121 protein-coding genes, 4 tRNA genes and 1 pseudogene (2 of these 126 running past the window's edge) are annotated in these 115,343 nt (G+C 32.8%); 56 read left to right on the top strand and 70 right to left on the bottom strand.

The window, feature by feature from the left end; translation table 11 throughout:
- Together NLJ00_RS09965 and NLJ00_RS09960 are read right to left on the bottom strand one after the other, a co-directional pair.
- Positions 1 to 435 carry the 5' portion of a hypothetical protein gene (locus NLJ00_RS09965; RefSeq protein ID WP_256637080.1) on the bottom strand. 291 nt of this gene lie to the left of the window's left edge, so only the first 435 of its 726 coding nucleotides appear in the window; the start codon lies at positions 433 to 435; its stop codon lies beyond the left edge, outside the window.
- A gap of 60 nt (positions 436 to 495) precedes the next feature.
- A complete protein-coding gene (locus NLJ00_RS09960; protein ID WP_256637079.1) occupies positions 496 to 1,095 on the bottom strand; it encodes a hypothetical protein in 600 nt (199 codons plus the stop codon).
- Between the two features lie 289 nt (positions 1,096 to 1,384).
- On the opposite strand from NLJ00_RS09960, the gene NLJ00_RS09955 reads away from it, so the two are divergent.
- Positions 1,385 to 2,068, top strand: a complete 684-nt coding sequence (locus NLJ00_RS09955; protein ID WP_256637078.1) for a cytidylyltransferase domain-containing protein — start codon at positions 1,385 to 1,387, stop codon at positions 2,066 to 2,068.
- On the opposite strand, the gene NLJ00_RS09950 is transcribed toward NLJ00_RS09955, so the two are convergent.
- On the bottom strand, positions 2,065 to 3,012 hold the full coding sequence (locus NLJ00_RS09950; RefSeq protein ID WP_256637077.1) for a homocysteine S-methyltransferase family protein: 948 nt from the start codon (positions 3,010 to 3,012) through the stop codon (positions 2,065 to 2,067). The two genes, NLJ00_RS09955 and NLJ00_RS09950, sit on opposite strands and share 4 nt — an antisense overlap.
- A 138-nt stretch (positions 3,013 to 3,150) precedes the next feature.
- Positions 3,151 to 3,492, bottom strand: coding sequence for a hypothetical protein (locus tag NLJ00_RS09945; protein ID WP_256637076.1), 342 nt, complete (start codon positions 3,490 to 3,492; stop codon positions 3,151 to 3,153).
- 127 nt (positions 3,493 to 3,619) lie between these two features.
- On the opposite strand from NLJ00_RS09945, the gene NLJ00_RS09940 reads away from it, so the two are divergent.
- Both NLJ00_RS09940 and NLJ00_RS09935 read left to right on the top strand, forming a co-directional pair.
- Positions 3,620 to 3,847 (top strand): helix-turn-helix domain-containing protein, encoded by a 228-nt coding sequence (locus NLJ00_RS09940; RefSeq protein ID WP_256637075.1) that lies wholly within the window; start codon positions 3,620 to 3,622, stop codon positions 3,845 to 3,847.
- 54 nt (positions 3,848 to 3,901) lie between these two features.
- On the top strand, positions 3,902 to 4,171 hold the full coding sequence (locus tag NLJ00_RS09935; protein WP_256637074.1) for a helix-turn-helix transcriptional regulator: 270 nt from the start codon (positions 3,902 to 3,904) through the stop codon (positions 4,169 to 4,171).
- Positions 4,172 to 4,543: 372 nt separating this feature from the next.
- On the opposite strand, the gene NLJ00_RS09930 is transcribed toward NLJ00_RS09935, so the two are convergent.
- The 5 genes from NLJ00_RS09930 to NLJ00_RS09910 all read right to left on the bottom strand — a co-directional run bounded on the left by NLJ00_RS09930 (position 4,544) and on the right by NLJ00_RS09910 (position 8,282).
- A complete protein-coding gene (locus NLJ00_RS09930) occupies positions 4,544 to 4,903 on the bottom strand; it encodes a hypothetical protein (RefSeq protein WP_256637073.1) in 360 nt (119 codons plus the stop codon).
- A gap of 258 nt (positions 4,904 to 5,161) precedes the next feature.
- Positions 5,162 to 5,563, bottom strand: a complete 402-nt coding sequence (locus NLJ00_RS09925; RefSeq protein WP_256637072.1) for a hypothetical protein — start codon at positions 5,561 to 5,563, stop codon at positions 5,162 to 5,164.
- Between the two features lie 20 nt (positions 5,564 to 5,583).
- On the bottom strand, positions 5,584 to 6,228 hold the full coding sequence (locus tag NLJ00_RS09920) for a hypothetical protein (RefSeq protein ID WP_256637071.1): 645 nt from the start codon (positions 6,226 to 6,228) through the stop codon (positions 5,584 to 5,586).
- Positions 6,215 to 6,811, bottom strand: coding sequence for a hypothetical protein (locus NLJ00_RS09915; RefSeq protein WP_256637070.1), 597 nt, complete (start codon positions 6,809 to 6,811; stop codon positions 6,215 to 6,217). The genes NLJ00_RS09920 and NLJ00_RS09915 overlap by 14 nt, the downstream gene beginning before the upstream one ends.
- 16 nt (positions 6,812 to 6,827) lie before the next feature.
- Positions 6,828 to 8,282 (bottom strand): hypothetical protein, encoded by a 1,455-nt coding sequence (locus tag NLJ00_RS09910; protein ID WP_256637069.1) that lies wholly within the window; start codon positions 8,280 to 8,282, stop codon positions 6,828 to 6,830.
- Positions 8,283 to 8,683: 401 nt separating this feature from the next.
- On the opposite strand from NLJ00_RS09910, the gene NLJ00_RS09905 reads away from it, so the two are divergent.
- The 6 genes from NLJ00_RS09905 (at position 8,684) to NLJ00_RS09880 (ending at position 14,076) form a co-directional block, all read left to right on the top strand.
- Positions 8,684 to 9,229: a DUF4494 domain-containing protein gene (locus NLJ00_RS09905; RefSeq protein ID WP_053470608.1), complete on the top strand. Its 546-nt coding sequence runs from the start codon at positions 8,684 to 8,686 to the stop codon at positions 9,227 to 9,229.
- 178 nt (positions 9,230 to 9,407) lie between these two features.
- Positions 9,408 to 10,919: an ArnT family glycosyltransferase gene (locus NLJ00_RS09900; RefSeq protein ID WP_256637068.1), complete on the top strand. Its 1,512-nt coding sequence runs from the start codon at positions 9,408 to 9,410 to the stop codon at positions 10,917 to 10,919.
- Positions 10,920 to 11,441 (top strand): DUF4269 domain-containing protein, encoded by a 522-nt coding sequence (locus NLJ00_RS09895; RefSeq protein ID WP_256637067.1) that lies wholly within the window; start codon positions 10,920 to 10,922, stop codon positions 11,439 to 11,441. It abuts the gene before it with no gap.
- A gap of 126 nt (positions 11,442 to 11,567) precedes the next feature.
- Positions 11,568 to 11,640 (top strand) — tRNA-Met (locus NLJ00_RS09890).
- 160 nt (positions 11,641 to 11,800) lie between these two features.
- Positions 11,801 to 12,895 carry a Ppx/GppA phosphatase family protein gene (locus NLJ00_RS09885; protein ID WP_053470611.1) on the top strand — a complete coding sequence of 365 codons (1,095 nt, stop codon included), beginning with the start codon at positions 11,801 to 11,803 and terminating at the stop codon, positions 12,893 to 12,895.
- 206 nt (positions 12,896 to 13,101) lie between these two features.
- Entirely contained in the window at positions 13,102 to 14,076 is a 975-nt protein-coding gene (locus NLJ00_RS09880) for a polyprenyl synthetase family protein (protein ID WP_256637066.1), read from the top strand.
- 39 nt (positions 14,077 to 14,115) lie between these two features.
- Here the strand turns inward: NLJ00_RS09880 and NLJ00_RS09875 are convergent, their stop codons facing one another.
- From NLJ00_RS09875 to NLJ00_RS09855, 5 genes are all read right to left on the bottom strand, one after another.
- Positions 14,116 to 14,442, bottom strand: a complete 327-nt coding sequence (locus tag NLJ00_RS09875; RefSeq protein WP_256637065.1) for a hypothetical protein — start codon at positions 14,440 to 14,442, stop codon at positions 14,116 to 14,118.
- A 147-nt stretch (positions 14,443 to 14,589) separates the two neighbouring features.
- Positions 14,590 to 14,895, bottom strand: coding sequence for a hypothetical protein (locus NLJ00_RS09870; RefSeq protein ID WP_256637064.1), 306 nt, complete (start codon positions 14,893 to 14,895; stop codon positions 14,590 to 14,592).
- Positions 14,896 to 15,060: 165 nt separating this feature from the next.
- Positions 15,061 to 15,591 carry a hypothetical protein gene (locus tag NLJ00_RS09865; RefSeq protein WP_256637063.1) on the bottom strand — a complete coding sequence of 177 codons (531 nt, stop codon included), beginning with the start codon at positions 15,589 to 15,591 and terminating at the stop codon, positions 15,061 to 15,063.
- Between the two features lie 2 nt (positions 15,592 to 15,593).
- On the bottom strand, positions 15,594 to 16,211 hold the full coding sequence (locus tag NLJ00_RS09860) for a cysteine hydrolase family protein (RefSeq protein WP_053470616.1): 618 nt from the start codon (positions 16,209 to 16,211) through the stop codon (positions 15,594 to 15,596).
- A 242-nt stretch (positions 16,212 to 16,453) separates the two neighbouring features.
- On the bottom strand, positions 16,454 to 17,311 hold the full coding sequence (locus NLJ00_RS09855) for a leucine-rich repeat domain-containing protein (RefSeq protein WP_256637062.1): 858 nt from the start codon (positions 17,309 to 17,311) through the stop codon (positions 16,454 to 16,456).
- A gap of 182 nt (positions 17,312 to 17,493) precedes the next feature.
- Here NLJ00_RS09855 and NLJ00_RS09850 point away from each other — a divergent pair, with 182 nt between their 5' ends.
- The gene (locus tag NLJ00_RS09850) at positions 17,494 to 17,985 is read left to right on the top strand and encodes a DUF1761 domain-containing protein (protein ID WP_180860033.1); all 492 of its coding nucleotides are present in this window, start codon (positions 17,494 to 17,496) and stop codon (positions 17,983 to 17,985) included.
- Positions 17,986 to 18,104: 119 nt separating this feature from the next.
- A complete protein-coding gene (locus NLJ00_RS09845; RefSeq protein WP_053470619.1) occupies positions 18,105 to 19,250 on the top strand; it encodes a GNAT family N-acetyltransferase in 1,146 nt (381 codons plus the stop codon).
- Between the two features lie 33 nt (positions 19,251 to 19,283).
- Here NLJ00_RS09845 and NLJ00_RS09840 read toward each other — a convergent pair whose 3' ends face one another.
- A complete protein-coding gene (locus NLJ00_RS09840; protein ID WP_256637061.1) occupies positions 19,284 to 20,153 on the bottom strand; it encodes a diacylglycerol/lipid kinase family protein in 870 nt (289 codons plus the stop codon).
- 62 nt (positions 20,154 to 20,215) lie between these two features.
- On the opposite strand from NLJ00_RS09840, the gene NLJ00_RS09835 reads away from it, so the two are divergent.
- Complete coding sequence (locus NLJ00_RS09835; RefSeq protein ID WP_256637060.1) at positions 20,216 to 21,178, top strand: App1 family protein; 963 nt, start codon at positions 20,216 to 20,218, stop codon at positions 21,176 to 21,178.
- Positions 21,179 to 21,403: 225 nt separating this feature from the next.
- Here NLJ00_RS09835 and NLJ00_RS09830 read toward each other — a convergent pair whose 3' ends face one another.
- Complete coding sequence (locus tag NLJ00_RS09830; RefSeq protein WP_053470621.1) at positions 21,404 to 23,317, bottom strand: ABC-F family ATP-binding cassette domain-containing protein; 1,914 nt, start codon at positions 23,315 to 23,317, stop codon at positions 21,404 to 21,406.
- A 107-nt stretch (positions 23,318 to 23,424) separates the two neighbouring features.
- On the opposite strand from NLJ00_RS09830, the gene NLJ00_RS09825 reads away from it, so the two are divergent.
- On the top strand, positions 23,425 to 23,808 hold the full coding sequence (locus tag NLJ00_RS09825; RefSeq protein ID WP_053470622.1) for a DUF983 domain-containing protein: 384 nt from the start codon (positions 23,425 to 23,427) through the stop codon (positions 23,806 to 23,808).
- On the opposite strand, the gene NLJ00_RS09820 is transcribed toward NLJ00_RS09825, so the two are convergent.
- From NLJ00_RS09820 to topA, 8 genes are all read right to left on the bottom strand, one after another.
- Positions 23,789 to 24,862, bottom strand: a complete 1,074-nt coding sequence (locus tag NLJ00_RS09820; RefSeq protein WP_256637059.1) for an NAD(P)/FAD-dependent oxidoreductase — start codon at positions 24,860 to 24,862, stop codon at positions 23,789 to 23,791. The genes NLJ00_RS09825 and NLJ00_RS09820 overlap by 20 nt on opposite strands.
- Before the next feature lie 76 nt (positions 24,863 to 24,938).
- Positions 24,939 to 25,928, bottom strand: a complete 990-nt coding sequence (gene porN, locus NLJ00_RS09815) for a type IX secretion system ring subunit PorN/GldN (protein WP_053470624.1) — start codon at positions 25,926 to 25,928, stop codon at positions 24,939 to 24,941.
- Positions 25,929 to 26,272: 344 nt separating this feature from the next.
- Positions 26,273 to 27,262, bottom strand: coding sequence for a type IX secretion system ring subunit PorN/GldN (gene porN / locus NLJ00_RS09810; RefSeq protein ID WP_053470625.1), 990 nt, complete (start codon positions 27,260 to 27,262; stop codon positions 26,273 to 26,275).
- Between the two features lie 43 nt (positions 27,263 to 27,305).
- On the bottom strand, positions 27,306 to 28,847 hold the full coding sequence (porM, locus tag NLJ00_RS09805; RefSeq protein WP_053470626.1) for a type IX secretion system motor protein PorM/GldM: 1,542 nt from the start codon (positions 28,845 to 28,847) through the stop codon (positions 27,306 to 27,308).
- Positions 28,848 to 28,899: 52 nt separating this feature from the next.
- Positions 28,900 to 29,544 carry a type IX secretion system motor protein PorL/GldL gene (gene porL, locus NLJ00_RS09800; protein WP_053470627.1) on the bottom strand — a complete coding sequence of 215 codons (645 nt, stop codon included), beginning with the start codon at positions 29,542 to 29,544 and terminating at the stop codon, positions 28,900 to 28,902.
- A 72-nt stretch (positions 29,545 to 29,616) separates the two neighbouring features.
- Positions 29,617 to 31,020 carry a T9SS ring complex lipoprotein PorK/GldK gene (porK, locus tag NLJ00_RS09795; RefSeq protein ID WP_053470628.1) on the bottom strand — a complete coding sequence of 468 codons (1,404 nt, stop codon included), beginning with the start codon at positions 31,018 to 31,020 and terminating at the stop codon, positions 29,617 to 29,619.
- 263 nt (positions 31,021 to 31,283) lie between these two features.
- Positions 31,284 to 32,435 (bottom strand): formimidoylglutamase, encoded by a 1,152-nt coding sequence (locus NLJ00_RS09790; RefSeq protein WP_256637058.1) that lies wholly within the window; start codon positions 32,433 to 32,435, stop codon positions 31,284 to 31,286.
- Between the two features lie 3 nt (positions 32,436 to 32,438).
- Entirely contained in the window at positions 32,439 to 34,955 is a 2,517-nt protein-coding gene (topA, locus tag NLJ00_RS09785; protein WP_256637057.1) for a type I DNA topoisomerase, read from the bottom strand.
- 705 nt (positions 34,956 to 35,660) lie between these two features.
- On the opposite strand from topA, the gene miaB reads away from it, so the two are divergent.
- The 9 genes from miaB to NLJ00_RS09740 all read left to right on the top strand — a co-directional run bounded on the left by miaB (position 35,661) and on the right by NLJ00_RS09740 (position 45,323).
- On the top strand, positions 35,661 to 37,106 hold the full coding sequence (gene miaB, locus NLJ00_RS09780) for a tRNA (N6-isopentenyl adenosine(37)-C2)-methylthiotransferase MiaB (protein WP_256637056.1): 1,446 nt from the start codon (positions 35,661 to 35,663) through the stop codon (positions 37,104 to 37,106).
- 79 nt (positions 37,107 to 37,185) lie between these two features.
- On the top strand, positions 37,186 to 37,557 hold the full coding sequence (locus NLJ00_RS09775) for a GxxExxY protein (protein WP_256637055.1): 372 nt from the start codon (positions 37,186 to 37,188) through the stop codon (positions 37,555 to 37,557).
- A gap of 120 nt (positions 37,558 to 37,677) precedes the next feature.
- The gene (locus tag NLJ00_RS09770; protein WP_256637054.1) at positions 37,678 to 38,940 is read left to right on the top strand and encodes a sigma-54 interaction domain-containing protein; all 1,263 of its coding nucleotides are present in this window, start codon (positions 37,678 to 37,680) and stop codon (positions 38,938 to 38,940) included.
- A gap of 98 nt (positions 38,941 to 39,038) precedes the next feature.
- The gene (locus tag NLJ00_RS09765; protein ID WP_180860013.1) at positions 39,039 to 39,545 is read left to right on the top strand and encodes an LptE family protein; all 507 of its coding nucleotides are present in this window, start codon (positions 39,039 to 39,041) and stop codon (positions 39,543 to 39,545) included.
- Between the two features lie 97 nt (positions 39,546 to 39,642).
- A complete protein-coding gene (locus NLJ00_RS09760) occupies positions 39,643 to 41,349 on the top strand; it encodes a hypothetical protein (protein WP_256637053.1) in 1,707 nt (568 codons plus the stop codon).
- Between the two features lie 4 nt (positions 41,350 to 41,353).
- Complete coding sequence (secG, locus tag NLJ00_RS09755; RefSeq protein ID WP_073488821.1) at positions 41,354 to 41,692, top strand: preprotein translocase subunit SecG; 339 nt, start codon at positions 41,354 to 41,356, stop codon at positions 41,690 to 41,692.
- 140 nt (positions 41,693 to 41,832) lie between these two features.
- Positions 41,833 to 42,108: a co-chaperone GroES gene (locus NLJ00_RS09750; protein ID WP_012023920.1), complete on the top strand. Its 276-nt coding sequence runs from the start codon at positions 41,833 to 41,835 to the stop codon at positions 42,106 to 42,108.
- A gap of 85 nt (positions 42,109 to 42,193) precedes the next feature.
- Complete coding sequence (groL, locus tag NLJ00_RS09745; RefSeq protein WP_053470637.1) at positions 42,194 to 43,822, top strand: chaperonin GroEL; 1,629 nt, start codon at positions 42,194 to 42,196, stop codon at positions 43,820 to 43,822.
- Between the two features lie 298 nt (positions 43,823 to 44,120).
- Positions 44,121 to 45,323 carry an alkaline phosphatase family protein gene (locus NLJ00_RS09740; RefSeq protein ID WP_256637052.1) on the top strand — a complete coding sequence of 401 codons (1,203 nt, stop codon included), beginning with the start codon at positions 44,121 to 44,123 and terminating at the stop codon, positions 45,321 to 45,323.
- A 50-nt stretch (positions 45,324 to 45,373) separates the two neighbouring features.
- On the opposite strand, the gene NLJ00_RS09735 is transcribed toward NLJ00_RS09740, so the two are convergent.
- On the bottom strand, positions 45,374 to 45,754 hold the full coding sequence (locus NLJ00_RS09735) for a DoxX family protein (RefSeq protein WP_256637051.1): 381 nt from the start codon (positions 45,752 to 45,754) through the stop codon (positions 45,374 to 45,376).
- A 120-nt stretch (positions 45,755 to 45,874) separates the two neighbouring features.
- On the opposite strand from NLJ00_RS09735, the gene NLJ00_RS09730 reads away from it, so the two are divergent.
- A complete protein-coding gene (locus NLJ00_RS09730) occupies positions 45,875 to 46,210 on the top strand; it encodes a winged helix-turn-helix transcriptional regulator (RefSeq protein WP_256637050.1) in 336 nt (111 codons plus the stop codon).
- Between the two features lie 8 nt (positions 46,211 to 46,218).
- Here the strand turns inward: NLJ00_RS09730 and NLJ00_RS09725 are convergent, their stop codons facing one another.
- The 5 genes from NLJ00_RS09725 to NLJ00_RS09705 form a co-directional block, all read right to left on the bottom strand.
- On the bottom strand, positions 46,219 to 47,058 hold the full coding sequence (locus NLJ00_RS09725) for an oxidoreductase (RefSeq protein WP_256637049.1): 840 nt from the start codon (positions 47,056 to 47,058) through the stop codon (positions 46,219 to 46,221).
- Positions 47,059 to 47,149: 91 nt separating this feature from the next.
- Positions 47,150 to 48,058, bottom strand: a complete 909-nt coding sequence (locus NLJ00_RS09720; RefSeq protein ID WP_053470642.1) for a helix-turn-helix domain-containing protein — start codon at positions 48,056 to 48,058, stop codon at positions 47,150 to 47,152.
- Positions 48,059 to 48,527: 469 nt separating this feature from the next.
- Positions 48,528 to 50,057 (bottom strand): SulP family inorganic anion transporter, encoded by a 1,530-nt coding sequence (locus NLJ00_RS09715; RefSeq protein WP_256637048.1) that lies wholly within the window; start codon positions 50,055 to 50,057, stop codon positions 48,528 to 48,530.
- Between the two features lie 234 nt (positions 50,058 to 50,291).
- Positions 50,292 to 50,504: a hypothetical protein gene (locus NLJ00_RS09710; RefSeq protein ID WP_053472125.1), complete on the bottom strand. Its 213-nt coding sequence runs from the start codon at positions 50,502 to 50,504 to the stop codon at positions 50,292 to 50,294.
- Between the two features lie 10 nt (positions 50,505 to 50,514).
- Positions 50,515 to 50,724, bottom strand: a complete 210-nt coding sequence (locus NLJ00_RS09705) for a hypothetical protein (RefSeq protein WP_256637047.1) — start codon at positions 50,722 to 50,724, stop codon at positions 50,515 to 50,517.
- A gap of 271 nt (positions 50,725 to 50,995) precedes the next feature.
- Between NLJ00_RS09705 and NLJ00_RS09700 the strand changes: the two genes are divergently transcribed.
- From NLJ00_RS09700 to NLJ00_RS09675, 6 genes and pseudogenes are all read left to right on the top strand, one after another.
- Positions 50,996 to 51,928, top strand: coding sequence for a sensor histidine kinase (locus NLJ00_RS09700; protein ID WP_235992098.1), 933 nt, complete (start codon positions 50,996 to 50,998; stop codon positions 51,926 to 51,928).
- Positions 51,901 to 52,611, top strand: coding sequence for a LytR/AlgR family response regulator transcription factor (locus tag NLJ00_RS09695; protein ID WP_256637046.1), 711 nt, complete (start codon positions 51,901 to 51,903; stop codon positions 52,609 to 52,611). Before NLJ00_RS09700 ends, NLJ00_RS09695 begins: the two co-directional genes overlap by 28 nt.
- Before the next feature lie 186 nt (positions 52,612 to 52,797).
- The gene (locus NLJ00_RS09690) at positions 52,798 to 53,694 is read left to right on the top strand and encodes a hypothetical protein (protein WP_256637045.1); all 897 of its coding nucleotides are present in this window, start codon (positions 52,798 to 52,800) and stop codon (positions 53,692 to 53,694) included.
- Positions 53,695 to 53,955: 261 nt separating this feature from the next.
- A pseudogene (locus NLJ00_RS09685) lies at positions 53,956 to 54,507 on the top strand (REP-associated tyrosine transposase).
- Between the two features lie 106 nt (positions 54,508 to 54,613).
- Entirely contained in the window at positions 54,614 to 55,072 is a 459-nt protein-coding gene (locus NLJ00_RS09680) for a hypothetical protein (RefSeq protein WP_256637044.1), read from the top strand.
- 112 nt (positions 55,073 to 55,184) lie between these two features.
- A complete protein-coding gene (locus NLJ00_RS09675) occupies positions 55,185 to 55,745 on the top strand; it encodes a Mov34/MPN/PAD-1 family protein (protein ID WP_256637043.1) in 561 nt (186 codons plus the stop codon).
- On the opposite strand, the gene NLJ00_RS09670 is transcribed toward NLJ00_RS09675, so the two are convergent.
- Complete coding sequence (locus tag NLJ00_RS09670) at positions 55,732 to 56,157, bottom strand: DoxX family protein (protein WP_256637042.1); 426 nt, start codon at positions 56,155 to 56,157, stop codon at positions 55,732 to 55,734. The genes NLJ00_RS09675 and NLJ00_RS09670 overlap by 14 nt on opposite strands.
- Positions 56,158 to 56,434: 277 nt before the next feature.
- Between NLJ00_RS09670 and NLJ00_RS09665 the strand changes: the two genes are divergently transcribed.
- On the top strand, positions 56,435 to 56,902 hold the full coding sequence (locus NLJ00_RS09665; protein ID WP_053472117.1) for a hypothetical protein: 468 nt from the start codon (positions 56,435 to 56,437) through the stop codon (positions 56,900 to 56,902).
- A gap of 247 nt (positions 56,903 to 57,149) precedes the next feature.
- Here NLJ00_RS09665 and NLJ00_RS09660 read toward each other — a convergent pair whose 3' ends face one another.
- Positions 57,150 to 57,542: a hypothetical protein gene (locus NLJ00_RS09660; protein ID WP_256637041.1), complete on the bottom strand. Its 393-nt coding sequence runs from the start codon at positions 57,540 to 57,542 to the stop codon at positions 57,150 to 57,152.
- Positions 57,543 to 57,637: 95 nt separating this feature from the next.
- On the opposite strand from NLJ00_RS09660, the gene NLJ00_RS09655 reads away from it, so the two are divergent.
- The 8 genes from NLJ00_RS09655 to NLJ00_RS09620 all read left to right on the top strand — a co-directional run bounded on the left by NLJ00_RS09655 (position 57,638) and on the right by NLJ00_RS09620 (position 63,502).
- Complete coding sequence (locus NLJ00_RS09655; RefSeq protein ID WP_053472115.1) at positions 57,638 to 57,865, top strand: hypothetical protein; 228 nt, start codon at positions 57,638 to 57,640, stop codon at positions 57,863 to 57,865.
- A gap of 398 nt (positions 57,866 to 58,263) precedes the next feature.
- Positions 58,264 to 59,493, top strand: a complete 1,230-nt coding sequence (locus NLJ00_RS09650; RefSeq protein ID WP_256637040.1) for a DUF3754 domain-containing protein — start codon at positions 58,264 to 58,266, stop codon at positions 59,491 to 59,493.
- 32 nt (positions 59,494 to 59,525) lie between these two features.
- Complete coding sequence (locus NLJ00_RS09645; protein WP_256637039.1) at positions 59,526 to 60,041, top strand: DUF2199 domain-containing protein; 516 nt, start codon at positions 59,526 to 59,528, stop codon at positions 60,039 to 60,041.
- A 46-nt stretch (positions 60,042 to 60,087) separates the two neighbouring features.
- Entirely contained in the window at positions 60,088 to 60,552 is a 465-nt protein-coding gene (locus NLJ00_RS09640; RefSeq protein WP_053472112.1) for an Mpo1 family 2-hydroxy fatty acid dioxygenase, read from the top strand.
- A 50-nt stretch (positions 60,553 to 60,602) separates the two neighbouring features.
- Positions 60,603 to 60,971, top strand: coding sequence for a hypothetical protein (locus tag NLJ00_RS09635; RefSeq protein ID WP_256637038.1), 369 nt, complete (start codon positions 60,603 to 60,605; stop codon positions 60,969 to 60,971).
- Positions 60,972 to 60,991: 20 nt separating this feature from the next.
- Entirely contained in the window at positions 60,992 to 61,738 is a 747-nt protein-coding gene (locus tag NLJ00_RS09630; RefSeq protein WP_256637037.1) for a hypothetical protein, read from the top strand.
- A gap of 83 nt (positions 61,739 to 61,821) precedes the next feature.
- Entirely contained in the window at positions 61,822 to 62,502 is a 681-nt protein-coding gene (locus NLJ00_RS09625; protein WP_256637036.1) for a metal-dependent hydrolase, read from the top strand.
- A gap of 151 nt (positions 62,503 to 62,653) precedes the next feature.
- Entirely contained in the window at positions 62,654 to 63,502 is an 849-nt protein-coding gene (locus NLJ00_RS09620; RefSeq protein ID WP_256637035.1) for an alpha/beta fold hydrolase, read from the top strand.
- 137 nt (positions 63,503 to 63,639) lie between these two features.
- On the opposite strand, the gene NLJ00_RS09615 is transcribed toward NLJ00_RS09620, so the two are convergent.
- Positions 63,640 to 64,794: an acyltransferase family protein gene (locus tag NLJ00_RS09615; RefSeq protein ID WP_256637034.1), complete on the bottom strand. Its 1,155-nt coding sequence runs from the start codon at positions 64,792 to 64,794 to the stop codon at positions 63,640 to 63,642.
- 101 nt (positions 64,795 to 64,895) lie between these two features.
- Complete coding sequence (locus NLJ00_RS09610) at positions 64,896 to 65,804, bottom strand: LytR/AlgR family response regulator transcription factor (protein WP_256637033.1); 909 nt, start codon at positions 65,802 to 65,804, stop codon at positions 64,896 to 64,898.
- 212 nt (positions 65,805 to 66,016) lie between these two features.
- Between NLJ00_RS09610 and NLJ00_RS09605 the strand changes: the two genes are divergently transcribed.
- Positions 66,017 to 66,619: a dihydrofolate reductase family protein gene (locus NLJ00_RS09605; RefSeq protein WP_256637032.1), complete on the top strand. Its 603-nt coding sequence runs from the start codon at positions 66,017 to 66,019 to the stop codon at positions 66,617 to 66,619.
- Between the two features lie 31 nt (positions 66,620 to 66,650).
- On the top strand, positions 66,651 to 66,848 hold the full coding sequence (locus NLJ00_RS09600) for a hypothetical protein (protein ID WP_256637031.1): 198 nt from the start codon (positions 66,651 to 66,653) through the stop codon (positions 66,846 to 66,848).
- Positions 66,849 to 66,907: 59 nt separating this feature from the next.
- Here NLJ00_RS09600 and NLJ00_RS09595 read toward each other — a convergent pair whose 3' ends face one another.
- The 18 genes from NLJ00_RS09595 to NLJ00_RS09510 all read right to left on the bottom strand — a co-directional run bounded on the left by NLJ00_RS09595 (position 66,908) and on the right by NLJ00_RS09510 (position 85,431).
- The gene (locus NLJ00_RS09595) at positions 66,908 to 67,105 is read right to left on the bottom strand and encodes a YqaE/Pmp3 family membrane protein (protein WP_256637468.1); all 198 of its coding nucleotides are present in this window, start codon (positions 67,103 to 67,105) and stop codon (positions 66,908 to 66,910) included.
- A 43-nt stretch (positions 67,106 to 67,148) separates the two neighbouring features.
- Entirely contained in the window at positions 67,149 to 67,805 is a 657-nt protein-coding gene (locus tag NLJ00_RS09590) for a TlpA family protein disulfide reductase (protein ID WP_256637030.1), read from the bottom strand.
- A gap of 207 nt (positions 67,806 to 68,012) precedes the next feature.
- Positions 68,013 to 68,086: transfer RNA gene (locus NLJ00_RS09585), tRNA-Arg, on the bottom strand.
- A gap of 84 nt (positions 68,087 to 68,170) precedes the next feature.
- Positions 68,171 to 68,620 (bottom strand): GatB/YqeY domain-containing protein, encoded by a 450-nt coding sequence (locus NLJ00_RS09580; RefSeq protein WP_053472100.1) that lies wholly within the window; start codon positions 68,618 to 68,620, stop codon positions 68,171 to 68,173.
- Between the two features lie 265 nt (positions 68,621 to 68,885).
- Complete coding sequence (gene ftsZ, locus NLJ00_RS09575; protein WP_256637029.1) at positions 68,886 to 70,868, bottom strand: cell division protein FtsZ; 1,983 nt, start codon at positions 70,866 to 70,868, stop codon at positions 68,886 to 68,888.
- Positions 70,869 to 70,960: 92 nt separating this feature from the next.
- Positions 70,961 to 72,367, bottom strand: a complete 1,407-nt coding sequence (gene ftsA / locus NLJ00_RS09570; RefSeq protein ID WP_053472098.1) for a cell division protein FtsA — start codon at positions 72,365 to 72,367, stop codon at positions 70,961 to 70,963.
- A 6-nt stretch (positions 72,368 to 72,373) separates the two neighbouring features.
- Positions 72,374 to 73,096, bottom strand: a complete 723-nt coding sequence (locus NLJ00_RS09565; RefSeq protein WP_053472097.1) for a cell division protein FtsQ/DivIB — start codon at positions 73,094 to 73,096, stop codon at positions 72,374 to 72,376.
- Entirely contained in the window at positions 73,083 to 74,432 is a 1,350-nt protein-coding gene (gene murC, locus NLJ00_RS09560; protein WP_256637028.1) for a UDP-N-acetylmuramate--L-alanine ligase, read from the bottom strand. Before murC ends, NLJ00_RS09565 begins: the two co-directional genes overlap by 14 nt.
- 209 nt (positions 74,433 to 74,641) lie before the next feature.
- The gene (gene murG / locus NLJ00_RS09555) at positions 74,642 to 75,727 is read right to left on the bottom strand and encodes an undecaprenyldiphospho-muramoylpentapeptide beta-N-acetylglucosaminyltransferase (protein WP_256637027.1); all 1,086 of its coding nucleotides are present in this window, start codon (positions 75,725 to 75,727) and stop codon (positions 74,642 to 74,644) included.
- A 37-nt stretch (positions 75,728 to 75,764) separates the two neighbouring features.
- Positions 75,765 to 77,084, bottom strand: a complete 1,320-nt coding sequence (locus NLJ00_RS09550) for an FtsW/RodA/SpoVE family cell cycle protein (RefSeq protein WP_180859920.1) — start codon at positions 77,082 to 77,084, stop codon at positions 75,765 to 75,767.
- A gap of 50 nt (positions 77,085 to 77,134) precedes the next feature.
- Positions 77,135 to 77,479: a four helix bundle protein gene (locus NLJ00_RS09545; RefSeq protein ID WP_256637026.1), complete on the bottom strand. Its 345-nt coding sequence runs from the start codon at positions 77,477 to 77,479 to the stop codon at positions 77,135 to 77,137.
- A gap of 98 nt (positions 77,480 to 77,577) precedes the next feature.
- On the bottom strand, positions 77,578 to 78,909 hold the full coding sequence (gene murD, locus NLJ00_RS09540; protein ID WP_256637025.1) for a UDP-N-acetylmuramoyl-L-alanine--D-glutamate ligase: 1,332 nt from the start codon (positions 78,907 to 78,909) through the stop codon (positions 77,578 to 77,580).
- Complete coding sequence (gene mraY / locus NLJ00_RS09535) at positions 78,910 to 80,142, bottom strand: phospho-N-acetylmuramoyl-pentapeptide-transferase (protein ID WP_056204827.1); 1,233 nt, start codon at positions 80,140 to 80,142, stop codon at positions 78,910 to 78,912.
- A 100-nt stretch (positions 80,143 to 80,242) separates the two neighbouring features.
- A complete protein-coding gene (locus NLJ00_RS09530) occupies positions 80,243 to 81,706 on the bottom strand; it encodes a UDP-N-acetylmuramoyl-L-alanyl-D-glutamate--2,6-diaminopimelate ligase (protein ID WP_256637024.1) in 1,464 nt (487 codons plus the stop codon).
- Entirely contained in the window at positions 81,703 to 83,718 is a 2,016-nt protein-coding gene (locus tag NLJ00_RS09525) for a penicillin-binding protein (protein ID WP_053472091.1), read from the bottom strand. Before NLJ00_RS09525 ends, NLJ00_RS09530 begins: the two co-directional genes overlap by 4 nt.
- Complete coding sequence (locus NLJ00_RS09520; RefSeq protein ID WP_053472090.1) at positions 83,709 to 84,056, bottom strand: FtsL-like putative cell division protein; 348 nt, start codon at positions 84,054 to 84,056, stop codon at positions 83,709 to 83,711. The genes NLJ00_RS09525 and NLJ00_RS09520 overlap by 10 nt, the downstream gene beginning before the upstream one ends.
- A gap of 18 nt (positions 84,057 to 84,074) precedes the next feature.
- On the bottom strand, positions 84,075 to 84,983 hold the full coding sequence (rsmH, locus tag NLJ00_RS09515; protein ID WP_256637023.1) for a 16S rRNA (cytosine(1402)-N(4))-methyltransferase RsmH: 909 nt from the start codon (positions 84,981 to 84,983) through the stop codon (positions 84,075 to 84,077).
- Positions 84,958 to 85,431 carry a division/cell wall cluster transcriptional repressor MraZ gene (locus NLJ00_RS09510; RefSeq protein WP_053472089.1) on the bottom strand — a complete coding sequence of 158 codons (474 nt, stop codon included), beginning with the start codon at positions 85,429 to 85,431 and terminating at the stop codon, positions 84,958 to 84,960. The genes rsmH and NLJ00_RS09510 overlap by 26 nt, the downstream gene beginning before the upstream one ends.
- A gap of 378 nt (positions 85,432 to 85,809) precedes the next feature.
- On the opposite strand from NLJ00_RS09510, the gene NLJ00_RS09505 reads away from it, so the two are divergent.
- Positions 85,810 to 86,574: an alpha/beta fold hydrolase gene (locus tag NLJ00_RS09505; protein ID WP_053472088.1), complete on the top strand. Its 765-nt coding sequence runs from the start codon at positions 85,810 to 85,812 to the stop codon at positions 86,572 to 86,574.
- A 42-nt stretch (positions 86,575 to 86,616) separates the two neighbouring features.
- Positions 86,617 to 87,249, top strand: a complete 633-nt coding sequence (yihA, locus tag NLJ00_RS09500; protein ID WP_053472087.1) for a ribosome biogenesis GTP-binding protein YihA/YsxC — start codon at positions 86,617 to 86,619, stop codon at positions 87,247 to 87,249.
- A 122-nt stretch (positions 87,250 to 87,371) separates the two neighbouring features.
- Here yihA and gldC read toward each other — a convergent pair whose 3' ends face one another.
- The gene (gene gldC / locus NLJ00_RS09495; RefSeq protein ID WP_053472086.1) at positions 87,372 to 87,707 is read right to left on the bottom strand and encodes a gliding motility protein GldC; all 336 of its coding nucleotides are present in this window, start codon (positions 87,705 to 87,707) and stop codon (positions 87,372 to 87,374) included.
- The gene (gene gldB, locus NLJ00_RS09490) at positions 87,707 to 88,660 is read right to left on the bottom strand and encodes a gliding motility lipoprotein GldB (RefSeq protein WP_256637022.1); all 954 of its coding nucleotides are present in this window, start codon (positions 88,658 to 88,660) and stop codon (positions 87,707 to 87,709) included. Before gldB ends, gldC begins: the two co-directional genes overlap by 1 nt.
- 122 nt (positions 88,661 to 88,782) lie before the next feature.
- Between gldB and nadE the strand changes: the two genes are divergently transcribed.
- A complete protein-coding gene (gene nadE / locus NLJ00_RS09485; protein ID WP_053472084.1) occupies positions 88,783 to 89,589 on the top strand; it encodes an NAD(+) synthase in 807 nt (268 codons plus the stop codon).
- Positions 89,590 to 89,681: 92 nt separating this feature from the next.
- Positions 89,682 to 90,311, top strand: coding sequence for a response regulator transcription factor (locus NLJ00_RS09480; protein ID WP_026730588.1), 630 nt, complete (start codon positions 89,682 to 89,684; stop codon positions 90,309 to 90,311).
- An 87-nt stretch (positions 90,312 to 90,398) separates the two neighbouring features.
- Here the strand turns inward: NLJ00_RS09480 and dnaG are convergent, their stop codons facing one another.
- From dnaG to NLJ00_RS09460, 4 genes are all read right to left on the bottom strand, one after another.
- Positions 90,399 to 92,465, bottom strand: a complete 2,067-nt coding sequence (gene dnaG / locus NLJ00_RS09475) for a DNA primase (RefSeq protein WP_256637021.1) — start codon at positions 92,463 to 92,465, stop codon at positions 90,399 to 90,401.
- A gap of 130 nt (positions 92,466 to 92,595) precedes the next feature.
- Entirely contained in the window at positions 92,596 to 93,624 is a 1,029-nt protein-coding gene (locus NLJ00_RS09470) for a hypothetical protein (protein WP_256637020.1), read from the bottom strand.
- Between the two features lie 235 nt (positions 93,625 to 93,859).
- Complete coding sequence (locus NLJ00_RS09465) at positions 93,860 to 94,588, bottom strand: hypothetical protein (protein WP_256637019.1); 729 nt, start codon at positions 94,586 to 94,588, stop codon at positions 93,860 to 93,862.
- Entirely contained in the window at positions 94,575 to 95,135 is a 561-nt protein-coding gene (locus NLJ00_RS09460) for an RNA polymerase sigma factor (RefSeq protein ID WP_180857435.1), read from the bottom strand. The genes NLJ00_RS09465 and NLJ00_RS09460 overlap by 14 nt, the downstream gene beginning before the upstream one ends.
- Positions 95,136 to 95,337: 202 nt before the next feature.
- Here NLJ00_RS09460 and NLJ00_RS09455 point away from each other — a divergent pair, with 202 nt between their 5' ends.
- Complete coding sequence (locus NLJ00_RS09455) at positions 95,338 to 96,138, top strand: hypothetical protein (RefSeq protein ID WP_256637018.1); 801 nt, start codon at positions 95,338 to 95,340, stop codon at positions 96,136 to 96,138.
- Positions 96,139 to 96,141: 3 nt separating this feature from the next.
- On the opposite strand, the gene NLJ00_RS09450 is transcribed toward NLJ00_RS09455, so the two are convergent.
- Positions 96,142 to 97,119: a polyprenyl synthetase family protein gene (locus tag NLJ00_RS09450; protein ID WP_180857437.1), complete on the bottom strand. Its 978-nt coding sequence runs from the start codon at positions 97,117 to 97,119 to the stop codon at positions 96,142 to 96,144.
- Between the two features lie 159 nt (positions 97,120 to 97,278).
- Between NLJ00_RS09450 and NLJ00_RS09445 the strand changes: the two genes are divergently transcribed.
- The gene (locus NLJ00_RS09445) at positions 97,279 to 98,139 is read left to right on the top strand and encodes a hypothetical protein (protein ID WP_256637017.1); all 861 of its coding nucleotides are present in this window, start codon (positions 97,279 to 97,281) and stop codon (positions 98,137 to 98,139) included.
- 622 nt (positions 98,140 to 98,761) lie between these two features.
- Here the strand turns inward: NLJ00_RS09445 and rlmN are convergent.
- On the bottom strand, positions 98,762 to 99,814 hold the full coding sequence (gene rlmN, locus NLJ00_RS09440; protein ID WP_053472076.1) for a 23S rRNA (adenine(2503)-C(2))-methyltransferase RlmN: 1,053 nt from the start codon (positions 99,812 to 99,814) through the stop codon (positions 98,762 to 98,764).
- A 255-nt stretch (positions 99,815 to 100,069) separates the two neighbouring features.
- Here rlmN and NLJ00_RS09435 point away from each other — a divergent pair, with 255 nt between their 5' ends.
- The 7 genes from NLJ00_RS09435 (at position 100,070) to NLJ00_RS09405 (ending at position 105,692) form a co-directional block, all read left to right on the top strand.
- Complete coding sequence (locus NLJ00_RS09435) at positions 100,070 to 100,657, top strand: YceI family protein (RefSeq protein WP_256637016.1); 588 nt, start codon at positions 100,070 to 100,072, stop codon at positions 100,655 to 100,657.
- 256 nt (positions 100,658 to 100,913) lie between these two features.
- On the top strand, positions 100,914 to 101,483 hold the full coding sequence (locus tag NLJ00_RS09430) for a YceI family protein (RefSeq protein WP_256637015.1): 570 nt from the start codon (positions 100,914 to 100,916) through the stop codon (positions 101,481 to 101,483).
- Positions 101,484 to 101,488: 5 nt separating this feature from the next.
- On the top strand, positions 101,489 to 102,880 hold the full coding sequence (locus NLJ00_RS09425; protein WP_256637014.1) for a hypothetical protein: 1,392 nt from the start codon (positions 101,489 to 101,491) through the stop codon (positions 102,878 to 102,880).
- Positions 102,881 to 102,884: 4 nt separating this feature from the next.
- The gene (locus NLJ00_RS09420; protein ID WP_256637013.1) at positions 102,885 to 103,436 is read left to right on the top strand and encodes a YceI family protein; all 552 of its coding nucleotides are present in this window, start codon (positions 102,885 to 102,887) and stop codon (positions 103,434 to 103,436) included.
- Between the two features lie 190 nt (positions 103,437 to 103,626).
- Entirely contained in the window at positions 103,627 to 104,025 is a 399-nt protein-coding gene (locus tag NLJ00_RS09415) for a hypothetical protein (RefSeq protein WP_053472071.1), read from the top strand.
- Positions 104,026 to 104,139: 114 nt separating this feature from the next.
- The gene (locus NLJ00_RS09410) at positions 104,140 to 104,781 is read left to right on the top strand and encodes an O-methyltransferase (RefSeq protein WP_256637012.1); all 642 of its coding nucleotides are present in this window, start codon (positions 104,140 to 104,142) and stop codon (positions 104,779 to 104,781) included.
- Positions 104,782 to 104,939: 158 nt separating this feature from the next.
- The gene (locus NLJ00_RS09405) at positions 104,940 to 105,692 is read left to right on the top strand and encodes a phytanoyl-CoA dioxygenase family protein (protein WP_256637011.1); all 753 of its coding nucleotides are present in this window, start codon (positions 104,940 to 104,942) and stop codon (positions 105,690 to 105,692) included.
- Between the two features lie 200 nt (positions 105,693 to 105,892).
- On the opposite strand, the gene NLJ00_RS09400 is transcribed toward NLJ00_RS09405, so the two are convergent.
- The 8 genes from NLJ00_RS09400 to NLJ00_RS09365 form a co-directional block, all read right to left on the bottom strand.
- Positions 105,893 to 106,456: a phosphatase PAP2 family protein gene (locus NLJ00_RS09400; protein ID WP_256637010.1), complete on the bottom strand. Its 564-nt coding sequence runs from the start codon at positions 106,454 to 106,456 to the stop codon at positions 105,893 to 105,895.
- 1 nt (position 106,457) lies between these two features.
- On the bottom strand, positions 106,458 to 106,817 hold the full coding sequence (locus NLJ00_RS09395; RefSeq protein ID WP_256637009.1) for a Sec-independent protein translocase subunit TatA/TatB: 360 nt from the start codon (positions 106,815 to 106,817) through the stop codon (positions 106,458 to 106,460).
- Between the two features lie 104 nt (positions 106,818 to 106,921).
- Entirely contained in the window at positions 106,922 to 109,159 is a 2,238-nt protein-coding gene (locus NLJ00_RS09390) for a M1 family metallopeptidase (protein WP_256637008.1), read from the bottom strand.
- 67 nt (positions 109,160 to 109,226) lie between these two features.
- The gene (locus NLJ00_RS09385) at positions 109,227 to 109,733 is read right to left on the bottom strand and encodes a DUF6702 family protein (RefSeq protein WP_256637007.1); all 507 of its coding nucleotides are present in this window, start codon (positions 109,731 to 109,733) and stop codon (positions 109,227 to 109,229) included.
- Positions 109,733 to 110,482 (bottom strand): hypothetical protein, encoded by a 750-nt coding sequence (locus NLJ00_RS09380; RefSeq protein ID WP_256637006.1) that lies wholly within the window; start codon positions 110,480 to 110,482, stop codon positions 109,733 to 109,735. The genes NLJ00_RS09385 and NLJ00_RS09380 overlap by 1 nt, the downstream gene beginning before the upstream one ends.
- Entirely contained in the window at positions 110,472 to 111,200 is a 729-nt protein-coding gene (locus NLJ00_RS09375; RefSeq protein WP_256637005.1) for a carboxypeptidase-like regulatory domain-containing protein, read from the bottom strand. Before NLJ00_RS09375 ends, NLJ00_RS09380 begins: the two co-directional genes overlap by 11 nt.
- Positions 111,187 to 111,957 carry a carboxypeptidase-like regulatory domain-containing protein gene (locus NLJ00_RS09370; RefSeq protein ID WP_256637004.1) on the bottom strand — a complete coding sequence of 257 codons (771 nt, stop codon included), beginning with the start codon at positions 111,955 to 111,957 and terminating at the stop codon, positions 111,187 to 111,189. The genes NLJ00_RS09375 and NLJ00_RS09370 overlap by 14 nt, the downstream gene beginning before the upstream one ends.
- The gene (locus tag NLJ00_RS09365) at positions 111,944 to 112,711 is read right to left on the bottom strand and encodes a carboxypeptidase-like regulatory domain-containing protein (RefSeq protein WP_256637003.1); all 768 of its coding nucleotides are present in this window, start codon (positions 112,709 to 112,711) and stop codon (positions 111,944 to 111,946) included. Before NLJ00_RS09365 ends, NLJ00_RS09370 begins: the two co-directional genes overlap by 14 nt.
- 164 nt (positions 112,712 to 112,875) lie before the next feature.
- On the opposite strand from NLJ00_RS09365, the gene pepE reads away from it, so the two are divergent.
- On the top strand, positions 112,876 to 113,583 hold the full coding sequence (gene pepE / locus NLJ00_RS09360; RefSeq protein ID WP_256637002.1) for a dipeptidase PepE: 708 nt from the start codon (positions 112,876 to 112,878) through the stop codon (positions 113,581 to 113,583).
- A 129-nt stretch (positions 113,584 to 113,712) separates the two neighbouring features.
- Here pepE and NLJ00_RS09355 read toward each other — a convergent pair.
- Together NLJ00_RS09355 and NLJ00_RS09350 are read right to left on the bottom strand one after the other, a co-directional pair.
- Positions 113,713 to 113,785, bottom strand: a tRNA-Gly gene (locus tag NLJ00_RS09355).
- A gap of 95 nt (positions 113,786 to 113,880) precedes the next feature.
- Positions 113,881 to 113,953 (bottom strand) — tRNA-Gly (locus NLJ00_RS09350).
- Between the two features lie 134 nt (positions 113,954 to 114,087).
- Here NLJ00_RS09350 and NLJ00_RS09345 point away from each other — a divergent pair.
- Positions 114,088 to 114,525 (top strand): GNAT family N-acetyltransferase, encoded by a 438-nt coding sequence (locus NLJ00_RS09345; protein WP_256637001.1) that lies wholly within the window; start codon positions 114,088 to 114,090, stop codon positions 114,523 to 114,525.
- Between the two features lies 1 nt (position 114,526).
- Positions 114,527 to 115,343: the 5' portion of a L,D-transpeptidase family protein gene (locus NLJ00_RS09340; RefSeq protein ID WP_256637000.1), read on the top strand. The gene runs 767 nt beyond the window's last position; only the first 817 of its 1,584 coding nucleotides appear in the window; the start codon lies at positions 114,527 to 114,529; its stop codon lies off the right edge, out of view.

Genomic DNA, 115,343 nt, shown 5'->3' with positions numbered 1-115,343 from the left:
GCTTTTCCAATCTTCTATAAGGCAAAACGGCACATCAAGTTCTCGTTCTGTATCAATTCCCACGTTTATTTCAAATTGTCCATACAATTCTATTTCATCAAACTCAGCTTGATCAATTTTAAATGATCTTTCAAGAGAGTAACCCGGATCAAGATAAAAAATGGCTGTATCTTTTCTGGTTTCATAAATATTATCGGTTTCTTCATATTCATCTTTCCAGCTTGTATCATCGTCACTCATTGAAATCGTTAAATCAGAAAATTTAATAGTAAGATCTGCTATTGCGTCATTTACTTTTTCTCCAGCCGATACTAAATCTTCTTTCTTTTTACTTACAATCTCTTTTTTATTCGGTTTTTCACTTAGCTCCTTTTTATTTTCTTGACAAGAGAATAACAGCATACTGATTATTAAAATTTGGAGCGTAATTTTCATAAGGGGAATGGTTATTTATTGGGATGATTATTTTTAATAGAGTTTGTGCTAATTCTCATGTTATCTATCAAAGCCAATTGCTCCTCTTTTTGGTGCGTATAATAATTTTAAATCTGAATAGTATTTATCAAATTCATCTTTAGAAATTGCTTCAACGTTTCGCAGCCATCTCAAATCATTTACCTGAGTTTCGTAACTTAAATTAGGGTCGAGACTTAGATATCTTTCTCGCAAATAATTATCTCTCTCAAGAAACAATGTTGATATGAATTCATCAACAAAATTTTGATTGGGATGTTTTTTAATTAGAATGAGATATCCACTATTATGAGTTCTAATTCTCCATGAATTTTCATTCATAAAAAAATATACGGTAAATAAAACAATTGCTATAAATGTAAAAACTATCCATGCGTCTGGGTCAGAATCTTTATCATTGCGGAAATAAAAAGAGATTCCAGCCATTCCAAAAATAAGCAGTGAAAGTACTAATATGATATTATTGGATGTTTTGTAAGTCGTTTTTTCTTTTGACAAATTTTCAAAGGCAACCATTCCTTCACTTTCACCTCCTATATAAGATGTTTTATAATTCAGTTTATTGTCAAGAATATTATATTCTCTTTTCGTAAATAATCTTCGCTGTTTTATTGTGTGCATTTATTTTCTTTAAAAATGTTGTCAACTTTATTTTCAAATATATTCATTTTCTACAAACATTCAATTCGAAGAAAACACTTTATACAACTTTCAACTGACCAATAATCTCAACAATATGTTCTTCATCGGTTCAGCAGCAACCCCGATAATACACAACCAATAATTTACTATTTTTATTCTTTAGGTCCTTACTTCAAATCAAGTATTTCTACCTAAAACCAGTTCATTCTATCTTTATAAATTAGCCTTATAAAATGAACGTCATTTTTAATTCTTTTATAAAGACACTATGAGCAATTTTCTTACTGCCCTTTTACCAATACAAAAAGAGTATCCTTTGCATGTTTTACCTAATAGAAATTTTCTTCCATTTAATGGAAAACCCATGTATGAGTATATGATTGAAAAATTACTGAAATTCACTCAATTTGAAAGTATTGTAATCAACACCGATTCTGAGGAAGTTAAAGAATATTGCAAATGGAACGGCAGATTAAGAATAATTGACCGGCCGGAATCATTAATTGGTGAAGACATAAAATCAGATTTGATAACGACTCATACTCTTGAAAAAATTTCGGGTGAACATTTTATCGAATTTCAAAGTTTTAATCCTTTATTGACAAACTTTACCATAGATAGTTTCATCAAACAATATACGGACTATGTCATGCCCGGAGAATATTTTGATTCGGTTTTCAGCATACAGCGTTATGAGTTGAGAAATTATGATCTCGAAAAAAGAGAAATGAATGATGAATTTCAATTTTCAATAATCGAAAATGGGATTCTTTATGGTTTTACTCGTACTTCTTTCCGCAAACATGGAAAAAAGATTGGAAAAATGGCTACAGTATCCGAAGTAAAAGAAATTGAAAATACGCTTTTGGATTCGGATACTAATTATGAATTAGTGAAATTGGTTTTTGCGAACCAAGATAAATTTCCTGCTATTTTTCATAGTGGAGTTTAATTTTTTAATTCATTAGCAATTTCAACAATATGTTCTTCATCAGTTCCGCAGCAGCCACCAAAAACATTTAAATGCGGGAAAGAATCTTTTAATGTTTTATATTCTTTTCCTAATTCTTTGGGTACTCCCCTGTCTAGTTCTGTGGCTTCGTCTAATTCGGCGTGGCTTTTACAGGATGCGTTTGCACGAATAGCTTTGATGCGTTTTACCCAGTTTCCATTTTTACTTTCGCTTAATTCGTTTAAAAAATGTGTTGGATGCGCGCAATTAATCATATAATATATTGGCGGAATATTGACACTTTCGTCTACTTTTTCAATAGCATCTTTTAGACTCATTCCCGTTGGAAGTTTGCCATTTGTTTCGACTGTAAAAGAAATAACCACAGGCAAATTAAAAGATGCTGCAGCTTTAACAATTCCAATAGTTTCTTCGATATAATTCATGGTAAGTGCCGAAACAAAATCTATTGAGGTTTTACTAAAAGCTTCTATTTGTGCTGTATGATATTGCTGTGCTTCTTCAATACTCATACAATTCTCCGGTAAATAACCGTCGCCGCGAGGGCCAATGCAGCCGCTTATTAAAATAGAATTTATATCGTTTTTAAATTCTGTTCTTAAATTTTCTAAAAGAGTAACGGCTTTTTCATTCAGCGTGGCTAATTCGTTTTTATGATGACCAATCTTTTCGATCCAATCTGGATTTGTGCGCCAGGTTGGGGTTTCCAGAATAAAATTGGTTTGATACTTTTTTGCGATTTTTAAATATCGGATGTAATAATTTTTAAGGGCATTATATCCTTCCTGATTTTTTAATAAATCAAAAGCGGCGAAATACGGAAGATCAAATCCTTCCAGAAAAACTAATGTAGTTTCGAGTCCGCCGTCTGTTAAAAATATTTCATCCGTTTCATTTGGCAAGGTTTTATTATTATTTTTCATATCTTTAAAATAATTATAAATATGTAACAATCAAATAAATACACATATAAATATACAAAATTTGATACTCTCTAAAAAAATTATTCGAGGCTAAAAAAGCCTTTCACTACATTTTCTTTAATGGTAAAAACCATTTCATTATTCTTTTATATTTTGAACTTTTTTAAGGAACATTTCATCGATTTCATCCAAAAATTCAAATGTATTCAAAGGAAAAAGCTGATGCACAACTTCTAAAATTAAAGACAAATTAATACTTGTTCTTATATCAGTTTCCGAAGTTTTATGCACGTCGTGATCCACGCCCAAAATACATAGTTTTAGCATCTCATTAATAACACATCCAAGCTCGTAGTAACTCGAAAACTTAACCTCAGCAACATAATGTTCATTTTCTTTATTCGCCGACTTTAGGGTTTTAAAATAGTAACGCATTAATTTTTTAAATTTCTCTTCATTTTCCATTTCATTTTTTTCCATAATATTTTATTCTTTAAATATGACCGTGCAAATATATACAAAAAAACAGACTTATTTGACTGGATTTATATGTTCCTGTTTTTTTATCTACTTACTTATAATTTTCAACTCTTAATAATTTTAGGAAATGAGAAAAACTGAAGTCCCTGAATCTGTCAAAATTGTCGGAAATAATATAAAAGAGATTATTAAAGAAAAAAAACTTAAAGTAAGACACGTTGCGCACGATTCTGATTTAGATATCGAAGCATTAAGAAGATATATGTTAGGAAAGCAAATTATGGGTATTGACAAGCTTATTCGTATTAGCAAAGCTCTAAATGTTGAAATAGCAGATTTATTCCAAAAAATATAATTTAAAGATCATTGCTATGATATTTAAATTAATTTATATCTCCCTTTTTTATAAGTGAAAAAGAAAATTAATCCAAGAAAATTAATCTTCGATAAAGAGGGTTTACAGTTGCTGGCCAAGCGACTAAAAGAAATACGCGCTGAAAAGGGTATATCACAAGAAGAACTAGCCTATCGTGCTGAAATGACATTATCACAAATTGCCAGAATTGAGACCGTAAAAACAAATCCTACTGTAAGTACTATATTTAAAATTGTTAGAGCGTTAGAAGTACCGCTTAGTGATTTATTTAATTTTGAGCTGCCTCCATTTTCAAATGAATAAACTTACACTCTAAAAAAAAATTGAATATTTAGAAAAATTGCTAAAATTGAAATAGGATTTTATCGATTTACTAAAACAAAAAAGAGGCTTGAAGGCCTCTTTTTTAATTGGTGTTTTTGGTGATTCAACAAATGGTTGTGGTTAACTGTTTTTCTATTTTCGTCCTCTTCTTTTTCTTAATTGAAGAAACCTAAATAAATAAATTAAACTTCCAAATATTAGAAACAGTAAAGCAAAATAAAAATAACTTATACAATAGTAAGTATCATAATATGCATAAACGTAAAGATGCATATCAAAATAAAAATATATTATAAAAGAAATGCTGATTGTTAGAAAGATTAAATAGGACTTAGTTATTGTTGTATTCATTTATTTTCTGTTGTTAAAAAAAGCGTTATACATCGTAAAATTACCAAGATAAATATCCCCAAAACTTACATCTAAAATTTTATACTCCATTAACAATCGCGGAAACTTTTTATAAAAAAGTTTGTTTTCAACTATACTTTCAACAGCAAGAACTAGTTCATCGATTTTTCTTTTGTCTAATTTTTCTTTTTCTAATTCTTTAATCCTTTCTTTTGAATAAAAAGGTTCAGCTGGATGCCATTGTTTTCTAATCGTATAATATGGAATTAAAAAACTTAAATACAAAGAAATTGAATATAGTTCTCCTCCTTCAAATACATTCAGAAAGAAAGTATAACATCTATCTTGATTACTATCCAATATAGAAAAATCTTCAAAATCTTTTAAAATTACATCATCTTGAAATTCTTTTTTTATGTTATTTCGTACTGATTGTTTTCCATCAGAATCAAAATAGTCAATTAGAGATTGTAATCTTTTATACTCTAAAGTGTTTAAATATTTTTCTTTATCATCCCAAGGACATACGTTCTTGGGATAATATAGATATTACACAATTTGTTAAAACTTCTTCTATCATTTTTCAAATTTAATTTAACAATTGCAATTTCATTATCTTTATTCAATAACAAACACAGGTCCTACTTCAACATATTCGGTTTTGTCTTCTTTTTTGCTTACTAAAATAACAATGTAATTATCAAATAAATTTATTATTTTAAGCTCGCTTAGCAGTTTTTTATTATTGGCTCGATACAATTTCGATGATTCTGCAAATTTTTTAAAACAAATAACTTCTTGAGGTTTATTGCACTTTACAATCTTATATTCCTTAAAATAAATTGCCCCTTCTCTTACATCATAATTATCCTTAATGATATATTGTTTTGGTTCATTATTTTTAGATTCCAAAAGATATTTGCCATCTAATTTAAAAAAAAGAGTGTCTTTTGCTTTTTCTTGAGCAATTAAAGAGCTCACGAAAAAGAAAAAGGATATGATTATAATGTATGTTTTCATGACTAAAAAAGGTATTGTTTTTAATAATAATTCCCATCATATATCTCTTGAAATAATATCCATTTCCCATTTTCTTTTTTCATAACAACAATAGAATTAGGTTGAATAAATTGTTTTTTAGTAGTAGTTTCAGATTTTGCAAATATTACATACTCTGAATTTTTATAAAAAATTGGTTCTGAAAATGAAAACACAATAACTTCATTCTTTTTCTCTGTCATGTATTCATTAAAAAGGAATGGTTTTGGGAAAACATCTTCTTTTATAAATTTGATCTTAACATTTTTAAAATCATTTTGATTCCAAAATGTATTTTTTAACCAAATTTCATCAGTGTTTTTAAGTCTGTATTTTTGGTTCATCGCACTCCAATTTTCTTCAGTGTATAGTGGAGGTTTCAAACCAACGCTATTTTCATTGGTATTATTAGTTACTACAGCAATAGACCTTTCTTTTAGAAGATCTATTGCATAATTATTATTTAACTTATTTTCAATGACGATAATTGTATCATTATTTTTAAGTTTAGAATTTAGATATACATTAACAGGATCTTTTTCTTTTTCCTGAGCAATTAAAGAACACAGAGAAAAGAAAAAAAATATGATTACAATGTATGTTTTCTTTATGTAAAAGAATCTTCGACTTTCTTTAATAAAAAGCATTTTCTTCTGTTTTATTTATCACGATCCATTTCCCTTTTTCTTTTTTCATTACAATAACATATACGGTTCCTAAACCAAATGATTTTGTAGTTCCATTTGCAGTAGCAAAAGTTACTATATTCTTATTTTTATATATTATCGGTTCTGAGAATGAATAAACAGGAATTTCTTTTATTAGATATTTATCAATTACCGAAGAACCAACACAATTTTTAAGGTTTTCAAAAATAATTCTCTTTGAGTTAAAGTTTTTACTGTCCCATGTTTCTATGTTAAGCCAAAATTCAGTATTTGGATTTTCATATTTCTTTTTCATTACTAACCAATCATTTTCGTTATATAATGGCATAGGAACTCCTCCTTCTCTTTCTGTTTTTTTAATATTGTTATCTACTAATATGTTGCCCTGAAAAATTTGTATTATAGAATTAGTATTGATTTTTTCTTTGACTATTATAATCTCTTCATTTTTATCTTTTGTTGTAGAGTCTAAATAATAATCTATAGGAGATAGCTTATCTTTTTTTATCGCACAACTACTAATAATGAACAAAAATATCATTAGAGGAATATACTTTTTCATTTTAAATTTAATTTAGTTATTGACAAGGTTTTCCGATTGGAACTTGATTTTTGACAGATCTTCCTGTTCCTTCAGATTCATATCTAGCTTTTATTCTAATATAGTCTGAACTTCCCGTAGGATAAATTTCTGTAAAAACTGGTGCATCTAATAATCCTCCCCATGCTAAATCTGTATAAATTTGATTTGGCATTACTCCATTAGGAACAGGAATACCTGTTTGAAATTCTTGAAGGGCGGCTCCAATTGCGTTCACATAAGTATTCGCCATCTCCTGATGATGAGCATTTGAAGAGCTTCCTGGATATTTCTTATCACAAAATGCCTGAAATAAACTTTGAGTATCACCAAACACTGCTAAATTACCACTAGAACTATAATCATCTTGTAAACTCATAAAAAAAGCATGTGTTATTTCATGTAATATATTTGCAGCTCTAAATAAACGAGTTGCTGAAGTATAATCTTGACTTATTTTAATAGTATAATCATACCTAATTTTAGGATCAGTTCTAAGAGTTTGTGCTGGACTATTATTACTTGGGGTTTGAGATATAATGGTTACATTGTATATATTATTCGCCCCTAATTTATTCAATATATTTGCTATATCACAATTTGTTGCATTTTTTAATTGCTCTAAAACAGCTTTAGGGCATGGATCTAGTTTAGAACCGTCAATTTTCTTTTGCAAAGCATCCGCAATTTCCGCAGGTGTTGGCGCTGTAATACCGCTAGCACCAGTTCCATGATTGGTGTATCCGCCGGGACTAGTGTCGCCTGCATAACCGCCGCCGTTGTTATTGTATATTATAACATATCCTGGTGGGTTTTGATAGTTATTATTTATAACTACTTCTTTTAATTGTGTTCCTGTATCACCGCTGCCATCTGTATCACATTCTACACCTGCGGGGCAATTTGCCTGATTTGAAGGGGCTTTTCCCGTTATTGATTTGTTTTTAGAATATACTTTAATGCTGCCGTTTTGTGCAACTTTACCATTTTCAAACAGAGCGGCTTTTACAAAACCTTTTTTTAAATCCCAGGCTGCCATATAACCTGTAAAAATTCCGCTGTCGATCAATGAATTTTCAGGATCTGTATTTTTGCTGTCGGGATAAATTTCAAAGAGCAGTGCTTCGTAATTATTTTCGCCTAGCTTATAAATATACAGTTTTTGTTCCCAGGTTTCTGTGGGGTCTTTTTTGATTTCGTTAATGGGAATTATAATTGTTTTTGTCCCATCTTCTGACTTTGTAATTGCGGCATTATTCCAGTCGTAGTCTAAATTTTGAAATAATTCGAAATTAATGCTTTCTGCTTCATAGTTATTAAACCATGTTTTGGCAGACAAAAGGGTTTTATCATTTGCCTGTTCCAAATGATCATCTGTCTGACACTTTGTAGAAGTGATTAAAATCATAAAAATGACAATTAATCTTGCTGCATTCTTAAATTTTGTTCTCATAGTTTTATGGTTATAAGTTAATTAAACCAATTTACCATGTTAAAAATCAGCATACCGCCACTAAAAGTTCAGATAATATCAATATAAGACAATTCTCTAACCTTTAAATGTTTAGATTTCTGTAATACTGATTTATTCCAAAAAATATAATTTTAAAAGATTACAATAAAACAAGAAAACCATTCAAATTGAATGGTTTTCTTGTTTATAAACTGTCCTCTATCTGGAAAGTGTATTTTAATTACATAATCGTGTAGAACAAACAAGTCATGTTTATACATTAAACACAAACCAATCAACACTTTACAAAAAACAAAAATAAATTGTGAATATCTATTTGCCGAAATCCTGATTTATTTTCCTGTAAAATCTATCTTTGGCATCCTTAAAAATTAGAAAAAATGAGCGCAATTTGGTACGAATGCAAAGTAAAGTATAGAAAAACCGATGAAACTGGAGGCCAAAAAGTTTTAACAGAACCTTATTTGGTAGACGCAGTATCTTATACAGAGGCTGAAAAAAGAATTAATGAAGAAATGGCAGCATATATTAGTGAAGAATTTAAAATCACCAATATTAAAGTAGCAAATTATGCCGAGATTCATCCGTTTGAAAATGCTGATCGTTGGTTTAAATCGAAAGTTTCTTTGATTGCTTATGATGAAGAAAGCGGAAAAGAAAGAAAATCAAATATGTATATGCTGGTTCAGGCAAATGATGTGCGAGAAGCTTTTGACAATACGATTCATGTTATGAAAAATACAATGGGAGAATATTCTATTCCTGCCATTTCAGAATCGCCAATTATGGATGTTTTCCCTTATTTTAGCGGTGAGGAAGAAGAAACCGAAATGCTGGAAAGATTCAACGCTCTTAAAGCTTCAAAACCTGCAAAAGCAGATGAAGAAATAATAGACCACATGGAATTTGAAACCGTAGAGGAATAATTTTTTTTAAATCCCAAAAAATTAAAATTCCAAATTCCAATATTGAAATTTTAACAAATTAGCTTCAGAGAAATCTGGAGCTTTTTTATTTTGGGGCAGTAAAACTTATAGGTGTTTTCAAATCAAAATAAATCCTATATTCGTTATACAAAACCATTTACAACCAACCAAAAACTTCATGAATAAAAAAACACTTATTTTAATTGGGTTAATTATTTTAAAATTTGTCTTGCAATATGTTTTAATAAGTCCCGAATATGATTTGCAGCGTGATGAATATTTACATCTTGATCAGGCGCATCATTTGGCTTGGGGTTATTTATCTGTTCCGCCGGTAACTTCGTGGTTTTCGTATATTATATTACTGCTTGGGAATTCTGTTTTTTGGGTCAAGTTCTTCCCTGCTCTTTTTGGCGCTTTGACGCTTTTAGTTGTCTGGAAAACTATTGAGCTTTTAAAAGGAAATTTATATGCTTTGGTTTTAGGCGCACTTTGTATTTTATTTTCGGCTTTATTAAGGATTAACATGTTATACCAGCCCAATTCATTTGACGTTTTGTGCTGGACATTATTTTATTATATTTTGATTCAATATGTTACTACAGAAAAATCAAAATGGCTTTATATAGGAGCCGTTGTTTTTGCTTTTGGATTTTTAAATAAATATAATATTCTGTTTCTTTTAATTGGTCTTTTACCGGCAATTATACTTTCTAAACAAAGAAAAGTATTTGCAGAGAAAAAATTATACTTCGCCTTGATTTTGGGGTTATTATTGATTCTGCCGAATCTATTATGGCAGTACAATAATCATTTCCCAATTGTACATCATATGAAAGAATTGGCCGAAACACAATTGGTAAACGTAGATCGTGCAGACTTTGCAAAAGAACAGATTTTATTTTTCATAGGTGGATTCTTTGTCATTCTTTGTTCTTTTTATGCCTTACTTTTTTATAAACCTTTTGAAAAATATAAGTTCTTTTTTGCGTCAATAGTTTTTACATTAATTGTGTTTTTATACTTTAAGGCAAAAGCTTATTATGCGATTGGCTTATACCCTATTTATATCGCTTTTGGTTCGGTTTTTCTTGCAGATGTTTTACAAAATGGCTGGAAACGTTTTTCAAAACCTGTATTTATTGCACTTCCTTTACTATTTTTTATTCCGATGTATTACCTGGCTTTTCCCAATAAAAGTCCAGAAAAAATAGTTGCCGAAAAACTGGAAACGCATCGTTGGGAAGATGGAAAAGAACACAATTTATCTCAGGATTTTGCCGATATGCTAGGCTGGAAAGAACTTGCGCGAAAAACAGATTCGGTTTATGCTTTGTTTCCAAAAACAGAAAACACTTTGGTTCTTTGTGATAATTATGGTCAGGCCGGAGCTATAAATTATTATACCAAAAAAGGAATTAAAGCAGTTTCTTTTAATGCCGATTATGTAAACTGGTTTAATTTGAATCTTTATTATACAAATTTAATCAGGGTTAAGGAATTTGACAAAGACAGTAAGGAATTTGTAGAAACGAGTCCTTATTTTGATATCTCTTTAATTGGCGGCGAAATCACAAATAAATACGCCAGAGAATACCGAACCACAATTTTTATTTTTAAAAACGCGAAAATCAACATCAATAAAAAGCTTGAACAGGAAATCAAAGAAGAAAAAAATTACGATAAATAAATGATTGATTTCAGCAATATTGAATATTTAAAAACCGGAAATCCAAAACAGATTGAAGCTTACAAAACCTTAAAGCAAAATAAGGTTATGGAAGCTCTTTTTGAATTTGATCCAATTTTGGCTGGAACAATCCCCATTAATATTGATATTGAAAACAGCGATCTGGATATTATTTGTTATTGGAAAAACAAAACCGAATTTATTACTGCAATTTCTTCTTTCGAAAATAAAAATGATTTTAAGATTAGAGAAACTATTATTGATCAACATGAATCTGTAGTCGCTAATTTTAAAATTGATGATTTCGAAATTGAAATCTTCGGCCAAAATATTCCAACCAAAAATCAAAACGCGTACAAGCATATGATTATTGAACATGAAATATTAGAATCAAAAGGTGAAAATTTCCGTTTAGAAATTATTAAACTCAAACAAAATGGTTACAAAACCGAGCCAGCTTTTGGCGAATTATTAGGTTTACAAACCAATCCCTATTTAGAATTACTTGAATATAAATTGTGATTTAAGGAATCACAAGCCACAATTTACTAAATATCAATTACTTAAAACTAAAGTTATTAAAATGAAAAATTTTCAATAATTTCTTTGCATAACAGTATTTAGTGCGTATCTTTGCACCCGAAACATCGCGGGATAGAGCAGTAGGCAGCTCGTCGGGCTCATAACCCGAAGGTCACAGGTTCGAGTCCTGTTCCCGCTACTAAGTAAAGCTTCAGAGAAATCTGGAGCTTTTTTCTTTATAAAAAAAAGCACTTTGCAAAAAAGCTTGCTTTTTGATTGATTTTCTTTACGTTAACGAGAAGAAAAGCAACAATTATCTTAATTATTTATTTAAAATTATATTTTAATCGTAAACTCCAATGTTTAAAAAAAACAGCCCCCAAATTCTTATCCTTACCTTTTTAAGTTTATTTTTTTCCATCAATTCATTTTCTCAAAAAAATCTTTATGCCGGAATTGAAGTTGGCCGAAGAGCGATAAAAGTTTCTGTTCTGGATGTAAGTAATATCAAGAAAGCAGATTATAAAATCCTTTCTTTCTGGACTGAGAGAATTAATTTTGCCGAACATATTGCTAATACCGGCGAACTTACTGAAGACGATATTAACAGAGCCAGCACTATTGTAGCTGAACAATTGACAAAAATACGAGCAGAGCATAAAATGCCCGAAACCAATATTTTTATTGTAGCTGCTCCCGTTTTCTCATCTGCCCGCAACGCTGATGTTTTAAAAAATAAAATTGCGACGCTAACGAACAAAGAACTTGAAATACTTAATGTTAACGAAGAGGCTAAAACACTGGTTAAAGGCGCAATGCCTCCTGTTGATTATTCTAACGCTTTTTTGCTTGATATTGGTGCTCAAACTACTAAAGGCGGATATATTGATGAACTTGAAGATAATAAATTAGAGTTTATCCCTTTGGAGCTTGATTTTGGTACAATGACACTTACTGATGCGGTGAAAAAAACAGTAGTAAATCAAAGTCAGGTTAATGATATGTCGGCATATCAGGAAAAGTCTTTTGATTTTAACTCGGTGCTTCGTAAAAAAGTGCAGGCATTGCTGGACAAAAATCCTCTTTTATTAAAAAAGGATAAAATATATTTATCAGGCGGAGCTGTTTGGGCTTTTGCAACTTTATATTATAATGAAAATGTAAAAGAACATTATATTTCTTTAAACATGGAAGACATTCTGAATTATGATGCCATCCTGAAAAACAACTTTGTTAAATTCACTAACCTTGCTAAAACTAATAAAGAAGCTGCAAGAGTTTTAAGTACTTATAATCAGGAATATTTAATTTCTGCAAATAACATATTAATTGCCTGCTTAGAAGGTGTACCAAATTTAGAAACAAAGAAAGTATACTTTGTGAAAGAAGGACAAGTAACATGGCTTATTTCATACATTGCCGATCGTTCTAAAAAAGTAAATACTAATTTTTAAGAAATTATATTTCTAACTTGTACAAAGCTCCAGAGAAATCTGGAGCTTTTTTATTTTGAATAGAATTCAGTTTGAATAATTCAGGAACAAATTCTAAAAAAACAAATTTACAACCAATTTAGAATATAAATCAATTTTAGGATTTTTCTTAATATATAGCTAAAAATCTGTAATTTAGCTATTTACAAATTAATAATTTTGATTTTATGCATTCAATAACTCAATATACAGATTTTTTTATTAGTTATTTAGAAAATCAGATTATAGATAAAGAGCCCAAAAACCTTTATGATCCTATAAGCTATATATTATCATTGGGAGGAAAAAGAATACGGCCTGTCCTGACCTTACTTACAACAGAAATTTTTGACACAGATTACAAATTAGCATTACCAGCCGCTTTAGCCATAGAGGTTTTTCATAATTCTTCACTAGTTCACGATGATATTATTGATGAAGATCCTATAAGAAGAGGAAAACCAACCGTACACAAAAAATGGAATACAAACGTCGCTATTCTTGCCGGAGACGCCATGATTATTTTAACCTATCATTATCTGCAAAGTTACGAACCAAATCTGGCCAAAGCTTTGACTAAAGTAGTTACCAAAATGGGAATCGAAGTTTGCGAAGGACAAACATGGGATGTTGATTTTGAAACCCGACAAGATGTTACGGTTTCAGAATACCTAAAAATGATTGAGTGCAAAACCGGAGTGCTCATAGCTACATCGATGAAAATGGGTGCTATTATCGCTCAAACTTCTAAAGAAAATTGCGATTTAATTTATGATTTCGGACTTAATGTAGGTTTAGCATTTCAGCTGCAAGACGATTATCTTGATCTTTTTGGCGATACTCCAACCTTTGGCAGACGATTATGCGGTGATATTATTTCGAATAAAAAAACTTATTTATATTTTAAGGCTCTTGAAATTCTATCTAAAAGCGAAAAACAACAATTAATGGAATTGTACGCTGTTCGCCTTGATGATAATGCAAAGAAAATTGAAACCATAACAGAATTATTTCGGGCATCTGGAGTACCAACCGCAACTCAAGAATCCATTAAAAAATATACTTTTAAAGCTTCTGAAATTTTAGAGAAGATTGATATCGACGAAAATAAGAAAACACTTTTGAAAGATTTTGCAGAAAGCTTAATAGGGAGAAGAGTTTAGTTGTTTACGTTTAATATAAAATCTTCCGGCAACTGCATATTAAATTTCAGTTTCCAACAAAATATTGATCTCATCTAAAAATTCAAATTCATCCAGAGGAAAAAGTTGCAGCACTAATTCTAAAATAAGCCCTACATTAATAGATTGACTTTTTCCTTTTTCCGAAATTTTATGCGTTTCGTGATCCACCGCCAAAATACATAATTGCAGCATATTTTTAATAACGCAGCCTAGCTCATAATAATTTATGAATTTAATTTCGGTAGTGTAAACCTCTTTTTCATCATTAGCACGTTTAAGAGTGTTGAAGTATAATGCAGATAGCTTTTTAATATTCTCTAAATTTTTAGTTTGTTTTGTTTCCATTGTTTTATCCTTTTTGTGATAATTCAAATTTGGTCATATTTTTGTTTAATGTGGTTATCTTTTATGACAACTAACTAAAAAACAGAAAACAAAAAAACCGCCTCAAAAAAGACGGTTTTCCAAAAGTATATTTTATTAAAAAAATGCTTAAGCTCTAAACAAAGCATACTTATTATAGTTATACAACACCTTATCATAAGGAACATAAAGAGAAACTATTTTCTCAGTCGATTCGTCAAATTTAATTCCGTTGTGTTTTCTGAATAAGTAAATTTCTCTCAAACAGTTTGATAAACTTTGGTGAATTTCACTTGTAAAAGTTGGCAGTTTTTTGTCTCCAACTAAAAGATCAATTTGATAATTCGAACTGCTTTTTGATAAGTTATTACCAATAATTCTGATGGTAAATGTGGTTGACTTTCCGTATTGTTCACCTTGATATTGTAGTGTCATAATTTTATAGTAAAAAGGTTAGTATTGTATGTTTAAATTTTCTTTAGAATTGAATCCAATCTTAAAGTTATAAAAAATATTAATGCTTTATAAAAACCCGCATCAAAATAATTGAAGCAAAGTTAATATAAATTCTATTTACTGCATTTTTTTACACCAAACTAATTAATTCCAAATACCAGCTTTTCCCTTTTGAGTAATATTATTGGCAAACAAAGGCGTTTCTTCATTATTATGAGCTTCTAAATTTTGCAGCATCTGGCTTTTCACTAAACTTAAATCAGTAATATTTAATGATTTCAGCACCGCCAAAAACTCAAGAGTTGCGCTAACAGCAACATGATTATGAAGTTCGCACTGATCGTTTGATATCGGGACAATTTTAAGTTCCCAGGTCACTCCTATTTTTGTTGTACCTAAAGGCGAAATCGAATCAGAAACAGAATTTACTCTGCAATGGTTTTTACTTCCTATTTCTTCAACATAATGCTGTACTAAAAAGTTATCTGCAACTTTTTCTACATTGATGGACATTCGTTTTCCTTCTTTAGAAAATGAAACTCCACTGGCAATATGCCCCTTTGAACACGATTGATATTCAAAATCCTTCAAAGTAAACAGCCATTCGGTAATATTTATTTTTTCTGCAGGACAATCAATAATTGCCTTTGCAGTACATTCAGCAAGTATTTCCATCTTTATGATTCTAAAATGTTTATAAATTCTTGTGCAGATAAAAGTGAATGTCCATAACTCGGAAAATTAATTTCTACAGTTGCGATTATCTCGTCCTGATTAAAAGAACCTATTCCATCTTTGATCAAAGTAACGTGATATCCTAATTCTACGCCATATCTTGCCGTTGAATCAATACAAGTATTGGCTCTCATTCCGGCAATTACAATATGGTCTAAATCATGAATTTTTAAAAGAAAATCCAAATCAGTATTAGCAAAACCACTTGCTGTCCAATGATTTTGGGCTATTAAATCTCCCTTCTCCGGCAGCAAATCCGGATGAAATTCTGCACCCCAGCTTCCTTTTTCAAAAAGAGTTAAATTTTTGCTTCCGTTATGTGATGGAGAAAAATATTTCCATTTCAAATAATCTTCTTTTTGCGTTTGACGATGCGGCACATAAATTACTTTAATATTATGTTTTCTAACCGCAGTCAATAAACTTTTTAAGTTTACAATAATATTGTTGCTTTCCACGGTTTCTTTTACAAAAGGCCAAAGTTTTCCTTTTTCAGAAAGAAAATCATTATAGGGATCAACTAATAATAATGCAGTTCGGTGGTTTTGATACGTACTCATAGTTTTGAATTTTAGAAATTAGAACTAATAGATTCCAAAATCCAAACCCAAACATATAGTATTGATATTCAATCATTTACAAAATCACAAGAAATTGATATTCCGCTGAAAATCATCATATTAACGAAATATCAAAAATATATTTCTACTAAATTATATAACAAAAAAAGCTGTAACGAATTACAGCTTTCATATTTTTAAATACCTGATCGTCAACAATCAAGTAAAACTTCATAAACAAATTAGTTCACAATATTGCTTTCCGTTTTTCTTTCTTCATTTACATCTAATAAAAACAAATTCCCATTTTCATCAAACATTGTCATATTTAAGGCATCTAATAAAGTAAGATTTTTTGAAACCGAGCCTGTGAATTTGTTATAGGAAAGATTCATTTCTGAAAGGTTAGGCATTTTTTCTAATTCCTTAGGAATCTCACCACCCAAACTATTATTGTATAAACTTAAATTTTGGAGAATATTCAAATTAGAAATATCTGAACTTACGGCGCCAGATAATCTATTATTATTTAATAACAGAATTTTTAAAGTCGAAATTTTATATAACGAACTTGGCAAAACACCAGCAATTTGATTATCAAACAAACAAAGAATTTCTAATTGATTTAGTTTTCCTATTTCCTGAGGTAATTCACCGGAAATATTATTCTTAAAAAGTTCCAGATCTTTCAAATTCTTCAAATCGCAAATACTTCCCGGAATTGCGCCAGACAACTGATTACCGGAAACATTTAAAACCTGAAGCTCTTTAAAATTACTGATTGAATTTGGTAATTGTCCTTTAAGATTATTTTTATGAAGATCAACTGCCACTAAATTTACCAGCTCAAAAAATTCGGCAGGCAATTCTCCCTGCAAATTATTATCTGCTAAATTTAAAGAAGTTACTTTTCCGTTTTCGGCATAAACTCCATACCAGGTTGAGACTGATTGTGATAAATCCCATTTTATTTTCCACTGCGAACCATTCGTCGCGTGATATAATTTAATTAGCGCGTCTTTCTCTTTATCTGAAACAGTATCTGCAAAAATATTAAGAGAAAAAACAAATGCTAAAAAAAGTGTTGCAAGGCTTTTCATAACAGATTTGGGGGATATGTTTTTCTGCTTCAAAATTAGTTAATTACTAGATATAAAGCGACTTATGTCGATAAAGTGTTAATAAATAAAAAATTCGTCTTACTTTTCTTCTTTATAAAAATATCGAAATCGTTATAGTTTTTTAACTATTTTTGAAACAACTAATTACAAAAACCTATATTATGGAAAAAATTAACCTAATTACATTTTTCGTTGCCGCGATTGTGACACTCATAATCGGTTTTATCTGGTATCACCCAAAAGTTTTTGGAACAATCTGGATGAGAGAAAATAACTTTACCGAAGAAGATCTGAAAAAAGGAAACATGCTCAAAATATTTGGGTTTACGTACATTTTTTCTGTAATGCTTTCGATGGCTTTAATGTCGTTTACCATTCATCAGTCTGGCGCTATCGGAATGATTGGCGGCCCGCAATTTATTGAAACTGCAAAACCATCTTTCCATGCTTTCATGGCAGATTACGGAACTGCATTTCGTACTTTTAAACATGGTGCGCTGCATGGATTTATGTCGGGATTGTTTTTTGCATTTCCTATAGTCGGAATTAATGGTTTATTCGAAAGAAAATCATGGAAATACATCTTTATTCATGCCGGATATTGGATGCTTACTCTTACTATAATAGGCGGTATTGTTTGCCAGTTTGCCTAAATTATAAATAGTATAAACCCGTTTGAAGCCAAAACTCAAACGGGTTTTTCTTAATAATAACTTAAAGAAAATGAGTTATTACAAATATTATCTAATTTTGAAGAAATTAGCTCACACTTTTGAATACAACTTATTCTTTTCAAATCTATAACAGCGCGTCATTACTACCTTTAGAATGGAATTCGCTGGCTGCAGATAATATTTTTTTGACACGGGAATATCTCGAAGTACTGGAAAACTCTTGTCCGGTAAATATGATTTGTCATTTTATCGGAATTTTTGAAGAGGAAAAATTGATCGGAATTGTTTTAACCCAATTTTTATTTGCCGAAAAACTGGAATCGTTTGGCGAACGCGATCAATGTTTAAAAACATCTGTTCGTAATTTTGCTTTAAAAAATTTCGCTTCCCACGTATTATTTGTTGGAAACAATATGTTAACCGGACAAAATGCTTTTGTTTTTGATCAAAATGTAAAAGAATCTAAAGCAATTAAAACTCTTCATAAAGCTATTAATCAGCTTAAAAAAGATTTAAAAGAAAGTGGTAAAAAAGTTCATATAACGAGCATAAAAGATTTTACTGCAAAAGAAATCGAGCCATTACAGGCCGAATTTAAAAACAACTATACGTTCTCGACACAGCCCAATATGATTTTTAAAATCCACGAAAATTGGAAAACAGAACAGGATTATGTTGATGCTTTGTCAAAAAAATATCGGGATCAATACAAACGCGCCCGCAAAAAATCTGAAGGAATAGAAAAACAGCAATTGTCTTTATCTGACATTAGAAAATACGAAGATGTTATTTACGATTTGTATTTTCATGTGGCTAAAAATGCTCCGTTCAATACTTTTTTTCTGGCCAGAAACCATTTCAGTTTTTTTAAAGAAATCATGAAAGAGGACTTTTTGCTTTATGGTTATTTTTTAGATGAAAAACTAATTGGTTTCAATACGCTGATAAAAAACGGAGAAGTTATGGACACTTATTTTTTAGGTTATGACGAAAGTGTGCAGCGCGAAAAAATGCTGTATTTAAATATGCTTTACGACATGATTGCCTATTCTATTAAAAAAGGATTTAAGGAAATTGTTTTTGCCAGAACCGCTCTCGAAATTAAAAGTTCTGTTGGGGCAAAACCTATAAAAATGTACGGTTTGATCACACATAGTAATGCCTTAATCAATCATAATATTGCAAGGTTTTTCAATTATTTGGAACCAAAAACAGAATGGCAGGAACGCAATCCGTTTAAGTAACAGCTTTGACAAAGTTTAAAACTTTGTCAAAGATTAAGGAACTGCCAGTTTCATTTGTTTGTGCAGAATATGAATTTCTAACTCCTTTTGCGCTCCGCAATATTCACCATCAATTTGAAAATGAACTGGAATATCTGTTTTTATTTCTGCATTATCTGTCGAAATAATTACAATATCTTCAGAATCTATTGGCATGTTTCCGGTTATAATTTTTCCAATTAATAATAAATCGAGGCTTTTTAAAATCACCAATTCAAATTTTCCGTCGTTCATGGAACCATTTGGGTTAATAACTACACCAGTTCCGTATTTCTGTGAATTAGCAATAACAATCATTCTTGCGACATGATCAACGGTTTTATTGTTTGCCGATATTGTTGCTACAAAAGGTTCGTCAGATTCTGTTAATGTGGTAAAAGCTTGTAAAGCATAACCCCAAAAACCTCTCACATCGCTTTCTTCATAATTTTTGACCAAATTGGCATTCAAACCAAGATCACTTAAATGGATACTTTTTTTGCCATTAATGCAAATCATATCCATTTCTATATAATGATGCAGAAAAGCAATTTTAAGGTTTTCTTCGATTCCCGCAGGCAGATTTAAATCGACCGAAAGTCCGTTTGCAGATCCGGCTGGCAAAATTCCGATAATTACATCGTGTTCTTCCATAGCTTCGGCAACCATTTTTATGGTTCCGTCACCGCCGGCAACTATAATTCGTTCTGGCTTATATTGATTATAAAGTGCTTGTATTTCTTTTAAATCATTTTTACCGGTAGTTTCATAAACTTCCAAATCAAAATGATTTGTCGCCGCAAACTCCTGAACAGCCTCAATTAAACTTGATTTATCAAGATCTCCCGAAATAGGGTTTACAACAAATATGATGTTCTTTTTCAAAATTTTATTTTTAAAACCAATTAAAATAATTAATTTACATGTTATATAAATATACGTAATTAATGAAACCAATTTTACAATTATATCGGGGTTATGCCAATGAGGAAGAATTAATTGTGATGGGGCATGTCTTTAAAAGAACGTATGATTATGATTTCCAGAAGAAAAGCCTAAAAAATGCACGCTCAGTTGTTAACCAATTCAGAATAAAAACAATTGAAAATTTTGATATTTATCTAAAATGCGGCAATCAGGAAATCCACACCAAAACGCTGGACGATGGTTATTTTAAGTTTTGTATTCCGCTTGAAAAAGAAAGTCCTTTTGGATGGATTGAATACGAAGTGAGCATCAAATATGGAGGTAAAACTATTATTTCAAAAGGAAGTTATATACGTCCGCATAAGGGAAATCTAGGAATCATTTCTGATATCGACGATACTTTTTTGGTTTCGCATACGCAGAATATGTTCAAAAAAATGTACATTTTGCTTTTCAAAAATGTAAACGACAGAAAGGTTTTTAAAGATGTTGTTCCGCATTATCAGGCTTTAAGTTCAGCCGGCCGACACAATAAAGAAGAGGAAAATGCTTTTTTTTATGTTTCGAGCAGCGAATGGAATTTATACCGATTTATTATAGAATTTACCAAAATACATAATCTGCCGCGCGCCGTTGTTTTATTGAAAGATATTAGGCGAGGAATTACTGATTTCTTCATGAGCGGACGTGGGAATCACGATCATAAATTTGATAAAATAAAGCATGTTTTAGAGTTTTATCCTAATCTTAAATATGTTTTATTAGGAGATGACTCTCAGCACGATCCGGTTTTATATGAGCGAATCTGCAAAATATTTCCTGTTACTGTAATTGCTGTTTACATTCGACAAACAGGCAAAAGTAAAAAAAAGGAAGTCAAAAAAATCATGAAAAATTTAGAATCGCTTGATGTTTCTGTTTGTTATTTTAAAGAAAGCAGTGAGGCGATTGCGCATTCCAGATCTATTGGGGTTATTAAATAGTCTCATTTTTTGTCATTTCGACCGAAGGGAGAAATCGCAATAGTAGATCGACAAAGATTGGCGACAAACTTATGGAGTTTCTTGTGCGATTTCTCCCTTCGGTCGAAATGACAATACTTTATGTAAAGAAAAAACCTTTGTCAAAGTTTTAAACTTTGACAAAGGTCTGTAAGTAAAAAAAATGTGTTTCAGAAACTCAAAACTGAGACTGCGACTGAATACTAATTAAGCGCTAAAATTATCAATCTCTTCCTGAACAACTTCCCAGTCTATAAGTAATTGTTCTAAATCTTTTTTCTTTTTATTGTATGCTGTAAAAAACGATGCATCTTCGATGTGTTTGTCGTAATTAGAAGCCAGCATTTTATCATCGTGCTGAATGTCTTTTTCTAATTGCTGAATTTGACTTTCAATTTTACTCAATCGGTTTTGAAGCGCTTTCCCTTTTTTCTGATCTTCGTATGATGCTTTGTTTGTTTCCTTTGGAGCAGCTGCTTTTGCAACGTCTTTTTTCTCGACTTCACGCATATTTTCAAGGTTGCGCTGTTCTAAGAAATAGTTGATATCTCCTAAATATTCTTTGATTTTTTGATCTTTAAATTCGTAAACGATATTAGACATTCCCTGAAGAAAATCCCTATCGTGAGAAACTAATAATAAAGTTCCGCCAAATTTTTGAAGTGCTGCTTTCAAAACATTCTTAGATTTAATGTCTAAGTGATTTGTAGGCTCATCCATTAGCAATACGTTGATTGGCTGTAATAATAACTTACAAAGTGCCAAACGGTTACGCTCGCCTCCAGAAAGTACTTTTACTTTTTTCTCAACATCATCACCTCTAAAAAGGAAAGATCCCAACATATCACGTACTTTCATACGATTGGTGTCTGTTGCGGCATCTTCCATTGTTTGAAGCAAAGTGATTTCGCCATCAAGATATTCTGCCTGATTTTGAGCAAAATATCCTAATTGTACATTGTGACCTAATTTAATAGTTCCGTCGTATTCAAATTCGTTTACAAGCGCTTTGATGAAAGTAGATTTTCCTTGTCCATTTTGTCCAACAAAAGCAATTTTACTGCCTCTTTCAACAAGTAAACTTATGTCTTTTAAAATTGTTTTGTCTCCGTATGCTTTTGTAACATTTTCTGCTTCAATCACTACTTTTCCTGGCTCTTTTGAAACCGGAAATGAAATATTCATTACAGAATTATCGTCTTCATCAACTTCAATTCTTTCTACTTTATCTAACTTTTTAATCAGCGATTGCGCCATCGAAGCTTTTGAAGCTTTCGCACGGAACTTTTCGATTAATTTTTCTGTCTCCTCAATTTTCTTTGCCTGATTCTTTTGAGTCGCTAATTGCTTTTCACGAATTTCATGGCGAAGTTCTAAATATTGAGAATAAGGTTTATTAAAGTCGTATGCTTTTCCTAAAGAGATTTCGATTGTACGGTTTGTAACGTTATCCAAGAACATTTTATCGTGCGACACAATTACAACAACTCCGGGATAATTTCGAAGAAAACTTTCTAACCAAATGATACTTTCGATATCTAAGTGATTCGTTGGCTCATCCAAAAGCAATACATCATTTGACTGCAATAATAATTTAGCCAATTCTATACGCATTCTCCAACCTCCTGAAAATGTTTCAGTTTGATTGTTAAAAACTTCTCTTTTAAAACCTAATCCTAAAAGAATTTTCTCTGTATCTCCAACATAATTGTAACCTCCAAGAAGCTCAAAACGATGTGTATAATCAGATAAATCTTCAATAATCTGTCCGTATTCTTCACTTTCATAATCGGTTCTGGTAACCAATTGATGATTGATTTCTTCTAATTTTTTTTCTACAATTTTAATTTCGGTAAAAGCTTCATAAGCTTCTTCTAATACGGTTCTTCCACGTTCAAAATCAATATCCTGACGTAAAAAACCCATTTTGATATCTTTCTCCTGAGAAATAACTCCTGAATCCGGAGCAAAATCTCTTGCTAACATTTTAAGCATTGTCGATTTACCTGCTCCGTTTTTACCAACAAGACCTACGCGGTCGCCGGCGCCTAAACGAAAAGTAACTTCTTCAAATAAATATGTTCCTCCAAAAGAAACCGAAAGATTGTGTATATTAAGCATTAAATTGTTGTTTATAGTTTAAAGTTTCATGTTTTGATACCTTAAACAGAGAATGAAAATTGTAAATTTGCGTTACCCAGATAAATGGTAATGTAAATTTTTTGCAAATGTTAAAAAAAGGATCCAAACTAAATAGTATTTTAACAGGAAGTTGTCCAAAATGCCAAAAAGAGAGCATGTATTCAGACAAAAATCCGCTTCATTTGACTAAAGTTCTAAAAATGAACGACAATTGCGGTCATTGCGGTTTAAAATATCAAATTGAACCTTCGTTTTTTTATGGTGCAATGTATGTGAGTTACGGATTAAATGTTGCGGTGGGAATTGCTGCCTTTATTGTTTCATTTGTGTTTTTTGGAGCAAGTATTGGAGAATCTTTTATAGCAATTGTTATTACATTAATTGTTTTGTTTCCGTTTGTTTTGCGACTTTCCCGAAATCTATATATTAATATGTTTATTTCTTACGATCCTAAGGCCGGTCAGGAATAAGGGATTTTAAATATCTTTTATGAAAGCGTTTTATATCGGCTTCTTTGTCTATTGGGGTTCCGTTTTCAATATTGTCATACAACATTTTTGCCAAAGCCGGACCCAGCATTACACCACGGGTTCCTAATCCATTAAGCAGATGAATAGATTTGTATACTTCATGAGTACCAACCAGAGGTCTTCTGTCTGCAACTGTAGGTCTAACTCCTGCAAAATGTTTTACAATTTCAAAATCGCAGGTAATAATTTCTCTAATACGATCTAAAAGTTCTTGTTTGCCTTCTTCCGTTGGAAGATCTGTTTTGTCATGCCAATTGTAAGTTGCACCAACTTTATACAAATTACCGCCTATTGGAAAAATAAAAACGCTTGTATTAACAATTACATCTAATTTTAAATTAGGTGCATTTATTAAAAACAGCTCGCCTTTTGTTCCATCCAAAGGCAGATAATTAAAATATGGATTTTTATGCAGTCCAAAACCTTCTGCAAATATGATATGACGGGCTTTAATGTTTTTATACTGAATTCCTGAATCATGAAAATCTAAAAAAGAGCTATGAAAAGATTCTTCCAGAAGGAAATCATTCTTCTTTAAATATTCTCTATAGCTTTCTAATAATTGCCCGGTTTTTACATATCCAGTATGCAAAACTTCACCATAATCATAAGGAGAATCGATACTTTGGTATTTTTTAGTAATTAGTTTTGTAGATAAAAAGGGAGCTAAATTAATTTTATCAGAAGCAGCAAACCAATTATTCTGTTCTTCAATTGAAAAAAACTTTCTAAGAATGGGCATTTTAAAGTTGAATTTTTCCTGCAGTTTTTCTTCAACTTGTTCATAGAACTCATTCATTAAGACCAAATGTTCTTTAGCATTCCAAACTTCACTGAAACGTTTCAAAATAACCGGATTATACAAACCTCCCGCAATTCGGGAAGAATTTTGAGATTTGTCATCAACAACTAAAATAGACTTATTGTTTTTAAGGGCAACTTCTGCAAAAGAAATCCCAGCCAGCCCAGATCCCACGATTAAATAATCAAGCATTGTGAATGTATAGATAAAATAAAAAAACTCTTACTGCAAAGGTAGTAAGAGTTTTTCTTATAATTGGTTTAGATCTTTAGTAGTTCCACATATCTTCTTCGAAGTTACGAATCTTCTCTTTTACTCTTTCAGATTCTAACAACTGATTTTGTGCATTATCTTTCATGTAATCTTTAATTTCACGATCTCCATACATATTCTCCTCTTTGTAAATAACTGCGTTAAAACGTCTTGAATTAAGTATTTGATCAAATGAAATTGGAAGTGCCGAATTACTGTCGTTAAAAGCTTTTGCTTCATGAAGTACAGTTCGGGCATTTGGGAAGAAAACCCAGAATAGTTCAATATAATCTTTTTCGTCACTATTCATCGTGTAAACATCTGGGGTTACAGGACAAATTCCAAGTAAGCGATATTTCAATTCACTTTGGCGTTTATCAAAATACCAATATCCTTTTACTTTATATTGTGAAACATCGGCAGCTGTAAGATCTTGTCTTAAAATATATTCAGCAGGAACCGTTCTTGTTGGACCTATAGTTTGGTCAACATAATTTACCACTTTCTTTTTACCAGTACCCGTTACCACTTTTTTCTTTACAACACGTGTTTTAAAATCATCCGGATATTGATTTATAAGTTCCCTACCTGCATCTGTTGTATCAACACGGGTTAATGAACCTTCAATGTCTTTCATGGATTTTTTGGTATTGAAATAACTATCTGTATAAACTTCAGTTATTTTTCCTTGTCTGATTCCTTTGGTCAAAACATCATAAAGTGAACGTCTGTCTGAACCAATATTGACAGTATCTACAGGAAAATATAAAGGAAAATTGATTTTTTCATTTAAATCAATAATCTCCCAGGTAGTTTTTGCCATTAAAACATCACGATCATCTACATAGCCATAAGCTAAAGGCTTATCATTATCAGAGATAAGCTGCGCAGCTGTTTTAAGCCCAATTTGATCTGCTGTTTTAGCATTAAGTAAATTAGATTGAGCATTAGAAATAATACCGCCAGCGATAAAAACAATAACCATTAAAAAACTTTTCACTTTCATCATAATATTTTTTATAATAAACCTAAACGCAGTTTGATGTGTAATATTGTTATTTTTCTTACAATAATGTGAATTTGTAGAAATTATAATTACAAATTTAAAAATTAATTTTAATTAACGTTTAGCTAACATACAATAAATATTTTACAAAACACTATAAATCTGATCATTACAAAATAAAACCATACCTTTTGTAATATCTTTCCCTGCTATTTTGCTTTTTTAAAAATTTAAATCTTAATAAAATTTATATAAGATAGTATTAAAAAGTGTTGTCATCTGATCAAAAAAAAACTCTCACTACGTTAGCAGTGAGAGTTTTTCTTATAATTTAATTTTAGAACTTAGTAGTTCCACATATCTTGTTCGAAGTTACGAATCTTCTCTTTTACTCTTTCAGATTCCAATAACTGATTTTGTGCGTTATCTTTCATGTATTCTTTGATCTCACGATCTTGGTACAAGTTTTCTTCTTTATAAACAATCGCATTAAAACGTCTTGAATTTAAAATCTGATCGAATGAAATTGGCAGAGCCGAATTGCTGTCATTGAAAGCTTTTGCTTCGTGAAGGACTGCTCGAGCATTTGGGAAGAAAACCCAAAATAATTCGATATAATCCTTTTCGTCACTGTTCATTGTGTAAACGTCTGGAGTTACAGGACAAATTCCAAGTAAACGATATTTTAATTCACTTTGACGTTTATCAAAATACCAGTATCCTTTAATTTTATACTGAGTAACATCTGCAGCAGTAAGATCTTGCTTTAAGATATATTCAGCAGGAACTGTTCTTGTTGGCCCAACTGTTTCGTCTACATAAGTAACAACTTTCTTTTTACCAGTACCAGTTACAACTTTTTTCTTCACAACACGTGCTTTATAGTCGTCTGGATATTGGTTGATAAGCTCTCTACCAGCATCTGTTGTGTCAATACGAGATAAGGCACCTTCGATGTCTTTCATAGATTTTTTAGTATTGAAATAACTATCAGAATAAACCTCAGTTATTTGGCCTTTTCTAACGGCTTTCGTCAAAACATCATATAATGAACGTCTATCAGAACCAATATTAGCAGTATCTACTGGAAAATACATAGGGAAGTTGATCTTTTCATTTAAGTCAATAATCTCCCAAGTTGTTTTACCCATCAAGATATCTCTATCATCAACATAACCGTAAGCTAAAGGCTTATCATTATCAGAGATAAGTTGCGCAGGAGTTTTAAGCCCAATTTGGGCAGGCGTTTTTGCATTTAGCAAATTTGATTGCGCATTAGAAGCAAAACCTCCAGCGATTAGAACAATAGCTATTAAAAAATTTCTTACTTTCATCGTGGTATTATTATAAATATTGACTGAAGATTTCAGTACTTAATTATTGTATTTCATAAATTACCGGAGCAGTTCTTGGTAATAAATAACTACCAGCTCCAACAAGTTTAGTTTTAATTTCAGAAATAGTAACTTGATCTCCTTTACCTGCTCTTGAAAGTACTTGCTTACATTGTGCATTTAATCTATTACCAGTAACAACAACTGTAGGCTGTCCAGCAATTTTCATGTTAAATCCAACAACATCTAAACCAACTTCAAAATCAAAATCAAGTAATTTAGCACCAATAGTAGCAATTTCTAAGTTAGATCTAGGTCCTTTAACAACACCCATCTCACCTCTAATTGTACCTGTTGGTCCAGGAATACCTTTAATTCTGAATGATTTCTTATCAGTAACTTTATCTCCGTTTGGTAATGTTCCTGTTACAGAAATTGTAGCTTCTGTTCCTGAACCCGGGCTCATGTTATATTTACCTGGTTTACCAGCTGAAGATAATCCTGGAGCGCTAGCAGAAATTTTGTTAGCATCAACTCCTGCAAATGATACAGAGATTGGGTTAACAACTCCTCTATACACTACATTCATTTTATCAGCAGAAATCGTAGCTGAGTTTGGTCTTGGAACTACAACGTAAGTTCCTTTGAATTTTAATGGAATGTTTTTACCGTCTTCTAAGAAAGTAAATTGACCATTAATGTTTTGTTCACCTACACCACCAGCAGTTAAAGAGATAACAGCTTGTCCGTTAACAATTTGTCCAGGACCTTGGAATGAAGTTGGTTTTGTGTTTTCGTCATAACGACCTAAAACTACTTTACCTGTAACTTTTTCTCCTTGGAAATAAGCATTTTTATCTAAAACAACGATTGCCTGGTAGTTGCTATAAGAAGCAGCAGCAACTGCAGCTTTTCCTAAAGCACTGTTGTAAACATCTGTTTCTGCTTTTTTAACGTCATTCTGCCAAGCTGAAAGTTTAGCAGCAGATGCAATTGCAGGGAAACCTTTAAAGTGGTAAGCTAAGTATTTTTCTTTTATACCTTCTTTGTTTTTTACTTCAGAAACGTCAAATTTCTTTTCAACTTCTGCAATAATGTTAGCATACTTTTTATCTGTTCCTAAAGCAGCTTTTAAGTCTGCTTTGTATTTTTCGATTTTAGCGATAATTTCGTTACCTTTTTTAGTGTAACCGTCTCCTGTAAACCAGTCGTCGATGTTATCACCTCTATCCATAGCTTCGTATGGTAGTTTTCCAGTTTCTTTTTCAACCTCAAATCCTTTGATAGACTGAGCTTTTAAAGTACCAATATAATCGTAAAATTCTTTTGAGATTCCTTCAACTTTGTGTGCAGTTTCTGCTGCAGTAATGAACTCTCCTTTTGCTTCAGCAGCTTTTTGATCTAAAGATTGTAATAAGCCTTCGTTTGTTGTAACTGAAGTAGTATTTGCAGCTTCAAATTTTTCGTTCATCAAACCAAAAGCAGAAATTACTTCTTTTGATACGTTCATTGCTAACATCGCGATGAAAACCAGATACATCAGGTTAATCATCTTCTGTCTAGGGGTTAATTTTCCTCCTGCCATTTTTTTCTAATTAGTTCTTATTAATAATTTTAATATAATAGTTAAAAACTAATTATCCTTTGTTACTCATTGCAGAAAGCATACCACCATAAACACTGTTTAAAGAAGCAATGTTTGCAGTCATAGACGCCATTTGCTCTTTTAATTTAGATGCGTTATCAGCGATTTCTTTATTAGCTTCAGCATTTCTTGCTGCACTTTCTAATTGTACTTTGTATAAACTGTTTAATGATTCCATTTGAGCAGCAGCAACAGATAATTCTTCAGAATATTTCTTTTGACCTGCAATAGAGTCTACCGTTGGAGAGATTGCTTTAGCAGCTCCTTCGAAGTTTTTGATGCTGTTTCCTAAGCTTGCCATTAACTCACCGTCAACTTTAGCTTCTTTTAACATTGCATCTAATTTTTGAGATAATAATCCCTGGGCATCAGTTGATTCAGGTTTATCCGCTTTTTTTCTAGCTTGTCCGTTAGCTAATTCTGGGTAAACAAGAGTCCAATCTAACTCGTCTTCAACTGGTTCAAAAGCAGATAACGCGAAGATTAACGCCTCAGTTAATAAACCTACTGAAAGCATAACTGTTCCTGTTAATGGTCCAATTTCAAAGTGAGTAATTTTGAATAATGCTCCAACGATTACTACTGCCGCTCCCATACCATAAGCGAAATTCATTGCTTTTTTACTTAATAATGCCATAATAATTTTTTTTTAGGTTTTAATTTTAAAATAGATTCGATTTGGTTATTGTATTGATTGAATTATAAATTACTATTTCTTTTTACCAGTTCCGTTTCCGGTTACTTGAGTTCCCATGTAATCTTGTACAGTTCTGAAACCGATATAACTTCTTGCAGAATCAGCATATTCGTGGTCACGAGTACTTACTTGTAGGAAGTAAGCCACGTCTTTCCAAGAACCTCCACGAACCACTTTTCTTTGATTCTTTCCGTCAATTACGTTAGGGTTCATTGTAGAAACATACTCGTATGCGTTTGGATTATAAGCTGAATCTGTCCACTCTGAAACGTTTCCTGCCATGTTATATAATCCGTATCCGTTTTGCTCGTAAGATTTTGCTTCAACAGTATATAAAGCTTCATCGGCAGCATAATCTCCTCTGTTAGGCTTGAAGTTTGCCATGAAACATCCTCTGTCACTCTTCGTGTAAGGACCACCCCAAGGATAAGTTCCAGACTCCAGACCACCTCTTGCAGCATACTCCCATTCTGCTTCTGTTGGAAGTCTGAATGCGTTAACCAGGTCACGCCCTTTTTTCTTAGATTTAATGTAGCTGTTTTTGTTTAAAGTTCTCCAGGCACAGAATGCTTTAGCTTGTTTCCAAGTTACACCTACTACTGGATAATCTCCATAAGCTTTATGCCAGAAATAATCATTATGCATTGGCTCATTATATGAATATGCGAAATCTTTAATCCAAACTGTAGTATCAGGGTAAACACTAACTTGCTCAGTTTTAACGAAGTCTTTTCTTTTTCCAACTTTAGCTTTTGCAGCAGCCTGAATATCCATCCAAGAATAACGGAATTTCAATTTATTTACGTCAATTGTTCTTAAACCATTGTATGATTCTTCAATTGGTAAATACATAGAATCCATTACTTCAGCATAATACTCATCTGGATAAGCTTTAGTATCTCTAATTAACTTAACTTTTTTGTTTAATTTTCTACCAGCATACGGATCATCTTTTGTTCCTACACTATAGTAGTTATCATACATATATTTATCGTAAGCTGTCATTTTATCCGGCTCAGAGTCATTAAATGCATAATCAGCGATACTTCCTCCTTTAGCACCTTTACCACCAGTACTTTTTTGACCTGTTTCATCAGCCAAAATAGCAAGACGTACTCTCATTGTAGAATCTTTTACCCATTCTACGAATTGACGGTACTCACTGTTAGTAATCTCAGTTTCGTCCATATAAAATGATCTAACTGTTACTGTTTTAGTAGGAGCATCTTCTACGTTAGCTAAATCAGCGTCTGATTTACCCATGATAAAAGATCCACCAGGAACTAATGTCATTCCATAAGGCTTCTCGGGATGCCATTTCCCTCCTGTAACACCAACTAATTCACCTTTGTCACCTGACTTACCACAGCCGATTACTAGTGTTAACATTGCTGCAAATGCAATAAACTTCTTCATATAAATTTGGGATTATCTATTCATTATTAAAAGTCCGTAAACGTATTTATTATTTATCTAAAAAACAATACTACTTGCGAAATTTATTTTACCGTTCAAAAATAATGTTAAATAAAATAAAAAAAAAATATTTCATCGACAAACTGATTAAAAAAATCGACGTAAAACGTTAAATTTTATAATATATAAACCTTATCTTACTAAATTTTTTAACAATATTTTGAAAAACTTGAAAAAATTAAGATTTTCATTAAAATTTTCTTCTACAAAGCGTTTTTTCTTTGTGCTTTCCACCATCTTTCTGGCAATTCTTGATTACAAGCGCTCAAATATTCTTCATAAGAACACGGTAATAACGTATTTCTTTTTAGTTTATTGCTGCCGTTTGTTTCAAATGGAATCTCGATCCACCAACGCTCTGTTTTATCACTTTTATAAAAAACCAGCTCCTCCTCTTCTAAAGGAACAATATATTTTAAATAATTTGTTCTGCTTCCAAATGGATATTCTTTTGAACGATAATGATATCCTTCAATAAAATACCAAACAATCTGAGCAATAATAGGCGCTTCTGCAGCTGTACTATTATGATTAAATACTCCAAACGAAGACACTTTATCACTAATCCCGGCATATCTTGCCAAAGAACAAATCTCTTTTCCATTGAAACCATTTGGTTCAAATGTAATAGTATTTCCTGAAGCTGAAGACTTTACCGAATTCAAATCGATACTAACTAAATCAGCATCTCTAAAAACAGGTTCTGCCAGCGCTATTTTGTTTGAGATTTCACCTAAACGGTAAGCATCAAAAAACAATTTTTCAATTAAATCAATTTCTTCCTGCGAATTATAGTACGTTTGATATCCTATATTACAATAATTGAAAAGATTATTAGGCTCATCAATTATGATTTTTGTTAAATATGAATTAGCCGAAACTGTTTCATCTTCTTTACCAAAATCAAATCTGTTATCGACAGCAACCATATTTACCATTTGCTCCAAATCATCGTATGCGCGATATAAAGCGTATGTTAAATCCTGCGAACCTCCCAGGACTATAGGAATGACTTTATTTTTAATTAATGCAGAAGTTACCTTTTTAACTGCAAAATAAGTATCCTCTACAGAATCTCCAGCAAGGATATCTCCTAAATCAGCAATTGAAGCATCCCAATTTCCAGGAAACATTCCATAAAGCTTTTTTCGAACTGTAGTAAGATTAACTTCATTAACCATGTTAATATTGCGTCGGTCTTCTAAAACACCTACAATTGCAATGTTAATTTTACTAATATCCGGAAATTGATCCTGAGTATGCAGAACAATTTTACTTCCCAGTTCTTGTGAAGACAATGAACTAATGAATTTTAAAATTCCATCATTTAAAGGCTCTAGAAAATCAAATTCCATTCTTTATTTCTTTTTTGCTGCTGTTTTTTTTGCTGGTGCTTTTTTTACTGCTGTTGTTTTCTTAGCAGCGACTTTTTTAGCCGGTGCTTTTTTCTCGATCATTTCCTGAACTTCGGCCAATGTTAACTTTGTCGCATCAACATCTTTGCTTAACTCAATTTTGATTTTACCTTTTGTAATAACCGAGCGTCCCCAGCGCGCTTTTTCAACCAAAATTCCTTCGTCTTCCCAATTGTGAAGAACTTTATCTATGTTTTTTTGTAATTTATCTTCAATTAATTCCTCAACATCAGCCTGAGACAAATTATCAAAATTGTATTTTTTACTCACATTTACAAACAGACCATTCCATTTAATGAAAGGACCAAAACGTCCCACACCTTTTTGAACAGCTTCTCCTTTGTAAACCGCAATTGGAGCATCTGCAACAGCTTTTTCATCAATTAATTCCTGTGCTCTTTCTTTAGTAACACTTAAAGGATCTTCTCCTCTAGGTAATGAAATAAACACGCTTCCATGACGAACATATGGGCCGTAACGACCGTTGCTTACTTCAACTTCTTCTCCTTTATAATCTCCTAAAGTTTTAGGAAGCAAGAATAAATTCAAAGCTTCTTCAAGCGTTATATTTCCAATATTTTGATCTGCCATTAAGCTGGCAAACTTTTTATCTTCATCGTCTGCTTCTCCAATTTGAGCCATTGGTCCAAATTTTCCTAAACGAACAGAAACCTGTCTTCCGTCAGCATCTTTACCCAAAATTCTTTCACCGCTTTCACGTTCAGCATTTGCCTCAACTTCTTTTACATTTGGGTGAAATTTATTGTAGAAATCCTGCATCATAGTTGCCCAGTCAATATTTCCTTCGGCAATTTCATCAAAATCCTGTTCTACTTTTGCAGTAAAATTATAATCCAGAATATTTCCAAAGTTCTTTACTAAGAAATCTGTTACGATAGTTCCAATATCTGTTGGAACTAATTTTCCTTTATCAGAACCTGTATTTTCTTTTAAAACCTTCTCTCCTACTTTACTATTTTGCAAAGTAAGCTGCGTATATTTACGTTCCTGACCTTCAAGAGTCCCTTTTTCAACATAATTTCTGTTGATAATTGTAGAGATTGTTGGCGCATAAGTAGACGGACGTCCAATTCCAAGTTCCTCTAATTTTTTTACTAAAGATGCCTCAGTATATCTTGAAGGCGGTCTTGAATATCGTTCTGTAGCTGTAATATAATTGTTAGCTAGTTTTTCGTTTACTTTTAATGCCGGAAGCATTCCTTCTTGTTCTTCTTCATCATCATCGTGACCTTCAAGATATACTTTTAAGAAACCCTCAAAAAGTAAAACTTCTCCCGAAGCTGCAAAAATTTCGCTGTGATTATCAGCTTCAATTTTCACATTTGTTCTTTCTAATTGCGCATCGCTCATTTGCGAAGCCAATGTTCTTTTCCAGATCAAATCATACAAACGAGCCTGATCACGATCAATATTTACTGTATGACGTGACATATCAGTTGGACGAATTGCTTCGTGCGCTTCTTGTGCTCCTTTGCTTTTCGTTGCAAAAGTTCTCGGTTTCGAAAACTCTTTTCCGTACGATTTTATGATTTCAGCTTCAGCCGCGTCCATTGCATCTTTTGAAAGATTCACCGAGTCAGTTCTCATATAAGTAATAAGTCCCGCTTCGTACAAACGCTGTGCTAACTGCATCGTGATTCCAACTGGCAAATACAATTTTCTTGCAGCTTCCTGTTGAAGCGTAGAAGTTGTAAAAGGTGCTGTTGGCGATTTTTTGGTAGGTTTAGTTTCTAAATCAGCTACCGTATATTTAGAACCGATGTTTTGATTTAAGAAATCTTCGGCTTCTTTTTTAGTATTGAAATTTTTTGGAAGTTTTGCTTTAAAAGCTTTTCCAGCCTCGTTTACAAATTCGGCAACAATTGAATAGGTTGCAACAGCATTGAAACTTTGAATTTCGCGTTCTCTCTCCACAATCAAACGTACAGAAACAGACTGTACACGACCAGCAGAAAGTCCTCCTTTAATTTTTCTCCACAAAACCGGAGATAATTCGTAACCCACTAAACGATCCAGAACACGACGTGCCTGTTGTGCGTTTACTAAATTATAATCAATTTCTCTTGGATTCTCGATTGCTTTAAGAATCGCAGATTTGGTAATTTCATGAAAAACAATTCGCTTTGTTTTTTTTGTATCCAGTTTCAGTTCTTCCGCCAAGTGCCATGAAATAGCTTCTCCTTCGCGGTCCTCATCACTTGCTAACCAAACCATTTCGGCATTTTTAGATAGTGTCTTAAGTTTACTTACCAAGGCTTTTTTATCCGGAGAAACTTCATATTTAGGTTTAAACCCATTCTCTACATCTACCCCTATTTCCTTTGATGGTAAGTCGGCTATGTGACCATAACTTGACTCCACCTGAAAATCGCTCCCAAGAAATTTCTCGATCGTTTTCGCCTTTGCAGGTGATTCCACTATTACTAAATTCTTTGCCATTGCTCTTATTTTCTGCAACAAAAGTATTTATTTTTTTTAAATATTAACCTCGCGATTGAATTTTTGAGGTATTTTGATATTATGAAACTTAAAATTGCAGATTTATCTGTAATATTCTGTAATATATATATAGGTATAACTTTTATAGGATTATGACCGTCAAATTCTTTTATTTTAGATTGTTGATTTTAGATTTTAGCTTTCTCATGAATCTTAATTTATTTCTATTAATATAAAATTTAAGCGCTAAAACTAAAAATTTAACCGCAAAGTTCACAAAGGTTTACGCAAAGTTCGCAAAGATTTAATGTAAGCTGAAAATTCAGTGCTATTTAAATATTTTAGATTGTAGAATGTAGATTTTAGATTACTCCATAAATCGATTTTCTTTATATCAATCTAAAATCTTCTTCCTAAATCTAAATTTTAACCGCAAAGTTCACAAAGTTTTTACGCAAAGTTCGCAAGTTTTTTTTCTGAGCTGAAAATTCAGTACAAAGTCCGCAAAGCTTTGAGAATCATTTTAATCTTTTTAATCTGTGGCTATTTAAATATTTTAGATTACTGATTTTAGATTTAAGATTTCTCACAAATCGATTTTCTTTCTATGAATCTGCAATCTAAAATCTAAAATCTAAAATTTCTCCTCTGCCATCTTGTCATATTGACTGTATTTACGCTATCTTTGCACTTTGAAATTTTACAATGGAAAAGATTATTGAAGAAAGTAAACAAGGCGAAAGTCTTGTTTTAGAAAATAAACCTGAGAATACTAAAAAACTATTTATAGAAAGTTACGGTTGTGCGATGAATTTTTCGGACAGTGAAGTCGTAGCTTCCATTTTATCTGAAGGCGGATATAACACCACTTCGGTTTTAGAAGAAGCTGATTTGGTTTTGGTTAACACGTGCTCAATTCGTGATAAAGCAGAACAAACTATTCGTAAGCGTCTTGAAAAATACAATGCGGTAAAACGTACGAACCCGAAAATGAAAGTAGGCGTTTTGGGCTGTATGGCGGAGCGTTTGAAGAGTCAGTTTTTGGAAGAAGAAAAAATAGTGGATCTTGTTGTTGGCCCTGATGCTTACAAAGATCTTCCGAATTTGTTAGCAGAAGTTGAAGAAGGCCGTGACGCTATCAATGTTATTTTATCAAAAGAAGAAACTTACGGAGATATTTCGCCAGTTCGTTTAATGAGTAACGGAATTACTGCTTTGGTTTCAATCACTCGTGGCTGCGATAATATGTGTACGTTTTGCGTTGTGCCTTTTACACGTGGACGTGAGCGTAGTCGTGAACCTCAAAGTATTATGACCGAAATTCAGGATTTATGGAACAAAGGTTTTAAGGAAATTACACTTTTAGGTCAAAATGTTGACAGCTACCTTTGGTACGGCGGCGGTTTGAAAAAGGATTTCGTAAACGCTTCAGATATGCAAAAAGCGACTGCGGTTGATTTTGATCAATTACTTGAAATGGTTGCTGTTGGATTCCCTAAAATGCGTATCCGATTTTCGACTTCAAATCCGCAGGATATGCACGAAAGCATCCTGCATGTTATTGCAAAATATCCAAATATTTGTAAACACATTCACTTGCCGGTTCAATCTGGAAGTAACCGAATTTTAAAAGAAATGAATCGTCTGCACTCTCGTGAAGAATATATGGCTTTGATTGATAAAATCAGAGCGATTGTTCCAGATGCTTCGATTTCGCAGGATATGATTGCCGGTTTCCCAACTGAAACGGAGCAAGATCACCAAGATACTATGAGCTTAATGGAATATGTAAAATATAATTTCGGTTATATGTATTCGTATTCTGAACGCCCGGGAACTTTGGCCGGAAGAAAAATGAAAGATGATGTAGAAGAAGAAACAAAAGCCAGAAGACTTCAGGAAATTGTCGATTTACAACAAAAGCATGCTTGGTTTAGAAGTGAGGAATTTGTTGGAAAAACAGTTGAAGTTTTAGTAGAAAAAGTTTCTAAAAAGTCAAAAGACGAATTCTCCGGAAGAAATTCTCAAAGTATTACGGTTGTGTTCCCAAAAGAGAATTATAAAATTGGTGATTTCGTAAACGTAAAAATCACAAGCTGTACTTCAGGAACTTTAAAAGGTGAAGCTGTTGGCTTGAGCAGCATGAATTAATTTTTTTGCCACAGATTAAAAGGATTAAAATGATTTTTGTATTATTTTTCTTTCTTTAATTTGTAACAAATAAATATTCATGCAACATTATAGAGAGAAAGACACTTATAAGATTATTGGAATTTGTATGGAAGTACACCGAAATCTTGGCCCGGGTCTATTAGAAGTAGTTTACAAAGATCCTTTAGAATTAGAATTTAAAGAAAATAACATTCCTTTTGAAAGAGAAAAGGAATACTCAATTGAATACAAGGGTAAAATTTTGCCTCATAAATTTTATGCTGATTTCATTATTAATGAAGATATTGTATTAGAAGTAAAAGCAATAAAAAAATTTTCAAATGAACATATTGCTCAGATCTTGAATTACATAAAATTATCAGATTCTGAAGTAGGCTTGCTTGTAAATTTTCAAACAAAATCTCTTCAATATAAAAGATATATTTTATAATTTAGAATAATCTGTGTTAATCACTTTAATCTGTGGCAAAATAAAATATAAGCCTAAAGTTTTAAGGTTAAACGCTAAACGTAAAACCTGAAACAAATAAAAACTTGAAACAAAATATACATGGAAACAGTTCAAGCAATAAAACAACGATTTGAGATTATTGGTAATGATCCAAAATTAAATCGTGCCATAGAAAAAGCCATTCAGGTTGCTCCAACTGATATTTCGGTTATGGTAACTGGGGAAAGTGGTGTTGGTAAAGAAAACATTCCCAGAATTATACATTCGCTTTCACACAGAAAGCATGGTAAATATATTGCTGTAAACTGCGGAGCGATTCCGGAGGGAACTATTGACAGTGAACTTTTCGGACACGAAAAAGGAGCTTTTACAGGTGCTACAAGCACTCGTGAAGGTTATTTTGAAGTGGCCGACGGCGGAACTATCTTTCTTGATGAAGTGGGTGAATTGCCATTAACAACTCAGGTTAGACTACTGCGTGTTCTTGAAAATGGTGAATTTATAAAAGTAGGTTCCTCTCAGGTTCAAAAAACCAATGTTCGTATTGTAGCTGCAACAAACGTAAACTTGTTTAATGCAATCGAAAAAGGAAAATTCCGTGAGGATTTATACTATCGTTTAACAACAGTCGAAATTACATTACCGCCTTTGCGTGAGCGAAATGACGATATTCATTTATTGTTCAGGAAATTTGTAGCCGATTTTGCGCATAAATACAAAATGCCTCCGTTAAGATTAGATGATGATGCGGTAAACGTGCTTCAAAAATTTAGATGGAACGGAAACATTCGTCAGCTTCGAAATGTGGCTGAACAAATTTCGGTTTTAGAAACCAATCGTGATATTTCGGCTTCGACTTTATCCTCTTATCTTCCGTCAGAAGGAAGCAATTTACCATCTGTAATAAACGACACGAAAAAAGACAGCGATTTTAGTACCGAAAGAGATATTCTGTACAAAGTGCTTTTTGATATGAGAAGCGATTTAAACGATCTGAAAAAGCTGACTTTGGAATTGATGAAAAACGGCACTTCAAAAATGCAGGATATTAATCCGAATTTGATTCAGAAGATATACGGGTCGCAGGAAAATGACAGCGAAATTGATTTTGAAGAAGAACCAAGAACAGCGGTTATGACACCAACCGTTCGTGAAGAAAATTACCACCAGCAGATTCCGGAAGATAATTATTTATTTGCCGAGACTATTGAAGAGGAAGAAATTCTGCGTTTAGAGCAAAAAGAAATCGAAATGATCAAAAAATCATTAGAAAAAAACAAAGGAAAAAGAAAAGCCGCTGCAGATGAATTAGGAATTTCTGAAAGAACTTTGTACCGAAAAATTAAACAATTCGACTTGTAATTTCTTGTAAAGAAGTTAAAACTCAAAAATGTTTTAAACGAATTGAATATCTTTGGCCTAAACGCCAGCAAACTGGCGAAGTAATCTTATAAAATAAAATGAAACACTTAAAATATCTTCTAATTCTTTTAATTGCGACAACTTTTAGCGGTTGCGGGTTTTACAATTTTACTGGTTCAACAGGGCAAATCGATGCTAAAACATTTCAGGTTAACTTTTTTCATAACAATGCTGATTTAATAGAACCTGGAATTGACAGAGATTTTACGCTGACATTACAGGATTTGATCCAAAATCAAACAAATTTAAACTTGGTTAGTAATGGCGGGGATTTGATATATGAAGGAGAAATTGTAGATTACAGAATTACGCCAATGACAGCAACAGCTGATCAGCAAGCGGCACAAAACCGTTTAACAATACGTATTAATGTAAGATTTACCAATAAAAAGAAAGAAACTGACGATTTTGAGAAACCTTTTGAATTTTACTATGATTTTGAAGGAAGAGATCTTCCAACAGGATCTACTTTAAATACAGCCATTAAAACGATTTACGAAAGAATCACACAGGATATCTTTAATGAATCTCTGGCAAAATGGTAAAAATGTTTATTTGTTGAATCGGTTAATCGATTTTAAAGCAATTAAACAAATAAACAGTTAAACGAATAAACACAAAAAAACGATTAAACAATAAAAAATGAACGTTACTGATTATACATACTTAATGAATAAACCTGATGCTATTACAGAAAATCAGGCAGAAGCATTAGGAAGTGTTTTGAATGAATTTCCATATTTTCAAAGTGCCAGAGCGCTTCGATTAAAAGGACTTTACAAACAAAACAGTTTTAAGTATAATTATGCATTAAAAGTAACGGCGGCACATACAGCAGATCGTTCGGTCTTGTTTGATTTTATAACTTCTGAAACTTTTACTTCTATTCAGAATGATTTTTACGATCAAAAACTAAAAGAACTTTTAGAGATAAAAGTATTTGACAGCGAAGTTGTTACTTTTGAACCTGTTGTAAAAATCCCAGAAATTCGAATTGATCCAATTGAACAATCTATTCTAAAATCAATTAAGGAAGCTACAACTGTTGTTTTTGAAGAGCCTTCTAAAATTGAACAAAAAACAGCTGAAGTGATTATTGAAGAATCACCTTTAGCACAAACAGAAGAAATCGAATCCAATACTTTTGAAGAGCCTGCAAAAGTTCAGGAGCAAACAATTGAACATATTGCAGAGCCATCAATTGTAATTCCAACAGAAGAAGAAATACTTAGCACTTTTAAAGAGGTAACTGATGAAGAAACTACTGAAGATTTAGTTACCGAGAAACCAATTGCTATTATTAATGAAGAAGAAATATTCAACTCTTTTCAAGAAGTAACTGAAGTTGAAGAAAAAGCAATTGAATCGGAATTTATAGAAGAACCAATCTCAGCATTTGAAGAAGAAAAAACTGAAAGTTCTTTTAATGAACCAGCTGAAATTGAAAATATAACTGTTGAAGCAATTGTTAATGAATCTGTTCTTACTCCAAGTGAGGAAGAAATATTGGATACTTTTAAAGAAGTAACAGAAACAGAAGAAGAAACTATTGAAGTTGAAACAGAACAAACTATTTTAACTCCAAGCGAAGAAGAAATACTAAATACATTTAAGGAAGTACCAGAAGTTGAAGAAAAAACAACTGATACGATTATCGAAAAACCTGTTACAAAAATAACTTTCTTTGATGAAGTAGTAGAAGACGATGAAATTGAGGAAGTTCATGTTGATCCAATCGAAGAATCTATAATAGTTTCTATTAAAGAAGCATCAACAGTAACTTTTGAAGAACCTATAATTGCTGAAGAACCAAAAGACGAAACAGAACTATTAGAATTTGAAATTCCTAAAATTGAAGTTCCCGAATCTGTAAAAGAAGCAGAGGAGAATTTAGAAATAGGAAAACCAATAGATTTTGTACGTGAAAAACATTCTTTTCAGGAATGGCTGCAATTAGCTAAAGCAGAACCTATTGACAGAAGTTCAGATGCTCCAAAAGATGCAGAGACCGATGAAAAAAAAACAACTGAAGTGACTGAAATAGTTTCTGTTGAGGAAGAAAAGAAGAAAAAGGCAGAAATAATTGATCGTTTTATTGAAACAAACCCAAAAATTTCTCCAATAAAACCAACAATGTCTACTCCTCCTATTTCTTTTAATATTAATGAAGAGGAGAATTCATACCTAATGACAGAGACTTTGGCCCGTGTTTATTTGGAACAAAAAAAATATACAAAGGCCATACAAGCATATGAAATATTAATTTTGAAATATCCAGAAAAAATTAGTTTCTTTGCAGACCGCATTTCGGATATAAAGATTTTACAACAAAATAACAATAACATTTAATACAATGAGCACATTTTCAATTTTCTTAGTTTTAATCACAATAGTTTGCTTTCTATTGATCGTAGTAATTATGGTACAAAACCCTAAAGGTGGAGGATTATCTTCAACTATCAGTGGAACTCAAATGTTAGGCGGTGTACAAAAAACAACTGACTTTTTAGATAAAAGTACTTGGACACTAGCTACTATTTTGATTGCTTTAATCCTACTTTCAAGCTTAAGTTTCACTGGAGCTCTAGGTGATACAGGATCTAAAATTATTGATAAAACAGAAGCGCCTGCGTCTACACCAGCTGCCCCAGCTCAACAAACTCCTGCTCCGGCAGCACCTGCAGCAAAATAATAATTTTGATATAAATTAAAATGCCAGCCTGTCAAAGCTGGCATTTTTTTAGGAAATAATGTCAGTTTACAGAGCATGGCACAATTTCTGAAAGTTTATTGAACATTAAAAAACGTATAACTTAATATAATATAAAAATCATGGCTTTAAACATTAAACCGCTTTCAGACCGCGTACTTATTGAACCTGTTGCAGCTGAGACTAAAACTGCTTCAGGTATTTTTATTCCAGATACTGCCAAAGAAAAACCACAAAAAGGTACTGTAGTAGCAGTTGGAAACGGATCTAAAGATCATACTATGACTGTAAAAGTTGGTGATACAGTTTTGTACGGTAAATATGCCGGAACAGAATTGAAATTAGAAGGAACTGATTATTTGATCATGCGCGAGGATGACATCTTAGCGATAATCTAAAAATAATATGTATCAGGTTGTAAGTATTAAGAATTAAAACTAAAGTAACTTGAAACAAATCAAACTTTAAACAAAAATTAAAAAAATGGCAAAAGATATAAAATTTGATATTGAAGCACGTGACGGATTAAAACGTGGTGTTGATGCATTAGCAAATGCTGTAAAAGTAACGCTTGGACCAAAAGGTCGTAATGTAATTATTGGAAAATCATTTGGTGGACCAACAGTTACTAAAGATGGTGTTTCGGTTGCAAAAGAAATCGAATTAAAAGACCCATTAGAAAACATGGGCGCGCAAATGGTTAAAGAAGTTGCTTCTAAAACCAATGATTTAGCGGGTGACGGAACTACAACCGCTACAGTTTTAGCTCAGGCAATCGTAAAAGAAGGTCTGAAAAACGTTGCTGCAGGTGCAAATCCAATGGATTTGAAACGCGGTATCGATAAAGCAGTTGAAGCTATCGTTGCTGACCTTGCAAAACAAGCTAAAGTTGTTGGAAGCGATTCTGATAAAATCAAACAAATTGCTTCTATCTCGGCAAATAATGACGAAGTTATTGGTGAATTAATTGCTACAGCTTTCGCTAAAGTTGGAAAAGAAGGAGTTATTACTGTTGAAGAAGCTAAAGGAACGGATACTTTTGTTGACGTTGTTGAAGGAATGCAGTTTGACAGAGGTTATCTTTCTCCTTATTTCGTAACAAATCCTGAGAAAATGGAAGTTGAATTAGACTCTCCATACATTTTATTATACGACAAAAAAGTTTCTTCTTTAAAAGAATTACTTCCAGTTTTAGAGCCAGTTGCTCAATCAGGAAAACCATTATTGATTATCGCTGAAGATGTTGACGGAGAAGCTCTTTCTACTTTAGTAGTAAACAAATTAAGAGGTGCTCTTAAAATTGCTGCTGTAAAAGCTCCAGGTTTTGGAGACAGAAGAAAAGCAATGTTAGAAGATATCGCAATCTTAACTGGTGGAACTGTAATTTCTGAAGAAAGAGGTTATACACTTGAAAATACAACTATCGAAATGTTAGGAAACGCAAAAAGAGTTTCTATCGATAAAGACAATACAACTATCGTAAGTGGTGCTGGTGAAGCAGATATCATCAAAAACCGTGTAAACCAAATTAAAGGTCAGATGGAAACTACAACATCTGATTATGATAAAGAAAAATTACAAGAGCGTTTGGCTAAATTAGCCGGAGGTGTTGCAGTTCTTTATGTAGGTGCAGCTTCTGAAGTTGAAATGAAAGAGAAAAAAGACAGAGTTGATGATGCATTACACGCAACTCGTGCTGCTGTTGAAGAAGGAATTGTTGCTGGTGGTGGTGTTGCTTTATTAAGAGCAAAAGCTGCGTTAGCAGACCTTAAAGCGGATAACGCTGACGAAGCAACTGGAATCCAGATTGTTTCTCGTGCAGTTGAATCTCCATTAAGAACTATTGTTGAAAATGCGGGTCTTGAAGGTTCTGTTGTTGTTGCTAAAGTTTCTGAAGGTTCAGGTGATTTTGGATACAATGCTAAAACTGACGAATATGTAGATATGCTTACAGCTGGAATTATCGATCCTAAAAAAGTAACTCGTGTGGCTCTTGAAAATGCTGCATCTGTTTCTGGAATGATCTTAACTACAGAATGTGCATTAATTGATATTAAGGAAGAAAGCGCTGGCGGAATGCCAATGGGCGGTGGAATGCCGGGAATGATGTAATCGTTCTTTTCTTAAAACTTAAAACGCCAGATGAATGTCTGGCGTTTTTTTGTTTTTGTTTGCCACAAATTACACAAATTTTCACGAATTATTTTTTTTAGCCACAGATTAAAAGGATTCTCACAGATTATAATCTTTTTAATCCTTTTAATCTGTGGCAAACTTTTTCACACATAGCATTCGTGAAAATTCGTGCAATTCGTCGCAAACCTCTTTTTAAATTTATAATTGTTTAACATTCTGTTTTTGCTCTTAAAGGTGGTTATAGGTAAATTTGTGAATTCAATAAAATTCAATAATGAAAAAGCATTTTACCTCACTCCTATCTTTAATTTTCCTTTTACTTTCTTTTGTTTTACAAGCCCAATCTAATAAAGACGCTTATGTAGTTTTAGTCTCTATGGATGGATTTCGCTGGGATTATCAAAAGCAATTTAATCTTCAAAATTTAAAGCAGATTGCAAAAGAAGGCGTTCATGCAAAATCAATGAAACCGTCTTATCCAAGTAAAACTTTCCCTAATCATTATTCTATTGTAACAGGACTTTATCCAGATCATCACGGAATCATTAATAATGTTTTTTATGATGCATCACTAAACGAATCGTTTTCATTGTCAAGTAAAGCAAAAAATGATTCTCGTTTTTATGGCGGAAATCCAATTTGGAATGTCGCTGAGCAGCAAGGTGTAAAAGCGGCATCATTCTTTTGGCCGGGATCTGATATTGACAAAAGAAATCCAAGTTATTATAAAAATTACGATAATAAAATTCCGTATGGAGCAAGAATCGATACCGTTTTAAAATGGTTACAGCTCCCAGAGAAACAACGTCCGCATTTGGTAACTTTATACTTTGACGAACCAGATCATACAGGACATAATTTTGGCCCGCTTTCTCCTGAAAACAAAAAAATGGTAATCAAAATGGATTCTATTATGGGCCAATTGTCTAAAAAATTAGATCAATTAACCATCGGAAAACAAATCAATTTAATTATTGTTTCAGATCACGGAATGGCCGATATCAGCAATGATAAAAAGGTAGCTGTTCTGGATTATCTAAAACCGGAATGGCTGGGTTACAAAGATGTAATTAATCCAATTATGAGCCTTCAGGCAAAATCGGGTTTTCAGGATTCGATTGCAAACGCTCTAAAAAAAGTTCCACATATCAAGTTTTGGAAATCAACAGAAGTTCCGAAGAGATTGCATTATGGAACAAATCCGCGTGTACATGATTTTGTTATTGAAGCAGATAAAGGATGGAGTTTAGTTGGTAAGGAAAGTACACACATAAATGGCGGTACACATGGCTATGATAATGACGAAAAAGATATGCATGCTATTTTTTATGCCAAAGGCCCAGCTTTTAAAGTAGACAAAATTGTCCCAACATTTCAAAATGTTTCTGTTTATCCTTTAATTGCTCATATTTTAGGCTTGCAGATTGGCGAAATTGACGGAAAATTCATTGAAGTAAAAAACATGCTGAAAAATTAATTATAATTAAAACAAAAAAGCCTCATAGAGTTTCTATGAGGCTTGTTTGTTTATTTTCTTCCCCAGACAACAAAAGCTGCCAAAATAGCAAGAAAAACATTAATACCTATTTGAGAAGCTTCTCCTCTGCAGATATGAAAAATACCGGCACTAAACATAAGAACAATTATTCCAATAGCCGTTAACCATACAAGTCTGGATTTTTGAATAAATGACGGAACTATAATTCCTATTCCCGCTAATAAATCAATTATTCCCGTTCCTTTTACCAATGCAACAGGAACTTCTCCTGCCCAAGGCCACATCATAGATAATTCTTTTATTGAAAGAAATAATTTCATTGATCCTCCCCAAATAAAACATACAGATAAAATAATCTGTGATGTCCATAGCATAATAAGAACTGTTTTCGAATGTGGTTGTTTTTCCATTTGAGATAAATTATAAATTAAGATCTCAAAAATATTTATATTTACTTCCTTATTTACAGTACTTCCACTTTGGAAAGTGCTATCCAAAGTGAAAGTGGTATAATTCTAAAATAAACTAAAATGCTAATTAAAGGCGGATGTCCAAAAACTGCACTTTCAATCAAAGATGCTTTAGAAGCACTGGAAGGAAGATGGAAATTGCTAATCCTGTTTTCTCTTTCGACAGAAAATAAACGTTTTAACGAAATATCTAAGGCTGTTACCGGAATAACTGATAAAACCTTATCCAAAGAGCTGAAAAGCCTCGAAAGCAATCAACTGATAAAAAGGACAGTTTACGATACTTTCCCGCCAACTATTGAATACTCTATTACAGAACATGGAAAATCTTTAGAAAATGTTCTAAATGAATTGCATTACTGGGGACTTCTACACCGACAAAAAATGCTGGGCTAAAATCTTTTTTAAAAACCAGTTGAAACAGAAACTGATTTCCATTGTTCCAATTCACTTTGAACACTTGCTATTTTTTGATTTGCCATATTATAGGCATCCTCTCCTAAAAACAAATGTAACGGTGGGTTTTGGTCCTGACTTGCTTTAATTAATGCTTCTGCTAATTTTACAGGATCTCCTGGCTGATTTCCGTTAATATCGTCTTTGTGAGCACTTTCAGATTCTCTAACGTTTTTGTATTCTGCAATTGGATTTTCCGGCAATAATAAAGAACTGTCTTTTAAGAAATCTGTTCTAAAATAGCCCGGATAAACGATAGTAGCGTGAACTCCAAAAGGCTTAATTTCTGCAGATAATGATTCTGTTAAACCAGCAACAGCAAACTTTGTAGAGCAGTAAATTCCCCAGCCCGGAAATTCTCCATAATAACCTCCAACAGACGAAATATTAAAAATGTGTCCCGATCTCGCAGCACGCATATACGGCATTGTATTTCTGATCACATTCAGTAATCCGAAAACATTTACTTCGTAATTTTTTCTTGATTCTGCATCAGTCAATTCTTCTAATGTTCCTAATAAACCATAACCTGCATTGTTTACTAGAACATCGATTGTTTTAAAATGACTTACAGCTAATTCAATTGCATTTTTAACACTTTTCTCATTAACTAAATCCATTTCCAGAGGAAGAAAATTTTCTGATGGATTTCCTAATACTTTCACTAAAGCTTCCTGACTTCTTGATGTTGCAGCAACTTTGAAACCTTCTGCCAATAATTTTTTAGCCAATTCTAATCCAAGTCCTTTTGAAGCACCTGTGATAAACCAAACTTTGTTATGTCCCATGATTTTAAATTTTTACGTTTTAATTACAGGACAAAGGTATAAGCGAAGTACTTCTGAAAAATTAAAGTAATCAAGCAAGAAGTTACAAAAATCAAACAATTTCAGTCAAACGATAGTTTTTAGGTGAAACCTGAACATTTTTTTTGAAGAAATTGATAAAATGAGACAATTCTTCGAACCCTAAACACCATGCAATTTCATTAATATTCCAATTGGTTTGTTTGAGCAGAATCATCGCTTCCTGAACAATTCTCTCTGAAATTATCTGCGATGTTGTTTTTCCGGTAGTTTCTTTTAATGCTTTATTCAAATGATTCACATGCACATTTAACTGACTTGCATATTCAGAAGGCGAGCGAAAATTAACTTGCTGCGTAATCGATTCAATCGGAAACTGGCGTTCTAATAATTCCAGAAACAAAGAAGAAATTCGAATCGTAGCATTTGATTTGCTATATAATGAAGTAGTTACAGTCTGCGTTTTAAGCGCAAGATGAATAATTTCGAAAACCAAATTTCGGAGCACATCATATTTAAATGCATAATCAGAATTGATTTCGTCAAACATTCTTAAATAAACCGTTTTTAAAGATTCGGCCAATTCCATAGAAATCGGAACAATCGGATTTCCGCCCGGTTGGAATAAAGGGTATTCTTTTAAATTTCCATATTGACTAAAAAAAGCGTCGGTAAAAATGCAGAAAAATCCGGTTTGATTTTCATCAACCTGTTCCCAATTATACGGAATTTGCGGATTGGCAAAAAACAAAGCCTGATCTTCTATAACCGAAATCTTATCGGCATAATGCACTTTGTTTTTTCCGATGATTAAACTGATTTTATAAAAGTCTTTCCGAGTATAGGGGAATGGTTTACAGATACTTCCAACAAAATCATCCAATTTAAAAACATTAAAATGTCCGATTTCTTTTTTAAGATTCTCGGGCATTCCGTTTACTTTTATTGTGTAAAAATCTTCTAAGGTTTCTGTCAGTTTCATTTTGCAAAGTTACGAAAATCAAACAAATTAGACAATTTGATAATTAGAAAATGAGATAATGGTTGAATATAACGCATATTTGTTGAGGCGCACAGCAGTGCGTCTACGTCTCGTATATCAAATATTGTGGTTACGTTGTGTGAGACGCACTGCTGTGCTCTCTACAGAAAATTGGAATGTTTGAATTACCATCCTTTAATAATTAATTATATAACGAACCGAGTGTCACCCTGAGCGAAGTCGAAGGGCGTTCCAATTGGGACGTGGGCTTCGACTTCGCTCAGCCTGACAATCTTTAGATAATTTTCATTTTAACACAAGGCATATTTGTAGAGGCGCACAGCAGTGCGTCTACGTCTCGTATATCAAACATTGTGGTTACGTTGTGTGAGACGCACAGCAGTGCGTCTCTACAGAAAATTGGGACGTATAAATTAATTCACAATTAATAATTCACAATTCACCATTATTAAGACACTACTTTGTACGTAGGATCTTCAATAACATTGACATTAATAACTGCATCGGCATTTTTAAGTAATTGCCTGCAGTCTGGACTTAAATGTTGTAATTCTATGGTTTTATTTTCCTGATTGTATTTTTTGGTCAGATTATTCAAAGCTTCAATCGCCGACATATCTGAAACACGGCTTTCTTTAAAATCTATAATTACATGATTTGGATCATTTTGTGCATCAAATTTTTCTAAAAAAGCAGTTATAGAACCGAAGAATAACGGGCCGTAAATTTCGTAATGTTTGACTCCGTTTTCATCAATAAAATGTCTGGCACGAATTCTTTTAGCACTTTCCCAGGCAAAAACCAAAGCTGAAATGATCACGCCAATTAAAACTGCTAAAGCCAGATTGTGCAATACAATTGTAATTAAGGCAACCAAAATTCCGACGAAAATATCATGTTTTGGCATTTTATTGATAATCCTGAAACTTGCCCATTCGAAAGTGGTAATCGCCACCATCATCATAACGCCGACTAAAGCCGCCATTGGTAATTTTCCAATTACAGGCGCTCCAAAAAGTATGATTATTAAAATCGTCAAAGACGCAATAATCCCCGAAAGTCTTGCTCTTGAACCTGCACCAAGATTTACCAAAGTCTGTGCAATCATTGGGCAGCCTCCCATTCCGTAGAAAAAACCGTTTAAAATATTCGAACTTCCTTGCGCAATACATTCACGATTACTGTTTCCGCGCGTTCCGGTAATTTCGTCAACTAAATTCAGCGTAAGCAAACCTTCGGTTAAACCAACGGCTGCTACAATAACAGAATACGGAAATATTATTTTTAAAGTTTCAAAAGAAACAGGAATATTCGGAATATGAAATGGAGGAAATCCGCCTTGAACGGATGCAATATCTTCGACTGTTTTAGTTTCAATATTAAACACAATTACCAAAGCAAAAACAATCATAATGGCAACCAAAGATGCCGGAACTGTTTTTGTGATTTTAGGAAAAACCAAAACAATCGCAACCGTAAGCGCCACCAAACCCAGCATAATATACAGCGGTGTTCCCTGAAGCCAGGAAACCTGACCGTTAATTATAGTTTTAAATTGTTCTAACTGCGACATAAAAATCACAACAGCCAAACCATTTACGAAACCAAACATAACAGGCTGCGGCACTAAACGAATAAATTTTCCGAGTTTAAAAAGTCCAATGCAAATTTGTACGACACCGCCAAGTGCGACGGCTGCAAATACATATTCAATTCCGTGAGATTTCATTAAAGCAATCAAAACGATTACCGTTGCTCCCGCTCCGCCCGAAATCATTCCGGGTCTTCCGCCAAAAATCGCAGTCACTAATCCGGCAATAAAAGCAGCGTATAAACCAACTAAAGGCGGAAAACCAGCCAAAATAGCAAACGACAAAGATTCTGGAATCATTGTCATAGCGACAGTAAATCCAGCTAAAATTTCATTTTTATAATTGACCTTTTGGGTAAAATCGAAGAGTTGGAAAGCTTTTTTCATAAGGCACAAATGTAGAAAATAATGCCCAAATAGAATTAAACTTCTCTAGTGGAAAAAGTATTTACAAGAAACCGTACAGTTATCTAACAAAACTGTTTTAAAAGAAAAACGAAAACCGAAAGTATAAAACTTATCATTTGATTTTTTTGATTTTTAGAATGAAATATTATGCAAAACTATCTATAAACTGATATATTTAGCTGCGTATTTCTACCTGTTTTGTTTAATAAAATGTTAATCTAAACGAATACAGGTATAACCGAGGCAATTAACGTAATCTATAATATTATCGCAATGCAATTCTACGCCTTCTACACGCAGTATTTTGTCGCAGTCTTCAAGGTCAAAATTGATTTTATAATCCGGAAACTGAGTCTGGATAACGGCGGTTACATAGTTTTTGTCTGATTCTTTACAGACGTTTGTTTTAAAAATTTCAACAACCATAATTATTAATTTAATTTTTAAACTGTGGGATTAATTTCGTTGAAAAAGATATAAGATGTTCTAATTCTGGCGTAAAGCAATAATCGTAGGCAGCAGCAGATTTAAATTCCGGCTGACACAGCTCATAAACGCCTTTTAAATTTGAGGTGTTTAAATTTAAGTAAAAGCTTTCAGTATTTGATTTTGTACTTAAGGAAATTCTACGGTTTTTAAATTCCATTTTAAATAAAAAATGCTGTGACAAAATAAAATCCATGTCTTTTTTAGTTTTGGAGGATAATTAAATTCGAAGTCAAAAATACTTTAGAGTTACCTATTATAATAGAATATTTATACTAACGGCGTATCATTTATACGAATGGCGTTTGTATAAAATAGTATTCACAAATAGCTATGAACTATAATATTACACTATTTTTGCCTTCATGAAAATCCTCAAAATTTACCAAAACTTCTTTCTCAGAAACCTCATCGTGCACACCTTCATACTTATGGTAATTTTTGCCTGTGTGTATGATGAACTTCGTTTAGCTGGTCATGACTTTTGTTACATGATCACTAAAATTGCAATAGGATATTTTCCTTGTATTCTCTGGATTACTGTTTTTAATCTATTTATAATTAAACGATTATTATTCAAAAAAAAGGTCAAAATATTCTTTCTGCTTTTTTTAACGTATTGGACTTCTTTTTACTTTTTTATTAATTGGTTTTTTCCTTTAGTTGGTTTCGGAAATTTTAAAACACTGCAGATATTATCGCTGCTTATCAACGGAATGTTTTTCTATTTTATTCATGTTGTAATTACAAAAAAAATCATGGATGCTGATAAGGATATTATGAATTTCAAGTCTGAACTTTCCTTTTTAAAACAACAGCTCAATCCGCATTTTTTATTGAATGCTATGAATAATCTTTATGGAGAAGCATTATCTGAACCGGATAAAGTTCCGGATAGAATCCTGAATCTTTCAGATTTACTGCGTTATCAAATAGAAGCCACCAAAAAGGATTATGTTTTAGTGGCAGAAGAAATTGCTTTCGTAAAAAAATACATTGAATATTATTCTTTTAGAAACGATCGTTTGAATATTACTCAGAATTTTGAAGGTGATTTTGATGAAATCGAGATTCCGCCTTTATTCTTTTTACCTTTGGTAGAAAATGCGGTTAAATTTTCTGCCGAAACTCCAATGCCTTTTATTGAATTAGATTTAAAAGTAAAATCACGAAATTTGACTTTTACCATTAAGAACAATTATCTCGAATCTGGCTCGCGGCTTTCGGGAACCAGAATTGGAATTGAAAATTTAAAAAGACGATTGGAAGTTTACCGTTTAAGACATAATTTAAGCTGTGAAAAAGAAAAAAATATGTTTGTTGTAAAATTAAGTATATGGCACTTACCTACCGCTGTCTTATAGTCGACGACGAATCGCCAGCGCATAAAGCGCTTGCCTCGCATATTTCAAAGTTTGACGAACTGGAACATTCCGGAAGTGCTTTTAGCGGAATGGAAGCCCTAAAACTGCTTAATGCCAATCAATATGATATTATTTTTCTGGATATTAATATGCCTGTAATTTCGGGTGTCGAATTAATGGAACTCCAACCTAATCGACCACTTACAATTGTCACAACAGCTTATTCTGATTTTGCGCTTTCGGCCTACCAAAACGATGCAATTGATTATTTGCTAAAACCTATTTCGCCTGATAAATTTGCCAAAGCAATCGAAAAAGCTAAAACCTATTTCTCTGGAAATAGCCTAAAAAAAGAAAATAATACCACTACAAAAAACCTTTCTTACCGCCTAAACGGACAAACAATTGATATGCCGCTTTGTGATATTATTTATATCGAAAGTCTTGGCAACTACATGAAACTTTACTGCACAAAACTTAATTTACCACATATTGTTTATGGTTCGCTCTCAAGCATCGCTTCCGAAATTGATAGTTCAAGTTTTGTTCAAGTTCATCGCTCTTTTATTGTAAACGTAAACAAAATTTCTGCTGTTACGTTTAAAAGCCTTACTATGTCTAATGGTGAAGTTATTCCTGTTGGAAGGAAATATCAGATTTTATTGGATAGTTTTTTGAAGTAGCTTCTTTTTTGTTTAACGAATTATATAAAATCCTCAACTAAAATTAGTTGAGGATTTTTTTATTTTTTTTTAGTAATAAAATACCGTATAAATACGTAATGTATATTTTTGGAATTGTAGTAATCTTGTTTAACAAATGTTAAAATTATTTAATTAGTTAATCAGCCATCAAAACAAAAAACTACTATGAAAACAACTTTACGCTTTTTATTAATTCCGTTCTTTACTTTAACGTCTTCTTTAATATGGTCGCAAGCCATTCCCGAAATTACATCACTGACAGAAACAAAAGTTATTGGACAGGGTACTCCAAATGCCGTATTGCATATTAAACCTGCAAATGCTACTGCAGTAATTGATATTACTATCCCTGACGATGGAATAATAAATTCAGCATTAAGAGGAGCTTCCGCTGGGGTTGATGCTATAATTTGGGAATCTCTCGCAGGAAAAGAATCAACTAAAATTGTAAAACCAATACTATCAGATTCTGAAATGGTAACATTATTAAGCAATCCGAAATATGTTGGAGATAAGGCACGAGAAAACTTTAATATTTCTCAAAGATTAATTGCAGAAGATTTATTAATGAAAAGCACCGTTGCCACCTATAAAAGAACAATTGTTAATACTAATTTTACTATACCCGTAGCACGTTTTGATATTACCAAACCAGAATATGACTCAAGTGGAAATTTAATAAGTGATACTAAAGGCAGTATTTCTCTTTTCTCATCTTTTGGTTTTGGAATTGGAATTTGTGGCGGACGTTCTGAAGTTACGAGAGATAGTAACGGGATAATTATAGACGATTCTTTCTCAAATACATTCGGCGTTTATTTAGGTGTTTTGTATCAAGCTACTACCGGAGAAAACCAAAAAAATGTATTTGCTCCAACATTATCTTTATCAGTATTAGATATACAAGTTGGTATTGGTTACGATTATGGAAAAGTGCCACAAAATCAAGAGCGAACATTCATAACTGTATCATATGGAATTCCTTTGTTCAAGCTCTTTAAAACAAATCATAGAGTTTGGCTAGACACTCAAAAAGAACCAATAAGTGTCAAAAGGATCTAGTATATAAGAAAGGAATAAAAACAATTATCAAGTCCTGTGCAAATTTGTAGATATTTTGCACAGGCTATATTACCCTAATAGTTACTAACTAAACCTTAATTGTAATATCTCAATATCACCTACGCCTTCTGGATATTAAGTAAACTTTATATTAAACCCGATAGCGCGGATTTGCAATCCGTGCCCGCAACAATAAGACACAAGTAAAAAAGGCTATAAAGTAAAAAATTGTAGCTTTTTTTACTGTTTTTGAATCAAAAAATGTCTACTAAATACAAAGCTACTATTCCTGAAAACGCTTATTTTATAACCATAACAACCATAGGATGGGTTGATATTTTTACACGATTAAATCAAAATTATGTAATTGTCAATGCATTGCAATATTGCCAGCAAAGCAAAAATCGAGAAATATATGGTTATTGTATAATGTCAAGTCACATTCATATGCTTTGCAGGGCAGTTAATGGTACTGTTTTATCTGATATTATCCGACTTTAAAAAATTCACTTCGAAAAAAATTATCCAAACTATAATTGAAGAACCTGAAAGCCGGAGAGAATGACTTTTAAAACATTTTGAAAATGCCTGCGAACATCTTAAAAGAGCACAAAAATATAAGGTTTGGCAAGACGGTTATCATGCAGAAGTTGTAGAAAGCAATTGGTTTATTAAGCAAAAAGTAAATTATATTCATAATAATTCTGTCAATTCAAAAATTGTTACGCTTCCTGAGGATTATTTTTTAGTTCAGCCAGAAATTATGCGGGACTAAGTAATGATTTAGACGTAATTGTTTTAGACTTATTTTAATTCTCTTTGCGGGCACGGATTGCAAATCCGCGCTATCTTTGCCTACTATCTTTGTCTATCTTTGTACCACAATTGAGTAGTTTCTTAATTTTAAAAGTATTTAAGAATGAATTGGATAATTCAACACACAGATAAACTAGACTTTCACACCGATTTAAAAGCATTATTAAAACCCATTTTAGAGGAAATAGAATCGTTTAACTGGTTAATAAGTGACTTCCAATTTATATCAGATAAAACACTTCCAATACATCACGAAAAAGATTTTTTCGTTTTAACAAGTAAGGAATTTAATGTGATCCTGAATTCTAACACACAATTAATTTGGGGAATTCTGTCTGGTTTTTCAGAAAACGAACAAATATCTTTCGATGAAAACAATCTGCCTTTTGCAGATGGAAATGATCTGATTTGGAAAAATGGAAACTTTCAAGTTCCCAATTCTACAATTGAAATCATTGCTTTTGATAACTCTTACACTATAATAAAATTTAAAGATAAAAATCTGTCTGATAAATTTAAACCATATTTTGACGAAGCAATAGAATTAGAAAAATTTCAATAAATGTAAAGCCAGAGATGAAAAACTTATTTTGTACCCGTTTTTAAATTCTTCAAAAACCTCAAAAATTACATTTATAAGTTTTATTTTCGTTTTAAAAACATTTAAAAAAAAAATGAGGAATTTTTTGTTTCTAATACTTTTACTGGTTCAAAATTCTTTTTCGCAATCTACTTATGATAATGGGAAATGTATTAGAACAAAAAATATTTCAGAAAAAGAAAGATTACTCCGTTTTCCTTTTTCTGAATCTCAGCAAATTAAAATTGTGTCTTTTAAAGGTAAACCCGATGAATATCCCGGACAAAGTTTAATAAAACACATCAATTCAATTGTATTGGGAAAAGATGTTTTTAGATCTGAATTATACAATGAAACTGCTGTATTGAGTGCAGAGCAAATAAATAAATTATCTGATATTATTTTTAATTTCACGTATACAAGACTTCCTCACGAAGATGCAGAAGTGATGTGTTATATGCCAAGAAATGCTATTATGTTTCTCGATTCAAATAATCGAATTGTCGCTTACCTCGAAATTTGTTTTGGCTGTAATAACTACAAATCGAGCGATAAAAGATTTAGCATTGGCGAATATTGCAATGAAAAGTACGATATGCTAAAATCAATATTTGCAGACAGCAATATTAAATACGGCATTTCTATTGTTGAATAATTTCTTTTCTAAAATACCCAATCGCCCCAGTCGACCACAAGGCCAGGAAAATCAAAACGGGCTGAAAAAATAATCTTATTAAACGCGCTTGATCTGTGTCGAGTCCAAAGGCGGGAGTTTGGTTTAAATATTGGGCGATGTTACCCGGAAAAACCAATACATAAAACACCGCCAGTGCAATCCCTACGAATACTTTATATTTTGTTAGAAAAAGCATACTAAGTCCTAAAGCTATTTCAACAACTCCGGAAAGAATTACAACAAGATCTTTGTCCAGCGGAACCCAATTTGGAACCTGTGCCTGAAAATCGGCTCTTTGAAAAGTAAAATGCCCTATCGCTGCCGTAATCATAAAAAGCCCTAATAGAACTCTAAAAAAATTCTGGATTTTGGTTGTCTGTATATTTTCCATCTGTATTGTATCCTTTATGTTATAGTCTCTATAAAATGTTTATTCAAATTTATAACATTAAGCCCAAAACCATTTTCTACATTTTTTACTTATGGGTTATCTAATATCCATGTTTAAAATTCAATTTTGCATACAAAGCAGCTATTTCAAAAGTTCAAAAAAGTATGAATTTATTAAGGAAATCTTATTCTTCAAAAAAAATACCCTTTCAAAATAATTTTCTTACATAAATAATTACCTTAGCGTACTAAGAAATGTTAATATAATTTGTTAGAAAATGTCCATTTTTAATTTCCTATTTAAAAAATCAGATTTACAATGTCCCAGATGTCTTGGGAAAGGTTTTGTTGATTGGGATGATATCAGGCGTTTAAACAAACTATTAAAATGGGTACCTGCTCCCTGCGCCTACTGCAATGGTTCTGGAAAAACTACTCCCGAAATGCTTTCAAAAGTTCCTGTAGATATAACGTATCTCACTATTGATTTACCGGAATCTGAAATTGAAAAAATAAAAAATGGCGATGAAGAAACGCTGGAAAAAGGAAGACAAAAAGAACTTTTTTTAGAAAATCTCATACAATATGCACAGGATCATTATTTAAACAAAAACATGGATGCCGAAACTATTGCAGATTTATACCTTCGCACCGAAAGTGAAAATGCTCAATTTTCGATAGAAAGAGAAAACCTAATACAATACATTCAGCAGATAATCGAGTTAAAAAAATCAGACCTCAATTAAGGAAATCTTTGTCCCTTTGAACCTCTGTAACTTTGAACCTTGAAAAAAAAAACTAAAAACAGGTATAAATACGTATTGCCAGAATTTTAATAAGTGGTAAAATTGCAGGGAATAATTTTTTCTTTTAGAATATAGTCTTCCGAAAGGAAAACTTGTAAATTTTGTCAATTTTTTTGGAACAAGAAAGTGAGATTTCGTATCGCTGGTAACGATTAGAAATCTCACTTTTTCTTTTTAGTACTTTACGCTATTGATTGTTTTGTTTAAAAGCAGCAATCTGTTCATCCTGATGCTGAATAATCTTTTTTAGACTTTCAATTGTTTCCTTTCTGGCTTCAGCCAGATCCTTGTAGTTAATTTCGTGTTCATTAAGCTTTTCTGTTTTTTTATAAACCTCTCCTTTTTCGCGCAAAACATTCAGTTTAATCATGTCTCCCTCGCCGGTTAAAAGCCATTCTATATCAATATCTGTATATTTTTTTAAGATATTTTCTAACTTATCTACACCTATCGTTTTATTATGTTTTAACTGGCTCGCAAAAGAACCGTTAGACATACCCACCACTTTTTCAAAGGCACCCACTCTAATACCTCTGTAATCTAAATACTGTTTGATCCTGTTTATAGTATTTTCTGCCATAATGCTTCATTTTTATTTATAGAAATAATCTAATTTATACTCATTCTTAAGAAATATCTTACTATATTTGTCTTACTTTTAATACAAATTAAGCAATGAGCAAAAATATAAAATCTAAGCCAAGTTACAACCAAGATGTGTTAAAGATTATTAAAGAAAAACACGGTTTTTCTTACGACTACATTCGCAAATCAATTCGAGGGGATCGTGCAGGCATTATTTGCGATCTAATAAAGGCCGAATATAAGAGGCTTGACAACGAATATAAGATCGTGAGAGAGAGTCAGGCCAATAGATTAAAAAAAGAAATAGGCAGTAAATAATTATGCATTAAACAATTTGGATCAATATTACCAAAAAGAGCGGTCCAGCTCTTTTCTCCAGGAGCAAACAAAAACTTAGAGTTAGAAAAATCCGGATTTTCTATATCAAAGTGTATGTAATGGGCCAAACATCTATTCGTGAAATAGATAAACAATTTAGTTATGCAGCTGATCCTCGCATAATCTAATGTATTCCCCTAAGGAGCTAAGCCGTAAAGAAATATCTTTGCGGCTTTTGTTTTTATCAAAATAACCAAACCTGTAAAATGTCTGTAAATCTGCATATCGAAGCATTCTAATTTTATAAATCTTTTAGTAATAATCAATCGTTGATTTTTTTACAACCTTTGTACCTTTGCGATTCCACGCCAAAAAACAAATTAAAGCCCTGAATCGATATGACTCGAGAACATTATATTCCGTTTAATAAAGAATTTTTGCTCGAACAGCAAATTGCAGCTTTCGCCGATGACAGACAAAAAGTTGATGATTTTAAAAAGTTATTCGATATTATCGAGCATTATTATCATTATGAATCTTTTAATCTTAACCGAAATTTAAAGCAAAACTACGCGCTTTATGATCCGGATTTGAGCGAAAAAGAACGCGAAGTTTTTATTGGTAAAAGCGATTTTTCTGTTTTTAAAGAAACGCTGCGTACTGTTTTAGAGCGCGGCAATTATTACAGAATCGATCAGGAAACTTTAAAAGAAGCTTTTACAGAATCTGATTTAATAGGCTTAAACCTTGCCATTGATTTTCATGCTTTTAAGGATTACGAATTGTACGTTCGCGGTCATCATAAAGCAAAAGAAACTGTTAAGAAATATTATTTCTGGAAAAAAGAAGTTGAAATCGAATATTATGATCGTGTTCTTATTTACCTCAATTACAGCGACGCCGATTATTTGACCCAGAAAAAAGTCAAGTTGGGAAAAATGCCAATTGATCCGGGGTCTATTGCTTTAAAGATTTTTAAACGCGTTCCTAAAAATGACCTCGAAACGATTTTTCCAAATGCAATTCCAAAAATGTCTTTAAAAGACAAACTGTTACTTTGGGTTCCGGGAGTTTTTGGAGGTATTTCATTATTAAGTGCCAAAGTAATTCCCGCCTTAATAAACATGTACAATGCTTATGAAACCGGAGAAACTATCGATTTACTAAACAGCAAAACTTCTTTAAATCAAGGTTTAATTGCTTTAGGAATTTTATCTGCTTACTGCTTTCGACAATACAATAATTTCATAAACAAGAAAATCAGATATTCTAAAATGCTTTCAGACAGTTTGTATTTTAAAAATGTCGGAAACAACAGCGGTGCTTTTTATTCTCTTTTAAACTCATCTGAAGAAGAAGCCTTAAAAGAAACCATTTTAGCGTATACTTTTTTAAATAAAAGCCCAAATCCGTTAACTGCGCAAGAACTGGATTCTCAAATTGAATCTTGGTTTGCCTCTCAATTAAGTACTGAATTAGATTTTGATGTAAACGATGCTTTGCTAAAGCTAAAAAGCATTGGTTTAGGAATAGAAACCAACGGAAAATGGGAAGTTATTCCGCTAAATAAGGCGCTTATTACAATCGATGAATTATGGGATAACGTTTTTGATTACAATCAGAAATAAACTTTACATTATTTTCACTTAATAAAACGAAAATGTACCACTACAAATGTTCTTGCTGCGGAGAAACTTTTGACGAAATGCCATTATGTTTTGGCAATGAATTTCCGGCTTACTATTTTGCAATTCCGCCCGAAGAAAGAGAACAGAGAATTGAATATGGCGGCAGTTGGTGTTATGTCGATGAAGAACATTTTTTTCATCGCGGCAGGTTAACGATTCCGATAATCGATTATCATGAAAATTTAGTTTTTAATGTTTGGACAACCATAAGCGAAGATAATTTTTGCCTGCGAATGGATTTATGGGAAGATCCAAATAGAGTTAATCAGGAACCATATTTTGGATGGATGCAGACTGATGTACCAACTTATGGCAAAACAATTTCACTAAAAAGTATTGCTATTGAGCAAGGGTTAGGATTGATTCCGGAAATAAAAATGATCGAAGAAAACCATCCTTTGACAATTGATCAGGAAAAGGGAATAACATTTCAAAAAGCCGTTTCTATCGTAGATGAAATTATGAAAATACAGCACGGTAAAACCTAAAAGAAATTTTACTAGATTTACGTTAACTAACCTTAAAACCACAAAAATGAGAACACTAGATCAATGGTTTGCAGAATATGCCGTAAGTCACCAAAACCCAAAAAACAAAGCCATACATTATATTTGTGTTCCGGCAATTTACTTTTCTATTGTTGGTTTATTAATGAGTATTCCAAGTGGTATTATAGCGAATACTTTAAAACTAAATGCACCAATTATCGAAAATTGGGCTTTTGTGGTTTTGCTATTTGTCCTTATTTTCTACATTAGACTTTCGATTGCAATGGCCGTAAAAATTGCCATTTTTTCAGGAATTTGTTTAGTTGTTAATTATTATATCGGACAGGTTTTTCCGTTATGGGCATTCTCTATTGGTGTTTTTGTAATTGCCTGGATTGGACAGTTCTACGGACATAATATTGAAGGGAAAAAACCTTCATTCTTAAAAGATCTTCAGTTTTTATTAATTGGCCCGGCCTGGGTTGTAGAAAATTTGTTTTCGAGAAAGTAATTTACTTTTATTTCCAATTGTAAAAGATTTAAACAATTCAATTTTGTTATATGAAAGATTTTAATCTGGATGATTTTCCTAAAAATTTAAGTGAAGAAGAAATTCAAAATCTGACTGAACTAGCAATTAAAAATCCTATTGGTGAAATATGGAAACAAATTGCAGCCAGGCTGACATCTGAACAAAAAATCAAAATTAACAGAAATATAGAAAGAAAACATTATCCGGAATCAGAAAAACTAGCTTCTTTTCAAAAAAAACCAATGAACGATGAAACATGGGAAAGGCTGATAAAAGAGCAGGAAGTAAATAAATTTTACGGAAATATGGGACAGCCGGAAACTCCTTTAGAATTTAAAAACAGATATGGAGTGTGGCCGGCAGGATTTGATGAAACCAGATCTGAAAATAATAGTTGATTGATTCTTGTTTACAAATTATGATAATAGATACCAAAGAAATAAAGATTGAAAATTATGATATTTTCACGTACCGAAGAATCAGGCGGGCAATTGGTTATCTGGGATTTTTGCTGCCTGTATTTTTGGTTGGTTTTTCTTTAATCCCTTTTTTTCAAACCAAAATCCAGCCTTCTGTCAGCGATTATTACTATACCAATTTAAGGGAAATTTTTACCGGAACTTTGTGTGCTGTAGGTTTATTTTTGATTCGGTATAAAGGGCACGGAAATAAATCAATTTTCAAAAATGATAATTTACTGACCAATATTGCCGGAATTATGGCAATTGGTGTGGCGCTGGTTCCCACAAATCCAGAAAGCATTTCACAAAAAATCTATACCATTATTCCATTAACAGAGCAATGGCTCGGCTGGCTCCATTATGGTTTTGCTGCGGTGCTGTTTTTGATATTGGCTTTGCTTGCTATTAATGTTTTTACAATTACTCAGGAAAAATATATCGAAACACCTAAAAGCATTTTAAACGAAAATAATATTTACAGAACCTGTGGTTATATTATTTTGATTTCTATTGTTTTGGTTCCTGTTTCAGAGAGTTTAAAACTTTTTACTTATTCTACTCTGGCCCTTGAAGCGCTGGCTCTTTTTGCATTTGGAACCGCATGGCTTATAAAAGGGCGCGCATTAGGTGATAAGGGTAAAATTGGGCAAAAATTGTATCAGGAAAACAATCCTGTTGATACCGAAAAAGTATTCGAAGAATAATGGCATATTTAAGGTAAATTCTGCTGGTATATTTTTTGGATATTAATCAACTTAACTGTTATCAATTCTAAAATCTATATATCATGAAACTCACTTATTACGGACATTCTTGTTTTTCTGTTTTTGCAAATGGAAAACATCTTCTCTTCGACCCTTTTATTACGCCAAACGAATTGGCAAAACACATTAATGTCGACGAAATAAAAGCCGATTATATTTTTATTTCGCATGCGCATTATGATCATATTCTGGATGTGGAAAGAATTGCAAAAAACACCGGAGCAAAGGTTTTGGGGAATTTTGAAATTTACAACTGGCTTTTAAAAAACGGAATTGAAAATGCGCATCCAATTAATCCGGGTGGAAAATTCAGTTTTGATTTTGGAACTGTAAAATGCGTGATTGCACAGCATCCAAGCAGTTTTATGGATGGAACTTATGGCGGAATCGCAACTGGTTTTGTACTCACAACTGTTGATGGAAACTTTTATTACAGTGGCGACACAGCGCTAACTTTAGACATGAAACTGATTCCGAAGTTTACTAAACTTGATTTCGCCGTTTTCCCAATTGGCGACGGATTAACAATGGGAATTGAAGAAGCGATTGAAGCTTCAAAACTGGTTGAAGTTGATAAAATTTTAGGCGTTCATTATGATACTTTTGGCTTCATTAAAATGGATCATGAAAAAGCTTTAAGTGATTTTAAAAACGCAAATCTCCATCTTTATTTACCTAAAATTGGCGACACAATTGAGATATAATATTTTCTATATTTCGTAAAAACATTATTTTTTAGCGAAATAAAAACAGCAAAATAACGGCTTAAATCCTGTAAAGGTTTGATTTGTAAATAAAATCTTCAAAGGCATTAAAATTGTTTAGTAATTCATTATTAACCAAAAACTTAAAGCAATGAGCACAAAAATAAACGCTGCAAATTCAGAAACTCAGTTTGCCGAACTTTCCGGCCGAACAATCGCTTACAGATCAATTGGCGAGGGAAATCCAATTATTTTAATTAACCGTTTTAGAGGAACTCTTGATACCTGGGATCCGTTATTTTTGGATCTTCTTGCAGAAAAACATCAGGTTGTTACTTTTGATTATTCGGGAATTGGCTATTCAACTGGAACACTTCCTACAGATATTAAAGAAGTGGCTAAAGATGTAAAAGATCTTGCCGACTTCTTAAAAATCAAAAGTGCCATTTTACTGGGCTGGTCGTATGGCGGATTGGTTACACAAGCCGCAACACACCTATATCCAGAATTGGCTACACATACCATATTGTTAGGAACTGGCCCAATAGGAAAAAGAGTTGTTCCGCTGGAACAATCTTTTCTGGATCATGCTTTAAAACCAATAAATGATTTTGAAGATGAAGTGATACTTTTCTTCGAACCAGAGTCTGAAGAAAGCAGAAAAGCCGCAAAAGCTTCCCACGACAGAATTGCTCAAAGAATTGATGTTTCTAAAATTCCTTCGACTATGGAAACTTTTCAATTGTATTTTGCCGGAGGCGAAGGTGCTGCCGAAGATAAAGATAATTTTAGAGATAAATTAAAAACGACAAAAACACCAATTTTAATAATTTCCGGAGATCACGACACTAGTTTTGCTGTAGAAAATTGGTATCCGCTGACCAAACAGCTTCCAACATCACAGTTAATAGTTCTGCCGCAAACAGGGCATGCTCCTCAGCATCAAAATATTCCACTGGTAGTAAATTACATCGATAATTTTTTACAGAACACGAAATAGATTTCCGGAAATTAACTTCGGAAATTCTTTTTTAAAGATTTCCGAAGTTTCAAAAAATGCTCGGGAATCAGGGCAAGAAATTCAAATTTACTGAAATTCGTGTTTTTTTATTTTCTAAAAAAACACGAATAACTATATTAAATAATTTTCTTAACTCCGGGAATTAATAAAATAAGTGACCCAAATATAAAACTGCCTATAACTATTAATGGTGCTGTAACCAAAAATTTTATTGCAGGTTCAATTGCCCAGTTTCTTACTGCGAGCGTACAACCAACAATTACTAATGGGTGAAAAATATAGACGGCAAAACTGCTGCGTGATAATTTAGTCAATAGTACAGAAGATTCATTCCATCTTTTTTTTCCTCTAATTAATAATGTCGTTAGTATAGAAATACCTATACATTGTTCCCAAACGGCATACAATAATGCTTCCCAATGAAAACCTCCCGAAAACCAGGAAGAAGGTGTATTGAGATTAAATTTGATTATAAAAAATACTGGAAAAAGCAGCAAACATATCCTTGTCGCTCTTTTTAAACCTCTGTATGTTTTATCAGAAAGTTTATCAAACCAATTGTTTTTGGCGGCCAGTAATCCAACAATAAATAAGGCGACATACTGCGGAAAATGTCCTAATTGAAATCCGACTGGTTCAAGAACCCATCCCACAGGGAAAATAATTCTAACTAAAAAGCTGATGATTCCCAGTAGTACTGCAAACCATAATATGGTACAGGTTTTTGGTACTTCTACAGGTTTTTTGAAACTAACTTTAAATATTTTTTTTGCTCCTGCATAAATCAATGTAAAAAGCAATAATGCCGCTACAAACCATGTAACGCCTAAATCGATCCAGCTGTCAAATCCGCTTAAATATTGAAAATAAGTAATATGATGTCCTTTTGCAAAATAATATACCAGATAGCTGATGAATGGGGAAAGTATAAAGGAATAGAATACTATGGGAATTCCTAATCTTACAAGACGGTCTTTAATAAATTTTGATGCTCCTTTTCTAGTATAAGAAGAACTTGTAAAGTATGCTGCCAGCAGGAAAAAAAATCCCATAAAAAAAGACTGATTGAGGCTTACAAACATTGTCATAGGAATACGTGCTCCCATAAGTGTAGTTTGTTCTGTATAATACCAGCCTTCTGATGAACTATAGGCAATAACTGTGTGATGAAGCACAACTAATATTGTCAATAAAATTTTAATATTATCTATGTATACTAATTTGTTTGACGAACCAGAATCCTGATTCAAAGCGATTGATGAAGATGACATAATAAATAGATTTAGTGTTACTGAGGGCAAACCTACAACAAGAAAAAACAGCTGTAAGAGCACATGTTATCAGTAACTAGCTTTTGTGACGAACAACAAGCTTAGGCAGTATATTTGCTTCGAAGTTGTTCGTAACAGCTGTTAAAACTATCTATTTGTTTTCTGGAAACGGGAACTTTTGCATTCGTTTCATTAAACGATAATAAGTATCCTTGAGAATTTCCTGCTATTTTTTCGATCTTAAACATATTCACTAAATAGGTTCTATGGCATCTAAAAAAATGAGGATAAGCGGTTATTTGGGTTTCAAATTGGCTTAGAGAAATTCGTTTTAATTCTGTAGCAATCTGAGATCCGTTTGATTTTGTTAATTCGATATAATTTCCATCCGCTTTTACAAACAATAATTCGTCTATGTCCAGACTAAAATCGTCTTGCTTAACCTGAGTATTGACATAAAGTTTTGACTGAAGGTCTGTTGTTTTTGATTCAATATTTAGCTTTGTAAATTGCAGTACAAACGGAGAGCCTTTTTTTGATTCAAAATAAAAACTGGATAATCTTAGAAAAAGATAGAAAAATATACCTGCAACAAAACAATTTCTGATTTCTTCCCATAAATAACGCCATGACCAATTGCCTTCATTATTGTAAATCAAATCACGCATGAAAAAACTCGACAAACCTGCTAAAACCAGCACTGCTCCAATATGAGAATATTCTTTGAATAAAGTCCAATTTTCGGTTTCGTTTTTTCTTTTTCTGATATAATTAAGTCCCTCAAAATAAACGAACAGGATTAATGCGGGTGATAAGGCGTGAAGAAAACAAATAAAAAAATAATGCATTCTCATTTCCGGATCATAAACTCCAAAAGGCCTGAATAATAAAAGAAACATTAATATTAGAGCAAAAACTATCGTAACGCTTTTAAGCAGGTTTTTTGATTGATATCTCGGAGGATATTCAATATCATGAATCAAATGTTCTTTGTTGATGTAAAATCCCATTGTTAAAGCTGTTTTTGTCTGGCATTAAAAATACGAAAAATCTTCAGGAAGCTGGATTGAATATTGGTTTCTGATTATTCAAACTTAAGATTATTTACTTCTGTTAACTTTAATAAAGACCAAATCGAAAAGCTTTTTACGATTATTTTCCTTAGTTTATCAATATTTCTGTGTAGTTAATTAAATTTGTACACACACAAAATCAATATATTATGAGAAAAATAATTGTTTTGTCAATGATTTCGCTAGATGGTGTTATGCAGGCTCCGGGCGGACCGAAAGAAGATAAATCTGATGGATTTAAATTTGGCGGATGGACAGCACCATTTGGCGATGAAGTTTATAGTAAAGCTGTAGCAAATGAAATAAAACCTGCCGATTATCTTTTAGGCAGAAAGACTTTTGAAATCTGGGAAGAGTACTGGCCTAAAAACAGAGAATTTTGGCCCGGAATTAATGAAGGTAATAAATACGTTTTTTCTAAAACCAGAAAAAAATCAGATTGGAAAAATTCTAATTTCATCAAAAGTCTGGCCGATATCAAGAAACTCAAAGCTTCAGAAGGATTGGACATTCAGGTTTGGGGAAGCAGTGAACTTATTCATTTATTATTGAAAAATGATTTGGTAGATGAACTTAAGTTAAAGATTCATCCGCTTCTGCTTGGCAAAGGAAAAAAGCTGTTTGACGATACTTCGCATCCATCAGGATTTACTTTAACAGAAAGTACCGTTACTACAACCGGAGTTATTTTAGCCAGTTATAAACGTGCCGGAGAAGTGAAAACAGGAAATGCCGGAAAAACTATTAAATAATTAACCTTTTATAAACCAAAATATCAAAACCATGGAGAACAAAAACAATGTACCAGTATTTACTTTTAGTATTGTAGCTATCATTTTAGGCGCAGCGCTGTATAAGCAATTTGACTTTGAAACACTAAAATTTGAAAAACCGGCACTGGCAATTGTGTATAGTATTGTTTTTGTGTTTTCAATTATTGTTTTGATTAAAGCCTTTAGAAAAAAACGATCTGAGAAATAACTAAGCTTTAAGATTTTCACGTTCCGTTTAAAAGAAAAACTTTAAAAGTAAAAGTTTGTTTACCTGACTCTCGTCGCTTTTATCAATTTCTCATTGCGTTTGTCTGCTCTTGAATTTTGTAAAGAAATCACTGCCCAAATTGCAGCGGGAATCCAGCCAATCAAAGTTATCTGCAGAATTAAACAGATAATGGCAGTGAAAATTTTACCTCTCAATAAAAAAGAAAGGGACGGAAAAAATATTGCAATTAGTGTCATCATACTATTATTATTGTTTTTATTTATGACTAAAATAGTTGTATTATAATGAGTTTTTCAATGTTTCAATAACTTCATTTTCGTTGTCTGTAATTAACCCTCCATAGACATTTAAAATGATACCATTTTTATCTAATATAATAGTCATTGGTAAAGCGTTTATTTTTAATTCATTAAGAAGTGGAAATAATGAATCTGTAATCTGGTCATAATCAAATTTATGTTTTTTGAGAAAATTCTCGACATCTACAGAACTATCAACTGTAATAGCCACAAAATTTACTGAATTATTAAACTGTTGCTTAATTCTGTTCAAATCAGGGAATTCCTTAATACAAGGTTCACAATTTATGGACCAAAAATTAATTAATGATGCTTTACCTTTTAGATAATTTTCATCATAATTTTTGCCTTCCTTATTTTTGAATTTTTGAATTTCAAATGCAGTACCAATTTTCTTTTTATGTTTCGTAAATGGATTTAAATAATCTAATTTAACCTCTTTTATGATTGAATCATTTCTTATAATGCCTGCTTCTACTGTAACATTTATATTTCCTGTTTCAATCATATCATTTTTTTTCCTGTTGAAAGTTTTTTCATCTAAGATTGTACCATCAGGCATTTTAAAAAAATTAGTTTGAGCTAATATAGAATTTGAAATAAATAATAAAAATAGAATGGTTTTAATTTTAATCATAATTAAGTTTGATTTGTGCTATTAAAGTACTGTAATTTAATTAATTATTTTAGAAATTAATATACAAACGAAAAATAGAAACAAAGTAATTTGTTTTACTCTACTAAGAATATAAAGTTAGGTTTAAAATTAAAGACGCATAATGGATTTCGAATTATAAAAAAGGAAAGCCTGCAAAATAATATTTTGCAGGCTTTCCTTTTTTAGTGACCGCGGAGGGGTTCGAACCCCCAACCCTCAGAGCCGAAATCTGATATTCTATCCAGTTGAACTACGCGGTCAAATATTTAAAATTCAATTTTTTTTTTAAAATCCCAAATTCCAATCTTAAACTTGGAATTTGGAATTTAAATATTTGGAATTTACTAAGAAAGTAATTTTTTCACAATTGTAGAAATTGTTTTTCCTTCAGCAGTTCCGCCTAATTGAGCAGAAGCTAATCCCATAACTTTTCCCATTGAAGCAATTCCTGAGGCTCCGGTTTCAGCGATAATTTTTGCAACTACAGCTTCTACTTCTTCTTCACTTAACTGTGCTGGTAAAAATTTCTCGATTACAGCAACCTGAGCCAATTCTGGTTCTGCTAAGTCAGGACGGTTTTGTTCTGTAAAAATTCTTGCGCTTTCTTTACGAGTTTTAACTAATCTCTGAAGTAATTTAATTTCTTCATCTTCTGATAATTCTTCTTTAGATCCAGAAGCTGTTGAAGCTAATAATAATTCAGATTTAATTGCTCTTAAAGATTCTAATGCTACTGTATCTTTTGCTTTCATGGCAGTTTTAATCTCTTCCATGATTTGTGTTTGTAAACTCATCTTTTATTTTTTATTTGAATAAGCTAGTGCTTATAAATTGATTATTAACCAGATATTTTTTTATTTTAAATAATATTCTAGTTGTCAGGCTGAGCGAAGTCGAAGCCCTTTCCGACAAAAAGCCCTTCGACTTCGCTCAGGGTGACAATATTGTCTTTAAAATACTAATTTAAAAGTCAAATTTCTAAATTCTGTGCGAAGATAAAAAAAATAACCCGAAAATTAAATCCAATTTTCGGGCTATCCTAATATTATGATTGTAAAATTAATCTACGTTGTCGTGCAAAAATGAATTGTTTGAACGCAATTGCAAATCGTTGTTACTATCTGTTCCAACCGAAATTCTTGAATTTGTATTGTTAGATTGAGAATTCGATAAATCGATTCCTAATCTTTTGTAAGCCGGCTCTTTTTCCAACTCATCGATTCTTGAAACGTTATTGTGGAATTTATAATTAAATTCTTTTAGTTTCTTTCTTCTTTCTTCCGCTCTTAAACGAAGTGTTTCCTCAATTGTTAATTCCATTGGAGAAACTTCTGAAGTTGTTGTAAAATCAGGCTGACTTGCAAAATCAACTCTTGGTTTTAAAGTAATATTCAATTCCTCAGGAACTGTATCTTCGATCACTTTTTCAACTGGCTTAGAAGCTGTTAATTCGTTTTCAACTTCCATATATTCTTCTAACGAATATTTGATAATTCCGTTATCAGAAAGTTCTGTTACCGGAACAAATGAAACTGGATCGTTTACTTTAATATTACGAGTTTCGTTTGTTAACTCAAACATGATTTTATTTTCCTGCTCTGCAGCTGGCTCTCTTCTCACTTCTGGCTCAGACTTGAAAAGCGGTAAATCAAATGAAAAAGTAGTTTGTTCTTCTCTTTCAAAAGTTTTTTGCTGCTGTACAGGTTTTACTTCCTGAACGACTGCTGCCGGAGTTGAAATTTTAAAATCAATATCTGTAATTGGCGAAACGATTTCAAAAGTTACGTCAAGGTTTTTAATAAACTCAGACATCACTACCAATTCTTCCTGATTAATTGTTGGTGTTGTTACCGGCGCAACTGGAGTTTGAATTACGGGAGCAACCGTATCTTCCATTAAATCAAAAACTACTTTATCTTCTGTTTTTGCAATTGGTGTCTCTGCATTTAAATCAAAAGAAGTAAGTGGTCTGTTTGTTAAATTATGAACAGATCTTTGCTCATCTTCTAACGTGTGAATGATTTTTTTAGGCTCCGTATTAACGATTTCGTTTTGTTGTTCAACGTCAAAACCAGTCGCAATAATAGTTACAGCAATAGCTTCACCAAGAGTTTCGTCTTCACCAACTCCCATGATAATATTTGCGTTGTAACCTGCTTCTGCCTGAATGTGATCATTGATTTCTCCGATTTCGTCAAGCGTTATTTCGTTAGATCCAGAAACGATAAGCAACAATACGTTTTTGGCTCCTGTAATTTTATTGTCATTTAATAATGGAGAATCTAATGCCGACACGATAGCATCTTTTGCTCTGTTTTCTCCTTCTGCTACAGCAGATCCCATAATAGCCGTTCCGCTGTTTGCTAAAACTGTTTTAGCATCGCGTAAATCGATATTTTGAGTATAGTGGTGCGTGATTACTTCAGCAATACCTCTAGAGGCTGTTGCTAAAACTTCATCCGCTTTTGAGAATCCTGCTTTGAAACCAAGATTTCCGTAAACTTCTCTTAATTTATTATTATTAATTACGATTAAAGAGTCAACTTGTTTACGTAATTTTTCGATTCCCAATAAAGCTTGCTCCTGACGTACTTTCCCTTCAAACTGAAACGGAATTGTCACGATACCAACTGTAAGAATCTCTCTTTCTTTTGCTAATTGTGCAATTACGGGAGCGGCACCAGTACCGGTTCCTCCACCCATACCTGCAGTAATAAATACCATTTTAGTACCACGGTCTAACATTTTTTCAATGTCGGCGATACTTTCAATAGCAGACTGCTGTCCTACATCAGGATTTGCTCCTGCTCCTAAACCTTCTGTTAAATTCATACCTAACTGAATTTTGTTAGGTACTGAACTATTTTGCAATGCTTGTGAATCGGTATTACAAACGATAAAATCTACACCTTTAATGCCTTGCTTAAACATGTGGTTAATCGCGTTACTACCACCTCCACCTACACCTATTACTTTGATTACATTTGATTGATTTTTCGGTAAATCAAATGAAATACTTCCAAATTCTGAGTTGCTCATCATCTTTTTGGTTTTTGAAATTCTTATTTAGTACATTTTTTACTTCTTGACTTGGGGCAAAAAGTAATCCTTTTCTCTTATTATTCGGCTTATATTTACTCAGCGTTGTCTAAAAAATCTTTGATTTTGTCGACATATCTATCAAAAAATGATCTTCTTATTTTTGTTTCTGTAGATTCTGCTGCAACCTTTGTCGTTTTCACTTCTCTTGGCTCTTCAAAAGTTTCTACTTGTTCAACGTAGTTTTCTTCAACTTCGTATCGCTGCACCGGCGGAGGAACGTTTCTATAAACAACTTTTGGCTGTTCGTTTACTACTTCCATTCTAATCGCGCTTTGTGTGCTGTTCTCGATGCTGTTCATTACTAATCCAACTGCTGTCGCAAATAACGGACTTGAAATTTCTTCGCTTGAGTTTCCTGCTAAATGCTCGTTTGGATATCCTATTCTGGTATCCATCCCAGTAATATATTCCACTAATTGTTTAATATGTTTTAGCTGAGCTCCACCACCTGTAAGAACAATTCCTGCAATTAATTTTTTGCGAGGATCTTCGTGTCCGTAAGCTTTGATTTCTGCAAAAACCTGCTCTACAATTTCCACTACACGGGCGTGGATAATTTTAGATAAGTTTTTAAGCGAAATCTCTTTTGGTTCTCTTCCTCTTAAACCAGGAATAGAAACAATTTCGTTGTCTTTATTTTCTCCCGGCCAAGCTGATCCGAATTTTATTTTTAAAAGCTCTGCTTGTTTTTCAATAATCGAACAGCCTTCTTTAATATCATCTGTAATTACATTTCCTCCAAAAGGAATTACAGCGGTATGACGAATAATTCCGTCTTTAAAAATGGCTAAATCTGTAGTTCCACCACCAATATCGATAAGCGCAACTCCAGCTTCTTTTTCTTCCTGACTTAAAACAGCATCTGCCGAAGCTAATGGTTCTAATGTCAATCCAGATAATTCGATTCCTGAACTCTGAATACATCTTCCAACGTTTCTGATTGAAGAAGCCTGTCCAACTACAACGTGAAAACTAGATTCTAATCTTCCGCCGTACATTCCGATTGGTTCTTTTATTTCAGATTGTCCGTCGATTTTAAATTCCTGCGGCAGAACGTGAATAATTTCTTCTCCCGGTAACATCGCCAGTTTATTTACCTGATCGATTAAAAGCTGAATATCTTTTTCGCCAATTACTTCTTCCGGATTGTTACGGCTGATGTAATCTGTATGCTGAATACTTCTGATGTGCTGTCCGGCGATACCCACTACAACATCTTTTATTTTGTAACCTGAATTGTTTTCTGCTTCAAGTATTGCTTGCTGAATCGATTGAATAGTCTGTGTGATGTTGTTTACAACACCTCTCGCAACACCTAAACTTTTGGATTTACCAATACCCAAAATTTCAAGTTTGCCATATTCATTCTTCTTGCCTATCATGGCAACTATTTTTGTCGTTCCAATATCTAGACCTACTGCAATGTTATCTTTTTCCATTTTCTATTATTTTGTGCAAACTACTTGTTCCGTAAACCTAAGGTCAATCTTGCTGTATTTATATAACGAACTATCTAAAACTGCTTTTTGAAAAAACGCTTTATAGTTTCTAAATTTTTTATCAACATTCATTGTACGACCAAAATCTATGAAGTAATCATAGTTTCGGTTAAACATTTTTAGGCTGCCATTAGGCATAATTTGTATCGCAATGATGTTTTTTTTCAAAAACGCATCGTCGTAAATTGTGCGAAATAAAGCAGCTAAATCTTCGTTATTTTTTTCATTTATTGCCCCTGAAACAAGAGGAACTCGCGCCGTAAAATTATCTGACAAGGGCATTTTATTTCCCTCATAGTCAATATAAAAAGAGCGATCACCATCATAAACTCGCGCTATTGGTGTCTTCTGTTTTACTACCGCTTTTAGAACACCGTCGATACTTACAAAAACATCTGACTTCTCAATCATGTCTTGCGTATCAAGGTTTTTTTCTATCTTATTCAAATCTACTTCATCTTTTCTAATACTGGAAGCGTCCCTTTTATTTTCTATCAACAATTTATTAACTATTTCCGGTTTTACAAAAAGCGTATTTTCTCCTACAAAAACAACCATAGATTTTTTCAATTTTCTATCTCCGTTTCGATGTTGTGCGAAAGAATATAAAAAAAGAACAAGCCCTAAAATGAGTACTAATCGAATATTTGTCCAATTAAATATTTTCATTTAGCATTTTTTTAATTGACGGTACCATTTCACCAATATCACCAGCTCCTATTGTTACAATTATTGGCGCATCACTGGCTTTAATCTGCGCTAATAAATCTTCTTTTGCAACAATTTTTTTGTTCGAATTGGTCATTTTTTCCAACAGCCATTGCGATGTAATCCCTTCCATCGGTAATTCGCGTGCCGGATAAATATCCATTAAAAACACTTCGTCAAACTGAGATAAGCTTTCGGCAAATCCGTCGGCAAAATCCCTTGTTCTGCTGAACAAATGCGGCTGGAAAATCGCCAAAACTTTACGTCCCGGATATAATTCCCTAACTGCTTGATGAACAGCATTTATTTCTGTTGGATGATGTGCATAATCATCTATATAAACTAATTTTTCAGATTTAATCTGATATGAAAAACGTCTTCTGATTCCGTTAAACGAGGCAATAGCTTTTGCGATGGCATCGGTTGGGGTACCATAAGTTTTTGCCATCGCAATAGCCATTAAACCATTCATAAGATTGTGTTTTCCTGGCAGTCCAAAATGAAGGTCTTTTATAATTTCTGATGGCGTCTGCACATCAAAAACATAACTTCCGTCTTCAATTCGAACATTATATGCTTTGTATACAGCATCTTCATTTATAGCACATTGAACTCCGTCAAGAGGCAATTCTTTGGTTATAAATAATTTGCTTTTATCTTCAACTTTAGAAGCAAACTCCACAAACGAAGCTTCAATAGCATCACTTGTTCCGTAAATATCCAAATGGTCAGCGTCCATTGAGGTTACGCAGGCAATATTTGGGTGTAAATGCAGGAACGAACGGTCAAATTCGTCGGCTTCTACAACGGTTACCGTTTTTCCGGTTCCAATTAAATTAGAATTATAATTCTCTACAATTCCGCCCACAAATGCTGTAACATCTGCACCGCTTTCGTATAGAATATGTCCTAAAATACTTGACGTTGTTGTTTTACCGTGTGTTCCGGCAACTGCGAAACTAAAAGTATCCTTAGTGATAATCCCTAAAACCTCGGCACGCTTTTTAATTTCGTAATTTCTTTCGATAAAATAATTCCATTCTGAATGTGTTTTTGGAACTGCAGGTGTAAAAATCACCAGCGTATTCTCCACATAATAATCAGACGGAATTAAACCAATATTGTCTTCAAAATGAATATCAATACCACTTTCAATTAATTCACTTGTCAGCATTGACGGTGTTTTATCGTAACCTGAAACTTGTTTCCCGATATATTTAAAATAACGGGCCAAGGCACTCATTCCGATTCCTCCGATGCCAATAAAATAAACGTTTTGTATTTGATTTAAATTCATTTTGATTCTTGCTTTAAGCATTATGCTTTAGGCTTTAAGCCTTTAAACTTTCTCCTTTAATTCTATTTTAAAACTTGTTTACTGTTTTTAATCCCATAAAAAAACTAGTAATTAAGCCTTTGTGTTTTTCTTGTTCTTATTTGACCAAATTGCCTAAAATAACATTGTGCAATTCCTTGGATGTTTCATAATTTTTATAAAAAGTTATATTATAACAACTTTTTAATTTCTTCAACAATTACTTTTGTCGCATCTGGTTTTGCCAGTTTTTTAATATTTGCGCTCAATTGTTTTTGTTTTCCATCATCTTTCAGCAGCGCTTCAAAAACAATGCTAAACTCGCTGTCTAATTCAGTTTCTTTCAACAAAATCGCACCTTTAGCCTCTACAATAGCCTGTGCATTTTTTGTTTGATGATCTTCAGCTACATTTGGTGACGGAATAAAAATTACCGGTTTCCCTACAATGCATAATTCTGAAACTGATGATGCTCCTGCTCTTGAAATAATTACATCTGCGGCAGCGTAAACAAAATCCATTCTTTCAATAAAATCAACTACTCTTACGTTTTGCTGATTGTGTTTTTTATAATCCTCAAAATATAATTTTCCGCACTGCCAGATGATTTGAACATCCTGCGAAAGAAAATTTGACAATTCTTTTTCAATTAACTGATTGATTCTTCTTGCGCCTAAACTTCCGCCCAGCACCAGCAATGTTTTTTTATCTGGATCTAAACCATAAAAAGCAATTGCTTCATCGCGTTTATTATCAATATCAATTAAATCCTGACGAACCGGGTTTCCTGTCAAAACGACTTTATCTTTTGGGAAAAATCGCTCTAAATTTTCATAGGCCACACAAATTGCATTTGCTTTTTTGCTTAGCAGCTTGTTTGTAATTCCCGGAAAAGAGTTCTGCTCCTGAATTACCGTTGGAATCCCTGCTCCTCCTGCTGCCTGTAATAATGGTCCGCTGGCAAAACCTCCCGTTCCTATTACTACATTTGGTTTAAACTGTTTGATGATTCTTCTTGATTCTAACAAACTTGTTGCTAATTTTAGAGGAAACATCATATTCTGCAAGGTTAATTTTCTTTGTAAACCAGCAATCCAAAGACCTTTTATTTCGTAACCTGCCTGAGGTACTTTCTGCATTTCCATTTTATCTTTGGCACCTACAAAAAGAAATTCAGCATCAGGAAATTGTAATTTTAATTCATTTGCAATAGCAATTGCAGGATAGATATGTCCACCTGTTCCGCCTCCGCTTAGTATGAATTTATACTTTGTCATATCTCGTAATAGTTATCGTTAAACTATTTATCCTTTATTATTTGTTTAAAACTGCATTCATCGGATTTCTTGAATTATCCTGAATTGAATACATCGCTTCTTCTTCGTAAATTTCTTCTCTTTCATCAACCGGCAAATCTTCTTCTGCCAATTCTTTATCTATTAATCTTTGAAGTGCTTCTTTTCTTCTTTCTTTTTCTTCTTGTTCTTCGGCGATTTCTTCGTCTTTCTTGGTTACACTAATGATGATTCCAAGTGAAAAACAAGTCATCCAGATGGAACTTCCTCCTGAACTTATCAACGGAAGCGTCTGTCCTGTTACCGGCAGCAATTCTACTGCAACAGCCATATTAATCATGGCCTGAAATATCATTGGAAATCCGAGGCCGACGACGACTAATTTTCCGAATAATGTATTGGCTTTATGTGAGGCGATTACAAATCGGAACAATAACAATAAATAGAGAACTAATATTGAAACTCCGCCGACTAAACCATATTCTTCAACTACAATGGCATAAATAAAATCGGAAGATGATTGTGGTAAAAAGTTCTTTTGAACACTTTTTCCCGGTCCTAATCCGCCTAATCTTCCAGATGCAATTGCAATTTTTGCTTTTTCAATTTGATAATCATCTTCATCCGGTTTATCTGTGGTAAAGTTCATAATACGACTTTCCCAAGTTGATACCCTGCTGAAGAATCTTGATTCTGGAAATGCTTTTGCTACCAAAAGGAAAAAGGCTAACATTGCAATTCCTGATCCAATGATAAAAGCAATATATTTTAATGGATATTTACCAATAAATGTCAGCATCATTACCATCGCAAAAATCAACGCGGTGGTCGAAAAGTTGGCTGGTAATATCAATGCCAAAGTGATAAATACCGGAACCCAAAGCTGAACAAATGAGGTTTGAAACGGCTCGTTTTCTTCTTTGGTTTTTGACAAATAACGGGCTACATAAATAAACAATACGCTTGCCGCTAATGTTGATGTTTGAAACGTAATTCCAATGAACGGTACCTGAATCCAACGACTTGCATTTGCTCCTGCAATTACAGTTCCTTTTAATAAGGTATATAATAACAATAACCAAACTACCGGAAGTGCAATTTTTGAAATGGCTCTAAAATAATGATACGGTACTTTGTGAACCCAGTAAATAATTAGGAAACCGATGCAAACGTGTGCCAAATGTTTTACCAGATAACCTAATGTATTTCCGGTTCCATGACCGATATACGCCAGATTGCTACTCGCACTAAAAACAGGCATAAACGAAAACAACGCCAATAAAGCCACGAATGACCATATTACCCTATCTCCTTTTAGTTTGTTTACCAATTGCTTCATTGTAGATTTCTGATTTTAGATTTTAGATTATTTTCTAAAACCTTCGGTTTTTATTTATTTATTCTTCTGTTTACTGTTTTTAAACTGCTTACAAAAATGGCTGTTAGTTCATTTCCTTCTTTCAAAATCATTTCTAATTCTGATTTATCGCTCCAATCTTTTTCTTTTATAATTTCTAGCCAAAATAGAGTTTCATCAGATTCTTCTAAAACTATATTCATTTTTGAAATAAATTCTTTATCGCTTCTCGCTCTGCAAACTGCCCTGTAATTAGCTCCAACAGATGTACCGCTTCTCACAATTTGATTTGCAATTACTTTTACAATGTATGTACCAGGCAATTTTTCAGCTAAACCAATTACACTCAAAGAGAACTTTTTTGTTCTCAACTTCATTTCATCCGTCGTCATAATCAAAAAGAACTTAAAAAATTTATTAATCTAAAATCTCAAAGTTTAGAAACAATCTAAAATCTAAACTCTAAAATCTAAAATTATAAATTATGTACCGCTTGCTTGAATTGTTTTCCTCTGTCTTCGTAGTTTTCGAATAAATCAAAACTTGCGCAGGCTGGAGACAATAAAACTGCATCACCTTTTTCGGTTAATTTTTGGGCTGTTTTTACAGCGTCGTTCATATTGTTCACTTCAACCATAATATCAACAACATCGCCAAAAGCGCTAATAATTTTATGGTTATCAACTCCAAGACAGATAATGGCTTTTACTTTTTCACGAACCAATGGCATTAATTCGTTGTAATCGTTTCCTTTATCAACTCCTCCTACAATCCAAACGGTTGGAACATTCATGCTGTCTAAAGCAAAGAAAGTAGCGTTTACGTTTGTCGCTTTTGAATCGTTGATGTATTGTACATTCTGGATTTTTAACACTTTCTCTAAACGGTGTTCAACACCTTGAAAATTAGATAAACTTTCACGAATTGTTGCATTTCTAATTTGCATCAATTTTGCTACAGAGCTTGCTGCCATTGCGTTTTTCATATTATGTTTTCCTTCTAACGCAATGTATTCTGTTTCCATTGTAAACTCTTCTTGGTTGATCTTTATTTCCATTTTGTTGTTATTTATAGAAGCTCCTTCGTCAAAACTTTTTGTCAATGAAAAAGGAATTAATTTTGCTTTTGTTTTGTTATTTTTTAACCATTCTGCGCTTGCCTCGTCGTCTGCATCGTAAATGAGATAATCGCTTTCGGTTTGGTTCATTGTTATTCGGAACTTCGAATTGATATAATTTTGATATTTATATTCGTATCGATCTAAATGGTCCGGGCTGATGTTTGTTATTATCGCTATATCCGGCCTATATTCTATTATTCCGTCTAACTGAAAACTGCTTAATTCAAGAACGTATGCGTCGAATTTATTTTCGGCTACCTGCCAGGCGAAACTCTTTCCTATATTTCCTCCCAAACCTACATTTAGTCCGGCCGATTTAAGCAAATGATACGTGAGCATTGTTGTTGTTGTTTTACCATTACTTCCGGTAATTCCAATTGTCATTGCTTCTGTATAAGGGACGGCAAATTCGATTTCCGAAATTACTTTTACTCCTTTTTCAATCAACTTTTTAACTATCGGAGATTTATCTGGAATTCCGGGGCTTTTCATCACCACATCAGCATTTAGAATCAAATCTTCTGTATGCTGTTCTTCTTCCCAGGCAATTTTATTAATGATAAGAACTTCTTTATAGCTTTCTTTTATCTTTCCAAAATCCGATACAAAAACATCGTAACCTTGTTTCTTTCCGAGAATGGCGGTTCCAACCCCACTTTCTCCTCCTCCTAATACCACTAATCTCATTTATCTTAATTTTAAAGTAACGATTGATAATATGGCTAACATTACAGCAACAATCCAGAAACGGGTCACAATTTTACTTTCGTGATATCCTTTTTTCTGATAATGATGGTGCAATGGCGACATCAGGAAAATTCTTCGGCCTTCGCCAAAGCGTTTCTTCGTATATTTAAAATAAGTTACCTGAATAATTACTGAAGCACTTTCGGCAAGGAAAATTCCGCAGAATAAAACAATCAATATTTCTTTACGAACTGCAATCGCTAAAACGGCAATGATTCCTCCAATGGTCAAACTTCCTGTATCCCCCATAAATACGGATGCCGGAAATGAATTGTACCAAAGAAATCCAATTAAAGCTCCAACAAAGGCAGATATAAAGACGGTCATTTCTCCCGAATTGGGTATGTACATTATATTTAGATAGTTTGAGAAAATTATATTTCCTGAAACGAATGTAAATATTCCGAGTGCGAGTACCGAGACTGCGGAGGTTCCGGCCGCTAGACCATCGATTCCATCTGTTAAATTTGCTCCGTTTGAAACTGCTGTGATGATAAAAATTACAACCGGAATAAATACCAGCCAAGCCCATTTTTCATATCCGTCTCCCATAAATGACAGGACTTCGGCATAATCAAATTCATTATTTTTTACGAAAGGAATTGTGGTTGCTGTCGATTTTTCTTCAACTGGCGCCGGCAAAACTACTGTTGTGCTAACATTTGATTTAAAAACATCTGTACGACCTGTATCTGTTCTTACTGTCACGGCTGGATTAAAATATAGAACTGCTCCAACTATTATCCCAAGACCAACCTGACCAATTACTTTAAAAATTCCTTTTAGTCCTTGTTTGTCTTTCTTGAATATTTTGATATAATCGTCAACAAAACCAATAGTTCCCATCCATAACGTAGTTACAATTAGCAATACGATATAGATATTATGAAGTCTTGCAAATAGAAAAACCGGAATTAATGTGGCAAAAATGATGATTAATCCTCCCATTGTTGGTGTACCAGCTTTCTCGTTTTGACCTGCTAAACCAAGTTCACGAACTGTTTCCCCAACTTGCTGGCGGCGCAAAAAGTTAATCACCCTTTTACCATAAATAGTTGACAAAAGCAATGAAAGCATAAATGCTAAAGCCGATCTAAAAGTGATATACTGGAATACTCCTGTTCCTGGTAAATCTAATGTTTTGTCAAAATATTCAAATAAATAGTACAGCATATTTTCTATTTTTTAAATTCCAATTTTGAATGAAATTCCAATTTTTAAATCCCAAATTCCAACGTTATATTGGATTTTGGAATTTGGAATTTTCATTTTGTTATTTTCCTAGTTGGTCTAAAATTTCTTTTACAGTTTCCATATCGTCAAAATGATGGCGAACACCATTTATTTCCTGATAGGTTTCATGCCCTTTTCCGGCAATCAGAATAATATCATTTGGCTGTGCCAATTGACAAGCGGTTTTAATAGCTTGTTTTCTATCCGTAATTCTCAATATCTTTTTATAATTATGAGCTTCTACACCTTGTTCCATTTCATCGAGAATCACTTCAGGATCTTCGTTTCTTGGATTGTCTGATGTTAAAATTGCTTTATCACTAAGATCTGTCGCAATTTTTGCCATAATTGGTCTTTTTGTTTTATCTCTGTTTCCGCCGCAGCCTACAACTGTAATCAATTGTTCGTTTTTTGTACGGATATCATCAACCGTTTTCAGCACATTTTCTAAAGCATCCGGCGTGTGTGCGTAATCTACAATTGCTGTTATTTTTGAATCGGTAACAATGTATTGAAAACGACCTGAAACACTTTCTAAATCAGACAGTAAGCGCAATGCTTCCAAACTATCCATTCCTAATTCAACTGCAGTTCCGTAAATAGCCAAAACATTGTATGCATTAAAAGTTCCAATTAGTTTTACCCAAACTTCATTGTCGTTTACTTTTAACAATAAACCAGATAACTGGCTTTCTAAAATTGTTGCTTTAAAATCAGCATACGATTTTAAGGCATATGTAAATTTTCTTGCAACCGTATTTTGCAGCATTACAGTTCCGTTTTTATCATCGATGTTTGATAATGCGAAAGCTGTTTTTGGCAGTGAATCAAAAAATGATTTTTTTACATCTCTGTATTCAGCAAATGTTACGTGATAATCTAAATGATCGTGCGAAAGATTCGTGAAAATTCCGCCTACAAAATGCAAAGCCTCTGTACGTTTTTGATGGATTCCGTGTGAACTTACTTCCATAAAACAATGCGTAACTCCAGCTTCGATCATTTCATTTAAATAATTATTGATTGTAATTGAATCTGGTGTTGTATGCGTTGCCGGATATTCCGTATCGTCAACCATGATTTTTACGGTTGATAATAAACCAACTTTAAATCCTGCTTTTTGAAACAATTGAAATAATAACGATGCAATTGTTGTTTTTCCGTTTGTCCCGGTTACGCCAACTAATTTTAGTTTTGAAGATGGATCTTCAAAATAATTAGCCGCAATAAAAGCCAATGCTGTATTGGTATCTTTTACCTGAATATAGGTTACTTCTTTCTCAATATTTTGAGGAAGTGTATCACAAATAATAGCTTTTGCACCTAACTGAACCGCTTTTTCGATATAATCGTGTCCGTCAGATAAGGAACCGCGAATGGCCACAAAAATATCATTTGACTCTACTTTTCGGGAATCAAATTCAATTTTCTGGATGCCGACTTCTGTCGAACCTGCAACAGATTCGATAGCTACTTTGTATAATATGTCTTTTAGTATTTTCACGATAATTCTAATACTATAGTTGTGTTTTTATTTATAGTTTCCCCTGCCTGAATAGACTGCTTTTTCACCTTTCCTACTCCTATTACTTTTACCTTAATTTTCACATTAAGATTTTCAAGCAAAGCAACGGCATCCATTCCCGGCATTCCTTTTAAATTAGGAATTGCATTTGATTTTTTTCTTGATTCTACATCGTACTTCTCGTAACTGCTTTCTTGTTTTGCAATTTTAGAATCAAGTTGTTTAATTTTATTTGTTGATGGTGCGTCTGTAAATATTTTTTGGGCAATTCTTTTAAAAACCGGCCCTGCAACGTCTGCTCCGTAATAATTATTTTTTGATGTATTTGGTTTGTGAACCACTACAATACAAGAATATTTAGGATGATCTGCCGGAAAATATCCAACGAAAGAAGATGCATAATACAATGCTGATTTTCCTTCTTTTCCTCCATAATTCATCTGAGCCGTTCCTGTTTTTCCTGCCATCGAAAAATCTTTAGAATACAACTTAGAACCTGTTCCTTTTTTAACGACATTCAGCAATACTGCTTTCAGTTTTTTAATAGTCTCCGGCGAACAAACTCTTGGGTTTATTACTTCAACATCAAACTTTTTGATGGTTTTGTTCCATTCTTTAATTTCAGAAACAAATTGCGGTTTTACCATTACACCATTATTGGCAACTGAATTATAATATGCCAAAGTCTGCATTGGCGTAACCGAAACATTATATCCAAAAGCCATCCACGGAAGCGTAGTTCCTGACCAATGTTTGTCTCCAGGTTGCGGAATATACGGTCTTCCTTCTCCTTTAAAATGTAATCCTAATGTCTTATTTAATCCGTAACTATTAATATGATTCACAAACTTAGACGGATTACTTTTATAATTTTCATAAACCGCCTGAACCATAACTGTGTTTGACGAAAGTTCAAATCCGCGTGCTAATGAAACTTTTCCATAACCACCTTTGTGCGAATCATTAACAGCTCGCCCGTAATATTTAACCTGACCTCCGTGACTATCGAAAACTGTACTTGTATCAGCTACTTTGTCTTCTAAAATCGCCATTAAATCAACTAGTTTAAAAGTCGATCCCGGTTCATGAGATTCTGCAATTGCGTAATTTGTTGTTTCGTAATACGATCCGTCTTCTGCTCTTCCTAAATTTGAAATTGCTTTTACGTGTCCGGTTTCTGTTTCCATCACTACCACACAACCATGATCTGCTTCATAATCTTCCAGTTGTTTTAGTAATGCGTGATGCGCAATATCCTGAATAAAAACATCTATTGTCGAAATCACATCGTAACCATCAATTGGGTCTACTTCGTTTAAATCACGAATTGGTTTCCATTGGCCTTTTGCAATTTTTTGTTTTAGGATTTTCCCGTCTTTTCCGTTCAAATAACTTTTAAAAGCCCATTCGATTCCTTTTCCAACTTCAACTCCGGTTGCAGGATCAATACGGTCGTAACCAATTGTTCTTTCGGCAATTTTTCCAATCGGATGTTTTCTAACCGTTTCCTGCTCTACAATAATTCCGCCTTTAAAAGCGCCTAAATTGAATAATGGAAAACCTTTAATTTTCACATATTCGGTATAACTTAAATTGCGCGCAATCAAATAATAACGATTTTTGTTTTCTCGCGCTTTTCTTAATTCTTTTTCATAATAACCTGATGGTCTGTCTAAAATCGTTTCTAAAGAATCAGATAATGGTTTTACATACTTTTCAAAAGTTTCTTTTTTTGGCGCTTTTGCATCAAAACGAATTTCATAATTCGGAATTGATGTTGCCAGTAAACTTCCATCTGCAGAATAAATATTTCCTTTGTTTGCCGGAATTACAAAATTTCTAACGGTACGCTGTTTTGCCAGTTTTCTGTAATAATCTCCTTCAACCCATTGAATATTGGTTAATTTAACAACAATAGCAATTGCCATCAAAAAGATGAAAACTGCTACGAGGTAAATTCTGTAGGATATATGTTTATCGTCTACTGCCATATTCTTTTAAAGAAACTTTTTTCTTCTTCTTTTTTAACTTCTATTTTTGTTGGAGGAACAGTTGATGGATAAATTTGCTTTTCAAGCATTTTATCTGATATCGTCGATTCCATTTTTAACTTCATCAGTTCTGAACGTCGATCTACAAATTCAGATCTCAATTCTTTTACTTCATTATTTAGTTTTGCGATTTCAAAAACCTTTTGTTCGTATCGCTGTGTATTTGCAATCATCAAAATGGCCAGCAGAATTATAAAAACTATGAACCTCCAGTTTTTTACTGCGTCATCGTTTATCAGAAACCTTGCTTTTAATATGCTGAATACTCCACCTTTCATTTTTTCTACCTATATATATTATATCTTTTCGGCAATTCTCAATTTTGCACTTCTTGCTCTGTTGTTGATTTTGATTTCTTCATCATCCGGAACAATCAGTTTTCCTATTGTTTTAAACGGTACTGAAAAATTTCCGAAAAAATCTCTCTCAGGCTCCCCTTCAAACATTCCGTTTTTAATAAATCTTTTTACCAGTCTGTCTTCTAAAGAATGGTATGAGATTACTGAAAGTCTCCCACCCGGATTAAGAATTTCTAACGATTGCTCAATAAATTCTTTTAGAACGTCCATTTCCTGATTTACTTCAATTCGAATGGCTTGATAAATCTGGGCCAATATTTTGTTTCGAACTTTTTCAGGTAAAAATTTCTTCAAAACGTCTTTTAATTCGTCTGTCGTTTTGATTGGGTAATCTCTTCTCGCTTCTACTATTGTTCTTGCTAAAACCGGCGCGTTTTTCAACTCCCCATAATCAAAAAAAACACGACGTAAATCCTGTTCTTCATATTCGTTAACCACACGATAAGCATTTAAATCATTTTTCTGACTCATCCGCATATCCAGCTCGGCATCAAATCGGGTTGAAAAACCTCTTTCCGGAACATCAAACTGATGTGATGAAACTCCTAAATCTGCCAAAATCCCGTCAACGGATTTAACACCATGAAAACGAAGAAATCTTTTTATAAATCTGAAATTCTCATTAATTAAAGTAAACCTTTCGTCCGGCAGGGCATTTGCTAGAGCATCTTCATCCTGATCAAAAGCGAATAACTTTCCGTTTGGCCCTAAACGTCTCAAAATTTCTTTTGAGTGACCGCCGCCGCCAAACGTTACATCTACGTAAATGCCGTCTGGCTTAATATTTAAACCATCAACTGTTGGATGAAGTAAAACCGGATTATGATATTCCATTGTCGTCGTCATTAATATTTCCCATTACTTCTTCGGCTAAATCTGCAAAATCCATATCTTCGCCGCTTATTGATTTTTCGTATAAATCTTTATCCCAAATCTCCACAATATTAACCGCAGATGAAAAAACAACATCTTTAGCAATACCTGAAAAAGTCACCAAATCTTTTGGGACTAACAATCTTCCTAATGCATCAATCTCTACCACTTTTACACCGGCAGTAAATCTGCGAATGAAATCATTGTTCTTTTTTACAAAACGATTCAACTTGTTAATTTTCGCCATCATCAAATTCCACTCATCCATTGGATACAACTCCAAACATTGCTGAAAAACAGAGCGCTTCAAGACAAACCCGTCCTGAAGAGAAGAAGCCAATTGCTTTTTTAAAGGCGCAGGTATCATTAACCTCCCTTTAGCATCGACTTTACACTCATATGTTCCTACAATTGTGTTCAAGAAAATCCACTTAACATGTTATACAGCAAAAATATAAAAAAAATTACCACATATTACCACTAAATACCACTTTGTTAATAAGTTTAACCATATTTCTACCACTTCACTTAATTATTATCAAATCAACACTTTAGATATTAATCAGTTTAAGAATTGAATCTTTTAACAATTAAAAAAAATAAATAGTCTTTCTCTTAAAAAAGTAATTATAATGCAATGATTTTAACAATTCCGTAATATCACAAAACACACTCTAAAAGCTGATTTTTAAACACTTATATATTCGACTAAAATTATGTAGTTAAAAAATGGCAGCAAAAATTCATTTTTATTTATTAAACCCTATATTTGTCGAAATTGAAATTGGCATTAAACTAGATGGACAAAAACTACAAAAAAGAAGGCAAATACAGCTATTTTGAAGCTGGCGAAGGAACCCCTATTGTAATTTTACACGGGTTAATGGGAGGCCTTAGTAACTTTGATGGTGTAGCAGAATATTTCCCAACAAAAGGATACAAAGTTGTTATCCCTGATTTGCCAATATACACACAAAGCATTTTAAAAACGAATGTAAAAAGCTTTGCTAAATACGTTAAGGATTTCATCACTTTTAAAGGTTTTGACAAGGTTATTTTATTAGGAAATTCATTGGGAGGACATATTGCACTCTACCATACAAAATTATATCCTGAAAAAGTAGCCGGACTTGTAATTACCGGAAGTTCTGGACTTTACGAAAGTGCAATGGGAGACAGTTATCCTAGAAGAGGTGATTATGAATACATCAAGAAGAAAGCTGAAGATGTGTTTTATGATCCAAAAATTGCTACTCCTGAACTTATCGATGAAGTATATGCGACGGCTAACGACCGCATCAAACTGATTAAAACTTTAACGATTGCAAAGAGCGCTATTCGTCATAATATGGCTAAAGATTTACCAAAAATGACAGTTGAAACCTGTATTATTTGGGGTAAAAATGACTCTGTAACGCCGCCAAATGTTGCTGAAGAATTTGATAAATTATTGCCAAATTCAACTTTGTATTGGATTGACAAATGTGGACACGCAGCTATGATGGAACATCCTCAGGAATTTAATGAAATTCTTGAAAAATGGCTTACTGAGCAGAAATTATAGCCTCTAACTTTCGATTTTAAGGAGGTTTTAAAAAACAAGAATATGAAAATTAATACCGCCGAATTTATCATCAGTAATTCTGATGCATCAAAATGCCCGAAAGATTTTCTGCCGGAATATGCATTTATAGGCAGATCAAACGTTGGTAAATCATCTTTGATTAACATGATTACCAATCATAAAAATTTAGCAAAGACATCTGGACGACCAGGAAAAACACAGCTGATAAATCACTTTAAAATCAATAACAATTGGTTTTTAGTCGATTTACCGGGTTATGGTTATGCTAAAGTTTCAAAAAAAACAAAATCAATTTTCCAGCAGTTTATTACGGATTATTTTGAAAACAGAGAGCAGTTAGTATGCGCTTTTGTTTTGATTGATATTCGTCATGAAGCTCAAAAAATTGACATTGAATTTATGTCTTATATGGGAGAAAGCGAAATTCCGTTTTGCATTATTTTCACCAAAGCCGATAAAATCAGTAAAGTAAAAATTGATTCACACATTGCGGCTTACAAAAAACAAATGTATGCTAACAATTGGGCCGAAATGCCGCATTATTTCGTTACCTCATCTACAGAATCTATTGGAAAAGAAGAGCTTTTGACTTATATAGATGAAGTAAATCAGGAAGTTTTTAAAAGCAATAGTGGATTTTTAGATTCGATTTAAAGTTATAAATTCCAATTTTTTAAATCCCAAATTCCAATACTAAGATTCAATTTTAAAATATAAAAAATCCCAAACTCCAGCCTTAAAATTGGAATTTGGGATTTTTTTATTGGAATTTAAAACTACTTTGTTAGTTCCAGTTTCTCTGCAAAGTAATCGCAGAAATCTTTCATTGTATCTGACATTTTTTCGTCGTCTGTGGCACGTTTAAAAGTATCAGCCATTGCTACTAAAGTCTGGTGAAAGAAAATTTTCATTTCGTCTACCGGCATATCTTTTGTCCATAGGTCAATACGCATTGTTTCTTTTGCTTTACTGTCCCAAATTGACAACATTATTGCTTTTGCTTCTTCCGCTTGAACACCGCCGTCTTGTGCGCTCCAGGTTAATTTTTCCGGAACACGGTTTTCGTCTAACTCGACGTTGAATTTAATTTCTGATTGTATTGTATTTGACATTATTTCTTAGGTTTATATTTTGACTTTTCGAAAATTTCTTTTGCATTCACTTTTAATAATTCTGATAGCGACACATTGTTGTTTTTCATATAGGAACGAACAATCTGCCAGCCTATCCACGCTCCGACTCTTCCCGGAGAATCATTGTCAATTTCTAAATAGAATTTAGAAAATGGAGCCGGTGCTATAAATCGTGTTGTTAATTTAGGATCTAAACTGTACAACATTTCGCTTTCAAGAAAATAACGCCACATATAGCTTTCATTTTCTTCACACCATTTTATTTGTTCGGCTGTGTAACCCATTTTTTCTGCATCTGTATAATTAGGCAGAAGCAAATCTTTTGCGTACAACTGTTTCCCTTCAAAAATCATTTGAGAAACTAAATTTTTATCCGGATAAGCCGGAATGTTTCGGTAAGTAAAACTCGAAACTACATCGGGCATAATTTGCTTTTCTTCAAAATTGTATTTTAAATAGGCCGGAAACTCATAAAATTTATGATCTTTTCCTAAATACAGTTCTAAAGCAACCACAACTAAGCTGTCTGCATAAATTGCTTTTGCATTATAATCCATTTCACCTATTACAGTAACAACTTTTGGCGTTTTGGTTTTAGGAAAATAATATTTTACATGTTTAAAAAGCTCATTGAATTCTTCGCGGACAGGTTCAAAATTGCTGTATTTTTTTTGTACCTCTTCGTAAACTTCTCTCCAAATTGGCTCTTTCATTTTTTGAAGCCAGACGTTATCATCGTTCCCGGGAAAAAAGTATGGATATTGTTTTTTTAGTTTGGCAAGATCCTCTGGTTTAGTTTCAAAAAACGCTTTATCAAAACGTTCTACTTTTATATCTACCGGAATTTCTTCGACCTCTTTTTCAACCTTTGTTTTTTGGTCACAAGACAAAAAAAACAAGCACAGAACCACTACAAAGCGATAAATTTTCATTTTATTTTATTTAGATTTGTGTTGCTGGATTTTTAAATACATATTACATATATATGCAGTATATGTAGTTTAAAAAATAATTCTGCAAATATACATCCCTCCATCTTAAAACTTGAACTATTATGGCTAAAAAAAGCACAATTCAAACAGAAAAAGTAAATACACATATTGTTGAATGGTTAAAAAATTATGCTGCTAATGCAAAAGTCAACGGATTTGTAATCGGAATCTCAGGCGGAGTTGACTCTGCAGTGACCTCTACGCTATGTGCACAGACCGGTTTGCAAGTTTTATGCGTAGAAATGCCGATTCATCAGGCTGAAAGTCAGGTATCAAGAGGAAGAGAACATATTGATCAGTTAAAAAAACGTTTTCCAAACGTTTCGAGTGTAAAAACAGATTTAACTGACACTTTTGAGGCGTTTAAGTCATCTGTGCCAACTTCAAAAGATTCAACAAAAGTTAATTTATCATTAGCCAACACAAGAGCACGTTTAAGAATGACTTCTTTATACTATCTAGCTGGTATTCACGGGCTTTTAGTGGCCGGAACAGGGAATAAGGTAGAAGATTTTGGTGTAGGATTCTACACAAAGTATGGTGATGGCGGTGTTGACCTAAGCCCAATTGCTGACTTAATGAAGTCGGATGTTTATGCTTTAGGTGAATTTTTAACTATTCCAAATTCAATTTTAACAGCTGCTCCAACTGATGGACTTTTTGGAGATAACAGAACAGATGAAGATCAATTAGGCGCAAGTTATGATGAACTGGAATGGGCGATGATCGCCGCGGAGTCAGGAAAATCGGCAGATGACTTCAATGGGAGAGAAAAATCTGTCTTTGAAATTTATAAAAGATTAAACACCAGCAACAAGCATAAAATGGATGCAATACCAGTTTGTTTGATCCCAAAAACGTTAAAATAAAATTTTTAACATTTGTCAACAATTAATTACAGAATTTATTTATTAATTTTACAATTCCAAAAACATGATAACAATTCTAAAAAGGTAAAATTATGATTAAAGTATGTCTTGCAGACAATCATCCTGTGACTCACTTTGGCGTTAAGTCTTATTTCAAAGACCACGATCAAATTTCAATTGTTGCCAACGTAGGCAATTTTTCAATGGTTAGAGATATTCTTCAAACGAAGGAAATCGACATCCTAATCTTAGATCTAGAATTAGAAGGACTTTCAAGTATCTTCGAAGTTAAATCAATCTTGAAAAATTTCCCGAAGACAAAAATTGTAATTTTCAGTGACCTAGCTGAGCAAATGTATGCTCCAAATGCTATTAAAGCAGGAGTATCCGGGTATGTACACAAAACAGAAAAACTTGAAACTTTAGGTCTTTCTATTATTAAAGTACATGAAGGAAAAATTATCATCAACGAAACAGTTCGCAAAAACATGGCCCTTATTGCTAAACAAAGCAAGAGCGAACGTTTGTACAGAAAACTTTCTAACCGTGAAATCGAGGTTTTACGTTATTTAAGTGATGGTAAGAAAAACAATGAGATTTCTAAAATCTTAAATCTGAACGAGAAAACGATCAGTACTTACAAACTAAGATTATTAACTAAATTAAACGTTACTAATTTAGTAGACTTAGTAAACAAGGCTAAGACTTTAGAAATTATTTAATTTGATGGTATCCTGATTCGCTTAGGCCAGAATCATCGACCATAAAAAAAGCTCTATATTGTTTATCACTATAGAGCTTTTTGATTTTTATCCACCATGGTAAGGAACTACTACCCTTCCCAGCTTTTTAGAAAAATTATTCAATAATTTAGAATAATCTACTACCATCATCAATAATTCTGAATTATCTTCTTGCGGATCAGAAATAAGTGAATTTTTTAATTCATGAATAAGTTTTGAAACCAAAAACCATCTCATAGAAAATATAGTCTCTGAAACGTTTTGTTCGATGGTTTCATTTTTATGCTTCGGAAAAATATTCTGTCCTTCCCAGTTATGAATGTTTACTTTTTCATCTTCCATTAAAATATTGGTCACTTCCTGTGCAAAATCAGGCTGTAAGTGCATCAAATATTTATCAAGACTAAAAGCCTCGTTTTGATTATAGAATTCAATAATATTAGTGTAAATATTTTGAAACAATGTGTTTGAAAGCTCTACCTCATCTTCCTGAAGACTCAAATAAACTTTTTCGTAAACTCTGTATCTTCGTTTTTCAGTAATTTCTTTAATATTTCCTTCTTCATCTGCTTTCAGAAAAACATCTTCAAAATCTTCTTCTACACTTCCGTAAAGCAATAATATTTCAATAATTTTTCTTTCAAAACCGTATAAAATGTCTACTTTCTCCTGTTCAGCAGGATACCCAAAATCACCCGGATAATTATCCGGCGGTCCATTTCTTGGATCTTCTGGATCTCCTCCGGAATAATTGGCATTTTTTGAAGGCTGATTTCTAACAACATCAAAAGGTTTTTGTTCCTGCTTTTGTTTTTTATTAGCGTCTGCAAGATCTTTTTGAATTAACTGCGCCAGCGTACTTACTAAAACCTGCTCCGAGATATCCATGATTCGGGCACATTCCTGAATGTATACTTCACGCTGAATACGGTCTGGTATTTTAGAAATACTCGTTACCATATCACGAATCAAGTCTGCTTTTTTGATTGGGTCGTTTTTAGCTTCATTCATCAGGATGGAAGCTTTAAACTGTATAAAATCTTTACTGTTTTCTTCTAAATAAGCAACTAAAGCGTCGTGCGAGTTTTTGCGGGCAAAACTATCAGGATCATCTCCATCAGGAAAAGTACAAACCCTGACATTCATACCTTCTTCCAGAATCAAATCGATTCCTCGAATAGAAGCTCGTAATCCAGCAGCATCGCCGTCAAAAAGTACCGTAATATTTCTGGTCAAACGATTCACTAATCGGATTTGATCCGGCGTTAAAGCTGTTCCTGAAGAAGCTACAACATTTTCAATTCCGGCTTGATTAAACTGAATAACATCCGTATAACCTTCTACCAAATAACAATTATTTAGTTTTGCAATTGACTGCTTTGCCTGATAAATTCCGTACAGGACTTTACTTTTATGGTAAATATCACTTTCGGGCGAATTCAGGTATTTTGCTGCTTTTTTATCGTTGGTTAAAATACGTCCTCCAAAACCTAAAACACGCCCCGACATACTGTGAATTGGGAACATTACACGACCTTTAAAACGGTCAAAAGGACGATCTTCTCTGGCAATTGTTAAACCTGTACTTTCAAGAAATTCTAATTTATAGCCTTTTCCTAGTGCTTCTTTAGTCAATGCATTCCAGGTTTCGGGAGAATATCCTAAATTAAATTTTTTGATCGTTTCGGCAGTAAATCCTCTTTCTTTAAAATAAGATAAACCAATGGCTTTTCCTTCTTCGGTATTAACCATAACATCCTCAAAATACTTTGCAGCAAATTCTGAAACCAGATACATACTTTCACGAACATCCGTCATTGCCTTTTCAGCATCTGTCTGTTGGGTTTCTTCGATTTCAATATTGTATTTTTTGGCTAAATACCGAATGGCTTCGGGATAGGTAAAATGCGAGTGTTCCATCAAAAAAGCAACTGAATTTCCGCCTTTTCCGGAACTAAAATCTTTCCAGATTCCTTTTGCAGGCGAAACCATAAACGAAGGCGAACGCTCATCAGAGAACGGACTCAAACCTTTGTAGTTACTTCCTGCGCGCTTTAAATTGACAAAATCACCAATAACCTCCTCAACGCGAGCAGTTTCAAAAACAGAATCTATTGTACTTTGTGAAATCAAAACGTAATTTATTTTTTAAAAATTATAGCTTGTAAAAGTACATAAATCAATCTTGAATTTTTAGAATTTAAAATAAAAAAAGTGCCTCTTTCGAAGCACTTTTTCTACTAACTAAACTCAAACTTTATTCTCAATTTAAATCAAGACGTAATCCTAAAGAAACATTATTTTCTTTGGTTAAATTATCCTGAAATATGGGATTTAAATCGTATTTAAAATATAAGCTCAATTCTCTGTAACCAATGTAAGAACTCAAACCGTAAATAAAGTTGTTTACATTATAATCGCCTTTAATTGTGGTTTTATATTTTAAATCGTCTTCTTCAAATTTTAAAATTTGTTTTGATTTTACATTGATTCCAGCGTAACCTCCCACTCCAAAACGGAAACTTTTGTGGGTTTTAAAATATTTTTTTCCGTTGTTTTCTCCTGCTTTTGTAAAATCAAATTCTAAGTGAACCGGCGCTACTAAATACACATTTCTAAAACGAGATTCTGTCAAATGAACCGGGTTTTCCACCAAATTGGTTTGATCGCCGTTTACCACAAAACTTCTGTTATCTGTTGGGCGAATATTATTATACATTAAGGAAAGCCCGTATTTTGCATGAAGCAGATTATCATTTTTCATTAATCTTGAGTTATACGTAAAACCCCATTCGTAAAAATGCGAACCCATAAAACGGTAATTAGAATCCTGAAGTTTTCCGTCGATCATGGTGTTGTTTAATCCCATTGCAAATACAAACTGTGATGTTGTTCTTTTTTCGCCATGAATTGAATCTTTGTCATGTCTGTTAGATTTCCATCGAATCATGTAGACTTTAGAAGAATCTTCTTTGATTTTTCCGTCGACTTTTTGCTGAACCAAATCGTTTAGTTCATTTTGTGCCAAAGTCACTTTTTCTTCGATAATTACAGCACGGGCTTCTGCTAATTCTTTTTTGCGTTTATCAGCTTGTTCCTGTGTAATTTTCCCTTCAGATAATTGCACATTTACTGCTTCAATTTCTTGTTTTAGGGTTTCTTTTTCTTCTTTGGTAATCTTTTCGATTTTATTAGCAATTTGCTTTGCTCTTGATTCAAAGGTTTCCTGTCCCAGTACTTTGCTTACGAATAAGAAAACCAGGATTACGAGGTAAATGGTAAAATTTTTCATGATTGATTGATGATGATTATTAATTGTTGATTGTTAATGATTAATGATTTGATTTTTATTCTCCATCGGGTTAAAACCCGACGCTACAATATGGATCGTTCCTTCGGAACTGAAAATCTGTACTCTTGCTTCTTATTGCATCTCCATCGGGTTGAAACCCGACGCTACAATATGAATCGTTCCTTCGGAACTGAAAATCTATATTCTTATTTCTTGCTTCTTTATTCTATGCTCTTTATTCTTTCTCCTGCTGGTTTCTATTTGCTAAAGCCACTTTTACCGTTTGGTAATTTTTATTGACTTTGGTAATTACTTTTTCTCTAAACGAAAGCTCTAATTCGCCATCGACTTGGTTTAGTAAATCAGAAGCATTGATTTTTACTTTTGATTTTTTTACTGAACTTTGAGCCAAAACGGTTTTTTCGGCCGTTTCTAGTAATTGATCTGTATTCTCTTTTTTAGGATTTTCGGTAACTACGACCGAGTTTGTATTCGATTGTTTTTCTTGATTGTTTTTGATGATGACTGAAGACTCCGCTATTTGATTTGATTCATTTTTAATGGTTTTATTTGGTGTTTGATTAAAGTTATTTTCTTTTTTATTTGATTTTTGTGCTTTCGTTTCTGTTGAAGCTTTTTCAGCAATTACAGTTTCAGTTTGAGCTGATTCAACTTTATTCAAAACTGGCTTAGCAATCGAATCTTTTTTAATATTTTCTTCGATTACAACACTTTTAGGCGTTTCGATCACATCTTTCTTTTGATTGAAAAAGAAAGTTCCAACTAATAAAAACCCAACAATACTAGCGGCGATATACAGCCATTTTCTATTTTTTCTTGGTTTTTTAGTTTCTTCGGCAACACTTAACATGGCATCTAATCGATCCCAGGCTTTTTCGCTTGGCTCAATTTTGCGTTGGTTTAGTTTTTCACGGAAATCCTTTTCAAAATTATTCGGTTCCATTATCTTGTTTTTTTAGAATAGTAATTTGTGTTTGCAGCATTTTTCTAGCGTGCGATAATTGCGATTTTGATGTTCCTTCATTAATTCCTAACATCTTAGCAATCTCATTATGTTTATATCCTTCGATGGCATATAAATTGAAAATCATTTTATAACCATCCGGTAGTGCATCAATTAAAAACTGAATTTGATCAACTGTAAACTGACTGTCGATTTCGTTGAAACTTTCTTCGACAAAAAATTCATCTTCGGCAAATTTTACTTTTTTCTGAACTCTTAAATAAGAAATACATTCGTTAACCATAATTCGGCGAATCCAGCCTTCAAAACTTCCTTTATGTTCAAAGTTTTTTAGATTCGTAAATACTTTCATGAAAGCCGTAATCATTACATCTTCTGCCAGCTGAATATCTTTTATATATTGTCGGCAAACGCTTAACATTTTCGAAGAAAACTTACTGTAAATCTGCTGCTGTGCTTGTCGATTATTTTCGACAGCAAGCTTTATGATTTTAGTTTCTTCTTGATGTAAATGAATAATTTTCATTAATAAGCTTTTCGGTTTTTGGTTTTAGAAACAGACTTCTATTAGCATAGACGCATGTCGATTTAAAATGGTTGCATGGGAGGTAAAAAAAAATCAATTTTTAAATTCCAAATTCCAAAACTATATCAGATTCTTGGTTTAAGAAGCATCTTGACTGAAAATAAAAATATATAAATTATATTTGATCAATAGTTTTATAGAAATGGGAAGAACAACAGAGTTTTTTAAATTGAATGCTGAAAAAGCAAAAAACAATTTAATTTTAGATTTACATTCTAAAACTAAATTTAAAAAGTCATTTGAAGATTTTATTATTGAAAGAAAAGCTGAATTTGGAGATCGTTATGTTGTAACATTTAATAATGTAATTCAAAAAGTTAGTTCTAATATTAATACTATTCTTCCAAAGGAATTATGGGAACTAACTTACTGGCTTGGCGAAATTGAGTATGAGAGAATATATCAACAAGGAGAAAATTATGAGAAAGTACGTAACGAATTATACATTAATAATGGCATAGAATCTCTTTATGAAGTACAAAGCACAAACGCATATGGCTTTATGTTTCAATATGGAAATTTTACTGATTATTTTGAAACAGACGAAACAGATGAACCATATGATGGAGGTAGAAATATAGATACCATAAAATTTATACGTTTTTTAGATTACATGATTCTTTTAATGAAAAAGATTTTAGAAGCTGATTTAACTTGGTACAAATATGACTTTTCTAAGGAAGAAATTGAAGAAACATCAAAAATTGAAAATCTAAACCAGGAGAATAAATTATTATTTGAAGTTATAGAATCCGAATCTATTTCACTAAAAGAAAACTTCTTCGTTGAAAAAGAAAAAGAAAATCTGGAAGAAAACTACAGATCCAGAAATGGTGATTATTATACTGTTTTTTGTGCTGATAACTTTTTTGAAAATTGTCTTAGAATGAAAAAAGAAATCGAAGAAATTAATACAAATATTTTAATCGTAGATTCAATCTAAAAATTATTTCTTTCTCTCAATAACGTAGTTTACCATTAAGGTAAGTGCCGCTTTGAATTCAGAATCCGGGTAATTATCTAAAAGGGAAAGTGCTTCCTGCTGAAATTGCACCATTTTGTTTTCGGCGTAAGCCAAACCATTATTATCTTTTACAAAGGCAATAACTTCTTTTACGCGTTTTTTGTCTTTGTTGTGGTTTTTGATGGAGTTTATCAACCACTTTTTTTCCTGCGGAGTACAAGTATTTAAAACGTGAATTAAAGGCAAAGTCATTTTTTGCTCTTTAATATCGATTCCGGTTGGTTTTCCGATGGCTTCTTCGCTGTAATCGAATAAGTCGTCTTTAATTTGAAATGCCATTCCGATCAATTCGCCAAACTTTCGCATATTCTCCACCTGAATATCATCTTCAATTACCGATTTTGCGCCAAGTGCACAACAAGCTGCAATAAGTGTTGCAGTCTTTTTTCGGATAATTTCGTAATAAACATCTTCGGTAATATCGAGTCTTCGTGCTTTTTCTATTTGAAGTAATTCACCTTCGCTCATTTCGCGAACGGCTACAGAAATGATTCGGAGTAAATCAAAATCGCCGTTATCGATAGAAAGCAGTAAGCCTTTTGAAAGTAAATAATCTCCAACTAAAACGGCTATTTTATTTTTCCAAAGTGCATTTATAGAAAAGAATCCGCGACGGCGATTACTGTCGTCCACCACATCATCATGAACCAAAGTTGCCGTATGAATTAATTCAATAACCGAAGCACCTCGATAGGTTCTTTCGTTTACAATGCCGCCGGAAACCATTTTTGCAGTCAGAAAAACAAACATCGGACGCATTTGTTTTCCTTTTCTGTTTACAATATAATAGGTGATTCTGTTTAGCAACGCAACCTTTGAAGTCATCGATTCGTGAAACTTTTTTTCAAAAAGTTCCATCTCGGTAATAATAGGCTGTTTTATTTGTGAAGTAATATTCATTTCGATTTCAAATATACTATTTTAAATAAAAAAACGTTGTCTATTTTATGTTAGTATATCTATAAATATGCACTAATTTAAAAAAAACAATCCAAAAACACCTCAATCTAATAACTAATTTGAATTCATTGAAAAGTAAAACCAAAAAAACTATTTATTATGAAAACAAAATTTTTATTAATTGGAACCTGTATCGCTTTATCATTATTTACAAGTTGTAATTCTGATGAAAACACAAATGACGGAACTAGCAAGGCTATTACTAATGACGAGATAATTGCAAATTCTAAAATAGATGCCTCTATTGAAGATGTTACGAATATTGCTGAAGACCAGTTTATTTCTCAGGTAAACATCAATAGCAAACCTTCTGGAAACATAAAACATTTTTTACCTGAATGCGCTGTTATTACAACAGTTTTAACGAATAATACTTTTACAAAAACAATAGATTTTGGCGTTGACGGCTGTACGCTTGATAACGGAAATACGGTAAAAGGAAAAATGGTGGTTTCGTTTTCTAATGATTTTTCGGCTTCTACTCAAACAATCAGTTATACGTTTGAAGGATTTTATCACAATGGTAAACTACTTCAGGGAAGTAAAAGCATTATTAGAACCGTAAAATCGACTGATTTACTGGCAGAAGCGCATCCGGTTTTAACAGCCGCAATTGATTTAACTATTACTTTTGATGACGGAAAGGTTTATGTCAGAAAAGGTTCGTTAGTAAAAGAAATGACTGCCGGTTATAACACTTGGTTCAATTGGGAAGACAATGTTTTTGTAGTGACCGGAAGCGGCACCACAACTTTACCAAACGGAGATACTTATACTGCAGAAATTACGACTCCATTAGAATTTAAAGCTTCGTGCAGAAAATCATTTGCAGTAAAAGGAGTTGTTGAAATAACTAAAAATGGAGCTTCGGCTACTATTGATTATGGCAATGGAGATTGCGATACTCTGGCTTCTGTAACCAAAGACGGCGTTACAGAAGAAATTGATTTGAAAAAATAAGATCCTTTTTGCCCACAAAAAAAGCATTAAAAACAAGATTCACCCTCGTTTTTAATGCTTTTTTTATTACCTATCAAATGTTCCTCTGGAACATCATTATATTGTCATTATTTTTTTTCTACCGATGAGATATTCCTAACGGAATATTAATCTTGGAGTGATATATCGTCAGCTACCGATCTGTAACTCCTAACGGAGTATATGTTTACCTGCTCTATTGTAATATCTCGGAGAGATTATATATAGGTAGGCATCATTTACGCGATATCGCTTTTGTCCCGTAGGGACTATACCGCATCTGCTTCTTTATTGGCTAATTGTCCGCAGGCAGCATCAATATCTTTTCCACGGCTGCGACGCATCTACCGATCTGTAACTCCTAACGGAGTATATCTCGGGAGATTAAATATCGGTAGCAAAAAATAGCATAATTCGCACCTTTGTCGCGTAGGAACTATACTGCATCCGCTTCTTTATTGGCCAATTGCCCGCAGGCAGCATCAATATCTTTTCCGCGGCTGCGACGCATCTACCGATCTGTAACTCCTAACGGAGTATATCTCGGAGAGATTAAATATCGATAGCAAAAAATAGCATAATTCGCACCTTTGTCCCGTAGGGACTATACTGCATCCGCTTCTTTATTGGCCAATTGCCCGCAGGCAGCGTCAATATCTTTTCCGCGGCTGCGACGTACTTTTACCACAACTCCAATATTTTCTAACGCTTTTATATAAGCTAAAATAGATTCTTCTGAAGCTTGTTGAAATTCACCGTCATCAATTGGATTGTATTCAATTAAATTGACTTTACACGGCACATATTTACAGAATTTCACTAATGCATCAACCGAAGCTTTATCATCGTTGATTCCTTTCCAAACTACATATTCGTATGAAATTTTGCTTTTGGTTTTTCTGTACCAATATTCTAATGCTTCTCGTAAATCTTTCAAAGGAAAATTTTTACTGAAAGGCATAATCTTCGCGCGAATTTCATCAATTGCCGAATGAAGTGAAACTGCCAGTTTGAATTTCACATCATCATCGGCCATTTTCTTGATCATCTTCGGAATTCCTGATGTCGAAAGCATAATACGCTTTGGCGACATTCCTAATCCTTCTGGCGATGTAACCATATCAATTGCTTTAATGACATTATTATAATTCATTAAAGGTTCGCCCATTCCCATAAAAACAATATTCGAAAGAGGATGATTGTGATACAAACGGCTTTCTTTATCAATTGCTAAAATCTGATCGTAGATTTCTCCCGGTTCCAGATTTCGCATTCTTTTTAAACGTGCAGTTGCGCAGAAATTACAATCTAAACTACACCCAACCTGACTTGAAACACAAGCTGTTGTTCTGGTTTCTGTTGGAATTAAAACAGATTCTACTACTAATCCGTCGTGCAGGCGAACGGCATTTTTTACTGTTCCGTCGCTGCTTCTCTGCATGGTATCAACCTTAATATGATTGATAACAAAATTTTCTTCAAGCATAGAACGTGTTGTTTTGGCAACATTCGTCATATCCTCAAAACTGTGTGCTCCTTTGCTCCAAAGCCATTCATACACTTGATTTCCACGAAAAGCTTTGTCATTATTTGCGACAAAAAAATCTCGTAACTGATCTTTTGATAAGGCTCTTATGTCTTTTTTCTCGATTTGCATGCTGCAAAGTTAATCACTTTTGTTCTTTTTTTCGATTTTTAGATGCATTCTTCGTTTATACTTTCTTGAATTTTATGCAAAATCATAAGCCTATTTACCTGTCAAAGCCTTACTATAATAATTTAATTAAAGTTTGGCTATGATTTTTATCATTTAATTTCGGCTGTCTGCTTGATAATTTTGATCTAAGAAATAAGGTCAGTTCACAACCACTTACAGAACTCTCCTGATTAAAATTAACAAATACCTATCAAGATGAAAACAATTAAATCAATCCTATTAACAGCAATTTTCACAACAATATCAATACAGCTAAACGCACAAAGAACTTATACTGTAGCAGCTGCTAAATCAACTTTTGAAGTTGCCGGAACTTCTACAGTTCACGATTGGACCATGAGATCTACAGAAGGAACTGGTATTGCCAACTTAACGGTAAAAGATTCTAAACTTACAGCGATAAACAGCCTAACTATTACCTTATTAGCAGAAAGTTTAAAAAGCAGTAAAACAAGCATGGATCAGGTGGCTTATGAAGCCTTAGATACTGAAACACATAAAACTATTGAATACGTTTTAAAATCTGCTGAAAAAATAAATGAATCAACCTGGATTCTAACCGGGACTTATACTATTGCCGGTGTCAGCAAAGAATACAAAACTCAGGTAAAAATAACGGCTGATAATGAAACTTTTATTCTACAGGGTTCTAACCAAATTACTTTTGGCGATTTTGAAATGACGCCTCCAAAAGCGGCTCTTGGTGTTGTTAAAACAGGTAAAGATTTAACTGTGATTTTCAACATCATGTTAAGCCAGATAAATCAGATTTCTGATCTGTAAACGACAATTACATTCTTGAAAATTTAATTTTTGATAAAACCCCGAATCACATTTTTGGGTTATAAATATGCTTTGCAAAAAAATGAAAACGTTGTAGTTTTTAAATACCATTTTAATAAAATTTTAACAATGATTTTTATCATGTATCTCGGTAAAATATAGGCAGATCTTTGATACAAGTTAAAACAGCATTCTTAGTACTAAAGAAAATCGGACGATTTGTTAACTTATTTTTCACAATAAAAACATGACAAAAATGAAAACCAATAAAATAAAATTATTCGCATTTGTAATTGCCCTTTTCGGAATTACTTCAATTGCTACAGCACAAAAATCATATTCTTTAGATGACAAAGCTGCATTTTCAGTTGCAGGAACTTCAACATTGCACGATTGGGAAATGAAGTCGGCTTCAGGAACCGGAACAGCAAACTTTTCAATAGCAAATTCAAAACTTACTGAAATAGAATCCCTATCGGTTACTCTATTGGCAGAAAGTGTGAAAAGCGAGAAAAAAAGCATGGATAAAGTGGCTTACGAAGCTTTAAAAACAGATAAAAACAAAAACATCAAATATGTTTTAAAATCTGCCGAAAAAGTAAATGAAACCACTTGGGAATTGACCGGAACTTACACCATTGCAGGAGTTAGTAAAGTTTATAAAACGACTGTAAAAACAACTGTTACAAAAGATGGTTTAAACATGCAGGGGTCTAACAAAATCACTTTTGCGGAGTTTGGAATGAAAGCGCCAACTGCCATGCTTGGAACTATTAAAACAGGACAGGATTTAACGATAAAATTCAATTTAAACTTTAATTTATAAACGCCATGAAAAAAATTTATATCCTATGTATAACATTAGTCAGCACGTTTGCTGTTAATGCTCAGGTAAGTTTTGGCCACATTCAAAACCAGATTCCACGAAGCCAAAAAGGTATTAATCAATTTGATGTAAAAAAAGATACTGTTGCTTATAAAGGATTAAGTGTCGATATGGGAGCCGCTTTTGCACTTCAATTTCAAGCTTTAAACTCGTTTAACGATCAAAAAAACTTAGCCACGGCGCCAGGTTACAGATTAAATAATTTAGAAAATAATTTCAATTTACCAAATGCAAACTTCACGATTGGGGCTCAATTATATGATGGTGTACGTGTAAACTTAGATGTATATCTGGCTTCCAGACACCACAACGAAACTTGGGTAAAAGGTGGTTATTTGCAAATTGACAAACTTGATTTCATTAAAAAAGATTTCCTTGCTGATTTCATGCAGTATACAACGATCAAAATTGGTCAAATGGAAAACAACTACGGTGATGCACATTTTAGAAGATCTGATAACGGAAATGCGTTTATGAATCCGTTTGTTGGGAACAATATAATGGATGCGTTCATTACTGAAATGGGAGCTGAAGTTTATTATAACAGATCAGGCTTTGTAAGCATGATTGGAGTAACAAATTCTAAATTAAATCAAAATGTTCAGGAAGTTGTAGCGGCAAATCCTACAGCAGCAAAACCAGATAATAATACAACCATAAGCCCTTCTATTCTTGCAAAATTAGGCTGGGATAAACAAATCAACGACGATTTGAGAATTAGATTAACAGGTTCTTATTATCATACAGCAAATTCTAGCGGAAATTTATATTCTTCTGATAGAGCAGGAAGCCGTTTTTATGGCGTAATGAGTCATTCTGATTACAATATTATCGATCCGGCTACCGGAACACCTATTAGCACTGTTGCAAACAACTTTGATCCAACGGCTAATAAAGACACTGGAAGGTTTAATCCGGGATACGGAAACTGGGCAACATCATATATGATAAACCCATTTATTAAATATAGAGGTCTTGAGTTTTTTGGAACGTTAGAATTTACTTCTGGAGGAGATTACAAAGGAACAGATGACACTCGTAAAGTAAATCAATATGTTGGTGATTTAGTTTATCGTTTTGGAGAGAATGAAAGATTTTATGTGGGTGGAAAATACAATTTAGTTGACGGAAAATTAGCTAATGCAAATGCTAAAGCAATTCAAATAAACAGGTTTGAGGCTGCTGCAGGATGGTTTATGACCAGAAACGTTTTGGCAAAATTAGAATATGTAGATCAAAACTATGAAAACTTCGCTCAATTTAACGGAGTAACTCCAAACGATCTTTTCGGCGGAAGCTTTAAAGGACTTATGTTCGAAGCAGTAATTTCATTTTGATAAAATGTACAAAAGATTTATTTTTTTAATTATGGGTTTAGCGGCTTTCTTTTTATCAGGAAGTGCTAAACCCACTTTTTTAACAGAAGAGACAACCTTAGTAATAAATAAAATTAAAATAGAAATTACAGGAGCATCTACTGTTGGCAAATACAATTGTTCAAATACTTTTTCAATAAAAGATACGGTTTATATAAATTCAGCTAAAAAAGAAGCTTTTAATACCGAAATCAAAATGTCAAACTTTGACTGCGGTAATAAAATAATGACGAAAGATTTACAGGGAACTGTAAAAGTAAAACAATTTCCAAATAGTACGGTTTGTATTACTGATGTAAAACCAAATGGTAAAAATTACAAATGCAGATTAAACTTTTATATCACCGATAAAACTTTAAAATACAAAGATTTTATTTTATATAATTCTGATGATAAAATTCAGGGGACACTAAATTTAAAATTTTCTGATATTGACTTAGAACCGCCCGTAAAAATGGCCGGATTAATAAAAGTAAAAGATGATATTGTGATAAATTTCAGCCTTTACAAAAACTAAAACTTACTTTTAAAAAGCTTCAGCAAAAAAATTTCTTCAACTTTTCAAAACTGCAAAAATTTGGCACAAGAATTGTCTTGCACTCAAAAGAAAAGTAATCTTACAAAGCGCGCCATAATTTTAAAATTTGTATTTTTATTATTCCACTTTATAACCTTTTAAATTTTATAACCTAAAAAGACAATTTATTATGAAAAAACATTTTTTAAGTTTAGCTGTTGTTGCATTATTAGCTTTGGGATTACAATCTTGCGAGAAGAAAGAACCTAAACCTGCAGATGAAGAATTAACTCTTGGAAACAAAGTTGACTCCTTAACAACAGATATTGAAGAAGTGAAAGACAGCGCTGTAAGCAAAACAGAAGAGGCTGCTGCAAAAGCTAAAGATGCTACTCAAAATGCTGTACAAGATGTAAAAGATGGAGCTAAAAAAGCAGCATCTGATGTTGAAAGTGCAGCTAAGAAAACAGCAACTGATGTAAAAGACGCTACGAAAAAAGGAGCTGAAAAAGTTGAAAATGCTGCAAAAGCTGCAAAAGACGGAACTGTGAAAACAGCTAAAGATGTAAATGAAGCTTTGAAAAAATAATTTTCAAATTAAAACTAAAAACAGAAAGCCATTCGCCTAAACGAATGGTTTTTTTATGCAAAATAGTCAGCGGATATTTTTTGTATTTTTGCATTCAATTACAACAACTACAAGATGCATTTTATATCACAAGAATTAGAAGATTATATCGAGCAGCATTCTGAAAACGAACCAGAATTATTAGCGAAACTTAATAAAGAAACCTACCAAAAAATACTTTTACCGAGAATGTTAAGCGGTCATTTTCAAGGCCGTGTTTTAAGTATGCTTTCTAAATTAATTCGTCCCGTAAATATTCTTGAAATTGGGACTTATACAGGTTATGCCGCGCTTTGCTTATGTGAAGGAATGCAGGAAAACGGACAATTGCATACTATTGATATTAAAGAAGAATTGATTGATTTTCAAAGAAAGTATTTTGATGCTTCTCCTTGGGGAAATCAAATTTTTCAGCATTTAGGCGAAGCCATAGATATTATCCCAACTATTGACGTAAAATTTGATTTGGTATTTATTGATGCTGATAAGGAAAATTACCTCAATTATTGGGAAATGATTGTTCCAAAGATGAATAAAGGCGGCATTATTTTATCTGATAATGTTTTGTGGAGCGGAAAAATCCTAGAACCGGTTCACCCAAATGACGTAAGCACAAAAGTACTTTTAGAATATAATCTACATTTAAAAAATGATCCAAGAGTGGAAACGGTTTTATTGCCAATTCGCGATGGATTGACCGTTTCAAGAGTATTATAAAAAATCAATAGCCTCCAGCTTTAGCTGGAGAAACCTATTTAAGAAAAGTCAAGGGCTTTAGCCAAATTAAACACTAGTAGATAATTTGGCTAAAGCCCTTTATTCAATTCTATTTTACCTCCAGCTAAAGCTGGAGGCAATTCAACAAGCACCTAATCATGAATTACAGCACCGAAATAAACTTTGAAGGTTTTGCAATAATAAACAATGTTTATACTGAAAATGAAATTGAAAATCTGATTTCATTAATCGAAAATGTAACCGAAAATGATTCTGATAATGCTACTTTTAGAAAATCTCAGGATTTATTTGCTATCAGACAATTTCATAAAGAAGTACCTGAAACCTTAGATTTTATTTTCAATCAAAATTTAAAAGATATTATCGAATCTAATTTTGGAAAAGGATATTTCATTACCAAATCAATTTACTTTAATAAACCTGAAAAATCAAATTGGTTTGTGGCTTATCATCAGGATTTAACTATTTCTGTAGATAAAAAAATTGAAGCCGAAAATTTTGAAAACTGGACTGTAAAACAAAATCAGTTTGCGGTTCAGCCGCCAAAAGAAATTTTAGAAGATAATTTTACGATTAGAATTCATATCGACAAAACCACAAAAGACAACGGTGCTTTAAAAGTTATCAATAATTCCCATTCAAAAGGAATTTTGAGAATCGAAAATTTAGATTTTGAAAACGAAAAAGAAACAATCTGCGAAGTCGAAAAAGGCGGAATTATGATTATGAAACCTTTATTGTTTCACGCTTCAAACAAAACCACAAACAACGAAAGAAGAAGAGTTATTCATATTGAATTCAGCAAACAAGAACTTCCCACAGGGCTAGAATGGAGTGAAAGAAAAATTCTTGAAAATAATTTAGACGACTTCAAGAGTATTATAAAATAAAAAATTCAATAGCCTCCAGCTTCAGCTGGAGATAAAAAAGCTAAAAAAAGAAAAAGGCTTTAGCCAAATACCCAGTGTATTTTGGCTAAAGCCTTCTTAATTTTATCTATAGACTCTCCAGCTAAAGCTGGAGGCAATTTATCCAAATTTTATATGAGAAAACTTAGAAGCTTAGTATCTTAGAAACTCAGAACCTTAGATTATCCCGGAAAATATTGCGGTTTCAACCTTCTGTAAGCTAAAAAGATTAAGAATCCGAAAAGAGCTCCAAAGAAATACCCTGTTAGAATATCACCCGGATAATGTAATCCCAAATAAATTCGGCTATAAGCAAAAATTAAAGGCCATAAGAATAACAAACCAAAATATTTGAAATGACGTTTTAAAACCAAATATAAAAAGGTTGCAACGGCCATTGTGTTTGCAGCATGTCCTGAGAAAAAGCTAAAAGATTTTCTAACCTGAACCACTCTGATAATTGTATTGACATCAGGATCATTACAAGGGCGCAAACGCTGAAAAATATGTTTAAACAAATTACAAGTCTGATCTGTAAAAGCGATTAAAATTGCGACAAAAAGTAATATATACAAGGTTTGCTTTCCCCCTACTTTTCTATAAATAAGATAAAACAACAGCAAAAAGAATGGTGTCCAATTCAACTGTTCGGTAATAATCAGCCAGAATTTATCATATTTTTCAGAACCTAAACCGTTTAGATATACCAATAAATTGACATCTAATTCTTTTATTTTTTCAAGCATATTATCTTTGGCGTTTTATAGGTCCCGAAAGTGATTCAATATCTTCTTTTACTTTGTCAATTTCTGTGGCAGTTTCACCTAACAGATTACTGGATAAATTAGTAGTATCGCCTAACAAATTAGATTTTGCATCATTAATTTGTGCGTTAATATTACCTGTAATATCAGTCAAAGATTTCGTGTCAAGACCATTCGCCTCTGCACCTTTTTGAATTTCACTTTTTATATCGTTGGTTGCATTTTTTAACTGCGCCATTGCTTTACCCATAGTGCGGGCAATTTCCGGCACCTTATCAGAACCAAAAAGCATTAGTACTATAAACAGTATGAAAACTAATTCTCCTCCTCCTATACCAAACATATCTTTTATTTTTGTTGTGCCACAAAGATATTAAATTTTGAAGCGCACAGTTTTAAAATTTACTTAAAAAAAAAGACTCTTTTCAGAGTCTTTTTCGTTTGTTCTTAGTCAAATTTTGATTTTTGCTCAGCCTTTGGCCATGAATTATTTGTTACATCGATATCTGCCGTAAGTAATTTTGGATCTATCTGAATGCTTTTTACAGGTTTTGTAGTCGCATAAACTTTTTTAGCTGTATCATTACTTTTTCTCCAGATTTGAGCTGGATATTGGTAATTATCTTTTGTACCATCTTCATAAGTAATTTCAACAAGAATTGGCATAATCATTCCGCCCGGTTTGTTGAATTCAACTTCATAAAAATATTTAGGCGATTTAATGCTTGCTTTTTCCTCAGCAGTAAAAGTCTGGTTCACATAATCAGCCAATGGTTTTACATCTTCTAATTTTAATGCTTTTTTGCTTGAAGCGGTAACTTCTGGATTATCTCCTGAAACTAAGTAAACAAAAGGGCCTTTTTCAAATCCAAAACGACCTTTTCTCACTTTTACATCTTTAATGTCAGCAGTTGGAGTTTCAGAAACATAATATTGTTTTACATCTTTAATTCCAATATCTACAAAATCAGTTGAATAAAACCAGCCTCTAAAAAACCAATCTAAATCTACAGCAGATGCATCTTCCATAGTTCTAAAGAAATCCTCTGGAGTTGGGTGTTTAAATTTCCATCTGTTTGCGTATGTTTTAAAAGCATAATCAAACAATTCTCTTCCCATAACTACTTCTCTTAAAATATTAAGACCTGTAGCCGGTTTTCCGTAAGCATTATTTCCAAATTGGTGAATCGTTTCAGAGTTAGACATAATTGGCTCTAAAAACTTTTGATCTCCACTCATATAAGGAACAATATTTTTTGCAGGTCCGCGTCGTGAAGGGAAAGTTGGATCTAATTCCTGTTCAGCCAAATATTCTAAAAATGAATTTAAACCTTCATCCATCCAAGTCCATTGACGTTCATCAGAGTTTACAATCATTGGGAAGAAGGTGTGTCCAACTTCGTGAATAATAACACCAATCATTCCGTTTTTAACCTCTTTAGTCGTAACACCATTTTCATCCGGACGACCAAAATTCCAGCAAATCATTGGATATTCCATTCCCTGATCTTCTGCAGAAACAGAAACCGCTTTAGGATAAGGATAATCAAAAGTATGAGATGAATAGCTTTTTAAAGTATGTGCAACTGTAAGTGTTGAAGTTTCTCCCCAAAGCGGGTTTGCTTCTTTTGGATAAACAGATTCTGCCATAACAGTTTTGTTTCCAATTTTTACAGCCATTGCATCGTAAATGAATTTTCTTGAAGAAGCAATTCCGAAATCACGCACATTTTTAGCACTGAATTTCCATGTTTTTTTCTTTTCAGAAAAACCTTTTTCAGCTGCTTCAGCTTCAGCCTGAGTTACAATAACAACAGGTTTATCAAAAGATTTTTGAGCCTGCTCGTAACGTTTAACTTGTTCTGCTGTAAAAACTTCGCTTCTGTTTGTTAATTCTCCTGTTGCATCAATTACGTGATCTGCAGGAACTGTAATACTTACATCAAAGTTTCCGAAAGGAAGAGCAAACTCTCCGCTTCCCCAGAACTGCATATTCTGCCATCCTTCAACATCGTTGTAAACTGCCATTCTAGGATAGAATTGCGCAATTACATATAATTTATTACCATCTTTTTCGAAAAATTCATAACCAGAACGTCCGCCTTCTTTTCTGTAATTATTGATGTTATACCACCATTTTATAGAAAATGAAATTTTTTCTCCCGGTTTTAAAGGCGCAGCCAAATTGATACGCATCATCGTTTCGTTTATCGTATAAGACATTGGAGTTCCTTTAGCGTCTTTTACCTGCTCGATATTAAAACCGCGCTCTAAATCTTTTTTCAAATATTTAGATGAAAAACCATCAAGAGCTAAAACCTGATTGATTTTTTCTCCTTCTGCTAAAGAAGTCTGTCCATTTGCTCTCGCTTGATTTTGATCTAACTGAACCCATAAATACTCTAAAGTATCTGGTGAATTGTTAGAATATGTGATTGTTTCTGCACCGGTTAATTTTGAATTTTTATCATCTAATTCAACATCAATTTTATAATCTGCCTGCTGTTGGTAATAAGCAGGGCCCGGCGCTCCAGAAGCTGTACGAAACATGTTTGGTGTTGCCAGCAAATCGTACATCTGGCTAAATTTATTTGTGTCGTAACTGCCTTGCTGCTTTGGTGTCGCAGCTTTTTCCTGAGCAACTAACATTGCAGGAAAAATTAATAATAATGAAAGCTTTTTCATAAAAGTCTAATGGTAATTTTTGTCAGGGTGTGAAAATAACAATTAAAATATTAATTTAACAGATTAATTAATACTTTAACAATTCTTTCCTTGAAGATTCTGTAAAGAGGACACTTCTTTTAGTACCAAATGCTGAAATATGTGTAATATTCTGCTGTTCAGAACTCCAGTCCACAAGTAGAGTATTTGAAATTTCGATCGATTTAAATTTATCGACATCTTTTATTCGCGAATAACAGATTAAAACATCGTCACTTTCCACTTCTTTTGACAAAAAAGTAATTGGTTTTGATTGCCCGTTTATTTTTATTGTAAAATTTTCAGCAAGATATTTTTTTAACAAATCAAGATCTGCCTGAGTTTCCTTTTCGGTTCCTACGAAAGTTTTTTTATGGTATTTTTTCTCCAGTGCATTATTCAAATCATCCACAAAAATGCGGGATGTAATTTGAATCATTTTTTTCTCTGCTGCATATTCAACCTGAAAAACACCTACATAAAATTTATGAAAAGCAAAGGAAGAAAGCGACAGAAACAATATCCCGATTAAAGGATAAATCAATATTTTTTTCATTATTGAGAAGCATTCACTTTTTTAAATTCAGCATTTTTGTTGATTAAAAAATCAATCAACTCAAATTTTTGATCTTCGTTAAGATGTCTTTTTGATTCCGGATCATTAGAGCAGAACATCAAAAACAAATCAACTTCGTCTTTTTTCAAACCTAAAGTTTTAGTAAAGAAATCAGGTTTAAAATTGGCTTTAGAATATTCTACAAAGGCAATATCTGTGATTTCTTCTTCTTTTACATCATTTTTAGAAAGAAGTTTTTTAACATCTTTAAAAATTCTAACGAAGTCCATTCCGTATTTTATGGTTTGATCAGAATACATTACCGTATTTTTCGCAGTCGAGAGTTTATCATCTTCAAACTGCATATCAACATATTTCTGCGAGTTCTTATCTAACGATTGTACTTTTAAATCCTTACGAACCACAACTTCTTTTAATTCATTGCTTACCAAATCTAAAGGCACAGAAAAAAGTATTTGTGCACAATCTTTCTCTGTCAAAACAATTTTTTTAGACTGAAAAGCCAAACCCGTAAAAACTAAAGTGTCTTTTGGCTGGGCCAAAATATCAAACAATCCGCCCGGACCAATAAAAGTTCTGGATTTTGCATTAATATTCATAACATAACCACTTTCTATAGCAAGTGATTTGTTTGTAACCTGACCGTGCAGCGACCTTCTTGAGCCATTTTGCCCAAACATTATTTGACAAAATAAGCAAACAACGAATACTCCTAGTTTATTTTTCATTTTCGAGAATTATTAGATATTTTCGAGCTAACTCTGTTATTAAAAACATACTCATTGTTTTATTCTTTGTATTCAAAGATACGGCAAATTCGGCATCATCCACACAATATAATTGAAATCCTTTGATATCATCTACCGGAATTTTTAATCTTTCGGTATAATAATTTTCATCAAAAAGATACTCAATTTTTCTGAAAAGCATCTCCTTTTTTTCCACATTTACCTCTTTTTTTAACATTGCCGTACGTCCGGATATTTTATTGAGGATTTTATCTATAGAAGTCGAAGTTGCAGTATACACTTTTCTTTCTGCAGGTGTATATGTTTTTTGGCCGTGCGGAACAATTCCTAAATTTTCAGTCGTAATTCCATGATTGTCATTCACCTTGACTTCTTTCAACTCAATTTCTTTTGCTGTCATTTTAATCACGAGCAGACTTAAAGTTAAATCCTCAGCAGAAATTCGGCGTTTATAAGGTTCTAAATTTACTGCTGAAAAAACCAAAACATCGCCTTCTTTAACCGCAATAGAAAACCTCCCGTCGGCATCAGAAATAGTCGAAACTTGTGTCGTGTTATTAATAATATTCACTCCGTCAACCGAAGTAGTTTTTTCGAAGATTTGTCCTAAAATTTCTTTAGAAGATACATTTTGTCCAAAACCAATTTGAACAAAAAATAGAATTAAAATTATATGTAGGGTATTATTTAACTTCACTCGCAATTATTTCATTGTATTTCAAAGCTTGCTGATAAATTAACAACTTTAGCTTTGCTTTTTCTTTATTTCCTAACAACAACATTATTTCCTCATTCTCAACAAGGTAAAATTTAAAACCTGAAATGTAATCTGATGGAATTTTCAACTCATTGATAAAATATTCATCTTCAAACAAAGCCCCCAACTTCTCTAGAGCAATTTCTTTCTTTTCAATCTGAACATTTTTCTTCAACATTTTAGTTCTCCCATTTATTTTATTTAAAATAGGGTCTATTGCCACAGAACCTCCTAATAACCCTAGAAGTGAAATAGCTTTAAAATCTCCTGCAGTTGCTAATTTTCTTTCTGCGGGCGTATACTTTTTTTGGTCTTTAGAAACAATTCCCAGATTTACAGCATTTATATGAGCATTTTCATTAATAACAACTTCCTTCAACTCGATTTTTCCCGCTTTCATCTTTATTTGAATCAAAGCCAGATTAAAATCCTCAGCCGTAATTCGATGTTTTACAGATTCTTTATCTACAGCCGAAAAAATCAAAACATCTCCTTCTTTTACTTCAATCGAAAATCTTCCATTTTTATCAGAAACTGCTGTTCTTTGTGTTGCTGTATTAATGATGTTGATTCCCTCAATTACACTAGACTGCTCTAAAATCTGCCCAAAGATTTCCTTTGAAGTTTTTTCCTGTCCAAAACTCATTTGGACAAAACACAGAAATAAGATTATATCTAGTTTATTATTTAACTTCACTCGCAATTATTTCTTTATACTTTACCGCCAGTTCGCCTAGCAAAAATTCGGTTGAAGTTTTATTTTTAGAGTTCAAAATATTCGTAAACTGTTTATTATCGACAGCGTAATATTCAAAACCTTTTACATATTCTGCCGGAATTTTTAAGCGATCCACAAAATGTTCAAGCGTAAACATTTTCTCTAAAAGTCTCATAAAAAATTCTTTCTGCTCTACCTCAATTTCTTTTTTCAGCATTGCTGTTCGGCCCGAGAAAAAGTTCAGCAGAGGATCTGCAGAAATTGATCCGCCTACCATTCCTGTAGCACTTGCTGTGGCATCTAAAGCGGTAGCGGTACGTAATTTTCTTTCGGCTTCAGTATATGATTTTTGACCCGCCGGAACAATTCCCAGAGAAACAGCATTTATATTATCATATCTTTTTACAATAACTTCCTGTAATTGATGCACAACTAAGTTCATCCTTACGGTAAAATTTAAATCGGTAAAATTTTCGCAGGCAAGAGAAACCCTATTTTCCTTAAATTGAATCGAAGAAAAAATCAGCACATCATCTGGTTTTGCCAAAATAGAAAAGGCTCCGGATGCATCTGTAGTAGTCATAACCTCAGTTTGAGAATTAACAACATACACTCCTTCCAAATCATTTGTATTCGCCGTAATTTTTCCGTTTATAATCGTACGTTCCTGATTTTGAGACCAGGAATTCTGACTTATAACGGCAACTAAAAAAAATACAATATTCTTTGTCAAAATGAAAATATTAGGGAATCATTAAAAAGGTAAAAATATCCTAATGTCTTCCAAATTTAGTATTAATGAGTTGGTAAAAATATGTTAATTAAACTCCAATATCTCAATTATATTAGACAGACTTTTTTTAATATCTTTATCAAATAGAATTTGAGTTTAGAATTATGAAAAGCATTATCATCGCCAGCACATCTACCCTGCACGGCGGCAGTTATTTAGATTATTTACTACCCACGTTACAATTACATTTTAAAAACTGTACCACTGTTTTATTTATTCCGTACGCACGTCCCGGAGGAATATCTCATGAAGAATACACCAAAAAAGCAGCAGAAGTTTTTGCTTCTATAAATATTAAACTTCAGGGAATTCATGAATTTGAAAGTCCTGAAAAAGCCATACAAAATGCTGAAGGCTTTTTTACGGGCGGCGGAAACACTTTTTTGCTTGTTTCACAGCTTTATAAAAACAATATTATGCAATTGCTTGCAGAAAAAGTCAAAAGCGGAACTCCTTATTTAGGAACCAGTGCCGGAAGTAATATTTGCGGTTTATCCATGCAGACAACGAATGATATGCCGATTATTTATCCGCCGAGTTTTCAAACTTTAGGATTAATTCCGTTTAATTTGAATCCGCATTATTTAGATCCTGATACAAATTCGCAGCATATGGGCGAAACACGTGAAACGAGAATCAAGGAATTTCACGCTTTTAATGCCATTCCTGTTTTAGGTTTAAGAGAAGGAAGCTGGCTGGAAGTAAAAGGAGATAGAATAACTTTGAAAGGTTCTCTAAAAGCAAGACTTTTTAAACAAAATCAAACTCCGGAAGAACTAGAACCTGAAAGCGATTTGAGCACTTTAAAATAGTTTTTTCCACCATATAAGTTATATAAGTTCATTTAAATAAGGCTTAGCAAAAAACTTATAATAACTTATATCACTTATATGGTTTAAAAACAAAAAAAAAGCCTCAAACAATGTTTGAGGCTCTTGAAGAGCGAAAGACGAGGCTCGAACTCGCGACAACCAGCTTGGAAGGCTGGAGCTCTACCAACTGAGCTACTTTCGCATTAACAGGGTGCAAATATAAATAATTTATTTTAAAAAACAAAAATTATTTAAGTTTGATAAAAAAACCGAAACGATTAAATTTCGGTTTTTTAGAGCGAAAGACGAGGCTCGAACTCGCGACAACCAGCTTGGAAGGCTGGAGCTCTACCAACTGAGCTACTTTCGCATTGCTGGTGCAAATATAAAAATAAAGTTAAGTTCAAAACAAGCTTTTTGGCAAAAAAAATTAATTAAAATCAACATTTTCTTATAACCTATTTAAAATTAAAAAGTTATAAAATCAATTATTTTTAAAAAATCATGAATACTATTAAAGAAATCCCATCAAAAGAAACTTATATCGTTCGTCAGCCTGTACTAAGAGAAGGCAAACCTATCGAAAGCTGCATCTTTGAAGGAGATGATTTAGACACTACACATCATTTTGGTTTATTTAATAATGAAGATTTAATAGGAATTATTTCGTTATTCAATAAAATCAATCCTATATTTGCCGAAAAAAGTCAAGCACAAATTCGAGGGATGGCAGTTTTAGAAACGCATCAGAAAAAAGGATTTGGAGAAGCCTTAGTTAAGCATTGCGAAACCTACTGCAATGACAACAAAGTCGATTTGATTTGGTTTAATGCTAGAACCGCCGCCGTTGGCTTTTACAGAAAAATGGGATACCAGCCCCTAGGTGAACCATTTGATATTAAAGATGTTGGCGAACATTATTTAATGTTTAAAAATTTATAAAATGAGGAAACTTTACTTTCTTTTATTGGTATTAAGTTTAATTAGTTGTAAAAAAGATGCTCCTAAACCAGCTCCTGTTGCAGTAAAAAAAGCACCGCCAATTATACTTACTGATGAACGAAAAGTAGAAGTTGATACGGCACTTTTAAGTACTTTTAAAAGTGAAACGCTGAAGCAATTTTATACTTCATCTGAAAATAAGACCGTTTGGGGAAATCTAAAAAAGAGACAATATGTATTATCTCAATTAGAAAAATCGGAAGAATTAGGACTTAATCCAGAAGATTATAAAGCTTCGCAGCTGGAAAAATTTGAAAAACGAATCGGCAGTCTAAATGATGCCGACCTGGCAACCTATGATATTTTACTGACTTATAACTTTGAGAAATATTTAGAACATTTATATAAAGGAAAACTTGATCCTAAAAAATTGTACACAGATTGGGATTTAGATGAAAAAACATTTGATATTAACAGCGTTTTGATTAATGCTTTTAATAAAAACAAATTAGACAGCATTGTTGAAAATATTCAGCCTAAATCTATCGTATACAAACAATTATTGAAATCACTTGAAATAATTAATTCGTTTCCTGATGAAGATATTGCCACTATTGAATCTTTAAAGAAAATTACTTTAAACGATACAAACAATGCGGTAATTAACATTAAAAAGAAACTTTTATTCTGGAAAGACATGACTGGACAAGACAGTCTTACAGATAAATACGATCAAAAAACTTTTGAATCGATTAAAAAATTTCAGGCAAGACATGGTTTAGCCGATGATGGCGTCATTGGTCCGGGAACGATCAGCG

Origin of the sequence: Flavobacterium panici, assembly GCF_024499525.1 — a bacterium.
GTDB classification, from domain to species: domain Bacteria; phylum Bacteroidota; class Bacteroidia; order Flavobacteriales; family Flavobacteriaceae; genus Flavobacterium; species Flavobacterium panici.
Note: the sequence above shows the minus strand (reverse complement) of the source record. Positions and strands in the feature narration are given on the sequence as shown.

Coding starts and splice junctions, on each gene's coding strand:
- NLJ00_RS09960 (WP_256637079.1), bottom strand. CDS start 1,095: ATGCACACAATAAAACAGCGAAGATTATTTACGAAAAGAGAATATAAT.
- NLJ00_RS09955 (WP_256637078.1), top strand. CDS start 1,385: ATGAGCAATTTTCTTACTGCCCTTTTACCAATACAAAAAGAGTATCCT.
- NLJ00_RS09950 (WP_256637077.1), bottom strand. CDS start 3,012: ATGAAAAATAATAATAAAACCTTGCCAAATGAAACGGATGAAATATTT.
- NLJ00_RS09945 (WP_256637076.1), bottom strand. CDS start 3,492: ATGGAAAAAAATGAAATGGAAAATGAAGAGAAATTTAAAAAATTAATG.
- NLJ00_RS09940 (WP_256637075.1), top strand. CDS start 3,620: ATGAGAAAAACTGAAGTCCCTGAATCTGTCAAAATTGTCGGAAATAAT.
- NLJ00_RS09925 (WP_256637072.1), bottom strand. CDS start 5,563: ATGAAAACATACATTATAATCATATCCTTTTTCTTTTTCGTGAGCTCT.
- NLJ00_RS09920 (WP_256637071.1), bottom strand. CDS start 6,228: ATGCTTTTTATTAAAGAAAGTCGAAGATTCTTTTACATAAAGAAAACA.
- NLJ00_RS09915 (WP_256637070.1), bottom strand. CDS start 6,811: ATGAAAAAGTATATTCCTCTAATGATATTTTTGTTCATTATTAGTAGT.
- NLJ00_RS09910 (WP_256637069.1), bottom strand. CDS start 8,282: ATGAGAACAAAATTTAAGAATGCAGCAAGATTAATTGTCATTTTTATG.
- NLJ00_RS09905 (WP_053470608.1), top strand. CDS start 8,684: ATGAGCGCAATTTGGTACGAATGCAAAGTAAAGTATAGAAAAACCGAT.
- NLJ00_RS09900 (WP_256637068.1), top strand. CDS start 9,408: ATGAATAAAAAAACACTTATTTTAATTGGGTTAATTATTTTAAAATTT.
- NLJ00_RS09895 (WP_256637067.1), top strand. CDS start 10,920: ATGATTGATTTCAGCAATATTGAATATTTAAAAACCGGAAATCCAAAA.
- NLJ00_RS09885 (WP_053470611.1), top strand. CDS start 11,801: ATGTTTAAAAAAAACAGCCCCCAAATTCTTATCCTTACCTTTTTAAGT.
- NLJ00_RS09880 (WP_256637066.1), top strand. CDS start 13,102: ATGCATTCAATAACTCAATATACAGATTTTTTTATTAGTTATTTAGAA.
- NLJ00_RS09875 (WP_256637065.1), bottom strand. CDS start 14,442: ATGGAAACAAAACAAACTAAAAATTTAGAGAATATTAAAAAGCTATCT.
- NLJ00_RS09870 (WP_256637064.1), bottom strand. CDS start 14,895: ATGACACTACAATATCAAGGTGAACAATACGGAAAGTCAACCACATTT.
- NLJ00_RS09865 (WP_256637063.1), bottom strand. CDS start 15,591: ATGGAAATACTTGCTGAATGTACTGCAAAGGCAATTATTGATTGTCCT.
- NLJ00_RS09860 (WP_053470616.1), bottom strand. CDS start 16,211: ATGAGTACGTATCAAAACCACCGAACTGCATTATTATTAGTTGATCCC.
- NLJ00_RS09855 (WP_256637062.1), bottom strand. CDS start 17,311: ATGAAAAGCCTTGCAACACTTTTTTTAGCATTTGTTTTTTCTCTTAAT.
- NLJ00_RS09850 (WP_180860033.1), top strand. CDS start 17,494: ATGGAAAAAATTAACCTAATTACATTTTTCGTTGCCGCGATTGTGACA.
- NLJ00_RS09835 (WP_256637060.1), top strand. CDS start 20,216: ATGAAACCAATTTTACAATTATATCGGGGTTATGCCAATGAGGAAGAA.
- NLJ00_RS09830 (WP_053470621.1), bottom strand. CDS start 23,317: ATGCTTAATATACACAATCTTTCGGTTTCTTTTGGAGGAACATATTTA.
- NLJ00_RS09825 (WP_053470622.1), top strand. CDS start 23,425: ATGTTAAAAAAAGGATCCAAACTAAATAGTATTTTAACAGGAAGTTGT.
- NLJ00_RS09820 (WP_256637059.1), bottom strand. CDS start 24,862: ATGCTTGATTATTTAATCGTGGGATCTGGGCTGGCTGGGATTTCTTTT.
- porN (WP_053470624.1), bottom strand. CDS start 25,928: ATGAAAGTGAAAAGTTTTTTAATGGTTATTGTTTTTATCGCTGGCGGT.
- porN (WP_053470625.1), bottom strand. CDS start 27,262: ATGAAAGTAAGAAATTTTTTAATAGCTATTGTTCTAATCGCTGGAGGT.
- porM (WP_053470626.1), bottom strand. CDS start 28,847: ATGGCAGGAGGAAAATTAACCCCTAGACAGAAGATGATTAACCTGATG.
- porL (WP_053470627.1), bottom strand. CDS start 29,544: ATGGCATTATTAAGTAAAAAAGCAATGAATTTCGCTTATGGTATGGGA.
- porK (WP_053470628.1), bottom strand. CDS start 31,020: ATGAAGAAGTTTATTGCATTTGCAGCAATGTTAACACTAGTAATCGGC.
- NLJ00_RS09790 (WP_256637058.1), bottom strand. CDS start 32,435: ATGGAATTTGATTTTCTAGAGCCTTTAAATGATGGAATTTTAAAATTC.
- topA (WP_256637057.1), bottom strand. CDS start 34,955: ATGGCAAAGAATTTAGTAATAGTGGAATCACCTGCAAAGGCGAAAACG.
- miaB (WP_256637056.1), top strand. CDS start 35,661: ATGGAAAAGATTATTGAAGAAAGTAAACAAGGCGAAAGTCTTGTTTTA.
- NLJ00_RS09775 (WP_256637055.1), top strand. CDS start 37,186: ATGCAACATTATAGAGAGAAAGACACTTATAAGATTATTGGAATTTGT.
- NLJ00_RS09770 (WP_256637054.1), top strand. CDS start 37,678: ATGGAAACAGTTCAAGCAATAAAACAACGATTTGAGATTATTGGTAAT.
- NLJ00_RS09765 (WP_180860013.1), top strand. CDS start 39,039: ATGAAACACTTAAAATATCTTCTAATTCTTTTAATTGCGACAACTTTT.
- NLJ00_RS09760 (WP_256637053.1), top strand. CDS start 39,643: ATGAACGTTACTGATTATACATACTTAATGAATAAACCTGATGCTATT.
- secG (WP_073488821.1), top strand. CDS start 41,354: ATGAGCACATTTTCAATTTTCTTAGTTTTAATCACAATAGTTTGCTTT.
- NLJ00_RS09750 (WP_012023920.1), top strand. CDS start 41,833: ATGGCTTTAAACATTAAACCGCTTTCAGACCGCGTACTTATTGAACCT.
- groL (WP_053470637.1), top strand. CDS start 42,194: ATGGCAAAAGATATAAAATTTGATATTGAAGCACGTGACGGATTAAAA.
- NLJ00_RS09740 (WP_256637052.1), top strand. CDS start 44,121: ATGAAAAAGCATTTTACCTCACTCCTATCTTTAATTTTCCTTTTACTT.
- NLJ00_RS09735 (WP_256637051.1), bottom strand. CDS start 45,754: ATGGAAAAACAACCACATTCGAAAACAGTTCTTATTATGCTATGGACA.
- NLJ00_RS09730 (WP_256637050.1), top strand. CDS start 45,875: ATGCTAATTAAAGGCGGATGTCCAAAAACTGCACTTTCAATCAAAGAT.
- NLJ00_RS09725 (WP_256637049.1), bottom strand. CDS start 47,058: ATGGGACATAACAAAGTTTGGTTTATCACAGGTGCTTCAAAAGGACTT.
- NLJ00_RS09720 (WP_053470642.1), bottom strand. CDS start 48,058: ATGAAACTGACAGAAACCTTAGAAGATTTTTACACAATAAAAGTAAAC.
- NLJ00_RS09715 (WP_256637048.1), bottom strand. CDS start 50,057: ATGAAAAAAGCTTTCCAACTCTTCGATTTTACCCAAAAGGTCAATTAT.
- NLJ00_RS09710 (WP_053472125.1), bottom strand. CDS start 50,504: ATGGTTGTTGAAATTTTTAAAACAAACGTCTGTAAAGAATCAGACAAA.
- NLJ00_RS09705 (WP_256637047.1), bottom strand. CDS start 50,724: ATGGAATTTAAAAACCGTAGAATTTCCTTAAGTACAAAATCAAATACT.
- NLJ00_RS09700 (WP_235992098.1), top strand. CDS start 50,996: ATGGTAATTTTTGCCTGTGTGTATGATGAACTTCGTTTAGCTGGTCAT.
- NLJ00_RS09695 (WP_256637046.1), top strand. CDS start 51,901: ATGGCACTTACCTACCGCTGTCTTATAGTCGACGACGAATCGCCAGCG.
- NLJ00_RS09690 (WP_256637045.1), top strand. CDS start 52,798: ATGAAAACAACTTTACGCTTTTTATTAATTCCGTTCTTTACTTTAACG.
- NLJ00_RS09680 (WP_256637044.1), top strand. CDS start 54,614: ATGAATTGGATAATTCAACACACAGATAAACTAGACTTTCACACCGAT.
- NLJ00_RS09675 (WP_256637043.1), top strand. CDS start 55,185: ATGAGGAATTTTTTGTTTCTAATACTTTTACTGGTTCAAAATTCTTTT.
- NLJ00_RS09670 (WP_256637042.1), bottom strand. CDS start 56,157: ATGGAAAATATACAGACAACCAAAATCCAGAATTTTTTTAGAGTTCTA.
- NLJ00_RS09665 (WP_053472117.1), top strand. CDS start 56,435: ATGTCCATTTTTAATTTCCTATTTAAAAAATCAGATTTACAATGTCCC.
- NLJ00_RS09660 (WP_256637041.1), bottom strand. CDS start 57,542: ATGGCAGAAAATACTATAAACAGGATCAAACAGTATTTAGATTACAGA.
- NLJ00_RS09655 (WP_053472115.1), top strand. CDS start 57,638: ATGAGCAAAAATATAAAATCTAAGCCAAGTTACAACCAAGATGTGTTA.
- NLJ00_RS09650 (WP_256637040.1), top strand. CDS start 58,264: ATGACTCGAGAACATTATATTCCGTTTAATAAAGAATTTTTGCTCGAA.
- NLJ00_RS09645 (WP_256637039.1), top strand. CDS start 59,526: ATGTACCACTACAAATGTTCTTGCTGCGGAGAAACTTTTGACGAAATG.
- NLJ00_RS09640 (WP_053472112.1), top strand. CDS start 60,088: ATGAGAACACTAGATCAATGGTTTGCAGAATATGCCGTAAGTCACCAA.
- NLJ00_RS09635 (WP_256637038.1), top strand. CDS start 60,603: ATGAAAGATTTTAATCTGGATGATTTTCCTAAAAATTTAAGTGAAGAA.
- NLJ00_RS09630 (WP_256637037.1), top strand. CDS start 60,992: ATGATAATAGATACCAAAGAAATAAAGATTGAAAATTATGATATTTTC.
- NLJ00_RS09625 (WP_256637036.1), top strand. CDS start 61,822: ATGAAACTCACTTATTACGGACATTCTTGTTTTTCTGTTTTTGCAAAT.
- NLJ00_RS09620 (WP_256637035.1), top strand. CDS start 62,654: ATGAGCACAAAAATAAACGCTGCAAATTCAGAAACTCAGTTTGCCGAA.
- NLJ00_RS09615 (WP_256637034.1), bottom strand. CDS start 64,794: ATGTCATCTTCATCAATCGCTTTGAATCAGGATTCTGGTTCGTCAAAC.
- NLJ00_RS09610 (WP_256637033.1), bottom strand. CDS start 65,804: ATGGGATTTTACATCAACAAAGAACATTTGATTCATGATATTGAATAT.
- NLJ00_RS09605 (WP_256637032.1), top strand. CDS start 66,017: ATGAGAAAAATAATTGTTTTGTCAATGATTTCGCTAGATGGTGTTATG.
- NLJ00_RS09600 (WP_256637031.1), top strand. CDS start 66,651: ATGGAGAACAAAAACAATGTACCAGTATTTACTTTTAGTATTGTAGCT.
- NLJ00_RS09595 (WP_256637468.1), bottom strand. CDS start 67,105: ATGACACTAATTGCAATATTTTTTCCGTCCCTTTCTTTTTTATTGAGA.
- NLJ00_RS09590 (WP_256637030.1), bottom strand. CDS start 67,805: ATGATTAAAATTAAAACCATTCTATTTTTATTATTTATTTCAAATTCT.
- NLJ00_RS09580 (WP_053472100.1), bottom strand. CDS start 68,620: ATGAGTTTACAAACACAAATCATGGAAGAGATTAAAACTGCCATGAAA.
- ftsZ (WP_256637029.1), bottom strand. CDS start 70,868: ATGATGAGCAACTCAGAATTTGGAAGTATTTCATTTGATTTACCGAAA.
- ftsA (WP_053472098.1), bottom strand. CDS start 72,367: ATGGAAAAAGATAACATTGCAGTAGGTCTAGATATTGGAACGACAAAA.
- NLJ00_RS09565 (WP_053472097.1), bottom strand. CDS start 73,096: ATGAAAATATTTAATTGGACAAATATTCGATTAGTACTCATTTTAGGG.
- murC (WP_256637028.1), bottom strand. CDS start 74,432: ATGAATTTAAATCAAATACAAAACGTTTATTTTATTGGCATCGGAGGA.
- murG (WP_256637027.1), bottom strand. CDS start 75,727: ATGACAAAGTATAAATTCATACTAAGCGGAGGCGGAACAGGTGGACAT.
- NLJ00_RS09550 (WP_180859920.1), bottom strand. CDS start 77,084: ATGAAGCAATTGGTAAACAAACTAAAAGGAGATAGGGTAATATGGTCA.
- NLJ00_RS09545 (WP_256637026.1), bottom strand. CDS start 77,479: ATGAAGTTGAGAACAAAAAAGTTCTCTTTGAGTGTAATTGGTTTAGCT.
- murD (WP_256637025.1), bottom strand. CDS start 78,909: ATGAGATTAGTGGTATTAGGAGGAGGAGAAAGTGGGGTTGGAACCGCC.
- mraY (WP_056204827.1), bottom strand. CDS start 80,142: ATGCTGTACTATTTATTTGAATATTTTGACAAAACATTAGATTTACCA.
- NLJ00_RS09525 (WP_053472091.1), bottom strand. CDS start 83,718: ATGGCAGTAGACGATAAACATATATCCTACAGAATTTACCTCGTAGCA.
- NLJ00_RS09520 (WP_053472090.1), bottom strand. CDS start 84,056: ATGAAAGGTGGAGTATTCAGCATATTAAAAGCAAGGTTTCTGATAAAC.
- rsmH (WP_256637023.1), bottom strand. CDS start 84,983: ATGACGACGACAATGGAATATCATAATCCGGTTTTACTTCATCCAACA.
- NLJ00_RS09505 (WP_053472088.1), top strand. CDS start 85,810: ATGGACAAAAACTACAAAAAAGAAGGCAAATACAGCTATTTTGAAGCT.
- yihA (WP_053472087.1), top strand. CDS start 86,617: ATGAAAATTAATACCGCCGAATTTATCATCAGTAATTCTGATGCATCA.
- gldC (WP_053472086.1), bottom strand. CDS start 87,707: ATGTCAAATACAATACAATCAGAAATTAAATTCAACGTCGAGTTAGAC.
- gldB (WP_256637022.1), bottom strand. CDS start 88,660: ATGAAAATTTATCGCTTTGTAGTGGTTCTGTGCTTGTTTTTTTTGTCT.
- nadE (WP_053472084.1), top strand. CDS start 88,783: ATGGCTAAAAAAAGCACAATTCAAACAGAAAAAGTAAATACACATATT.
- NLJ00_RS09480 (WP_026730588.1), top strand. CDS start 89,682: ATGATTAAAGTATGTCTTGCAGACAATCATCCTGTGACTCACTTTGGC.
- NLJ00_RS09470 (WP_256637020.1), bottom strand. CDS start 93,624: ATGAAAAATTTTACCATTTACCTCGTAATCCTGGTTTTCTTATTCGTA.
- NLJ00_RS09465 (WP_256637019.1), bottom strand. CDS start 94,588: ATGGAACCGAATAATTTTGAAAAGGATTTCCGTGAAAAACTAAACCAA.
- NLJ00_RS09460 (WP_180857435.1), bottom strand. CDS start 95,135: ATGAAAATTATTCATTTACATCAAGAAGAAACTAAAATCATAAAGCTT.
- NLJ00_RS09455 (WP_256637018.1), top strand. CDS start 95,338: ATGGGAAGAACAACAGAGTTTTTTAAATTGAATGCTGAAAAAGCAAAA.
- NLJ00_RS09450 (WP_180857437.1), bottom strand. CDS start 97,119: ATGAATATTACTTCACAAATAAAACAGCCTATTATTACCGAGATGGAA.
- NLJ00_RS09445 (WP_256637017.1), top strand. CDS start 97,279: ATGAAAACAAAATTTTTATTAATTGGAACCTGTATCGCTTTATCATTA.
- rlmN (WP_053472076.1), bottom strand. CDS start 99,814: ATGCAAATCGAGAAAAAAGACATAAGAGCCTTATCAAAAGATCAGTTA.
- NLJ00_RS09435 (WP_256637016.1), top strand. CDS start 100,070: ATGAAAACAATTAAATCAATCCTATTAACAGCAATTTTCACAACAATA.
- NLJ00_RS09430 (WP_256637015.1), top strand. CDS start 100,914: ATGAAAACCAATAAAATAAAATTATTCGCATTTGTAATTGCCCTTTTC.
- NLJ00_RS09425 (WP_256637014.1), top strand. CDS start 101,489: ATGAAAAAAATTTATATCCTATGTATAACATTAGTCAGCACGTTTGCT.
- NLJ00_RS09420 (WP_256637013.1), top strand. CDS start 102,885: ATGTACAAAAGATTTATTTTTTTAATTATGGGTTTAGCGGCTTTCTTT.
- NLJ00_RS09415 (WP_053472071.1), top strand. CDS start 103,627: ATGAAAAAACATTTTTTAAGTTTAGCTGTTGTTGCATTATTAGCTTTG.
- NLJ00_RS09410 (WP_256637012.1), top strand. CDS start 104,140: ATGCATTTTATATCACAAGAATTAGAAGATTATATCGAGCAGCATTCT.
- NLJ00_RS09405 (WP_256637011.1), top strand. CDS start 104,940: ATGAATTACAGCACCGAAATAAACTTTGAAGGTTTTGCAATAATAAAC.
- NLJ00_RS09400 (WP_256637010.1), bottom strand. CDS start 106,456: ATGCTTGAAAAAATAAAAGAATTAGATGTCAATTTATTGGTATATCTA.
- NLJ00_RS09395 (WP_256637009.1), bottom strand. CDS start 106,817: ATGTTTGGTATAGGAGGAGGAGAATTAGTTTTCATACTGTTTATAGTA.
- NLJ00_RS09390 (WP_256637008.1), bottom strand. CDS start 109,159: ATGAAAAAGCTTTCATTATTATTAATTTTTCCTGCAATGTTAGTTGCT.
- NLJ00_RS09385 (WP_256637007.1), bottom strand. CDS start 109,733: ATGAAAAAAATATTGATTTATCCTTTAATCGGGATATTGTTTCTGTCG.
- NLJ00_RS09380 (WP_256637006.1), bottom strand. CDS start 110,482: ATGAAAAATAAACTAGGAGTATTCGTTGTTTGCTTATTTTGTCAAATA.
- pepE (WP_256637002.1), top strand. CDS start 112,876: ATGAAAAGCATTATCATCGCCAGCACATCTACCCTGCACGGCGGCAGT.
- NLJ00_RS09345 (WP_256637001.1), top strand. CDS start 114,088: ATGAATACTATTAAAGAAATCCCATCAAAAGAAACTTATATCGTTCGT.